Below are 114522 nucleotides of genomic sequence, written 5' to 3'. Positions count from 1 at the left end.
ATATTCTGATTTTAAAATGAATGCAAAATATCACAGAATAAGAAAAAAACTGGAAGGGGACAATAAATTTGCATATGAAAGACTTCTTAACCCCAAAAATCCTAACGGTGGGAAAAAGACTTTTTATAATCCGAACATTCAGAAAGAGTTTGATAAGCACTATACAAAAATAAGTTAAAAAAAATTGAAATGCCCTTGGTTTTAGCTGAACTTATAAAGTTCAACTTATGCCCATAAAAAAGCCGCCCATTGGGCGGCTTTTTATCAGAGATAACGGGCTGAAAGGACTTACCAGCCGGTCACTTCACGCAGGGCCTTGCCGATATCGGCCAGGGAGCGCACGGTTTTCACGCCGGCATCTTCCAGGGCTGCAAATTTCTCTGCCGCGGTGCCTTTGCCACCGGCGATGATGGCGCCCGCATGACCCATGCGCTTGCCAGCCGGGGCGGTGACACCCGCGATGTAGGAGACCACCGGCTTGGTGACATGAGCCTTGATGTAGGCCGCCGCGTCTTCCTCGGCGTTGCCGCCGATCTCGCCGATCATCACGATGGCTTCGGTCTGCGGATCATTCTGGAACATCTCCAGGATGTCGATGAAGTTGGAACCCGGGATGGGGTCGCCACCGATACCGACGCAGGTGGACTGGCCGAAGCCCTCGTCCGTGGTCTGCTTGACCGCTTCATAGGTCAGGGTGCCGGAGCGGGAGACGATGCCCACCTTGCCCGGCTTGTGGATGTGGCCGGGCATGATGCCGATCTTGCACTCACCCGGGGTTATAACGCCAGGGCAGTTCGGGCCAATCATCCGCACACCGGTTTCCTGCAGCTTCACCTTGACGTCCAGCATGTCCAGGGTCGGGATGCCTTCGGTGATGGTGACGATGAGCTTGATGCCGGCATCGATGGCTTCCAGGATGGCGTCCTTGCAGAACGGGGCCGGAACATAGATGACGGAGGCAGTGGCGCCGGTGGCTTCCACGGCGTCACGGACGGTGTTGAACACCGGCAGGCCCAGGTGGGTGGTGCCACCCTTGCCCGGCGACACGCCGCCGACCATCTGGGTACCGTAGGCAATCGCCTGTTCGGAGTGGAAAGTGCCCTGACCGCCGGTAAAGCCCTGGCAGATCACCTTGGTGTCTTTGTTGATCAGAACGCTCATTATTTGGCCTCCGCTGCTTTTACCACTTGCTGAGCTGCGTCAGTCAGACTCGTTGCGGCGATGATATTGAGGCCGCTGTCGGCCAGTTTACGGGCACCCAGTTCGGCGTTGTTGCCTTCCAGACGCACCACCACGGGCACTTTCACCCCTACTTCCTTGACGGCGCCGATGATGCCTTCCGCAATCATGTCGCAGCGCACGATGCCACCGAAGATGTTGACCAGCACGGCTTGTACCTTGCTGTCGGAGAGGATGATCTTGAACGCCTCGGTCACCCGCTCCTTGGTGGCGCCGCCGCCGACGTCCAGGAAGTTGGCCGGTGAGCCGCCGTGCAGGTTGACGATGTCCATGGTACCCATGGCCAGACCCGCGCCGTTGACCATGCAGCCGATGTTGCCATCGAGCGCCACATAGTTCAGTTCCCACTGGGCGGCGTGCGCTTCGCGGGGGTCATCTTGGGACGGATCGTGCATCTGGCGCAGCTTGGGCTGACGGTACAGGGCGTTGGCATCGATGTTGATCTTGCCGTCCAGGCAGTGCAGGTTGCCCTGAGCGGTGATCACCAGCGGGTTGATTTCCAACAAGGCGAAGTCGCAGTCCAGGAACATCTGGCCCAGACCCATGAAGATCTTGGTGAACTGCTTGATCTGCTCGCCGACCAGACCCAGTTTGAAGGCCAGCTCGCGCGCCTGATAAGGCTGCGGGCCTACCAGCGGATCGATGGCGGCTTTGTGAATCAGTTCCGGGGTTTCGTGGGCGACTTTCTCAATCTCCACGCCACCTTCGGTAGAGGCCATGAAGACCACGCGGCGCGAACCACGGTCAACCACGGCGCCCAGATAGAGCTCCTTGGCGATGTCGGTGCAAGATTCCACCAGGATCTTGGTGACTGGCTGACCGTTGGCGTCAGTCTGATAGGTCACCAGGTTCTTGCCGAGCCAGTTCTGGGCGAAGGCACGGATCTCGTCCTTGCTCTTGGCCAGCTTGACGCCGCCCGCTTTACCGCGGCCACCGGCGTGGACCTGGCACTTGACGACCCAGGTATTGCCGCCAATCTTGTCGGCCGCTTCGGCCGCTTCCTGCGGGGTGGCACAGGCATAACCTTCGGAGACCGGCAGGCCATACTCGGCAAACAGCTGTTTTGCCTGATATTCATGCAGATTCATAGATGCTCTATCCGTGTTGTAGGTATTTCCGTCCGGGGCTCGTGTTTCTCAATCCCCTGTGAAAGGGGCCAAGGCGGCCCCTCGTTATCTTTCTAATTTCACTTTCACTCAGACGTTCCGTCGGGGCCGGGTTGGCCCCCGCTTGCCGCCGAACGGGAAGTCCGGCGGCAAGCTTGTGGCGCGAGCCGTCAAGCCCGAGGGCTTGCCGGTCCGGCCGATTTGCTTAGACGTCCAGCAGCAGACGGGTCGGATCTTCCAGCAGCTCCTTGATGGAGACCAGGAAGCCCACCGACTCGCGGCCGTCGATGATGCGGTGATCGTAGGAGAGCGCCAGGTACATCATCGGCAGGATCTCGACCTTGCCGTCGACGGCCATCGGGCGGTCCTGGATCTTGTGCATGCCCAGAATGGCGCTCTGGGGCGGGTTGATGATCGGGGTGGACATCAGGGAGCCAAACACGCCACCGTTGGTGATGGTGAAGTTGCCGCCGGTCAGTTCGTCCACGGTCAGCTTGCCGTCACGGCCCTTGCCGGCCAGATCCTTGATGGCCTTCTCGATGTCGGCCAGGCTCATGTTGTCGCAGTCACGCAGCACCGGGGTCACCAGACCACGGGGGGTAGAGACGGCGATGCTGACGTCGAAGTAGTTGTGGTAGACGATGTCGTCACCGTCCAGCGCCGCGTTCACTTCCGGGTAGCGCTTGAGGGATTCCACCACCGCCTTCACGTAGAAGGACATGAAGCCGAGCTTGATACCGTGCTTCTTCTCGAAGATCTCGCCGTACTGCTTGCGCAGCTTCATGATGGGCGCCATGTTGATTTCGTTGAAGGTGGTCAGCATGGCGGTGGTGTTCTTGGCCTCCAGCAGACGCTCGGCGATGCGCTTGCGCAGACGGGTCATGGGCACGCGCTTTTCGGTGCGACCGGCCAGCGGAGCGACCGGCGCAGCCGGGGCTGCAGCGGCAACCGGGGCGGCGGCAGGCTTGTTGCCACCCTTGATGAAGGCTTCCACGTCTTCCTTGGTGACGCGACCGCCCTTGCCGGTACCGGTCAGCTTGGCGACGTCGATGTCATGCTCGGCCACCAGGCGGCGCACGGAGGGGCTCAGGCCATCGGCAGCGTCATCGGCCACCGCTTCGACCGGCTTCTCCTTGGTCTCTTCGCCAGCCACCGGGGCAGGCTTGAGCATGGCGATCAGCTGGCGGGAGAGCACGGTGGCCCCTTCGCTTTGCAGGATGTCGCCCAGCACGCCGGCTTCCGGCGCCGGCACTTCCAGCACGACCTTGTCGGTCTCGATGTCGACCAGCACTTCATCACGGGCAACCAGATCACCCGGTTTCTTGTGCCAGGTGGCGATGGTGGCATCCGCCACTGATTCCGGCAGGTCCGGTACTTTGATCTCGATAGTCATCTAATCAGTTCCTTGTTACTTCTTGGCCAGCAGGCTTGTTCCAGAGTCGGAGAGGGTCGGCGCAGCGGCGTGCCCTCTCCTTCGCAACGGGTTTATTCCAGGGTCAGCGCGTCTTCCACCAGGGCTTTTTGCTGCTTGGCGTGGACTGACATGTAACCGACGGCCGGTGAAGCCGACGCCGGGCGACCGGCATAACGCAGACGGGCATGGCTTGGCAGCACGCTGTCGTAGTGATGACGGGTGCAGTACCAGGCGCCCTGGTTCTGCGGCTCTTCCTGACACCAGACGAAGTCGGTGACATGGGCGTAGTCGGCCAGGATGGCGCGCACTTCCTCTTCCGGGAAGGGGTAGAGCTGCTCAATTCGCACCAGCGCCACATCTTGCTGCTCGGCCTTGCGACGGGCATCGAGCAGGTCGTAGTAGACCTTGCCGGAGCAGAACACCACGCGCTTGACACCCTTCGGATCCAGCGCATCGATCTCGCCGATGGCGTTCTGGAAGGTGCCTTCGGCCAGCTCTTCGAGCTTGCTCACCGCCAGCGGGTGGCGCAGCAGGGATTTGGGCGTCATCACGATGAGCGGACGGCGCATCGGGCGTACCACCTGGCGACGCAGCATGTGGAACACCTGGGCCGGGGTGGACGGTACGCACACCTGCATGTTGTGCTGGGCACACATCTGCAGATAGCGCTCCAGACGGGCGGAGGAGTGCTCCGGACCTTGCCCTTCGTAGCCGTGCGGCAGCAACATGGTCAGGCCGCACATCCGCCCCCACTTCTGCTCCCCGGAGGAGAGGAACTGGTCCACCACCACCTGGGCACAGTTGGCGAAGTCACCGAACTGGGCTTCCCAGATGGTGAGGCCGGCCGGCTCGGCGCTGGCGTAGCCATATTCAAACGCCAGTACCGCGTTCTCGGTCAGCACAGAATCGTACACCTCGAACGGCCCCTGCTCGTCGTGCAGGTTGCACAGCGGAGTGTAGGTGCTGGCATCGGTCTGGCTGTGCAGCACGGCGTGGCGGTGGAAGAAGGTGCCACGGCCGGAGTCTTCACCGGTGAAGCGGATGCGCGAGCCCTTGTCCACCAGGGTGGCGTAGGCCAGGGTCTCGGCAAAGCCCCAGTCCAGCAGCTTCTCGCCGGCGGCCATCAGGCGGCGGTCTTCGTAGATCTTCTCGACCTGGCGCTGCAGCACGTGGGTGGCCGGGTACTGGCTGATGCGCTCGCCGAGGGACTTCAGATGATCCATCGGCACTGTGCTGTCATAGGCCATGGCCCAGTCATGACCGAGATAAGGGGTCCAGTCGACGGAGTGCAGCTCCATCGGACGCCACTCCTTGCTCACCCGCTCACCGCGATCCAGGGTCTCGCGATATTCGTTGACCAGGGTAGTGGCCAGCTCCTGACTGATGCTGCCTTCCGCCACCAGCTGGTCGGCGTAGATCTTGCGCGGGGTCGGATGCTGTTTGATCTTCTGGTACATCAGCGGCTGGGTCGCACTCGGCTCGTCGGCCTCGTTGTGACCGTGACGACGGTAGCAGACCAGCTCGATCACCACGTCGCGCTTGAAGGTGTTGCGGTAATCCAGCGCAATCTGGGTCACCAGCACCACGGCTTCCGGATCATCCCCGTTGACGTGCAGCACGGGGGCCTGCACGGATTTGGCGATGTCGGTGCAATATTCGGTGGAGCGCAGGTCACGGATGTAAGAGGTGGTGAAGCCCACCTGGTTGTTGATGACGATGCGCACTGTCCCGCCCACGCCATAGGCACGGGTCTGGGACATGTTGAAGGTCTCGGCCACCACGCCCTGACCGGCCATGGCCGAGTCGCCGTGGATGGTGATGGGCAGCACAGTCGAGCCGTCCTTGTCACCGCGGCGGTCCATGCGGGCACGGACCGAGCCGATGACCACAGGATTGACGATCTCGAGGTGAGACGGGTTGAAGGCGAGCGCCAGATGGACGTTGCCGCCCGGGGTGGCGAAGTCGGACGAGAAGCCCATGTGGTACTTCACGTCACCCGTGCCCCAGGATTCGCCGTGCTTGCCGGCAAACTCGTCGAACAGGTCCTGGGCGCGCTTGCCCAGCACATTGATCAGCACGTTGAGACGGCCGCGGTGGGCCATGCCGATGACGGCCTCTTTGCAGCCCTGCTCACCGGCGCGACGAATAAGCTCTTTGAGCATGGGCACCATGGCATCGCCCCCTTCCAGGGAGAAACGCTTGGCCCCCGGGAACTTGGCGCCCAGGTATTTTTCCAGCCCTTCGGCGGCGGTCAGGCTCTCGAGGAAGCGGGTCTTCTCTTCCAGGGTGTAGCTGCCCGTCCCTTCGATGGATTCGAGACGCTGTTGCAGCCAGCGCTTCTCCTCGGTGGAGGTGAGGTGCATGTAGTCGGCGCCGATGCTGCCGCAGTAGGTTTTCTTCAACGAGGCATACAGATCGGAGAGCACCATGGTCTCGCGACCGATGGCGTAGGAGCCCACGTTGAAGGTGGCCTCCATGTCTGCGCCCTGCAGATTGTGAAACGCGGGATCCAGTTCGGCAACGGTTTCACGCGCCCAGAGGCCGAGCGGATCCAGATTGGCGTTTTGATGGCCACGGAAGCGGAAGGCGTTGATCAGCTGCAATACCCGCACCTGCTTGGCATCCACTTGCGGATCAGAGACGGGGGCACTGTAGCGGGAGGGATCCTTGGCCAGGCGACGGAAATAATCGCGGACTCGGGAGTGAGGTTGTTCTATCGCATGGCCATTGACCTGGGGCAGCGAGCTAAACAGGCTGCGCCACTCTTCGGCTACGGACTCGGGGTCTTCCAGGAAGGATTCGTACAAATCCTCAATATAGCTTGCATTCGCACCAGCCAGGTGAGATGACTCCAACCAGGCCTTCATCACGCCGTTATGCATTTCTATCCCTTGTACATCTTGTTCACTGCAGCGCAGCTTGTAGGGTTTAAATAGCCATCCAGCCATGGTGACGGATGGCTATCCAGAGGTCGGGCCTGGCGCGTGACGCCCTGGCCCTGATACTAAACAGCCCGATTGAGCAGCATCGACTTGATCTGACCGATGGCCTTGGTCGGGTTCAAGCCCTTGGGACAGACGTTCACGCAGTTCATGATGCCGTGGCAACGGAACACGCTGAAGGCGTCATCCAGATTACCCAGTCGATCGGTAGCCGCGGTATCGCGGCTGTCCGCCAGCCAGCGATAGGCGGCGAGCAGACCGGCCGGGCCGATGAACTTGTCCGGGTTCCACCAGAAGGAGGGGCAAGAGGTGGAGCAGCAGGCACAGAGAATACACTCGTACAGGCCATCCAGCTTGGCGCGCTCTTCGGGGGATTGCAGGTGCTCACGCACGGGCGGCAATTTTTCGTCGTTGATGAGGAAGGGTTTGACCTTCTCCCACTGGGTGTAGAACTGGGTCATGTCGATCACCAGATCACGGATCACCGGCAGGCCTGGCAAGGGGCGGATAACGACGTTATTGCCCTTCTTCAGCAGATCGGAGAGCGGGGTGATGCAGGCAAGACCGTTCTTGCCATTCATGTTGAGACCGTCAGATCCACAGACCCCTTCGCGGCAAGAGCGGCGGAAGGCGAGCGTGGGGTCCAGCTCTTTGAGCTGGATCAGTGCGTCGAGCACCATCATGTCGGAACCTTCAGGAATATCAAGACGATATTCCTTCATATGGGGGACGTTATCAACATCCGGATTGTATCTGTAGACAGAGAATGTGACGTTCATAGAGCTAGCTCCGCAATCAGTAAGTCCGGACCTTGGGCGGGAACGCCTCACGGGTCTTGGGTGACATGTTGACAGCGCGACGGGTCATGGACTCGGTGTCCGGATGATAGAGGCTGTGGCACAGCCAGCTCTCATCGTCACGCTCCGGGAAATCGAAGCGGCTGTGGGCGCCCCGGCTCTCGGTGCGGAAGTTGGCTGCCACCGCGGTGGCATAGGCCGTCTCCATCAGGTTGTCCAGCTCCAGGCACTCGATGCGCTGGGTGTTGAACTCCTTGGAGGTGTCGTCCAGACGGGCGTTCTTGAGGCGCTCGCGGATGAGTTTCAGCTCGGCCAGCCCTTCGGCCATGGCATCGCCTTCCCGGAATACGGAGAAGTTGTTCTGCATGCAGCGCTGCAGGTCCTTGCGGATCTGCACCGGATCTTCACCGTCACGGCAATTTTCCCAGCGATTGAAGCGGGACAGTGCGGCGTCGATATCGGCGTCGGAGGCGGCGCGGCCGTGCTCCATCTCGCTCAGGGTGTTGACCAGGTGCATGCCGGCGGCGCGGCCAAATACCACCAGGTCCAGCAGCGAGTTGCCGCCCAGACGGTTGGCACCGTGCACCGAGACGCAGGCGATTTCGCCCACCGCAAACAGACCGACCACCGGCACGTCGTTGCCGTCCTTGTCCTGAGTCAGGCACTGGCCGTTCACGTTGGTCGGCACGCCGCCCATCATGTAGTGGCAGGTCGGGATGATGGGGATGGGCTCCTTGACCGGATCCACGTGGGCGAAGGTGCGAGAGAGCTCGCAGATGCCCGGCAGACGGGATTCCAGCACCTCTTTGCCGAGGTGATCCAGCTTGAGCTTGATGTGCGGGCCCCAAGGACCGTCACAGCCGCGCCCTTCGCGGATCTCGATCATGATGGAACGGGCCACCACGTCGCGACCTGCCAGATCCTTGGCGTTCGGCGCATAACGCTCCATGAAGCGCTCGCCGTCTTTATTGAGCAGGTAACCGCCTTCACCGCGGCAACCTTCGGTCACCAGCACCCCTGCCCCGGCGATGCCGGTCGGGTGGAACTGCCAGAACTCCATGTCCTGCACGCCAACCCCGGCGCGCAGCGCCATGCCGACGCCATCACCGGTGTTGATGTGGGCGTTGGTGGTGGACTGGTAGATGCGACCGGCACCGCCGGTAGCGAGTACGGTGGCCTTGGCCTTGAAGTAGACAACTTCACCGCTCTCCATGTCGATGGCGGTACAGCCAACGATGTGGCCGTCCTGGTTCTTCACCAGATCCAGCGCATACCACTCGGAGAAGACGGTGGTCTTGTTCTTGACGTTCTGCTGATAGAGGGTGTGCAACAGGGCGTGACCGGTACGGTCGGCTGCCGCCGCGGTACGGGCCGCCTGCTCGCCACCGAAATTCTTGGACTGGCCACCAAACGGACGCTGATAGACGGTACCGTTGTCGAAGCGGGAGAAGGGCAGACCCATGTTCTCCAGTTCATAGACGGCCTCGGGGCCGGTCTTGCACATATATTCAATGGCTTCCTGATCACCGATGTAATCGGAGCCCTTGACGGTGTCGTACATGTGCCACTGCCAGTTGTCGTCATGGGCATTGCCCAGCGCAACCGTGATCCCGCCCTGGGCAGAAACCGTGTGAGAACGGGTCGGGAATACCTTGGATAACAGAGCGCAGCTCTTGCCGGATTGGGCAATCTGCAGTGCGGCGCGCATGCCGGCGCCACCGGCACCGATCACCACCGCATCAAATTCACGAGTTGGAATAGTCACCTTACACCCCCCACAGTACAACGAAGCCGGTCATCAGGTAGACGAACAGCACCACTACCAGGGCAAATTGCAGCGCACCGCGCAACCCCACCGGCTTGATATAGTCGGTCAGCACCTGCCACAGACCGATCCAGGCGTGGATCAGTACGCACAGCAGCGCCAACAGGGTGAACACCTTGGTGAAGGTTTTGGCGAAGAAGCCGGTCCACACCTCGTAGCTGATGTCGTTGAACGCGACAAAGCCCACCAGGTAGAGGACATAACAGGTCATGATGAGGGCGGTGGCGCGGATCAGGATGTAATCGTGAACGCCGCTGCGCCCGAAGGTTGCAGAATTGGTTACCATACCAGTACCCCCGCCAATACCGCCAAAACCGCGGTGATCACGAAGGCCACACGGGCACTCTGATTACCGGATTCCAGCTCTTCCCAATAGCCCATGTCCATGACCAGGTGACGCAGTCCGCCCACAATGTGGTACGCCAGCGCAGTCAGGATCCCCCACAGCACGAATTTGACCAGGAAGTTGTCCATGATGGACACCACGGTCTCAAATCCTTCGGGAGAGGCGAGTGAAGTACCAAGCATCCACAGCAAGATTGAGAGCGCCACAAAGGTGATGACCCCTGAGACACGATGCAAGATGGAAGCGATGGCGGTGACAGGAAAGCTGATCGTCTGTAGGTCGAGGTTTACAGGTCTCTGTTTATTTTTCACGGCTTTGCCCACTCAGCTCCATTGAGCACGTTAGTTATTGTTTTTACACGCTTATGAGGGCATGGAGTGGCATTTGTTAGGTTTTTGTTACCAAAACAACTCAGGAAAGCCAAAAATAACATTTTCAATATCACATCTAGCTTTGCGAAAGCGTTTCAAACACCGACAGCCATCACCCACGAGGCGCAGTATATCGGCGGGCTTAACCAATGACAATCAATTAGCTACAAAGAAAACCCAAAACCGTAAACCAGATCTCACAACTCATTTAACAAATCATTAATGATCATCCAGCAAAATTGACAACAGCCCTGAACTCTGTTTCAAATAAGGCGCTCCAGCCGCCCTGGTACGGGTCAGAACCTTTGCCAGCGTCATCAAACTCGTAATAAAGTAGAGCTGGAATCAAATTATAAAAGAGCAAAGGAGACGTGCTATGGCTGATAAGATAGCCACCCTACATCTACCCGGTAAAGACCCGGTAGAACTCCCGATCCTGTCAGGAACTGTCGGACCCGACGTGATCGATGTCAGAAAACTGGGCGCGCAAGGGTACTTCACCTTCGACCCCGGTTTTATGGCAACCGGTTCTTGCAAATCATCCATTACGTACATAGATGGCGATCAGGGTGTCTTGCTGCACCGTGGTTACCCCATCGCCCAGTTGGCCACCCAAGCCAGCTATCTGGAAGTCTGCTACATCCTGCTGTACGGCGAGGCGCCCACCAAGGCGCAGTACACGGAATTCGAACGTCTGGTCACCCGCCACACCATGGTGCACGAGCAGATTGCCTTCTTCTTCCGCGGCTTCCGTCGCGACGCTCACCCCATGGCCGTCATGTGCGGCGTGGTCAGTGCGCTCTCCGCCTTCTATCACGATGCCCTCGACATCAACAACGAAGAGCACCGCGAGATCTGCGCCTTCCGTCTGCTCTCCAAGATGCCGACCCTGGCCGCCATGTGCTACAAGTACTCCATCGGTCAGCCGTTCATGCAGCCGCGTAACGCCCTCTCCTATGCCGGCAACTTCCTGCACATGATGTTTGGCGTGCCGACCGAAGAGTACAAGGTCAACCCCATCGTCGAACGCGCCATGGACCGCATCTTCACCCTGCATGCGGACCACGAGCAGAACGCCTCTACCTCCACCGTGCGTCTGGCCGGCTCCTCCGGCGCCAACCCGTTTGCCTGTATCGCCGCGGGGATCGCCTCCCTGTGGGGACCGGCCCACGGCGGTGCCAACGAAGCCTGCCTCAAGATGCTCGAGGAGATCGGCTCCGTTGACCGCATCCCTGAGTACATCGCCAAGGCCAAGGACAAGAACGATCCGTTCCGTCTGATGGGCTTCGGCCACCGGGTCTACAAGAACCACGACCCCCGTGCCACCGTGATGCGCGAAACCTGTCACGAGGTACTGACCGAGCTGCAGATCAAGGATCCGCTGCTGGACGTGGCCATGGAGCTGGAGCGTATCGCGCTCTCCGACCCCTACTTCATCGAGAAGAAGCTCTACCCGAACGTGGACTTCTACTCCGGCATCATCATGAAGGCCATCGGCATCCCCATGTCCATGTTCACCGTGATCTTCGCCATCTCCCGTACCATCGGCTGGATTGCCCACTGGAACGAAATGCACTCGGATCCGGATCAGAAGATCGGCCGTCCGCGTCAGCTCTATACCGGTCAGCCGCAGCGCGAGTTCACCCCGCTCGACCAGCGTTGAGTCACGGGTTTCAGATTTTTTGTTACAAAGGCGGTCATTGACCGCCTTTTTATTTGCCGCTCTAATGCCCCCCTTTCCATCGAAGGAGTTCATCATGAGATCACTGTTCCTCAGCGCCGCTGCCGCCCTGCTGCTCAGCGCCTGTCAAAGCGCCCCCACGCCAACCGCAGGCGAGACCCTCTACGTCAACAGCCAGCTGGTACACTGTGTCGGCGTCGGCCCCATGCAGTGCATGCAGGTGCGCAGTGACGAGCAGCAGCCCTGGACCCTGTTCTATCAGCAGATTGAAGGCTTTCAGTTTGAACCCGGCTACCGCTATCAGCTGACCGTCAGCAAGCAGCAGCTCACCGATGTGCCGGCAGATGCCCCTTCCCTGCGCTACCAGCTCATCAAGGTCGTCAGCAAACAGGCGGCGCGCTGATCAAAAAAGGCATCATTTGGAGATGCTTGTTCAGTTCATGACCCGGTTCTGGTACGCTGGTTGACGAATCCATTGTTTAATCAGCGTTTTCGGGCAGCCATGCCCTACCACTATGATCAAGATCCGCACGACCCGGGCCAACGACTGGCCCGCCATCATGGCCATTCAGGACGAGTGTTATCACCAGCTGGATCCTGAGCCCATCGAAGTCATGAGCAACAAGGCCGAACTGGCCCCCGCCTGCTGCTGGGTGGCCGAACATCAGGGCCAGGTGCTGGGCTATTTGCTCTGCCACCCCTGGCGTGCCCACCAGCCACCGCCCCTCTCCGTCCCCATTCAGCGCCTGGCCGGCAACGACGAGTTCTATCTGCACGATCTCGCCGTCTCACGGCAGGCCCGCGGCAAGGGCATAGGGCAGCGGCTGCTCGCCACCGCCCTTGCGTTTGCCGCAGACGAAGGGTTCGAGCACGCCGGTCTGGTGGCGGTGCAGGATGCGCCTGCCTTCTGGCGCAAGCAGGGCTTCCAGCCGGCCAGTACCCGCAAGTCCCTCACCGAATATGGCGAGGGTGCGACCTACATGCGACTGCCACTCCCGCAACGGGGCTGACGATCACCCAATGAAAAAGGCGCCTTGCGGCGCCTTTTTTGCAACTCATGGTGGGCTCATCAAGCCTTGAACTTGCTGAACACCAGGGAGGCGTTGGTCCCGCCAAAGCCGAAGCTGTTGGACATGACGGTATTGAGATCCGCCTCTTCGTACGCGCGCACGATGGGCAGGCCTTCGGCCTTCTCGTCCAGGGTCTCGATGTTGATGCTGGGGGCGATGAAGCCGTGTTCCATCATCAGCAGGGAGTAGACGGCCTCGTGCACGCCGGCAGCGCCCAGGGCATGACCGGTCATGGCCTTGGTGGCGGAGAGCTTGGGTGCATTGCTGCCAAACAGCGTCTGGATGGCTTCCAGCTCCTTGGTGTCACCGACCGGGGTGGAGGTACCGTGGGTGTTGATGTAATCCACCTTGCCGACACCCTGCATCGCCATCTTCATGCAACGCACCGCGCCTTCACCGCTCGGCGCGACCATGTCGTAGCCATCGGAGGTGGCACCGTAACCGGTGATCTCGGCATAGATGTGGGCACCACGGGCCAGGGCATGTTCCAGCTCCTCGACCACCAGGATGCCACCGCCACCGGAGATGACGAAACCGTCGCGATCCGCATCATAGGTACGGGAGGCTTTTTCCGGGGTGTCGTTGTACTTGGTGGACAGGGCGCCCATGGCATCGAACTGGATGGTGGAAGACCAGTCCAGCTCCTCGCCGCCGCCGGCGAAGACGATGTCCTGCTTGCCGAGCTGGATCAGTTCCAGAGCGTGACCGATGCAGTGGGCAGAGGTGGCGCAGGCGGAGCTGATGGTGTAGTTGACACCCTTGATCTTGAACGGGGTGGCCAGGCAGGCGGAGGTGGTGGAGGACATGGTGCGCGGCACCATGTAGGGGCCCACACGCTTGACGCCCTTCTCACGAGCGATATCCGCAGACTCGGAGGTGTTCTTGCCGGAGGCGCCACCGGAGCCGGTCACGATACCGGAACGCTCGTTGGACACCATCTCTTCCGGCAAACCGGCGTCTTCGATGGCCTGTTGCATGGAGAGATAGGCATAAGCCGCTGCATCGCCCATGAAACGCATGACTTTACGGTCGATCAGTTCAGACGGGTCGAGTTTGATGTTACCCCAGACACGGCTGCGCAGGTTGTACTGTTCGAACTGCTCGGAATAGGTGATGCCAGATTTGCCTGCTTTCAGGGAGGCCAGCACTTCTTCCTTGTTGTTGCCGATACTGGAGATGACGCCGATACCGGTGATCACTGCTCTTCTCATTAATTCATCTCGTCTGAAAAAACTGGCGCCAAGTCTACCCGCTTTCGGCTGCCAAACTGGTCTGCTTTCACGTAGAATGCCCGCGATTTTGTGACGCGAGCAGAGGAAAACGTGAGTCAAACATCCTTACATCATGCCCGATTGGACTGGAATGAAGCGGGAACTCCAGTCTCCAGTGAGTTCGGGGATGTGTACTTTTCCAATGATAACGGTCTAAGTGAAACCCGCTACGTCTTTTTGCAGCAAAATCGGCTGCCAGCGCGATTTTCGCATCACGATAGTGACATTTTCGTGATAGGTGAGACAGGTTTCGGCACAGGTCTTAACTTTCTGGCGACAATGGCCGCCTTTCTGGAACAGGCGCCCCAATCCGGCAACGGTGCCCGCCTCCACTTCATCAGCTTCGAAAAATACCCACTAACCCGGGAGGATCTGCGCAAGGCGCTGGCTGCCTGGCCCGAGCTCGCCACCTTCAGCCAGCCCCTCATCGAGCAGTGGCCTCTGCCCGTCGCAGGCTGTCATCGGCTGCTCTTTGCCGGCGGCCGGATCCGGCTCGACCTCTGGTTTGGCGACATCAAGGAGATGCTGCCCCAGGTGCCCCACCCGGCAGACGGGCTGGTGGATGCCTGGTATCTGGATGGCTTCTCCCCCGCCAAGAACCCGGAGATGTGGACGCAAGAATTGTTCGACGGCCTGGCCCGCCTCGCGCGTCCCCACGCCACCATCGCCACCTTTACCTGTGCCGGCTTCGTGCGCCGCGGCCTGACTGCCGCCGGTTTTGCCATGCAGAAGGTGAAAGGACACGGCAGCAAGCGGGAGATGCTGGCCGGGGAGCGCGCAGAGAAACAGCCACAGCAGACCATCGCCCCCTGGTATGCCAGACCTGCCGGCCGCGCGGGTGAGGTGCTGATCATCGGTGGCGGCATCGCCTCGGCCATGACGGCGCTCTCCTTGGTAGAACGGGGCCGCAGGGTGACGCTCTTGTGCCAGGATGGCGAGCCGGCGACCGGCGCCTCCGGCAACCGGCAGGGAGCCCTCTACCCGCTGCTCAACGGCGAGCACGATGCCCTGTCGCGCTTCTATTCGCTGGCCTTCGGCTTCGCCAGAAGCCGACTGCTGGCCTTGGCCGAGCGCCACCCCGTCGCTTTCTCGCTGTGCGGCGTCACCCAACTCGGCTATGACGACAAGTCCACCGCCAAGCTGGCCAAGATGGCGCAAGGCCCCTTCCCGCCCGAGCTGATGCAGGTACTTTCCAAGCCGGAGGTTGAGCAAGTGGTCGGCCTGCCCTGCGGTCACGGCGGCGTCAGCTATCCGCAGGGGGGCTGGCTCTGCCCGGCGGATCTCACCCGAGCCGCCATCAAGGAGGCGCAAGCCAGCGGGTTGCTTGAGGTGGCGTTCAATACCGAGGTGGTCGCCATGGCCGAACAGGCCGATGGCTGGCAGGTCCAAAGTCGTGACGGGCGCCGCTGGCAAGCCCCCGATCTGGTGGTGGCCGCCGGCCATCAGTTGCCTGCGCTCATCCCCTTTGCCGAGCTGCCGCTCTACCCGGTGCGCGGCCAGGTGAGCCATGTGCCGACCTCGGCGAGCTTGGGCAAGCTCAATACCGTGCTCTGTTACGATGGCTACCTCACCCCGGCCCACCACGATCACCACTGCATCGGCGCCAGCTATGGCCGCAACCAGACCGACCTCGGGTTTCGCGCCGACGAGCAGGCCCAGAACCAGGCGCGGCTGCAAGCCTGCCTGCCGCAGCAGAGCTGGCCCGCCGAGGTGGATGTGAGTGGCAATCAGGCCCGGGTCGGCGTGCGCAGTGCCAGCCGGGATCACCTGCCGGTGGTGGGGCCAGTCGCCAGCTTGGCCAAGCTGGCGGATCACTACGCCGGACTGCAGGGCGATCAGCAAAACGCCGCGCCGTTGCCGCTGCATCCCGGCCTCTATGTGCTGGGGGCGCTCGGCTCGCGGGGACTGTGTTCGGCGCCCCTTTGCGGCGAGCTGCTGGCCAGCGAGATATGCGGCGATCCGCTGCCGCTGGCAGCCGATCTGCTGGAGGCGCTCCACCCGGCCCGCTACTGGGTGCGCAAACTGCTCAAGGGCAAGCCGCTCCAGTGAGCATTCAGATGCTCGGCAAGGCGCAACAACAAAAAGGGCTCCCCGACGGGAGCCCTTTTTGTTCGCTCAAATCCTGTCGGGCTCAGATGCCCTTTGGCCAGTTAAGCCCCAGCTTGCGACCGTGATCGGTCTGCTGCTGCAACTGGCTGAAACGTTGGCGCGAGCTGGCCAGCACCCCCTGCCCCCGTTGCCAGGCCTGATATTCCAGGGCGGCGCAGTCGCGCTCCACCGGCAGCTGTGCCAGCTGGATGCCGAGCTGGCTGACGCTCTCCAGCAGTATGTCTTTGTGGCGGCTCTCGTAATCGAACATGGCGGCCACCAGCTTGTCCCACTTCTGGCGCTCGGCGGCGGAGGCCCTGGCCTTGTCCATCCAGTTCGGCACCATCACCTTGATCCGGGTGGTAACCCTGACTTGTTCCAGCTCGCAGCGCTGCGCCTCGGGACGGGTCTGCAACTGCCAGGAGAGTTGGTAGCTGGCCATGCCGATGTGGCCGTTGGCCCGGGCTGTGCCCGCGCCGATCATCTGGCGCGCCAGGCTCGCCACGTCCGGTCCGGAAACCCGATAAAACTGAAAGTCTACCTTGATGTCAGGCACCGCCTTGATACCGGTGTAATGGGAACTCTCGGCCCCGGCCGTGGCGGCGAACAACATCAGTGCCACCATGAAAACTTTGCTGACCATTCCCATCTCTGCTGCCTTGACCTCGTTGCTGGCGGGGTTGTTATTTTAATTAATAATCAACGCATTAATACTCGAAGCAGGAGATTAACCGCGATCCCCGCGACTGTCACCTACTCCCGTCACAAAGCCTAAGTGTCAGGTTGACAAGTCGCAACCCCGCACCGCCATTGATTTGCAAGCAAGATCACAAGTGATGCGCAACATCATGGTTAGATACCCCTTATTGGATAATAATCGCCGAGTTTTATGTCGATACATTTCGGGATTGGCCAGATTAACCTCCAAGTTGACGCCAGGAATGCATCCACCTTCATTCGTACTCAGGAACTCACTCTATGATGGAACTCCTTATCGGCACCCTGGTCACCCTGGCTGTGGGTCGCTACATCTTCAAGGGCTACTCGGCCACCGGGGTGCTGCTCAGCGGCGGTCTGCTGCTGCTGGCGATCACCGCCCTGATGGGCAAGGCGGTGCTGCCCACCAGCGTCACCTCCACCGGCCACGTGGCCACCGACATCTTCGAATACGTGCGCTTCCTGCTGGTGGATCGGGGCGGTGGCCTCGGCATGCTGATCATGGTGCTGTGCGGCTTCGCCGGCTACATGAGCCACATCGGCGCCAACACCATTTTGGTGAAGCTGGCCAGCAAGCCGCTTGGCATCATCAAGTCCCCCTACATCCTGCTGGTTGCCGCCTATCTGGTGGCCTGCGCCATGTCGCTGGCGGTGAGCTCCGCCACCGGCCTCGGCGTGCTCTTGATGGCCACCCTGTTCCCGCTGATGGTCAACATGGGGATCTCCCGTGGCGCGGCGGCGGCGGTGTGCGCCTCGCCGGCCGCCATCATCCTGGCCCCCACTTCCGGGGACGTGGTGATGGCCGCCCAGGCCGCCAACATGGAGCTGCTCGATTTTGCTTTCAAGCTGACCCTGCCCATCTCGCTGGTGGCCATCGCCGCCATGGCGGTGACCCACTTCTTCTGGCAGCGCTATCTGGATCAGAAGGCCGGTGAGCACAACGAGGCGGTCGCCCCGAGCGATCTCATCACCGATGCCCCCGGCTTCTACGCCATCCTGCCCTTTACCCCCATCATCGGGGTGCTGCTGTTTGACGGCAAACTCGGGCCCAAGCTCGACATCGTCACCATCATCGTCATCTGCCTGGTGCTGGCCGCCCTGCTGGAGCTGGCCCGCAAACGCAATGGCAAAGAGCTGCTGGACGGGCTGCAGGTGTGCTGGCGCAGCATGGCCGACGCCTTCGCCGGCGTGGTGATGCTGCTGGTGGGTGCCGGGGTGTTTGCTCAGGGATTGATGGGGCTTGGCTTCATCGCCAACCTCCTGGATCTCGCCCAGAGCTTTGGTACCGGCGGCATCGTCATCATGCTGGTGCTGGTGGTCATCACCACTCTGGCCGCCTTTACCACGGGGTCCGGCAACGCTCCCTTCTATGCCTTCGTGGAGCTTATTCCCCATCTGGCCACCAGCCTCGGCGTCAACCCCGCCTACCTGGTGATCCCCATGCTGCAGGCCTCCAACCTGGGCCGCACCATCTCGCCGGTCTCCGGGGTGGTGGTCGCCTGTGCGGGGATGGGCAACCTCTCTCCGTTTGAAGTGGTCAAGCGCACCTCGGTGCCGGTCGCGGTCGGCTTGCTGGTGGTGATCCTCGCCACCCAGATCATGGTGCCCGCCTAAATTGGCCGGGGCTCCCTGAGCGGCTGCCCCGCCTCTCCCCCGCTCTACCAGCCCGGCCTGCCGCCGGGCTGGTATCTCCCCCCGCCATTGGAGTAGACTCGGTGCTCTTTTTTCTCTAAGGAGGACCGAGATGAGTATTACGGTTCAACTTGCCCACTTCAGTGACTGCCACTCCCATTTCGATGGCGCTCCCATGCGCTTCGCCCCTGAAGGCGAGTCCGAGTGGCGCACCCAGTGTGGTGGCTACGCCCGCATCCTGACCCGGCTCAACGCCTTGCGCCGACAAGCCGACGCGGCGGGCCAGACCTGCCTGTTCCTGCACGGCGGTGACACCTTCCAGGGCTCACTCTATTTCAACCGCTTCAAGGGGCGGGCCAATGCCGACTTGCTGAGCCTGCTGCGACCGGACGCCATGGTGATCGGCAATCACGAGTTCGATCTGGGCAACGGGCCGCTGGTGGAGTTTTTGCGCCAGCTCGACTTTCCGGTGCTGGCCGCCAACCTCGACAGCAGTCAAGAGCCCGCCGACGCCCCGCTGCGACTGCGCGGCCTGCCCCAGTTGTATGATGCCAGCCGTCCCTGGCACCAGCGCAGCATCGACGGCGTGCCTTTCGCCCTGCTCGGCATCACGCTGCCGCAGATGGCCGCCATCGCCAGCCCCGATCCCCATACCCGCTTTCACGGCATCGAGCAGACCCTGAAAGCCGCGCTGGCAGAGATCAAGGCCGCCGGCATCTGCCATATCATCCTGCTGAGCCACCTTGGGCTGGAGCAGGACAAACAGCTGGCCGAGCATTTCCCCGAGCTCAGCCTCATCATCGGCGGCCACACCCACAGCCAGCTGGGGGATCTGGCACCGCTCGGTCTGGCGAGCGAGGGCAGCTATCCGCTGATGCGAAACGGCGTCGCCATCCTGCATGCCGCCCACAGCGCCCTCTGCCTCGGGGTGTGCGAGCTGACGTTTGACCAGCACGGCCGGGTAGCGCGCAGCCGTGGCCAGCTGGAGTGGCTGCCCTGGCAGCCCTGGCCGTTTGCCTCGACACCGCCGGCCGGGCTGCACTTTTGCGAGCCGGCGCCCGCGCTCGAGCAACTGCTGGCCAAGCGCTACCGGCCCGAGCTCGAGACCATGACCCAGCGCATCGTGACCCGCCTTGGCGGGCCGCTGCACCATCAGCGACTGCCCGATGCCAGCCTGCCGGCCGGCAGCCAGGTGGCGCCCCTGGTGGCCAGCGCCATGCTGGCCGGGGCCCGCGAGCAGGTCGGTCAGGTGGACTTCGCCCTGCACAATGCCGGCGGGGTACGTTGTTCCCTCGAACCCGGACCGCTCAGCGAGGCGGACATCGCCGGCCGCCTGCTGCCCTTCGCCATCCCGCTCACCCTCTATCGGGTGCACGGTCATGAGCTGGCCGAGGCGCTGGAGGGGGCCATCGACAACGCCACCAACAACGGCGTGACGGGCAATGGCAGCGGCAGCTTCCCCTATACCGCCGGAGTGCGTTTCTGTTATCAGGCGGACCAGCCCAAGGGGCGCCGGATCACCCGGCTGGAGTGGGAGCGCGCCCCCGGCCAGTGGCAGCCGGTCGAAGCCGACGCCATCTATCGGGGGGTTTCCAGCGCCTACACCGCCTCCGGCAAGGAGGGCTATACCGCGCTGGCCCGCACCCTGACCCAGCACAACCAGGAGCTCGGCATCACCCTGGCGGATGCCTTCATCCGCTGGGCTCGCTACCTGCCCGAGCTCGCCGCTGCGCCGGCACTGGTGGAGTATCAGGGGCCGTCCACCCGGTAAGGATCTGCCGGGCCCCTTGGTGGTGGCCCGCCAGGTCGCTTTAGCCGGTGTTGTCAGAAAACGTGCCGCTTTCATGCCGTAAAGCGGCACTTTTACAAATTATTTCAAGCACATTCCCCTCGCCCATTGCATCGTGCTGTCAGGCTCGGCAAGATAGGCCCGCTTTCGAGACTTCCCAGCAGGAACAGGTCACCCATGAATCATGCCATCCGTTTTACCCCTCCTCGCGTCAATCCTGGCCTGCGGCCGCTGGTGATCCTGCTCACCGGCTTGCTGGCCTTGCTGTTCTGTCTGCGCAACCCGCTGTTCCACGGCATGGCGCCAGGCTTCGACGCCTCACTGTTTGCGGTGATGGGCAAGATGTGGAGCGAAGGGGGCGTGCTTTACCGGGACATGATCGACATCAAGGGCCCCATGATCTTCGCCCTCGACGCCCTCGGCTACGGCCTCGGCGGCTTCTTCGGGATCTGGCTGCTGGAGTGGGCACTCTGCTGGCTGGGGCTGCTGGCCAGCTGGCAGGCGTTCGGCCAGCTCGGCCTCTCGCTGCGGGCCCGGCTCGGCAGCATGCTGGCGGTGCTGGCGCTCTACGGCACCCGCTACTACTACGGCAACATGACCGAGGACTGGACGTTCCATCTGGCCCTCATCGCCCAGTGGGCCTTCATCACCATGCTGCTGGACAAGCGTTGCAGCTGGGGACCGGCGCTGGTGGCCGCACTCACCTTTGCCATCGTCGCCTGGATGCGCACCAACAACGGCGCCTTCTGGGGTGCCTGGTATCTGGTGCTGTTCTGCCACTGGTGCCTGCGCGAGCAGTGGCGCTGCGCCCTCTCCCTGCTCTGCTCCAGCCTGCTGGGGCTGGCACTCGTCGGCGGCCCGCTGCTGGCCTACTTCCAGCATCACAACCTGCTGGCCGAATTCAAATACTACGCCTTCGACATCTTCTTCGAGGGGAGCTACGGCAACGGCTTCTCGCCGGATGTGGGCAGCGTCGGCCTGCTGCGTACCGGCCTCATCATGCTGTTGCCCGCCTTCATCGTGCTGATGATGGGGCGCCGTCAGGAGTGGTATCTGCCGGCCCTGTGCGCCACCCTGTTTGGGGTCATATTCACCCTGATCGCCAACTCGGTTTCCGGCCACGTGTTCGATCACTACGATGTGCTCTATCTGCCGCTAGCCCTGCTGCCGCTCGCCTGCCTGCTGGATCGCAGCGAACAGCAGGCCGATGGCCTCGGCCTGCTCTGCATCTCGCTGGTGGTGCTGACCGCCAGCTGGCTGCTGGCCCAGCAGCTCGGTTACGGCTGGAGCACCAAGGAGTGGTCGCTGGAACGGGTGCGCGAAGTGCTCGGCAACAGCCTGTTGTGGGCGCTGCCGGTGCTCATCCTGGTGCCCTTGTGGCGCGCCTGGGATGTGCGCAGCGCCACCCCCTGGCTCGCGTCGCTGGCCATGCTGGCCCTGCTGCTCAACAACGCCTGGGAAGGCACCCTGAAGGGCACGCCGTTCAACCCGTCGGCGCAGGTACGGGTCGATCGGATCAAGGCCGAGACCAGCCCCACCGACAAGATCTGGGTAGACGGCATCCAGCCGCAATATTACCTCTGGACCGATCGCCAGCCGGCCTCCGCCTACCTGTTCTTTGCCAACGTCAACCCGCCCTACGACGTGCGTGAACGGGTGCTGGCCGACCTCAAGCGCCAGAGTCCCAAGTTCATCATCGCCAAGCCGGATCGGGTGGCCGATGAGCTCAAGAAGCCAAGTTCCCCCTCCAGCCTCGCCTTCTATCAATACCTGGTGAGCCAGTATGAAGAGGTGGATCCGGGCCTCTATCGCAGACGCTGAGTCCCCCTTCCCCAAAAAGGGCCGTCATCCCGCGATGACGGCCCTTTTCATTGCGCCAACGCAGGCAAGGCCCGAAACGGTAGGCAAGCGGCCACACGCTGACTACAATGGCGCTCTTTTGATATGACGAGTAATGCAGACATGGCGGAACTGACCTACCTTGGTGGCTACCCCGAGCCCCTCAAGGCCCAGGTGCAACAGCTGATCGCGGCGGGCAAGCTGGGGGACGTGCTGGCCAAGCGTTATCCAGAGACCCATCTCATCCAGAGTGACAAGGCGCTGCTCGCCTACACCATGGAGCTGAAGAACCGCTACCTGAAAAGCTCGGCGCCCCTTTCCAAGGTGATCTTCGATGGCAAGATCAACGTGATCAAGGATGCCCTCGGCCTGCACACCTATGTGAGCCGGGTGCAGGGCAACAAGCTCAAGGCCAAGAACGAGATCCGCATCGCCGCCCTGTTCAAGGAGGCCCACCCGGCCTTCCTGAAGATGATCGTGGTGCACGAGCTGGCCCACCTGAAGGAGAAGGATCACAACAAGGGCTTTTATCAGCTCTGTCAGCATATGGAGCCCGACTATCATCAACTGGAGTTTGATCTGCGGCTCTGGCTCACCTGGCGCGATCTCGAACGGGCCACGCGCTGATCCCGACTGTTTCAAGGAGGAGACATGACTTCATTGCGCCGTTACCTTGCCGTGTGCCATTCAGGCCGGCGCCGGCCGCTCGGCCGCTGGCTGGTGGCGCTTCTGTTGCTGAGCCCCTGGCTGCAGGCCGCCGAGCGTTGGCAGAGCGATGCCTATCTCACCGAGAGTTTCTTCGAGGTCGCCATGAAGCGGGAGTACGGCCACGAACAGAACGTGCACTTCTCCCGCTGGGAGCAGCCCATCCGGCTCAAGCTGGTCAACGAATTTGGCGACAAGGCGCTGCAAAGCGAGGTGGTCAAAGTACAGAGCCAGCATCTGGCCGGCATCATAGGTCGCCCCATCGTCCTGGTCAGCGAGCGGCCCAACATCACCCTGATCATGACCGAACGCGCCAAGATGGCGAGCTGGGCCAAGCGCACCATGGGGCAGGATGCCTCCGTCAAGACCGCGCTCAAGGAGGGGCTCTGCATGGCCAACTTCACCACCAATACCCGCCGCGAGATGGCCCGCGCCACCATCATCATTCCGGTGGATTACAGCCGCGCCAAGGGGCGCTTTCTCGACTGCGTGGTGGAGGAGCTCACCCAGGTGATGGGGTTGCCCAACGATTCGGACAAGGTGTTCCCCTCCATCTTCAACGACAACAGCATCGACAGCTTTCCGACCGGGCTAGATTACGTGCTGCTCAAGCTTGCCTATCACCCGGCCCTGCAGGCCGGCATGACGGTCAGCGAAGTGCGGGCCGCCCTGCCTGTCGCCCTCAAGGCACTGCGCGCCAGCGGCGACATCGCCCAGGCCGATCAGCGGGTGCAGATCAACAGCCTCAAACGCTGGGCCGGGCTTTGACGGTTGAGGATTAAAGGCTGAGTGCTGACGTACGATCAGCTCGGAAGCTCATCCCACCAGCAACAAAAAACGCAGCCTTGGGCTGCGTTTTTTCTGTCCATCCAGATTGCATGTATTCGACGCCCGACCCGCGGGATCAGGAGGCAACACTCTCCGGCATCCAGCTGTCGGCATTCTCCCACACCTCCTGCACCATGGCTTCAGCCAGCTCCTTGTCCTCCTTGCTGGCGCGGCTGACCGTCAGTGCCATGGCACTGCCGGGGGCGACCCGCACATGCAGGTCGGGGAACTTCTCGCCCAGTTGCTTGAGCAGCTCCTGACGCAGCGCCTCCATGGTCGAGGTGGGCACCTGATGTTTTTTGTCGATGATGATTTCCAGACGCATAGGATACTTCTCCATGATTTATAACTGTATTTTTATACAGTAAAAATCAAAAGTAAAGCCCGTCATCAACCTCTTGTTGCCAACCCGGCTGCGGCATCACCAAACCCGACCGCTTACCCTGCTTGCCGGAGAGGCAGAACTCCCTTGGGCAATATCATCCCATCATCACACAAGACAAAAAATTGTTGATATCTATTCTCAACAAAGGCATGATTCATTTGTTATGTTATAACAGTAAAATCATGAGGCCAGCATCATGCGTCCCGACATTCACCCCGAGTACCGTCAGGTTCTATTCCACGACCTGACCGCCAACACCTATTTTCTGGTGGGCTCCACCCTCAAGACCGATCGCACCAAGCAGTGGGAAGACGGCAATACCTATCCCTATGTGACGCTGGATGTCTCCAGTGCGTCACACCCCTTCTATACCGGCAAGCAGAAGCAGGTCAGCAAGGAAGGTCAGGTTGCCCGTTTCGGCCAGCGTTTCGGTCAGTTCTTCAACAAAGGAAAAGACAAGTCATGAAAGTGCTCTCCTCTCTGAAATCAGCCAAGTCGCGCCACCCCGATTGCCAGATTGTCCGCCGCCGCGGCAAGCTGTTCGTGATCTGCAAGAGCAACCCCAGGTTCAAGGCCCGTCAGCGCTGATCCGCAGCCTCATAAAAACAAGGCCCTCATGGGAGGGCCTTGTCCATTTATCACTCCGGCATCACGCCGAATCTGCCGCTGTTGAAGTCATCGATGGCCTGCACTATCTCCTCATGGCTGTTCATCACGAAGGGGCCGTGACCCACGATGGGCTCTTCGATGGGCTCGCCGCTCAGCAGCAGCACAGTAGCATCACTGTTTGCCTCAATCATGACCTGCCGCCCTGCCCGGTCCAGCACCACCATCTGCGCCTCCCGGGCGATGGCACTGCCGTTGACCTGCACGGTCCCTTTGAGCACGATGAGCGCACCGGTCCAGCCTTCGGGCAACTCGAGCGTGCTGACACTGCCCTGCACCAGACGCAGATCCCAGACATGCAGCGGGCTGAAGGTATGGGCCGGGCCACGGATCCCCTCAAAGTCGCCGGCGATGACCCGCACCGAACCCGCGTCGCTGGCCAGTGCCACCGTCGGAATGTCGCGCGCCAGGATGGGCTGGTAACCGGGCGGCGTCATCTTGTGCCGGCTCGGCAGATTCACCCACAGCTGCACCATCTCGAGCTCACCGCCCGACTCGCTGAAGGCCGGGGCGTGAAATTCCTCGTGCAGGATACCGGCACCGGCGGTCATCCACTGCACGTCGCCCGGGCCTATCACGCCGCCCTGACCGGTCGAATCCCGGTGCGCCACTTCGCCCTTGTAAACGATGGTCACCGTCTCGAAACCGCGATGGGGATGTTCACCCACCCCGCGCGGCCGGCTGGTCGGCGTAAAGTTGGCCGGACCGGCATAGTCGAGCAGCAGGAAGGGGCTCAGCTGCTTGCCGTGGCTGTTGTAGGAGAAGAGAGAGCGTACGGGAAAGCCGTCGCCTACCCAGTGAGGACGGGGGGCGCTGTAAACGCCGAGGATCTTTTTCATCTGTCGCTCCTGACATATCCGGTGGAATTGAACACTGGAGACAGCATAGTTTCGAGACGAACAGGTGGGTAGACTGCTAAATTGGGCATCAGCGTCCTATTTTTGGAACGATGAGAGTACCCTATGCAGGATCTGAACGATCTCTACTATTTCGTCCAGGTGGTGGATCACGGCGGCTTTGCCCCCGCTGGGCGCGCCATCGGCATGCCCAAATCCCGCCTCAGCCGCCGGATAGCGCAGCTCGAAGAGCGGCTCGGTGTGCGGCTGCTCCAGCGCTCGACCCGCCAGTTTGCGGTGACCGAGCTGGGCCGCACCTATTACGAACACTGCAAGGCGATGCTGGTGGAGGCCGAGACGGCGCAGGCCGCCATCGAGATGACCCGGGCCGAACCCTGCGGGCTGATCCGCATGAGCTGCCCCATCGCCCTGCTGCACACCCATGTCGGCCCCATGCTGGCAGATTTCATGGCCCGTCACCCGCAGATCAGGGTCGAACTGGAGGGGACCAATCGGCGGGTCGACCCCATCGCCGAAGGGGTCGATGTGGCCATCCGGGTCAGGCCGCCGCCGCTGCAGGACAGCGAGCTGGTGATCCGGATACTGGCGCAGCGTCGCCAGTGCCTGGTGGCCAGCCCGGCACTCGTCGCACAACAGGGCTTGCCCGCCGCGCCGGCGGATCTGCACGGCTGGCCCAGCATGGGGCTGGGGGCGCCGCGGCAGCACTATGTCTGGTCGCTGTTCGGGCCGCAGGGGGCGCATGCCGACCTCACCCACCAGCCCCGCTTCGTCACCACCGACATGGTGGCGTTGCGCAGTGCGGCGCTGGCCGGGGTCGGGGTGGTGCAGTTGCCGCTGCTGATGGTGCAGGAGCAGCTGAGCGCCGCCACCCTGGTCAAGGTGGTGCCTGCCTGGGAGCCGAAGCCCGAGCTCATCCACGCCGTGTTCCCCTCCCGGCGCGGCCTGCTCCCCTCGGTGCGGGCCCTCATCGACTATCTGGTGGAGCGCTTCGCCGCCATCGACGAGGAGTGATGAAGAAAGCAGCGGCCCCCTGCCCCAGGCAGCCACCCCATCATGGGGTCAACGCTGAAGGGACGCGGCCTCAGGCAAGTGGAGTCACAGCGGGGTGGCACATTTGCGGTATTCGGTGGGGCTCACCCCCACCCGCTTCCTGAACACCCGCGAGAAGTAGAGCTGATCGTCATAGCCCACCTGCTGGCCTATGGTGGCCACCGACAGCGGTGTGGTCTGCAGCAGCAACTTGGCCCGCATGATGCGCTGATCCTCGCGCCAGCGCACTATGCTCACCCCCACCTGCTCGCGAAACAGGTGAGCGAGGCGCGAGGGGGACAAGAACACCTGCTCCGCCAGCGCCTCCACCGAGATCTCGGCGCAGAGCGACTCGCTTAAGATCTGGCACGCCTGGTGAACCCGGTGGTCGATGGCGGGATAGGCATCCAGCGAGGAGGCTTCGTAGCAGCGAATCAGCAGCCGCTCCAGCAGGTTCATGGCCAGCTGCTCCGACATGGGTCGCAGCTGCTGGTGGGTCTCTTCGATGTCGAGGAACAGGGCATCGAACTCGGCGAGCAAGGTGGCGTCCGCCAGTTGCAATCGCCCCACCCGCTCCGTCACCTGCGGCCACTTGAGCCAGTCGGCCCAGTAGGCCCGCGGCCGGAAATAGACCCAGCGGTGGTACCACGCTTGCGCATCCGGCGCCCGGCCGTAATGGTGCACCGCCGCCGGTGGAAACAGCAGCAGATCGCCAGGCTCCACGGTAAAAGCCTGCTCCCCCTGAAAGATCTGCCCCTTGCCCCTGATGGTCAGATTGACGATGAAGCCCTTCATCCCCTGAGGCCGGTCGATGATGAAGTCGAGCGCACTCCCCTGCTCGATGGGGGTCATGCCCGAGACCAGGAAAACGTCGAAGGCATAGCCCGGCAGCAGGGGGTTGAGTTGTTTCGGCTTCTCTTTTTGCATCGAGGACATGGCGGAAAACAGCGCTTGGGTAAAAAAATCGGCTTGGGCCATTGTAAAGACTCACCTTGGGAACGCGCTATCCGGCGCGTGGCGCCGTGTGAAATTGGTGAACTGGCTCACAACGGGATGCATCGTGCGCCGGGGGTCAACCCTCGGCAGGCCCGCTGCGCGCGGGCCTGCATGGTTGGACAGGATCAGATGCGCGCCTTGCGTACCTGCTTGTAGCGGTCGAACAGCACGGCGGCGAGCAGGATGAGGCCACGCACCACGTACTGGGCAAACGGGGAGATGTTGAGCAGGTTCATGGCGTTCTCCATCAGCCCCAGGATCAGCACCCCGGCGATGATGTAGGAGATCTTGCCGATCCCCCCCTTCATGGAAACCCCTCCCAGCACGCAGGCGGAGATCACCACCAGCTCGAAGCCGATGGAGGTCATCGGCTGGCCCGAGGTCATGCGCGAAGCGAGTATGATGCCGGCGATGGAGGCAATCAGCCCGGTCATGGTGAAGATGATGATCTTGGTGCGCACCACGTTGACCCCGGCCAGGCGCGCCGCCTCCTCATTGCCCCCCATGGCCAGGGTATTGCGACCGAAGGTGGTCTTGTTGAGCAGCAGGCCGAACAGCACAAAGCAGACGGCGGTCAGCCAGACCGGGGTCGGGATGCCGAGCAGGGCGGAGTTGCCGAGCTCGAAGAAACGCTCCTCGACGATGCCCACCGCCTTGCCGTCGGAGATGATGTAGCCCACCCCGCGCGCCATCTGCATGGTGGCGAGGGTGGTGATGAGGGCGTTGATCCTGAATTTGGCCACGACGATGCCGTTGATGAGGCCAAACAGTACCCCCACCGACATGCCGGCCAGGATGCCCACTGTGATGCTCTCGGTGGCGTTGATGCCCACCGCGCAGGCGACGCCGGAGCAGGCCACCACTGAGCCGACCGACATGTCGAACTCGCCGGAGGCAAGGCAGAACAGCATGCCGCAGGCCACCATGCCCGACATGGAGACGGCAAGCCCGAGCCCGCGCATGTTGATCAGGCTGGCGAAGTTGGGTACCAGCACGCAGGCCAGCAGGAACAGGATGGCGAAGATCACCAGCATGCCGTATTGATCCCAGACGCGGGCCAGTTGCAGGCGGGAGCCGCTGGCCGTCGCGGCGCTGGCGGCCTGGCCGACTGAGGTAGTAGTTGTCATGGTATTTCTCCTGAAAATTCCGGGGGCTATCTCGTTGCGGTCAGCAGATCAACGGGCCGGCATGGCCAGATTGAGCGCCTTGACCTCGTTGGCCTCGTCGTGGGAAAGCTCGCCGGCGATCTCCCCCTCCCGCATGACCATGATCCGGTCCGCGATGCCCAGCACTTCCGGCAGCTCGCTGGATACCACCACCACGGCGATGCCCACCTTGGCCAGATCGTAAATCACGTTGTAAATCTCGTTCTTTGCCCCGACGTCGATGCCGCGGGTCGGCTCGTCGAGCAAGATGACCTTCATGTCCTCGGAGAGCCAGCGCCCCAGAATGGCCTTCTGCTGGTTGCCGCCGGAGAGGTTCATGATGGCCTGCTGGGGAGACGGGGTCTTGACCCGCATGTCGCGGATCCGCAGCCTCGCGTTCTCGTCCTCCCACTGCTGGTTGATCCAGAAGCCCCCCCACGCGTGGTGACGGCGGGCACTGATGTTGATGTTCTCCTGCACCGAGTGAATGGGGATGATGCCGAGCGCCTTCCTGTCTTCGGTGCAGAGCATGATGCCGCTGCGAATGGCGTCGATGGGGCTGCCGATGACCACCGGCTTGCCGAACACCGCTATCTCGCCGCTGTGCATCTTGTCGGCGCCGAAGATGAGCTTCATCAGCTCGCTGCGCCCAGCCCCCACCAGCCCGAAGATGCCGAGGATCTCCCCGCGTTTGACCTCGAACGATACCGGCGCCTTGAGCCCAGGCCCTATCAGGTTATCTACCTTGAGGCCTGCCTCGCCAAGCGGTCTTGGGCTGTAGCCATAGATGTCGGTCAGCTCGCGCCCCACCATGGTCTTGACCAGCAGATCCCGGTCCACCTCGGCCATGGAGGCGAAGGTGCGCACGAACTGGCCATCCTTGAATACCGTGATGGCATCGCACAGGGCGAAGATCTCGTCCATCCGGTGGGAGACGTAGAGAATGACCTTGCCCTCGTCACGCAGCTGACGGATGACCCGAAACAGCTGCTCGATCTCGCGCGACGACAGGCTGCTGGTCGGCTCGTCGAAGGCGATGACGCTGGCATCCCGGGTCAGCGCCTTGGCGATCTCCACCATCTGCCACTGCCCGAGCGACAGGTACTTGAGCGGCGTCTCGGGGGAGACATCCATGCCGAGGCGCGCCAGCTGCCTGGCCGCATCCTGATAGAGCTTCTCTCGATCGATGACCCCGCGCCGGGTCGGCAGCTGGCCGAGGTAGATGTTCTCGGCCACCGTCATCTCGGGCACCAGGTGCAACTCCTGATAGATGATGGCGATCCCGCTCTCCAGCGCATCGACCGTGCTCTGAAAGACCCGCTCCTGGCCGGCCAGCTTCACCACCCCGGTGGTGGGCGATTGAAAGCCGCTCAGGATCTTGAGCAGGGTGGACTTGCCCGCGCCGTTTTCCCCCATCAGCGCGTGCACCGTGCCCTGCTGGCAACAGAAGGAGACGTTCTTCAGCGCCTTGACGCCGGGAAACTCCTTGCTGATGCCGCAAAACTCCAGATAAGGAACTGACTGATTCATGTTTCACTCCAGCCGACCGGCATGGCGCACTCCGTCATGCCGGTCTCGGTGTCAGGGTTTAAATGGCGTCAATCACAGACCTTTCTTCTGCAGCTCGACCTTGAAGTTGTCGCGGGTGATGAGCACCACGTCGGTCACCTCGGTGAACTTGGCCGGCTCGGCGCCGTTGACCACCCAGTCATGGAGCATCTGGATGCTCTTGTAACCGTGCACGTCCGGGCTGGGCAGCAGGGAGCCGAGGAAGCCGGTGGCGCTGGACTTGGAGAGCTCGTTCACCGCATCCACCCCGTTGATGCCGATGCCGATGACGTTCTCGGCCTTGAAGCCCTGCCCTTCGGTGGCGCGCACGCCGCCGAGCACCGTGTTGTCATTCATGCCGACGATAAGCCAGTTCTTCACCTCGGGGTGCTGCACCAGCATGGAGTTGGCGGCATCCAGCGCCCCCGGAATGTCGTTGGCCTTGGTCGGTGAGCGGTAGATCTGCCCCTTGGGGAAACCGGCGGCCTTGAGCGCGCTCAGGGAGCCTTCGACCCGGCGACGGGCGGTGTCGAGCTCGTCGGCGGTGATGGCGAGCACCCCGGTCGCCTTCACGTCCCACTGGCGTTTTTGCATCTCCTTGTAGAGCTCCTGGCCCTGGCGTTCACCAATCTTAGTGGCGGCCATCATCACAAGCGGTACCTGCTCCATGGGCTGGCCCTTGGCGTTGACGAACTGGTCATCCACCGTGATGACCTTCAGATCCATACTGTTGGCCTTGGCCATGATGGCGGCCCCGAGCTTGGGGTCTGGGGTGCAGATGACGAAGCCCTTGGCGCCGTTGGCCGCCAGGCTGTCGATGGCATTGAGGGTCTTCTCGCCATCGGGGACGGCGATCTTGATCACCTCGAAACCGAGATCCTTGCCAGCCTTGTCGGCGAAGTTCCATTCGGTCTGGAACCAGGGCTCCTCCGGTTGCTTGACCAGGTAGCCCAGCTTCAGCGCCTCGGCCGAGAAAGCAGAATTTGCCATACCAAGGGCAAACCCCATTGCGATCATGCTGTTAACGATTTTGTTCATGCGAGTGTCTCCAGGTGTTCTATCAATCCATGTATCCACGCAGTGCTGCTCCTTGAGTCAATCAAGTCGCAGCCATATAAAAACATGCCTAAACAGGACGTTATTGTTGTTGCTAGTTGAGCGAACCAAGTTGTAATCGTTTTCACATGGAAAAATGGAGAGCAGGATCACGCCATGAAATTGCAGCCGTTTTGTCTATGTTTTCAGCAAAATAATCACATAGCGGATCTTCGATGGCTGTCACCCTCTTGCCGGCATAGCGTTTAAATCCATATTTCCAGCAGCCAATGGCTAACCGCCCGTCCGGTCCATCTCCTATGGTTCCTCACCAGTCACCCCTCATTGATGGTCAGGAGCACTTATGTCTGAGCACCCCAGGTCCGAGCAGATCACCATCGGACTCGATTTCGGCAGCGATTCGGTCAGAGCACTCGCCGTGTGCTGCCACGACGGCGCCGAGCTGGCAACCCAGGTCGTCTATTACCCGCGCTGGCAGGCCGGTCGTTACTGTCAGCCGGTCACCAACCAGTTTCGCCACCACCCCCTCGACTATCTGGAATCCATGGAGCAGGCGGTGGTGGCGGTGGTGAGCCAGCTCACCCCGAGTCAGCGCGCCGCCGTGCGCGGCATCGGGGTGGACAGCACCGGCTCTACTCCGGCCCCCATCGATGCGCAGGGGCGTGTGCTGGCACTGCGCCCGGAGTTTGCCGACAACCCCAACGCCATGTTCGTGCTGTGGAAGGATCACACCGCCATCGAGGAGGCCGAGGCCATCACGGCGCTGTGCCACGGCGGCCAGTTCCCCGACTACAGCCGCTACATCGGCGGGGTCTACTCCTCCGAGTGGTTCTGGGCCAAGATCCTGCACGTCTCCCGCAGTGACGCGGCGGTGCGCGCCGCCGCCTGCAACTGGGTCGAGCTGTGCGACTGGGTCCCCGCCATCCTGAGCGGCACCCAGGCCCCGGCCGACATCCGGCGCGGGCGCTGCTCCGCCGGCCACAAGTCTCTCTGGCACCCGAGCTGGGGCGGCCTGCCCCCCGCCGAGTTTCTCAACGCACTGGATCCGCTGTTGACCGAGGATCTCGACTACCCGCTCTTTACCGACAGCTGGACCGCCGATCTGCCGGTCGGCACCCTGACCCCCGAGTGGGCGGAGCGGCTGCATCTCTCCTGCGAAGTGGTGATCGCCGGCGGCGCCTTTGACTGCCACATGGGGGCGGTGGGGGCCGGGGCCGGCAACAATGCGCTGGTCAAGGTGATCGGTACCTCCACCTGCGACATCCTGATCGCCGACGAAGCCACCATAGGTGATAGGGCCATTGCCGGGATCTGCGGCCAGGTGGACGGCAGCGTGGTGCCGGGCATGGTGGGGCTGGAGGCGGGACAATCGGCATTCGGCGACATCTATGCCTGGTATCAGCGCCAGCTCGGCTGGCCGCTGGAGAGCCTCGCCGCCCAGTATCCGGAGCTGCGCACCGCCATCGAGGCCCACAAGCGGGAGCTGCTGCCAAGCCTCGCCGCCGCCTGGGAGCAGCAGCGCGATCTGGCCCACCTGCCGGTGGTGCTCGACTGGTTCAACGGTCGCCGCACCCCATACGCCAACCAGCGCCTGCAGGGCACCGTCACCGGGCTCAACCTCGGCACCGATGCCCCCGACTTGTTCGGTGCCCTGGTGGCCTCCACCGCCTTCGGGGCCCGCAGCATCATGGAGTGCATGACCAGCCAGCAGGTGCCGGTGGAGCAGGTGATCGCCCTTGGCGGCATCGCCCGCAAGTCGGCCACCGTGATGCAGACCTGCGCCGATGTGATGAACAGGCCCATCCAGGTGGTGGCCTCGGATCAGTGCTGCGCCCTGGGGGCGGCCATCTTCGCCGCCGTAGCGGCCGGCATCCATGGCGATGTGGCCAAGGCCCAGCGCCACATGGCGAGCGCCGTGGAGCGCACCCACCAGCCTGACCCCGAGCGGGTCGCCGAATACGAGCGCCTCTACCAGCGCTACCTCGCCTGGGGCGCCGCCGCCGAGCCGCTCTACAACCGGGGAGTACCGGCATGAACCTCAAGATGCTCAAGGAGCAGGTGCTCGTCGCCAACCTGGATCTGCCGCGCCACGCGCTGGTGACCTTCACCTGGGGCAACGTGAGCGGCATCGACCGAGAGCGCAATCTGGTGGTGATAAAGCCGAGCGGCGTCAGTTATGAGCGGATGCTGATCGAAGACATGGTGGTGTTGGATCTGGCGGGCAAGCAGGTGGAGGGCGCCTTGCGCCCCTCCTCCGACACCGCCACCCACCTGGTGCTCTATCGCGCCTATCCAGAGCTTGGCGGCGTGGTGCACACCCACTCCACCCACGCCACCGCCTGGGCCCAGGCGGGGCGCGCCATCCCCATTTTCGGCACCACCCAGGCCGACTATTTTCACGGCGAGATCCCCTGCTCGCGCCTGCTCACCCCGGGGGAAGTGGAGGAGGATTACGAGGGGCTGACCGGTCACCTCATCGTCGAGACCCTCAAGCAGACTCCCATCCTCGCCATGCCGGGGGTGCTGGTGGCCAACCACGGCCCCTTCAGCTGGGGCAAGAGCGCCGATGATGCTGTACACAACGCCGTGGTGCTGGAAGAGGTGGCGCGCATGGCCTGGCTCACCGGCCAGATCAACCCCGCAGCCCGCCCCCTGCCCGATTACCTGCTGGAGAAGCACTACCAGCGCAAACATGGCAAACACGCCTATTACGGCCAGACAAAAGCATAAACAGAGGACACCAAGATGGAATTGATGAAACAGCTGGAAGTGTGGTTCCTGGTCGGCAGCCAGCACCTGTATGGCGCCGCCACCCTGAAGCAGGTGGCCGATCACGCCCACACCATCACCAGCCAGCTCAACGAGCGCGCCGGCCTGCCAGTCAAGATAGTGCTCAAGCCCACCGGCACCACCCTCGACGAGATAAGCGCGGTGGCTCGGGATGCCAACCACGACGAGCGCTGCATAGGTCTCATGGTGTGGATGCACACCTTCTCCCCCGCCAAGATGTGGATCCCGGCCCTCAGCCAGTTGCAAAAACCCCTGTTGCAGTTCCACACCCAGTTCAACCGGGATCTGCCGTGGAGCGAGATCGACATGGACTTCATGAACCTGAACCAGACCGCCCACGGCGGCCGTGAGTTCGGCTTCATGGGGGCCCGGCTGCGGCTGCCGCGCACCGTGGTGGTCGGTCACTGGCAGGATGAAGAGGCCCACCGCAAGCTGGGCAACTGGATGCGGGTCGCCGCCGCCATTCACGACAGCCGCCACCTGAAGATCGCCCGCTTTGGCGACAACATGCGCAACGTGGCGGTTACCGAGGGCGACAAGATTGAAGCCCAGATCCAGTTCGGCTATCAGGTGAACTACCACCCGGTCGGCGATCTGGTGAAGGTGATCGACACCGTGCCCGCAAGCGACATCGAGGCGCTGCTGGCCGAATACGAAGAGAGCTACACCCTGACCGAGGCAGTGCAGGCAGGTGGGGAGCTTCGCGCCTCCCTTTATGAAGCGGCGCGCCAGGAGCTGGGGATGAAGAAATTCCTCACCGACGGCGGTTTTGGCGCCTTCACCACCACCTTTGAAGACCTTCACGGCCTCCACCAGCTGCCGGGGCTCGCCTGTCAGCGCCTGATGCAGCAAGGCTTCGGCTTTGGCGCGGAGGGAGACTGGAAGACCGCCGCCCTGCTGCGCACCCTCAAGGTGATGGGGGCCGGTCTTGCGGGCGGTACCTCCTTCATGGAGGACTACACCTACCACCTGGAGGCGGGCAACAACCTGGTGCTGGGGGCCCACATGCTGGAGGTCTGCCCCTCCATCGCCGCCGATAAACCCGTGCTGGATGCCCAGCACTTAGGCATAGGCAAGAAGGCTGACCCGGCCCGCCTGCTGTTTGCGGCCCCTGCCGGCAAGGCAGTCAACGCCAGCCTGATCGATCTGGGCAACCGCTTCCGGCTGGTGGTCAATCAGCTGGAGGTAGTGGACCTGCCAGAGGCCATGCCGAAACTGCCGGTGGCGAGCGCCCTGTGGCAGCCCATGCCGGACCTGCAGACCAGCGCCGAGGCCTGGATCCTGGCGGGCGCCGCCCACCACTCGGTGTTCACCCAGTCGGTGGATATCGAGCAACTGCGCACCTTCGCCGACCTCATGGGCATTGAGTGCGTGGTGATTGACGAGCACACCCGCATCCCCGAGCTCAAGCAGACCCTGCAGTGGAACGAGGTCTACTACAAGCTCTGTCACTGAGCCCGCCACCAGAAAACCTGGACAGCCCCGCCAGCGGGGCTGTCTCTTTTTACTCTGCTCCCCTCCTTTTCATCTTCCATTGATGCAGGCCTGCCCAATAAAGCGGCAGCCGGCTGGTCTGCCCTTCGTTCTGCCTGCGCTATGGTTTACCATGCAGGCAACCGAGGTGCATGGCACCCCCACCCTGGCGCCAGGCGCCACCGTCATCGGATATCCCTCTCGAGCAACATGAGCAAAACAGCACACGCCGGCAGCGAGCCGACCTTCTACTTCCACGACTACGAGACCTTCGGCATCAGTCCGGCCAAGGACAGACCGGCGCAGTTTGCCGGCATTCGTACCGATGCGGATTTCAACCTCATCGGCGAGCCGCTGGTCATCTATTGCAAGCCGCCCGCTGACTATCTGCCGGAGCCGGAGGCGTGCCTCATTACCGGCATCACGCCGCAAAAAGCGATGAAGGACGGGCTGTGCGAGGCGGATTTCATCCGTCAGATCCACGAGCAGTTCGCCACCCCGGGCACCTGCGTGCTGGGCTACAACAGCATCCGCTTCGATGACGAGGTGACCCGTTACACCCTCTATCGCAACTTCTATGACCCCTATGCCTATGCCTGGCAGAACGGCAACTCCCGCTGGGATATCCTCGACATGCTGCGGGCCTGCTACGCCCTGCGCCCGGAGGGGATCGAGTGGGCGTTTGACGAAGAGGGCAAGCCAAGCTTCAAGCTGGAGAAGCTCACCGTTGCCAACGGCGTGGCCCACGCCAATGCCCACGATGCGCTTTCCGACGTGCTGGCCACCATCGAGATGGCCAAGCTGGTGAAAAAGGCCCAGCCCAAGCTGTTCGGCTACCTGTTTGACCTTCGCAACAAGAACAAGGTGAAGGCCCTCATCGACGTGGTCACCATGAAGCCGCTGGTACACGTCTCCGGCATGTTCTCCCCCTGGCAGGGGTGTGCAAGCTGGGTATCGCCGCTCGCCTGGCACCCCAGCAACCAGAACGCGGTGATCATGGTGGATCTGACCCGCGACCCCACCCCGCTCATCGAGCTCACCAGCGAGGAGATCCGCGAGCGCCTCTACACCAAGAAAGAGGAGCTGGGGGATCTGGCCGGCATTCCGGTGAAGCTGGTGCACATCAACAAGTGCCCGGTGCTGGCGCCAGCCGCCACCCTGACGGCGGAGCGTGCCGACCAGCTTGGCATCGACCGGGAGCAGTGCCGCAAGAGCCTGGATCTGCTGCGCGCCCACCCCGAAGTGCGGGAAAAACTGGTGGAAGTGTTCAATCAGGAGTTTGCCGGCAGCAATGACGGCGACCCGGATACCCAGCTCTACGCCGGCTTCTTCGGTCACGGCGACAAGTCCACCATGGATCTGGTGCGCGCCACCCCGGCGGATCTGCTGGGCGAGCGGGAGTTTGCCTTCACCGACTCACGGCTGCCGGAGATGTTGTTCCGCTACCGTGCCCGCAACTGGCCGCACACCTTGAGCGAAACGGAGCAAAAGCGCTGGCGACTGCACTGCAGCGACTACTTCAGCCGCCGTCTGCCGGACTATGTGCCGTGCCTCGAGGCGCTGGCCGAGCAGAATCAGGGTAACGAACGGAACTTTGCCATCCTCAAGAGCCTCTATCACTACCTCGAAAATCTGTGAGATGTGACCCGCCTCACGGTTAAATGACTGTACGCTCCCCCGCCCCGCGACATAATGGGAAGGGGAGCAAAGACTCCTGATGTTTCAATTATTTGTGCGCTAACATTGCACTAATGGCCGGTTGGCCTATCGACCCTTGGGGATGCCGCATCCGATGCGTTCAGGATTATCCGGTTTTGGTTTGCTCATCTGCGCCCTGCTGCCATCGGCCAGCATGGCGGGTGTGCGTTTTGATGTCCCCGACTATCTGTTGCAACTGCCGCAGCAGACTTACCAGCTGATTGAAAGCAACTTCAGCCGCCTCTATCAGCAGACCGACTTTACCCCCCAGATCACCAACAGCTATTTCAACCGCTCCGATCTCTACAACTTCGTCGGCGTGCCGTTGGCCATCACCCCCCAGGCCGGTTTCCAGCTGGAAGTGTTCGGCCAGCTCTACAACCGCGCCTCCCAGAGCTATGTGCACATGAGCCAGGACATGTCGCTCTATCGGATGATCCGGGCCGACATGATGGGCAACACCAACGACGAGGTAGCCCTCGGCATGGGGCTCGGCATTCCGCTCACTACGCAGCTCACCTTCAAGGCCCTGCTCTCCAGCAACGAGATCCCGGGCTATGGCGCAGCCAATTACGCCATCGGCTTCGAGTGGCGTTACTGACTCAGGTATAGCCGCTCCTTTCGCAATAGATTCAGGCTCCCGTGGGAGCCTGAATCATGATTGCCAGCCTGCTCAGCGGTAGCGGATCACCCGCCCCTCGCCCCCCTGCAGAATGAGCGCGGTACCGACGGCCCCCTCATCCCAGAAATCCTCGCCCCCTGCCGGCAACAGGAACTCCTGGGGCTGCGCCTCCCAGTTGAAGAGGCAGAGCAGGGTGCCGCCCTCGGGCAAACTCACCTCGCCACAGGCAAAGTCCATCGACTCGAAACAGGCGCCAGGAGCTCGCGCCGCGCAAAGCTCGAGCAGCTTGCGCAGTTGCGCCGCTTGAACCTCGTCGAGATCCTGCAGCCTGTCCCCGGCCAGCATCATGCCGCCGCTTGCCACCAGCGCCGCCAGATGGAAACGGTACTCGGCAGAGCTCGCCTGCTGGCTTGGCAGATCCCGCAGGCAGATGCAGTCAGGATCGAGGGCCCACAGCCGGTCGTTCTGCCAAGCGCGGCAGAACGCCTCACGAGCGATCTGGCGATAGCGATGGCCATTGCGCTCCACGTCATCGCTCACCCGCATGCCATGCACCAGGCCGAGGCTTGGCCAGATGGGGGCGTTGCAGCCGAGCAAAAAAGCCCCCTCGCCCGCTCCGCGCAGGATGGCGGCCATGCCGCGTCGGTAGGCTTCGACCCGGGTGGCGGCCGGGTCATGGAAGCGACCGCCGTGGATGGCCCCCCAGAAGTTGGCGTCGAGCTTGAAGTAGTGGATGCCCCACTGTTCGCGCAGGGTACAAAACACCCGCTCGAGGTGAGCCTGCACCTCGGGGTGGGTGCCATCCAGCACATACCAGGGGGTGCAACGCCAGCCGCCGTAGGTAACCTGCTCGGAGGGCAGCGGCAGCCCGTCATCCCCCTTCACGAACCAGTCGGGGTGATCCTGAAACACCTGCGAACCGGGCTCGGCGATAAAGGGGGCCACCCAGAGCGCGGGCTCGCAGCCGGCGCCTTTGATCTCGGCAGCCAGGGACGCCACCCCCTGCTCGAACTTGGCCGACGGGGTGAGCCAGTCGCCCATCTTGGCTTGATAGCCGTCGTCAATCTGCACGTAGCGCAGGGCCGGGAAGCGCTCGGCACGCACCTGCAGGTTCTCGCGAATGTCGGCGGCGCTCACGTCCGCGTAGTAGTGATACCAGGAGCACCAGCCGCTGGGGCGCTCGCCAACCTGGCCGATCAGCGAGCCATGCTCGGCCTCGATCCGCTGCGCCAATTCGGCCAGCAGTGCCTCCCGATCTTTCCCCTCGAGGCAGAGCAGCGCCTCGCTCTGCCAGAACTGGCCGGCAGGGAGCGCACGCCCCTCACCATTCATCAGGATCTGCAGCCGGCCATCGGGGTAGAGCCGAAACTCCCCGCCAAAGCGCTGACAACTGGCAAAGGCGAGCAGCAGCCAGCCCTTGTCATGCTCCACCAGCAGCAGGTTGTGCACCGTGTGATAACCCTGATCATCGGTGATGCGATAGACACCGGCATCGGGGCAACGGCCGACCGGCTGCGGCGCTTGCCAGCTGCCCATGGTCTGGGCCAGCATCTGGAAACCTTCGCCGTAGATGGCGCACGCGGGCGAGAGGCCGAGCTTGCCGTCAAACAGCGTCCAGTGCCCGACCCGGGCCTCGCTGCTGCCGGTGTTGTCGAGCCGCACCCGGCACAGGGGCCCCTCCCACTGGCGGGTTTGCAGCAACGAAGGGGGCAGATGGTGGTCGTCCGCCAGCTGGCGCAGGCGGGACAAGAGAGATGTCATGGCGACTCCTTGTGGTTCGAAAGGGTTCTATCTGAAAATCTTCAATTAAATCAGCCTCAAACGAACTGATTTCAGCTGTTATTGTTTTAATGCCGCGACCCGGCCTCTCTGGTAGACTGGCGTATTCCTTAGTTCACCGTTACCAAGATGGGGCTCCTGTGATCGCGCAACGTGCCTTGCTGTACCTTCGTGACTTTCTGGTCATCGTCGCCTGCCTGCTGGCGGGCAAAACCCTGGCAGCCATCCTGCCGTTCGCCTTCCCCGGCAGCATCATCGGCATGCTGCTGCTGTTCGTGCTGCTCTCCCTGCAACTGGTGAAACTGCACTGGGTCGAGCAGGGCGCCGGCCTGCTGCTGCGCCACATGGGGGTCTTGTTCGTACCGGTGGCAGTCGGGCTGGTGGCCTGGCTGGAGCCGCTGCGCCAATCCTTCGGCCTCATCATGCTCTGCATCGTGCTCGGGATCGTGCTGATCCTCGGCACCGTCGGCCGCCTCTACCAGAGGATGAACAAATGATCTTCTGGCTGGCCATTCCCTTGACCCTGGCGCTCTATTTCGCCACCCGGGCCCTCTATCGCAAGCTGCCCTGGCCCATCATCAACCCGGTGCTGGTGCCCACCGCCGTCATCATCGGCCTGCTGCTCTGGTTCGATCTGCCGCTGGAGCAGTACGAGAGCGGCACCCGCCCCATCACGGCACTGCTGGAGCCGGCGGTGGTGGCGCTGGCGCTGCCCCTTTATCAGCAGGCCCGCCAGATCCAGGCCAGGCTCAAGCCCATCCTAATCTGTACCCTGAGCTCGGTCTTGATCTCGGTCTGCACTACCTTGCTGATCGGTCATTTTATGGGCGCCGATCCGGCGTTGCTGGCCTCGCTCGCCACCAAATCCATCACCACGCCGCTCGCCATGAGCGTCAGCCAGTCCCTGGGCGGCATTCCAGCCATCGCTGCCGCCGTGGTGGTCGTCGTCGGGATCGTCGGCGCCCTGATCGGCTTCCCCCTGCTCAAACTGATGCGGGTCACCGACCCCGAAGCCCAGGGGCTGGCCATGGGGGCCTGCGCCCACGCCATCGGCACCGCCACCTCCGCCGAGCAGGGCATCACCCAGGGTGCCTTTGCCTCGCTGGCCATGGTGGTGTGCGGCATCCTCACCGCCGCCGTGGCCCCCCTGCTGTTTGCCATTTACCACTGGTTGAGCTGAAGAGCCCCCTTTTCCGCGATGGCGGGCCTGCGGGCCCGCCGATGTGCGACCTGCCGCACAATTTGCACAAGACAAACGTTTCCATTACCATCCCCCTCCGTTTGCCCGTCAGGGCGTGAGCATGCTCACACATTTAGCCGAGCTTGCTCCCTACAATGGCCCCCCAATTGGCCTTTGAGGACACACTATGCATCCCCGTTTTGCCAAGCCACTCGATACCCTGTCCGCCCCGCTCAAGGCGGCGCTGCTGCCCATGCTGGGCGATGATTTCCAGGCTCGCTTCACCCCGGATCAGGTCGCCACGCTGAAGGCCGCCACCGGTCTTGACGATCGCGCTCTGCGCCTGGCCCTGCTGCCGCTGGCCGCCGCCTGCTCGGTGGCCCCCATCTCCAAGTTCTTCGTCGGTGCCATCGCCTGCGGCCTGAGCGGCAACTGGTATTTCGGCGCCAACATGGAGTTTGCAGGTCAGGGTCTGTTCCACTCGGTCCATGCCGAGCAGTCTGCCATCTCCAACGCCTGGCTGGGTGGCGAGACCGGCATCTCTGAAATCACCGTCAACTACACCCCTTGCGGTCACTGCCGCCAGTTCATGAACGAGCTGAGCACCGCCAAGATCCTCAAGGTCTCCCTGCCGGATGATTTGAGCGCGCTGCAATCCTTCCTGCCCCACTCGTTCGGCCCGGCGGACCTGGACATCACGGACGCTCTGATGAGCCCGCAGGCCCACGACGAGCTCACGCTTGCGAGCGACGATCCGCTGTGGCAGGCCGCACTGGCCGCTGCCCGCCAGAGCTACGCCCCCTACAGCCAGGGCTATGCCGCGGTGGCGCTGCAGTTCGCCGACGGTCGCATCTTCTGCGGTCGCTACGCCGAAAACGCCGCCTTCAACCCCAGCCTGCCACCGATGCAGATGGCCTGTGCCCACGCGGTGCTGGGCGGCGAAGATCTCGCCACCATCCGCCGCGCCGTGCTGCTGGAGAGCAAGGATGGCCAGATCAGCCAGCAGGACTCCGCCCGCGCCACCCTCAAGGCGCTCGGCTCGGTCGAGCTGGAGTATCAGGCGGTCTGACCTGCCATTGCCCGAAACAACAAGGGGAGCCAGTGGCTCCCCTTGTTGTTTCATGGTGATCAGCAGCAAGCCTGCCGAGCCCCGTCAGGACTCCCAGATGATGCTCTGGGAAGAGGACCAGGCGTCGCCGAGGTCGGCATACTTCTGCTCCAGCAGGTGGCGGCGGATCTTCATGGTCGGGGTGAGCACCCCGTTCTCGATGTTCCAGGGGCTCTTCACCACCAGGATGCCACGAATTTTGGCGTGGGACTCCAGCTGCTCGTTGACCCGGTTGCGGGCCGCCTCCAGCTGGGCGTTGACCTGATTGCGATCCCCCTTCATGGCGCTCTCCGCCAGCTGCACCAGCGCCACCGGCTGCGGCATGCCGTAGCCAATCACGCACAGCTGCTCGATGATGGGCTCCTGGCCGAGCAGCCCCTCGATGGGCACCGGCGCCACATACTTGCCCTTGGCGGTCTTGAACACATCCTTCATGCGGCCGGTGATGGTGAGATAACCCTCCCGATCCAGCTTGCCCATGTCGCCGGTGTGCAGCCAGCCCTCCTCGTCGATGGCTTCACGGCTGTGCTCGGGATCCTTGTAGTAACCCAGCATCATCCCCTCGCAGCGACAGAGGATCTCCCCTTCGTCGGAGATCTTGATAGTGACCCCCGGCCCCGCCTTGCCGACCGTGCCTATCTTGTCGGCCCTAAACGGGTAGTTGAGGGTGGAGAAGGCGTGGTTCTCGGTCATGCCCCAGGCCTCGGTGATCTCGATGCCGATGCTGTGGTACCACTCGAGCAGGGCCGGTGCCACCGGCGCCGAGCCACAGCCCAGCACTCGCGCCTGATCCAGCCCCAGCCCCTTTTGCAGCTTGCGCTTGATGAGGCTCGACACGAACGGGATCTTGAGCAGCAGCTCGAGTTTTTTCTGGGGCAGCTTCTCGTGGATCTTGATGCGGAACATGGCCCACAGCCGCGGCACCGAAATGAACACGGTGGGACGGCAGCGCTTGACGTCCTCGATGAAAGTATCGAGGGATTCGGGGAAGGCGATCTCGGCGCGGCCATAGAGGCTGCCGCCATAGACATAGACCCGCTCGGTGATGTGGGCCAGCGGCAAGTAGGAGAAGCCGCGATCCTGCTCGCACAGCCCGACTGCCTCCACCAGCTTCTCGCACGACCAGGCGTAGCGCTCGACGCTCAGCATGGCCCCTTTCGGCTTGCCGGTGCTGCCGGAGGTGTAGACCAGGCTCAGCAGGGAGTCCGGAGCCTGCACCGGGCTGTCCGGGATGGGTTCGTGCTGCTCCAGCAGATCGTCCCACTGGTGGGCCGCCGGCATGGTGTCATAGGGAAAGGCGATGCGCAGCAATTCGGCGGGTACCCCCGCCTCCTGGCTCTTCCAGTCATCGAGCTTGCCGACGAAAATCGCCTTGGCCTCGCTGTGACGCAGCACATATTCGATGGTGTCGACGTTGGCGGTGGGATAGATGGGCACGCTCACGTACTGCCCCATCTGCATGGCGAGATCGGCGATGAACCACTGGGCGCAGTTCTTGGAGAGCAGCGCCACCTTGTCGCCGGCCACCAGCCCCAGCTGACGCAGCGCCGTCACCATGCGGCGGGCCTCGTCAGCCACCTCACCCCAGGTGAAGTCCAGGTATTCGCGGTTGATGGTTTGACGCAGATAGACTCGGTCAGGACACTGCCGCTCCCATTGGTAGAGCATTTCGAGCGGCAGTTTATTGGCAATACGCGAGGAGGAAGCCATAGTTTAATCCCTGAAACAAAAGGCGAAACTTATTATTAACCTTTCACTAACCTCAGGGAAGAATAAACTCAAACTTCTGTTTGAACTGTGTAACCGATCAAGCTTCTGCTTGTTGTTGCAAACGAATCCACATTGCCTGCACCAGCTTCTCATCCTGCTCGGAGAGTTCACCCTGCAGGATGGCCTCGTTCAGGCTGCGCAGTACATAACTCTTTACATCCCGCACCAGGGTCTTGCCTTCCAGCTCGGCCCGCGCCACCGCCAGCGAGATGTGGCCGCGCAGATAACCCCCGGCAAACAGCTCATCGTCGGTCGCCGTGGCCACCATGCCGTCTATCAGTCCCAACAACTTGTGCTCAAAATCATGAATCGTCATTTAACGCAGCCTCATTTTCCGGGGTTGCCGGCAAAATAATTCGGGGGAGTGGAACCGCGATCCGGTTGATCACGGCTCTCTGGCGCCAGGCCAGCCGCATCCTTGATGTCCTATTCCGGGTTGGCCACCGGGTAGATGACCTGATCCTTGTATCCCGTGGTGATCCGCAGATAACCACTTAACGACCGGTTCAGCGCCGGGTCATCGGTATCCACCAGCAAGGGCCTGCCCGCAAGGGCCGCCAGCTTGGCTTTGGTGGCCAGGACCTGGATCTGGTCCCGCCCGACGGCCCGCAACACCTCTGGACTCAGTTGCTGATTTCCGCGCCCGAACAGATGTCCCTGACCGCCGATCAGGGTAATGATCAGCCGGCAGCGACGGCCCCGGATCCGGGTCAGGATCTCGGCGGCGGACAGATCCTGCCCGATAAGCCGGCCATTTTCCACCAGATCCACACCGAGCAGGGTATTTTCGAGGCCAAGCTCCGCCATGCAGGCCGCCACCGTGCTGCCGGAGCCCATCAGATAGAGGGTATCGGGCTCCATCTGCTCGACCACGCCGGCGGCGATGTCTGCCAGCACCAGCTCTTCAGACTCGCGCCCCCCCTGCTTGACCGCCTGCACATAGCGCAGATCGCCGGGCACCTGCAGCTGGCCGTAATGGCGGGCGCGCACCTTGCCGGCGCGAAACGCCTCCTCGTCGATGTCCATCACCTCGGCATCCACCAGACTCAGCAGCTCGCCGGCGATCATCCTGGCCGCCACCCGGCCGCTGGCGGCGGGCGTCACCCCATAGACCCCGGAGTGGATCTTGCAGCCGGCCGGAATGCCGAGCACGTGGCACGCCTCCCCCACCGCCGCGCAGATGTCCCGCGCGGTGCCGTCACCGCCGGCAAACAGCAGCAGATCGACGCCCGCCTCGCGCATCCGTTCGGCGGCGATACGGGTATCGGCCGCCGTGGTGGCTGCTGCCGCGGGCTGGTGGACGATGCGGCAGGGCAAGCCGAGCTCGCCGGCAAGCTCGGCCCCCATCTCGCCCGCCACCGTCAGCAGCTCGAAGCGGTCCGCCAGTTCACACAGCGGCAGCAGCGCCTGACGGGTCCGCTCGCGGGCCTTGGGGACGGCGCCACGGGCCAGCGCCTCGGCCACCATGCCATCACTGCCCTTGAGACCGACCGCGCCGCCGATACCGGCGACCGGATTGATGATGAGTCCTAAACGAAACATGTGTCCCTCCCGTTGGATGGCCGCCATTTTTATCTTTTCCTGCCACTGGGACAAGCCATAACCCCCTGTTAGAATGCGCGGCTTCAACCCTCAATCAAAGTTCAACCAAGGTTCAATCATGCTGGAATGGATTGCAGACCCCTCCGCCTGGGTCGCGCTCGCCACCCTGACCCTGCTCGAGATCGTACTGGGCATCGACAACATCATCTTTATCTCCATCCTGGTCGGTCGCCTGCCGGAGGCACAGCGCCAGAAGGCGCGGATCCTGGGGCTGGGTCTCGCCATGGGCACCCGCATCCTGCTGCTGCTCTCCCTGGCCTGGGTGATGCGTCTCACCGAGCCCCTGTTCACCGTGCTGGGCGAGGCCATCTCGGGCCGCGATCTCATCCTGCTGCTGGGGGGCCTGTTCCTCATCGGCAAGAGTGCCCATGAAATCCACGCCACCCTGGAGGGCGCCGCCGAGCCTGAGAGCGTGAGCGCCGCCGCGTCCGGCTTCATCAGCACCCTGATCCAGATCGCCATTCTCGACATCGTCTTCAGCCTGGATTCCGTCATCACCGCCGTGGGCATGGCGGATCACGTGCCGGTCATGGTGCTGGCCATCATGATCGCCGTCTTCATCATGATGTTCGCCGCCAAGGCCATCGGCGATTTCGTCGACAACCACCCCACCATCAAGATGCTGGCCCTCTCCTTCCTCACCCTGGTCGGTTTCGCGCTGATGGCCGAGGGGATGGATCTGCACATTCCGAAGGGCTACATCTACTTTGCCATGGCCTTCTCGCTGACGGTGGAGATGATCAACATCCGCCTGCGCAGTCACCACGACCGCGAAAAGCTCAAGCAGGAATAACTGCGATCCACAAAAAAGAGCGCCATCAGGCGCTCTTTTTTTATCTACACAACCACGTCATTCATTGCTGATGACAATCGCCACGCGGCGGTTCTCGGCCCGACCGGCAGCCGTCTTGTTGTCGGCGATCGGATCGCGTTCACCACGGCCCCGGATGTCCAGGTTGGCCTGCGGCATACCGACCGAAACCAGCACGTCGGCCACCGACTGCGCCCGCTTGTACGAGAGCTGATCGTTATAGTCCGCCGCCCCGTTGGAGTCGGTATGACCATCGATCCGCGCCCGGTTCAAGCCAACCTCCTGCAGGGTCTTGCCCAGTTTTTCCACCACCACACGGGTCTTGGGGGTCAGGACACCGGCGTTGTTGGCAAACAGCACACGGTTGGAGAAGTCCAGAGTCCAACCCTCGTCGGTCAGGCGAAAGCCTTGCTCCTTGAGTACGGCGATCTGCTCTGCGGTCAGGCCGTGGGGGGCGCTCTGGCACCCCGCCAGCACGCTCAACAGCAGGCCGATCAAGCCGGTTTTCATCAGGACATGGATCTTCATTGTTATTTTTCCTCAGCAGAGACATCGAATTCCAGCTGGTCATGGAGCGCCCGCTCCCGACGCAGCCGTTTGGCTTGGTACATGGCATGGTCCGCCTGCTGCAGCAGATCGGCGGCAGTCAGCCCCTGATCCGGATACAGCGCGATCCCGATGCTGACGGCAGCCACCAGCTGGCTGCCGTCCCCCAGTACCACGGGGTCTGCCATGGCCTGCTGGATGCGGGTTACCACATCTTCCGCCTCGCCCACCTGGGACAAGGGGGTCAGCAGGATGGCAAACTCGTCGCCCCCCAGACGGCATACCAGATCCATCGGCCGCAGCTGATGTTGTACCCGTCTGGCCAGGGCGATCAGCACGTCATCCCCGGCGGCATGGCCCAGGGTGTCGTTAATCTGCTTGAAGCGATCACAATCGAGGTAGAGCAGTGCAAAGCGCTCATCATGCAGCCGGCCGGTGGTCACCGCCTGATCCAGACGAGCCTCAAACAGAGCGCGATTGGGCAAGCCGGTCAAGGCGTCATGGGTGGCCTGGTGCAGCAGGCTGGCATTCTCCCGCCGCTGGTGGGCCTGCCAGGCTTCCAGTTCGTCGAGCAGGGAGTTGAAATCCTGGCCGAGCGCATGCAGCTCGGCGATGTTGGCCTCGGGCACCCGCATGGCGAGGATCCGCTGGCGACTGACGCTGTGGGCCACCTGGGCCAGATCCTTGAGCGGCACCGTGAGGGAGTTTTGCATCCGGCGCGCCACGTAGAGCGCCCCCAGGGTGCTGAGCACCAGGCAGAGCAGCATGGCCAGCAGGGTCTGCAACAGGAACAGCAGCAGGTATTGGCCGTGCCCCACCAGATGAATGCGGGCGATCTCCACCCCGCCCCGCAGCATGGGCTGATCCACCGGTCCCGGCAGAATGAGCCGCGCCAGGTACTGCTCAAGACCGGACCAGGGGGTGCTCATGGCCCGGCTCCAGCTGGCCAGCAGCTGACCGCTCGGCAGATAGATGCTGGCTCGCGCCACATCTTCGTGGGTGGTGATGGCCTGCAGTGCCTCGCGGGCCGCCTCTTCGTCGTGGAACACCACGGCCGCTTCGCTGGTGTAGCTGATGGCCCGCGCCACCAGCTCCAGGTTGTGATCCGCATAGAGCCGCAGCGCCAGCAGGGCGATGCCGGTCAGCAACACACCGGCCATGCAGACCGCCGTCAGGGACGTCACCAGGTGGGTGCGTCCCAGACTCTGTCGCAAGGTGAGGCGCTGGTTGGGAGGGCGGAACAAGCCGATCATGAGCCCCCCTCATCGGCCTTGGCCAGCTTGAGCACGGCGGGATGCACCCGCACCCCGCTCCTGGCCAGGGCATCCAGATTGACCCGAAAACGGATCCGCTCCTTGCCGATCTGCAGACAGAAGACGGAGTCCGCCACGCACTCGGTGCTGTGTTCGCTGATGCTAAGAATGGGATAACCGCGCAGCCGCTCGAACAGCGGCAGCCGTCGCTCGGGGGACAACACCCCCAGATAGAGCACGTCACACTGGGGGCCGATCGCCTTGTCATCGACGTCGTAGCGATGGACTGTGACCGGCCGGCCGTTGGCCTGCTGCTTGATGGAGAAGAGTGCGGTGGCGTACTCCGTCGGCGCCGCCACGCACAGGCGCAGCTCGCTCGGTTCGGTCGGCCAGCGGGTGTAGCTGAGAATGTCGAGCACGGTCTGGCGCACCTGCTCGGCTCGCAGCTCGGCCGAGGTCAGGGGGGGCGGCTCGGTGGAGAGGGCCAGCGTGCAAACCAGCGGCGCCAACCACGCCAGGATCCGGATCAGTGAAAAAGAGTGCATCGTGCCTGCGCTTAAGCCCACATCAGCACCCATGAAGGGCGGTTGCCCGCGAGGGGTGAGCCGGATGGAAATAGTATTGAACTTGTCAGCAGCATGACAAGGCGCAGCCGACAGAGCAAGGGGCTGACCGGGCCGGCATCACAATAATGACGAGGGCCCACCCGTGCGTGAGCCCTGCAATAAAGTGCATTCATGGGGTTACTTCTTGTTGATCCCGTATTCCCGCAACTTGTTGGCGATGGCGGTGTGCGACACGCCCAGCCGTTTGGCCAGCTGGCGGGTGGAGGGAAACGCCGGGTAGAGCCGCTCCAGCAGCCGGCTCTCGAAGCGTTTCACCGCTTCATCCAGCCCCCCTTCGAACCACTCGTCGATGAGCGGCATGGCGTCGGCCGCCACCGGCAGATCCACGTGCTCAGGGCCGATCTCGTCCCCTTCCAGCAATGTCATGGCGCGGTAGAGGCAGTTGCGCAGCTGGCGCACGTTGCCCGGCCAGCGGTAGGCGGTCAGGTATTCGGCCATGTTGCGGGTAAAGCGCGGGCGCGGGCGCTGCAGTTCACTGGCAAAGCGGGAGACGAACTGCTGGGCCAGCGCCATGATGTCCGCCTTGCGCTCGCGCAGCGGCGGCAGCGCCAGGCTCAGCACGTTGAGGCGATAGTAGAGGTCTTCCCGGAACTTGCCCTCGTGCACCAGATCCAGCAGCTGTTTCTGGGTGGTGCAGATGAAGCGCACGTTGACCTTCACCTCCTGTTCGTCACCGACCCGGCGGAACACACCATCCTGCAGCACCCGCAGGAACTTGGTCTGCAGATGGGGGGACATGTCGCCGATTTCGTCCAGCATCAGGGTGCCGCCGCTCGCCAGCTCCAGCACCCCGCGCTTGCCCTCGGTGTTGTTGCCAAAGGCGCCGGGGGCATAACCGAACAGCTCGCTCTCTGCCACGTTGTCCGGCATGGCCGCACAGTTCAGCGCCATGAAGGGGTGGCTGGAGCGCAGGCTGGCACCGTGACAGGCACGGGCCAGCAGCTCCTTGCCGGTGCCGGTCTCGCCGACGATGAGCAGCGGCGCATCCTGCATCGCCAGCTTGCTCGCCTGGGCCAGCACCTGTTTCATCTTCTGGCTCTCGGCCTGCAGGTGTTCAAAGCCCCCCACTTCCACCGCGTGCAGCGCGCTGAAGTGCATGCCGACCCGGCGGGCGGATTTGAGCACCACCACGGCGCCGGCCAGGGCCTGTCTGCCCTTCTCTTCGGCCACGAACAGCGGCATCAGATCCGCCAGATACTCTTCGCCATTGATGCTGAGCTTGCAGGTCTGCGGCCGGATCTCGCTCGCTTCCAGCCAGCGGCTGAAGGAGAAGCCCTTGACCAGGGAGCCGAGCGCCGCGCCGCGCACCTCCTCCACCGGCAGGGCCAGGGTGGTGAGGGCGGACTGGTTGGCCTGGGTCACCTTGCCCTTGGCATCGAGGGAGAAGACCAGATCCGGCAGCGCCTTGAGCAGGGCCTCGATCTCGTGGTGTTCGCGCTCGGAGGGCATGTAGGGGATGGTCTTGACGTCATAGACCCCGGGAATGCGGCGGATCTCCGGCATCAGGTGCTGGAAATCACGAAACTCCAGCTCGGGAAAGTTGAGATAGATGATGCCTGAGGTATCGATTTCGATGCCGCGCAGATCGATGTTGTGCTCCACCAGACGGTCGAGCAGTTCCCGGGTCAGGCCCAGGCGGTCTTCACAGCTGACTTCAAGACGCATTCGGGACACACTTCCTAGCTAACTCTATGAATGACCGGATAATACAGACTCGATCCCGCCAGTGCGAGCGCCAGCCCATAAAAATGCGGGCCCGCCCCGTTTTCACCGGGCAGGTCCGCGCCATCCACAGACGTTTATTTGAGCAGCTGGTCGGTGCGCGCCGCCATGATGAAGTCGTTGCGGTGTAATCCACCGATCTTGTGGGTCCACCAGCTGACGGTCACTATCTCGCCCACTCGGTGAGTGAGGGCGTCTTCACTTCAACAGCTCATCCGTGCGCGCCGCCATGATGAAGTCATTGCGGTGTAAACCGCCAATTTTGTGGGTCCACCAGCTGACGGTTACTTTGCCCCATTCGGTCAGGATTGCCGGATGATGAAACTCCGCCTCCGCCAGTTCACCCAGCCGGTTGGTGAAGGCGAGCGCCTCCTTGAAGTTGCGAAAGGTGAATTCGCGCCGCAACTGCAGCTCACCTTTCACCACCAGCGGCTGCCAGTCGGGGATGAGGCGCATCAGTTCGTTCAGCTCCTGCTCGCTCACCTTGGGGGCATCGGCGCGGCACGCTTCACACTGCTGGCTGGCCAGTTCGGACATGGGACTCTCCTTGTGTATCGATGAAAAGGGGGTAATCAAACACCGGCGGACGGCTCAGCTCGCCTGCTTGCCGCCGGCCGGTGCAAAACGGGGGGGACGCAGCCCCAGACGGCGCGCCTCGGCCACCATGGCCATGATGTCCTGCTCCGCCAGACGATAGAGCTCGCCAAGCTCGGGCAGCACGAAATAGGTGGGTTGCATGATATCGATGCGATACGGGGTGCGCAGCACCTCGATGGGATCAAAGGGCTGCAGCACGGGTTGGCCGCCAAGGGCATAAGCGGTCTCGCCGATGGAGGAGAGAATGCCGCCGCCATAGATGCGCAGCCCGTCCGCCGTGGCCAAGAGGCCAAACTCCACCGTGAACCAGTAGAGCCGTGCCAGAAAGACCCGCTCCTCCTTGCCGGCCCGCAGGCCAAGCTGGCCGTAGACATGGGTGAAGTGGGCGAAGGCGGGGTTGGTCAGCATGGCGCAGTGGCCGAAGATCTCGTGAAAGATGTCGGGCTCCTGCAGGTAGTCGAGCTCGTCCCGGCGGCGAATGAAGGTGGCCACCGGAAACTGGCGGTTGGCCAGCAGGGCAAAGAAGCGGTCAAAGGAGATGAGCGCCGGCACCGCCGCCACCGACCAGCCGGTGGCCGGTTGCAGCACGGCGTTGATCTGGGCCAGCTGGGGGATCCGATCCCGGGGCAGGTCGAGTCGCGCCAGCCCGGCCTGGTACTCGTCACAGGCCTTGCCCTCGAGCGCCGCCAGCTGGCGTGCGATCAGGATCTGCCAGGTGCCGTGCTCCTCGTCCGAGTAGTGGATCGTGCCCGCTTCATCCGGCTGGTGGGCGGTGTAGAGACTTGCCATGGGTGACTCCATCCTCTGGGTTGCGACCCGCCATCCAGGCGGTCAGGCGCCATTGCGCGATGGGATCACTGTAACGGTTTGCCCCCCAAAAAAGCAGCCGACCCAAGGGTCGGCTGCGACGGACAATTGTAAATAATTTGTGACAACCACAATCGAGCCCTGCCCGGCCGCTCACCCCTTGTTGAGATACCCCGCCAGCTGACCGATCAGCCGCTTGCGCAGCTCGCCGAGCCTGGGTTTCTCGTCCGCGCACCAGGGCAGCGGGCGGCACGCCTCTATGGTGCGCAGGCCGAGGCGAGCGGTGAGCAGCCCGGCCCCTACCCCTTGCGCCGCGCGGGCGGAGAGCTTGGCGGTCAGCTCGGCGCCCAGCAAGTCCATCCCCACCTCGGTCACCAGCTCGGCGGCACCGGCGTAGAGCATGTTGCGAAATACCTGACGAATGAGGCGAATGCGGCTCCAGTAGCCAAGCTCGATGGCATAGACATCGGCGATATCCTCAATCATCCGCAGGTTGCGCCACAGCATCAGCATCATGTCGACGGTGGCGAGCGGGCTTAGCGCCACCAGCACGGCGGCCTCCCCCGACCATTTGGCCACCCGCGCCTGCGCCAGCTTGTCGCGCTCGCCGAGCACCAGCTGACTGTAGAGGGTCAGCACTTCCCGATCGCTGTGGCTCTCGTCGAGCTGGGCCAGCCAGGTCTGATACCCTTCGCGCCCCTTGTCACCGCTACGCTCGGCCAGCCCTTCGCAGAACGCCTGCCCCTGGCCGACCCCCTGATGGGCCAGCAGATCTTCGACCCGCGAGCGCACATCCTGGCGCCGCTTGAGGGTGCGCAGCCGCAGCCACTCGCGCCCCACCACGCCGGCGGTGCCCGCCGCCACCAGCGCCGAAGCCGCCAGCCAGGCGCCGCCCCAGAGCGGGGTGGTGAGAAATTGAGCGTAAAGGAAGGCGCCATATTGGCCCAAGGAGAGCAAACCGACCGCCCCCAGCCCCCAGGCCAGCAGCCGATGACGGCGACGCGGCTTGATGACGAGGGCACTCTCCACCTCGGTGAGCTCTTCCAGCTCATCGAGGCACTCGAAGCTCGCCTCCTCCAGCCGCTGGGCCGGCGCCGGCGCCCGCTCCTTCTCGGCTGCCGTCAACGCGGGCTCCAGGATCACCTTGCCCTGCAGCGGTGGCCGCTCTTTTATCTGATCGTTCATCGCCTTGTTCTCCTGAAAACAGTCTCCCCGGTACGGCGCAGGCAACAAACCCGTGCCGCACACCGGTTATTCGAGGTGATCCCCGAGCAGAAACTCCAGCGCCGCATCGAGCCGGATATGGGGCAGCGCCTGATGGGCGCTCATGGGCAGCGGGCGAAATGCCTGAAAATCAAAGCCCTGATTGCTCCACCACTGGGCGGGCGGAATATGGGACGGCACCTCGCCCGGAAACAGCAGCAGCGGCTCACCGCTCAGGCTGGTGCCACGGATGGCGGGAAACTCGCGGCCATCGGCCACCCCCTTGCCCACCTCGGTCGCCTTGATGGCGGCCAGCGCCAGACACTCGGTGGCAATCCCCTCAAAACGGGCCTGGCCGCGGCCGCTGCGCACCAGATGTTGCAGCAGGGAGACCATGGGGCCGTGCTGCTCCGGGGTGACGTGATCGGCCTTGCTCGCCACGAACAGCAGCTTGTCGATGCGCGGCGAAAAGAGCCGGCGCCACCAGTTGCTCTTGCCGTAGGCAAAGCTCTCCATGATGCGGGCAATGGCCTGCTGCATATCGCCAAAGCTGGCCGCCCCGGCATTGAGGGGCTGCAGGCAATCCACCAGCACGATCTGGCGATCGAAACCGGCAAAGTGCTGCTCATAAAAACCCTGTACCAGGTGCTGCTTGTACTGCTCGAAGCGCTGCTTGAGGGTGGCGTAGAGGGTGCCTTCGGCGGGCTCGCTGGCAGGCATCGCCCACACCCAGGGCACGAACTGCAGCATGGGGGCGCCGGCATACTCCCCCGGCAGCACGAAACGACCGGGCTGGATCAGGTGCAATCCCAACTCTTGTTTGCAGGCATGCAGGTAGTCGGTGTAGCGCTCGGCAAGCTGTGCCACCGGCCGCTCTTCGAAGCCCTGCTCCGCCTGCCACTCTGGCGCCAGCCAGCCGGCGGCAAGGGCCTGCAGCTCGGGGCGGCGCAGCTGCTCGCGCACCTGCTCGCTCCACTGCTCGTAGCTCATCTCCAGCAGCGGCAGGTCGAGCAGCCACTCCCCGGGGTAGTCCACCAGATCCACGTAGAGGGTGGAGATCTCCCCCAGATGTTTGCGCAGGGGATGGCGGGTGCGATAGCGAATTTCGAGGCGCACCTCGGCCACCCCGCGGGTTGGCTCGGGCCAGGCAGGCGGATCGGCAAACAGGGCATCGAGGCCGCGCTCGTAGGCAAAGGTGGGAATGTGGGCATTTTGCTGGGGCACCCGGCGGGCACCGAGGATGCGCCCCTGGCGCAGGGCATCCCACAAGGGCAGGCGGCCGTCGATGGCCGCGTGTTCCAGCTGGTTGACCAGCGCCGTGATGAAGGCCGTCTTGCCGCTGCGAGAGAGACCGGTGACCGCCAGCCGGATGTGGCGGTCCCGTACCCGGTTGACCACGTCGTTCGCCTTGTGCTGCAGGCGATTGAACTGCTGTTCCAGTTTATTGAGTATCAAGGCTTGTCCTGTTCTCCCGTCCATCCAGAGCGAAGGGGGGATGGCCGCTGCCACCCCCACGCCATGGCCCCCTCGTGCAGTGCCCGCCATCAAAGGCCGACCCGCGCCGGCGGGGCCATCGCGCCGCTCAGGGTTACAAGTTGCGAAACTCCCGCTGCAGGCTGAACTCCTTGGAGGTCACCAGCTTTTCGATGCGCTGCAATCTGGGCTCCAGCCCATCCAGCTCCTGGCCGATGCGGGCAAGGGCCTGATGAGGCGTGACGCCCGCCTGCCAGCTGCGCGCCTTCATCCGCACCTCGGCAAAGTCGGCATCCTCCTGGGCGTAGAGGGTGACGGGCTTCTTGTCGAGCAGAAACCAGGCGGCCACGTAGGCGGTGAAGGTGATGAAGCCGGCGAAGATGAGGCCGCTGATGGCAAGCAGCCGCACGATCCAGGTCTCCACCCCGAAGTACTCTGCCAGACCGGCACAGACCCCGGCTATCTTGCCGCGCTGGGGGTCACGATAGAGGTTGCGCCCCTCTTTGCTCCACTGTGTCATACCTTGTTCCTCCAACCCGGGACTTCCGCATCCAGAATCGACTCCAATACGGTGCCGACCAGCTCCGGCTTTCCACAACGGTCATGACATCTCTCATTGAAAACCGTCATACCTTGTTTCTCCAACCAGGAACCTCGGCATCCAGAATCGATTCAAGCGCGCCGACCCGCTCCTGCATCTTCTCGGCACGCACCAGCAGCCCCTGCAGCTGTTCACGCTCGCCATCGGCAAGGCCGGCGCCAATGCGTCCCTTGGCGCGGTAGTGCAGCACCAGCCAGATGGGGGCCACCACCACCATGAAGACCACCATGGGAACCATCAATACACCCAGCAGATCTTCCATCTGTTACTCCCCCTGTTTCGGCGTGGTATCGCCTTGGCCCAGCTTCTGGCGCATGGCCTCGAGCTCTTTGCTGATCTGATCGTCGGCTTCCAGTTCGGCAAACTGCTGGGCCAGCGCCTTGTCGGACTGTCCCAGATCGGCGCGGGCCTCCATCTCGTCGATGCGACGCTCCATGCGCTCGAACTTGCTCACCACCGCCTGGCTGTCGCCACGGGCGACCTGGCTCTGCACGTTGAGACGGCTGCTGGCCGCTTCGCTGCGAATGGCCATCGCCTTCTGGCGAGCACGGGCGTCTTCCAGCTTGGCTTCCAGCTGACGGATCTCCTCCCCCAGCTTGGCGATGCCGCTGTCCACCGCCTGCTGCTCGCGCTCGAGGCCGTCGGCCAGCTCGGCCTGCTTCTTCTTCTCGATGAGGGCGGCGCGGGCCAAGTCTTCCCGCCCCTTGCTCAGGGCCAGCTCGGCCTTGCCCTGCCACTCGGCGACCCGCTCCTGATGGCGGCTGACCTGGCGGCCAATCTCTTTCTGGTTGGCGAGGAAGCGGGCCAGATTGGAGCGCTCCTTCACCAGCTCGTCTTCCATCTCCTGGATGATCAGGCGCACCATCTTCTGGGGATCTTCTGCCTTGTCGAGCAGGGCCGTCAGGTTGGAATTGATGATGTCGGCCAGGCGGGAAAAAATACTCATGATTGTACTCCTGTGGTTGGCATACGTTGTTTCTCCATTGACAATGGCAACTTGTGTGCCAATCTGGAACAGAATTTAACTTGTTGATTTATATGGGGCAGATAAGTCGAGTTTCAAGATGCACCACACAAGTAATGATTAGAATCACCAACTTTTGGTAAGATTGACCAGCTTTCAACGATTCACGGGGATGACTATGACCACGGCCACGGAAAGCCTGTTGGGAGAATCCAACGCATTTCTCGAGATCATTGAGCAGGCCTCCCGCCTGGCGCCGCTGCGCAAGCCCGTGCTGATCATCGGCGAACGGGGGACCGGCAAGGAGCTCATCGCCCACCGCCTACATTATCTCTCGGCGCGCTGGGATCAAAGCTTTGTCACCGTCAACTGCGCCACCTTGAGCGAGAGTCTGCTGGAGACCGAACTGTTCGGCCACGAGGCGGGCTCCTTCACCGGCGCCGCCAAACGCCACCAGGGCCGCTTCGAGCGGGCCGATGGCGGCACCCTCTTCCTTGACGAGCTGGCCACCACCAGCGCGCGGGTGCAGGAAAAACTGCTGCGGGTCATCGAGTACGGCGAGTTCGAGCGGGTGGGCGGCGCCAAGGCCCTCAAGGTGGATGTGCGGCTGGTGTGCGCCACCAACGAGGATCTGCCGGCGCTGGCCGACAAGGGGCAGTTTCGCCACGACCTGCTCGACCGGCTCGCCTTCGACGTCATCACCCTGCCCCCCCTGCGGGAGCGGCGCGAAGATATTCTGATGCTGGCGGAGCACTTCGCCCACGGCATGACCCGGGAGCTCGGTTATCCGCTGTTTGCCGGTTTCTCGCGCAAGGCGACCCAGCTGCTGCTGGATTATCCCTGGCCCGGCAACGTGCGGGAGCTGAAAAACGTGGTGGAGCGCAGCATCTACCGCCAGGGCAACCCCCAGTTGCCGCTGGCCGAGCTGGTGCTCAACCCGTTCGATTCCCCCTGGCGCCCCCGGGCCCAGGCAGCGGTCACGCCCTCCCTCCCGCTGGAGCAGGCGCCGGCGGTGACTCCGGACTCCCCCGCCCTGCCGCTGGATCTCAAACAGGCGGTGGCGGGCTACGAGATTAATTTACTCAAGCAAGCGCTGCAGCAATCCCAGTATAATCAGCGCAAAGCCGCCCAACTGCTGGCCCTGAGCTATCACCAGTTCCGCGGCATGCTGCGCAAATACCAGCTGCTGGACAGTGACAACGATGCGGATTAATCACCCGGGCAGCCTGCCCCAGAGCGGCACCCACCCCTTGCCGGCCCCGTCGCCGGCAACTTTGTATAAAAACATGGTTCGACAATGAGAATGCTCAAACCCTTGCTGCTTGGAATGCTGGTGCTGCTCACCGGTTGTCAGAAACAAGACGACGCGTCCAGGACGGGACTCATCTATTGTGCCGAAGGCTCGCCCCAGACCTTCAACCCCCAGGTCTCCAATTCCGGGGTGACCCTGGATGCCAGCTCGCGCCCGCTCTACGACCGTCTGCTGGAGGTGAACCCCAACACCCTGGCGCTGGAGGGAGGGCTCGCCACCCGCTGGAGCACCAGCGAAGACGGCCTCTTCTATACCCTGACCCTGCGCAAGGGGGTCACCTTTCACCACACGCCCTGGTTCAACCCCTCGCGCCCCCTCAACGCCGACGACGTGGTGTTCACCTGGCAGCGGCTGCTCGACAAGCAGCACCCCTATCACGACGTCTCCGGCGGCGAATACCCCTACTTCTACAGCCTGGGGCTGGATCAGCTGATCAAGCGGGTCTACAAGAAGGGCACCGATCAGGTGGTATTCGAGCTGAACCGGCCGGATGCCTCCTTCCTCGCCACCCTGGCCAGCGACTACGCCATCGTGCTCTCCGCCGAATATGCCGGGCAGCTGCAAAAGGCCGGCACCCCGGGGCTCATCGACAGCCGCCCGGTGGGCACCGGGCCGTTCAGCTTCAAGGAGTATCGCCACAACGAATACGTGCGCTACCTGCGCCACCCCGGTTACTGGGGCGGCGAGGCCAAGATCGAGCAACTCATCTACGACATCACCCCCAAATCGTCCAAGCGGCTGGCCAAGCTGCTGACCGGCGAGTGCGACGTGATGAGCACCCCCTCCGCCAGCCAGCTGTCGGTGATCGACCAGGATCCCGACCTCAGCCTGGCGGTGCAGTCCGGCATGAACGTCGCCTTCCTCGCCCTCAATACCCGCAAGGCACCGTTCAACAAGGTGCAGGTGCGTCAGGCCATCGCCAGCGCCATCAACATCGACAACCTGCTGCAGGCGGTCTATTTCGAGACGGGTCAGCCCGCCAACAGCCTGCTGCCGCCGCTCTCCTGGGGTTACAACCCCTCTCTGCCGATGCGCCAGCCGGATCTCAAGCGGGCGCGCCAGCTGCTCAAGGAGGCGGGACTGGAGCAAGGGTTCGAGATGCAGGTGCTGGTGCAGCCGGGCTCGCGCGCCTACAACCCGGATGCCCTCAAAACCGCCCAGCTGATGCGAAGCGATCTGGCCAAGGTCGGCATCAAGCTCAAAATCGTGCAGCAGGAGTGGCCGGTCATCGAGGCCCGCCTCGCCCAGGGCCAGTACGACAGCCTGCTCAGCGGCTGGATTGCCGACAACGCCGACCCGGACAACTTCTTTCGCCAGCTGCTGAGCTGCGCCGCCGTCGAGCGCGGCAACAACTACAGCCGCTGGTGCAGTCCGGCGTTTGATCAGCTGCTGGACGATGCGGTGACCACGCCCCAGCTGGCATTCAGGCTGCGCAACTACTATTACGCCCAGACCCTGCTCAACGAGCAGATGCCGCTCATTCCGCTGGCCCATGCCCTGCGCACCCAGGTCAGCCGCAGCGACATCGAGGGACTCTCCCTGATGCCCTTTGGCGGCACCGTCTTCAACCAGGCCTATCGGGAGTAAGCATGTTTCTCTATATCCTGCGTCGCATCAATCTGCTGCTCATCACCCTGCTGGCGCTGACCTTCGTCGCCTACCTGCTGGACGTGCGCCTCATCGGCCAGCAGGCCAGCTTCTGGAGCGGCTACCCCGACTTCCTGCGCCGCATTCTGGACGGGGATCTGGGGCTCTCCAGCGTCTCCGGCCTGCCGGTGCTGGACGAGATCCGTCACTACTTCCCCGCCACCCTGATCCTCTGCGTGGCGGCCTTCGCCATCTCGCTGCTGGTGGGCATTCCGCTCGGCACCCTGGCGGCCCTCTCCCAGGGTAAACCGCTCGATCTCACCATCATGACCGCCGGTCTCATCGGCTACGCGGTGCCGGTGTTCTGGCTGGCACTGCTGGTGGTGATGTTCTTCTCGCTGGATCTGGGCTGGCTGCCCGCCTCCGGCCAGATCAGCCTGCTCTATGACGTGCCCTCCATCACCGGCATCGCCCTCATCGACGTGCTGATGAGCCACGAGCCCTGGCGCCAGGCCGCCCTGCACGACGCCCTGCGCCACCTGATCCTGCCCTCGCTGGTGCTGGCGGTGGTACCCACCACCGAGGTGATCCGCCACGTGCGCAGCTCCCTCATCGACGTGATGAAGCAGAACTACATCAAGGCGGCGGCCAGCCGCGGCCTCTCCCGTCGCCAGATCGTCTGGCGTCACGGCCTCAAGAACGCCCTGCCGCCGGTGCTGCCGCTGCTGGGCCTGCAGCTGGGCAGCGTGCTCACCTCCGCCATGATCACCGAGGTGGTGTTCGAGTGGCACGGCATCGGCCGCTGGCTCATCAACAGCATCGCCCTGCAGGACTACGCCGCCATCCGCGGGGCCACCCTGGTGGTGGCCAGCTTCGTCATCTTCATCAGCGTCAGCACCGAGCTGCTCACCACCATCATCTACCCGGCGCGGCGCAAAGAACTCTATGCAAAACAAGACTGAACGTGCTCATGGCATGACCCGGAGCCAGGAATCCTATGCAAGACAAGACTAGCCTCTACCCCGAGCTCAAGATCCTCTCGCCACTGGAGCAGACCTGGGCCTCCTATCGCCGCAATCCGCTGGCGATGGCAGGGCTCTGGTGCTTCGTGATCCTGCTGCTCATCACCCTGTTCGGCCCGCTGGTGGTGCCCTACGGCATCGACGAGCAGCACAGCGCCCGCTTGCTGCTGGCCCCCTCCTGGGCCAACAGCGGCAACATCGATTATTTCCTCGGTACCGACGATCTGGGCCGCGACATCCTCTCCCGGCTGGTGGTGGGCGCCCGGTTCACCTTTGGCAACGCCCTGCTGGTGGTGGTGATCGCCATGGTGGCGGGCACCGCCATCGGCATCCTCGGCGGCATGAGCAAGGGGCTCAAGTCGAGCGTGCTGCACCACCTGCTCGATACCCTGCTCTCCATCCCCTCCCTGCTGCTGGCCATCATCATGGTGGCCATCCTGGGGCCGGGTCTGTTCAACACCCTGATCGCCATCACCCTGGCGCTGATCCCTCCCTTCATCCGGGCCACCTACAACGCGGTCCACACCGAGATGCAGAAGGAGTACATCATCGCCAGCCGGCTCGACGGCTCGCCTCCCTTGCGCATCATGCGGCTGGCCATTTTGCCGAACATCGTCGAGACCCTGGTGGCCCAGACCACCCGCACCCTGTCGGCAGCCATCCTCGACATCTCGGCGGTGGGCTTTCTCGGCCTCGGCGCCCAGTCACCGCAACCGGAATGGGGCGCCATGCTGGCCGACTCGAGCGATCTCATCTATCTCGCCCCCTGGACCGTGACCCTGCCGGGCATGGCCATCCTGTTCAGCGTGCTGGTGACCAACCTGGTTGGCGAAGGCATTCGCGAAGCACTCAAAGAGGGGAATGACTGATGCAATGCTCTGTGTCCAAGATAGACATGCTCACCCTTGTCCCCTGCCCATTCCTGTACGGCGTGCAGGCCAACCCATCGCTGGTGGGCGAAGGCATTCGCGAAGCGCTCAAAGAGGGGAATGACTGATGCCTCTGCTCGACATACGCAACCTCACCATCGAGATCGACACCCCGCAGGGCAAGGTCAAGGCGGTGGACAAGGTGAGCCTGACCCTGGCCGAGGGGGAGATCCGCGGCCTGGTGGGCGAATCCGGCTCCGGCAAGAGCCTGGTGGCCAAGGTGATCGTCGGTATCCAGAAGGACAACTGGACGGTGCGCGCCGACCGGATGCGCTTCAACGACATGGACTTGCTGACCATGGCGCCCCGCGAGCGGCGCCGCATCATGGGCCGCGAGATCGCCATGATCTTCCAGGACCCCATCAGCTGTCTCGACCCCTCCGAGGAGATCGGTACCCAGCTGGAAGAGGCGATCCCGACCGACTCCTTCGAGGGGCAGTTCTGGCAGCGCTTCCAGTGGCGCAAGAAGAAGGCCATCGCCTTGCTGCACCGGGTCGGGGTCAAGGATCACCGCAAGGTGATGCGGGCCTACCCTCACGAGCTGTCGGACGGCATGTGCCAGAAGGTGATGATCGCCATGGCCATCGCCAACCAGCCGCGCCTGCTGGTGGCGGACGAGCCCACCAGCGCCATGGAGTCCACCACCCATTCGCAGATCCTGCGGCTGCTGGACAAGATGAACAAGCTGGGCAACACCACCATCCTCATCATCAGCAACGACATCGCCGCCATCGCCAACCTGACCGACACCATCAACGTGATGTATTGCGGGCAGATGGTGGAGGTGGGTACCCGGGAGCAGATCCTGGAGACACCGCACCACCCCTATACCGATGCGCTGCTCAAGTCGATCCCCGACTTTGACAAGCTGGTGCGCCACAAGTCGCGCCTGGAAACCCTGCCCGGCGTCATTCCGCCGCTGCAGCACCTGCCCATCGGTTGCCGGCTCGGCCCCCGCTGCCCCTATGCCCAGAAGCAGTGCGTGCAGACCCCGCTGATGAGCAAGATCAAGGGGCACCAGTTCAGCTGCCACTTCCCGTTGAACATGGAAGAACCCAAAAAGTGAATTCAATCCCGTATCAGAGCGTGGCTGCATGCCCTCTCACCAAGGAGCAAGGACAGTGATCGAACCCTCCCTGTTGCAGGTCAGGGGCCTGTGCAAGACCTATCAGAACCGCACCGGCCTGTTTCGACGCCGGGCGGTGGAAGCCATCAAGCCGCTCTCCTTTGATCTCGAGGTGGGCCAGACCCTGGCCATCGTCGGCGAGGCCGGCTCCGGCAAGAGCACTCTGGCCCGCATTCTGGCGGGCATGATAGAGCCGAGCGGTGGCGAGATCGCCATCGAGGGGCAGCCGATGATCCACGGTGACTATCAGACCCGCTGCAAGCTGCTGCGGATGATCTTCCAGGACCCCAACTCCTCCCTCAACCGCAAGATCCGGGTCGGCCAGATCCTGGAGACGCCGCTGCGCCTCAACACCGAGATGACCGAGGAGGAACGCCGCGACAAGGTGGTGCAGACCCTGCGCATGGTGGGCATGCTGGCGGACCACGCCCTCTTCTATCCGCAGATGCTCTCCGCCGGTCAGCAGCAGCGGGTGGCGCTGGCACGGGCGCTGATCCTCAACCCCAAGATCGTGGTGGCCGACGAGGCGCTCTCTACCCTGGATATCTCGGTGCGCTCGCAGATCATCAACCTGCTGCTGGAGATGCAGGAGACCATGGGGCTGAGCTATGTGCTGGTGGCCAACGATCTGGGGGTGGTGAGCCACATCAGCGACGAGGTGCTGGTGATGCACGAAGGGCGGGTGGTGGAGCGCGGCAAGACCCTCAAGGTGTTCGCCGATCCCCAGCACGAGGTGACCCGGCGCCTCATCCAGAACTACAACAACGAATACCGCCGCTGAGCCGCGCCCGGTGGCTCGCCGCCGGCCCTTGCCCGCCGTTGTCGCGCCTGAAAAAGAGACAAAAAAATCCCGGCTCAGGGGCCGGGAATTGCGCTCAAAAATGAATGCGTCGCTCGTAGTAGGAACGCTGCAATGGTAGGCAGCGCCCTGCCCGTCAACAACTGTCAGATCTGACAGGAAGACCGCTATGGAACCGGAACTGCGGATCCGGCGAGCGGATCAGCTCCGCCTCCACCTGGCCGAAGAAGGCCACCCGTTCACTGATGTCCTCCCCCGCATATTGCTCGGCCAGCGCCAGATAGTCCTGGTAGTGGCGCGCCTCGGAGCGCAGCAAGGAGACGTAGAAACGACTCAGCTCCTCGTCCAGATGGGGTGCCAGCTTGGCAAACCGCTCGCAGGAGCGCGCCTCGATATAGGCGCCGATGATCAGCTTGTCGACGATGGTGGCGGGTTCGTGGGTGCGCACATGCTGCATCAGGTTGCGGGCATAGCGGGAGGCGGTCACCGGGCCATAGGGAATGTCGCGGGCCTGCATGATCTCCAGCACCTGCTCGAAGTGATGCAGCTCCTCCTGGATGAGCCGCACCATGGGAAACAGCAGCGGATTGCGCTCCAGCTCGGCAAAGACCGAGCGTTCAGACTCCCCCATGCTGCGCTTGCCCAGGATCTCGGCCTTCTCCGGAATCGCATCCAGCTCCCGATAGAACTCCAGCTTGGGCAGCAGATGACGCTTGCCCTTGGGCAGGCAGTAGCGGCGCACCAGACTGTGGGCGGTGAGTGCGGCCTTGTTCTCGCAGTTGGCGTGATCGATGAGCAGGGTCGGCAACCAGGCGGGATCCCGCGCCATCTCGATCCACGCATCCGGGGTCTCGCAGTGCAAAAACTGGCGCACGGGGGCTAGCAGGTCATCCATCTGAATTCTCGTCTGTTCGGGTTGATACGGCGGCGGTCCATGCTAGCGGATCCCGCCGCCACTGCCCATAGCTGCGGGTACAAACGCTGCTTTTTCAAGCAGATGCGGGCCCTTTTCGGCGAGCGGAAACAACAATGGGGGCCAAGGCCCCCATCTCGTTGCAACACCCCAGCGTGGAAAACGTTTAACTGCCTTCGTTAAAAATTTCCAGGTTGCTGGTGCCTTCCTGCCACTCGCGCACCGCCTTGTTGTCATCGCTGCGCATGGCGTTGAGGTGGTCGAGGTAGGATTGATCCACGTCGGAGGTGACGTAATGGCCGTTGAACACCGAGGTCTCGAAGTGGCGCAGCTCGGGGTTGATCTCCCGCACCGCTGCTTCCAGATCTTCCAGATCCTGGAAGATGAGGCCGTCGGCGCCAATCAGCTTGCACACCTCTTCCACTTCCCGGCCGTGGGCGATCAGCTCGTTGGCGGTGGGCATGTCGATGCCGTAGACGTTGGGGAAGCGAATTTCCGGCGCAGCCGAGGCGAAGTAGACCTTGGCTGCCCCCGCTTCACGGGCCATCTGGATGATCTGCTCGGAAGTGGTCCCGCGCACTATGCTGTCGTCCACCAGCAACACCTTCTTGCCCTTGAACTCGGAGCTGATGGCATTGAGCTTGCGGCGCACCGACTTCTTGCGCTGGGTCTGGCCCGGCATGATGAAGGTACGGCCGATGTAGCGGTTCTTCACGAAGCCCTGACGGTACGGCAAGTCCAGGGTATGGGCGATTTCCAGCGCCACGTCGCAGGAGGTCTCGGGGATGGGGATGACCACGTCCACGTCGAGATCTTCCCACTCGCGGGCAATCTTCTGGCCCAGCTTGCGACCCATGTTGAGGCGGGCGGCATAGACCGACACCTTGTCGATGCACGAATCAGGACGAGCGAAGTAGACGTATTCGAAGATGCAGGAGCTCATCTGCGGGTTCTCCGCACACTGCTCGGAGAAGAGCTGGCCCTGCTCGGTGATGTAGATGGCCTCCCCCGGCGCGACGTCGCGCACCGTCTCGAAACCGATGGCGTCAAGCGCCACGCTCTCGGAGGCGAGCATGTACTCCACCTGCCCCTGCTCGTCGACCCGGCGGCCCAGGATCAGCGGGCGAATGCCGTTGGAATCGCGAAAACCGATAAGGCCGTGGCCGATCACCAGGGAAACCACGGCATAGGCACCGCGGATCTGCTGGTGCACCTTGCGCACCGCCGAGAAGATGTCTTCCGGGCGCAGCGCCATCTTGTCGCAGAGATCCAGCTCGTGCGCCAGCACGTTCAGCAGCACCTCGGAGTCCGAGGTGGTGTTGATGTGGCGACGGGCCACCTTGAACTGCTGCTCCTTGAGCTCCTTGGCGTTGGTGAGGTTGCCGTTGTGGGCCAGCACCATGCCGTAGGGGGAGTTCACGTAAAAAGGTTGGGCTTCAGCGGCACTGGAGCTGCCTGCGGTGGGATATCTGACATGTCCTATGCCGATATGCCCTTTCAAGCGCTGCATGTGACGCACTTCAAACACGTCCTTCACCAGGCCGTTGGCCTTGCGTTGCCGGAAGTTTCCACTGTCAATGGTCACGATCCCGGCGGCATCCTGTCCCCTGTGCTGCAACACCGTCAAGGCGTCGTAGAGGGCCTGATTGACGGGGGTGGTGCCAACTATACCGACAATACCACACATGTCTTTGCTACCTCGAAGTCACTATACCTGTTTAAGAAAACTCGATGAGTTCAGCATGAACCCGAAAAACCACTGGATGACCGGCTTGAACTCGGGCACCAGCTTGGACGCCGTCCACCAGTCGCTCTGGGAGAGGTTGGTGAAGGTATCCATGAAAAAAAGCAGGGCACTGACGATCAGTACCCCGCGAATAGCGCCAAAACAGATGCCAAGCACCCGATCGGTGCCGGACAGCCCCGTCTTGTCCACCAGCAGCCCCACCACGTAGTTCACCACGCTGCCGAGGATCAGGGTCGCCACGAACAGGGCGGCGATGGCCAGGCCGTTGCGCACCAGCGGGTCGCTGAACGAGGTGAAGTAGATGGCGAGATCCGAATAGAAATGGCTGGCGATGAAGAAGGCGACGAACCAGGTGACAAGGGACATGGCCTCCTTGACGAAGCCACGCACCAGGCTGATGAGAGCAGAGAAACCGACGATGCCGATGATGGCGTAATCAATCCAGACCATAGAAAAAGATGTCCTGCGAAATTGCGGCGCAGTCTAACAAAAACGATTGCGCAATGCTTGATAAAAATGTGTTAACGGTTCAAACAGGCGGCGAACCAGCGCATTCACTGCCCATTGAAACGGTTGACCAACGCCAGAATGCACAACGCCATGGCATGCCATGGCGTTGTCGTCTGCAATGAGCGCTTACCCGATGTGGGTCAGGCCGCCCATGTAGGATTGCAGCGCCGCCGGAATGGCGATGCGGCCGTCTTCCTGCTGGTAGTTCTCGATCACCGCCACCAGGGTGCGACCCACTGCCAGGCCGGAGCCATTCAGGGTGTGCAGCAGCTGCGGCTTGCCATCGATGCGCACACGAGCCTGCATGCGGCGCGCCTGGAAGTCGGTGCAGTTGGAGACGGAGGAGATCTCGCGGTAGGTGTTCTGGGCCGGCAGCCACACTTCCAGATCGTAGGTCTTGGCAGCGCAGAAGCCCATGTCACCAGTGGAGAGCGCCATCACGCGATACGGCAGCTCCAGCAGCTGCAGCACCTTCTCGGCGTGACCCGCCATCTCTTCCAGCGCTTCCCAGGATTTCTCCGGGTGCACCAGCTGGACCATCTCGACCTTGTCGAACTGGTGCATGCGGATGAGGCCACGGGTATCACGACCGTAGGAGCCGGCTTCGGAACGGAAGCAGGGGCTGTGGGCGGTCATCTTGATCGGCAGTTCCTGCTCGTCGAAGATCTCGTCGCGGGCCATGTTGGTGAGCGGCACTTCGGAGGTCGGGATCAGGGAGAACTTGCGTACCTTGCCCTCTTCTTCCCCTTCGCCGTCGATGCCGGTATTGAACAGGTCCTGGGAGAACTTCGGCAGCTGGCCGGTACCGTACAGGCTGTCCGGGTTGACCAGATAGGGCACGTAGCACTCGGTGTAACCGTGCTGCAGGGTGTGCAGGTCCAGCATGAACTGGGCCAGGGCGCGGTGCAGACGGGCAATCTGGCCCTTCATCACCACGAAGCGGGAGCCGGAGAGCTTGACGCCGTTCTTGAAGTCAACGCCCTTGGCCGCTTCACCCAGATCGATGTGATCGCGTACCGGGAAGCTGAACTCGCGCGGGGTGCCCCAGCGGCGCACTTCCACGTTGTCGTTTTCGTCACGACCAACCGGGGTGGTGTCGCTCGGCAGGTTGGGGATGGCGTCCGCGATGACCTTCAGCTCGGCCAGCAGGGCATCCAGCTCGACCTTGCTGGTCTCGAGCTCTTCGTTGATCTTGGTGACCTCGGCCTTGAGCGGGGCAACATCTTCGCCGCGACGGGCAGCCTCACCGATGGATTTGGAGCGGGCGTTGCGCTCGGCCTGCAGCTCCTGGGTACGGGACTGCAGATCCTTGCGTTTCTCTTCCAGAGCATTGACAGCCGCTACGTCCAGAACGTAGCCACGTGTCGCCAGACGAGCGGCAGCTTCGGCGATATCGCTGCGCAGATATTTGGGATCCAGCATGGTTTACCTACTTTTTTAAAATGGGATCTGGGCCTGAGTCATCATGACGGGCTGGAAAACAGATCCGGAAGTTAACATCGGTTGGCGCACCCCTGTCGTCTTTCAGAATCGGGCCTATGGTAAGCAGGCCTTCGAAATCAAGAAGATGGCACCAGGCCAAGACAAGCGGGGTCAGAGGGCCAGTGTATCAGACCGCCCCCCCGCCCGAACAGGGACTATTGCGCCCGTTTTGCCCTGTTTTCCGGGGGATGACGACCTGGATCAAATCGGCTGACCAATTAACGCGCAACCCGGCAAGACAGACCCGGGAGAGGCTCGCTACCAGCCGCCATTGCATCACTATTTGTCCCGTTGCCGCGGGCTCTGCCGATCCAGCTCATGCAGATAGTCGAGCTTCTGGGCTATCTGCTTCTCCAGCCCACGCTCGGTGGGCTGATAGTACTGCTTGCCGGCCAGCTCGGGCGGGAAGTACTGCTCGCCGGCGGCATAGGCACCGGGCTCGTCGTGGGCGTAACGGTACTCGGCGCCATAGCCCAGCTCGCTCATCAGCTTGGTCGGTGCATTGCGCAGGTGCGGCGGCACCTCGAAGTCCGGCAGGTTCTTGGCATCGTGAAGCGCCGCCTTCCAGGCGGTGTAAACCGCATTGCTCTTGGGCGCGCAGGCGAGGTAGACGATGGCCTGGGCAATGGCCCGCTCCCCTTCCGCCGGTCCGATGCGGTGGAAGCAGTCCCAGGCCGAGAGCGCCACCTGCATGGCTCGCGGGTCGGCATTGCCCACGTCCTCGGAGGCAATCGCCAGCAACCGGCGCGCAATATAGAGCGGATCGCAACCGGCGCTCACCATGCGGGCATACCAGTAGAGCGCCGCATCCGGCGCCGAGCCGCGAATGGACTTGTGCACCGCCGAGATGAGGTCGTAGAAGTGATCGCCCCCCTTGTCGAAGCGCGCCACGTGCTCCCCCACCACGGCGGCCAGCAGGGTGCTGTCGATAAGCTTGTGGCCGCTGCCGTCAGGCTCGGCCATGTCGGCCAGCAGCTCCAGGTAGTTGAGGGACTTGCGCCCGTCCCCATCCACCGCTTTGGCCAGCGCCTCCTTCACCCCGGGGGCGAAGGTCAGCGCCGGATCATTGAGCCCGCGAGCGTCCTGCATCGCCTGATCGATCAGGGTGAGGATGTCCTCCTCCTCCAGCCGTTTGAGCAGATAGACCCGGGCCCGGGAGAGCAGCGCGTTGTTCAGTTCGAACGAGGGGTTTTCGGTGGTGGCACCGATGAAGGTGATGGTGCCATCTTCGATGTGAGGCAGGAACACGTCCTGCTGGCTCTTGTTGAAACGGTGCACCTCGTCCACGAACAGGATGGTGCGCACCCCGCGCCAGCTGTTCTCCTTGGCCTTGTCGATGGCGGCGCGGATCTCCTTGATACCGGAGGTGACCGCCGAGAGCCGCTCGACCTCGGCCTGGCAGTAGTGGGCCATCAGCTCGGCCAGCGTGGTCTTGCCGGTGCCGGGAGGCCCCCACAGGATCATGGAGTGGCAGTGGCCGGCCAGGATCGCTTTGCGCAGGGGCTTGTCAGGCCCCAGGATATGTTGTTGACCGATGTACTGCTCGAGGGTTTGCGGCCGCATCCGGGCCGCCAACGGACGAAAGTCCGACGAGAAATCCAGCGACAAGTTGCTCATCTGTATTGACCCACGCATACCGCCATGGAAAAACGGCCCGACGAGACATCCAACAAGAGGTTACTCATCGGTATTGACCCCCAGCGTCACGCCCATCGCCATTGGCAGACGGGCCGACGTGAAATCCAGCGACCGTCTGCTCATCAGCGCTGATCGTCCAGCGCGACCCCCTTGGGGATCTTGAAGACAAATTCGTTGCCCTTGAGCACCGGCTTGCGGTTGAAGTTGCTCAGGGTGAACTCGCTCCACTGGCCCTGGGCCTCTTTCACGTCGAAGCGGCTGATGTTGTTCTGCCTGTCGAAGGTGATGCGGAAGGAGGCGATCAGCTCGTCCTGGTTGCGACTGGTGACGGTGTAGACGTCCCCTTCCTGGGTCACGTCATAGTTCTTCCAGAGACTGTTGTCGTTGCCGGCGATCAGCACGAAGGGGGTGTTGAGCACCGCATCCTTCATCTTGAGGGCGGTCACCTGCTCGACGAAGGGATCATAGACCCAGACATCCTTGCCATCGGCCACGATCAGGCTCTCGTCCGGCGAGGTGGTGTGCCAGTTGAAGCGATTGGGACGCTGCACCAGCAGATCGCCGCCGGCGCGCTGCAGCTCCTTGCCCTTGCTGTCATAAACGGTCTGGGCAAACTTGGCGGAGAAGAGGCTCACCCCCGCCAGCTTCTGCTTGAGATCGCTGGCCGCGTCGGCCCACACCTGGCTGCTGGCAACCAGCAGCACAGTGCCCATCAACAGTTGTTTTTTCATCATGCTTTTCATAACGGCTATCTCGATAAAAGGCCACGCCCGCAAGGGGCATGGCCAGGATGATAGAGGGGTGAGGCTTAGTCCCGTACCGGTGGCGGGGCCAGCACATCGCGCTGACCATTGCCGCCCGGGGCGCTGACGATGCCCTGGTTTTCCATCTGCTCGATGAGACGGGCCGCCCGGTTGTAACCGATCTTGAACTTGCGCTGCACGCTGGAGGTCGAGCCGCGGCGCGACTCCACCACGAAGGCCACCGCCTCGTCGAACAGGGGGTCGAGCTCTTCGTCGTCACCACCGCCATATTCGCCGCTGCCGCCCTCGCCGCCGGATTCACCGGAGAGGATCTCCTCGATGTAGTTCGGCTCGCCGCGCAGTTTCCAGTCCGCCACCACCTTGTGCACCTCGTGGTCATCGACAAAGGCGCCGTGCACCCGGGTCGGGTTGGAGGTACCGGCCGGCATGTAGAGCATGTCGCCCATGCCGAGCAGGGATTCGGCACCGCCCTGATCGATGATGGTACGGGAGTCGATCTTGCTCGACACCTGGAACGAGATACGGGTCGGGATGTTGGCCTTGATGAGACCGGTAATGACATCCACCGACGGCCGCTGGGTCGCCAGGATCAAGTGAATACCGGCCGCCCGCGCCTTCTGGGCGATACGGGCGATCAGCTCCTCCACCTTCTTGCCGACGATCATCATCATGTCGGCAAACTCGTCCACCACCACCACGATGTGGGGCAGTTTTTCCAGCTCAGGCGGCATCTGATCCATGGAGTCGCCCGGACGCCACAGCGGATCCAGCAGGGGTTCGCCCTCCTCGATGGCCGCCAGCACCTTGTCGTTGTAGCCCTTGAGGTTGCGCACCCCGACCGCCGACATCAGCTTGTAGCGACGCTCCATCTCGCCCACGCACCAGCGCAGGGCGTTGGCGGCGTCCTTCATGTCGGTCACCACCTCGGTCAGCAGATGGGGGATCCCCTCGTAGACCGACAGCTCCAGCATCTTGGGGTCGATCATGATGAAGCGCAGATCGTCCGGCGTCGACTTGTAGAGCATGGAGATGATCATGGTGTTCACCCCCACCGACTTACCGGAGCCGGTGGTACCGGCCACCAGCAGGTGGGGCATCTTGGCGAGGTTCACCACCACGGGTTCGCCGGCGATGTCCTGACCCAACCCCATGGTGAGCGGGTTGCGGCTGTCGCGGAAGGCGTCACAGTCGAGGGTCTCGCGCAGGTAGACGGTCTGACGCACCCGGTTGGGCAGCTCGATCCCGACGAAAGTCTTGCCCGGGATCACTTCCACCACCCGCACGCTGCTGGCCGACAGAGAGCGGGCCAGATCGCGGGAGAGGTTGGTGATCTTGCTCGCCTTCATGCCAGGCGCCAGATCCAGCTCGAAACGGGTGATGACGGGGCCCGGATAGACGCCCACAACTTTGGCCTGCACGTTGTAGTCGGCCAGTTTCGCCTCCACCAGCCGGCCCATGCGCTCCAGCTCGTCCTTGCTCATCATCTGGGTCTTGGCGGGCGGACGGTCCAGCAGCTCGATACTGGGCAAGGGGGGCAGCCCAGGTTGCAGGCGGCGCTTGGGCTTGCCGGGCGTGGGAGCCGCCGGCGCAGGCGCCTCCTCATCCCCTTCTGCCCAGGGTAGGTCGAGATCATCGTCCTCGTCATCGGCCGTGACCAGGGCAGGCTGACGACGAGCGCCGTTGGTGGCGGCTCGCTTGGCCTTGGCCACCGGGGCCGGCTCGTCATCTTCATCGTCAAACTGCGGGTCGAACTGGAAGGTATCCTCATCAAGCTCGGGCAGCCACTCATCGGACTTGGTCTTCTGGCTCTTGGTTGCGGCTTTTTCCTTGGGACGACGGGTCCAGCTGGAGTGCGGTTCATCTTCTTCGTCATCGAGCTCGATGGTACCCACGCCCCCTTCCAGCAAGGGATCCGGTCCCTCAACGCGAGGCTGGCGCCAGCCACCGGTCAACCAGCGGCCGAGGGTGGTGGGAAAATGGTAAACGGCGCTGACCGAACCGGTGCAGGCGGCGCCGATCCGCTCGACGATGGTCAGCCAGGACCAGCCGGTGAACAGGGTGATGCCGGTGGCCACGAAGCAGAGCAGCATCAGGTTGGCACCGACCCCGCCAAACAGCGGCACCACGGCGGAGGAGATCACGTCCCCCACCAGGCCGCCGGCGGAAAAATTCTGCAGATCATTGAAGTTCATGCTGGCGATGGCGGACATGCCGAGCACGGTCAGCACGAAGCCGACGATGCGCACCGACAGGGTGAGGTAATCCACATCGAGCAGGCGGCTTGGACGCCAGAACAGGCTCCAGCCCAGCAGCACGACCAGGGGAGGAACCAGATAGGAAAACGCCCCGAAGGTAAACATGGTGATGTCGGCGAGCCAGGCCCCCGCGCTACCGGCGAGGTTTTTCACCTCCCCTTGCCAGGAGGTCTGGGACCAACCGGGATCGGCGGGGTGGTAGGACAACAGGGCAAGCAAGAGATAGGCAGCCATCAGAGTGATGGCGATCAAGACGGCTTCGAAGATCCGTTGTGTACCTGATAAAGGAGTAAACAGCTTTTTATCGGCCAAACTCCGGCTCCTTTCTGAAAACATGTAATGCAGGGGGATAAGGGGGCCTAGTATCCCTGAAAAGCCCACCGGTTGTCAGCCAGTGCCTGGCGTGGCGGCCATATTCACAACCGACTCGATAAGAAGAAACGAGCGGACCGGCCGCTCGTTTCTGAATGTCGTGACTTGTCGCAAGGCTGGCAAGCCACAGCATAACCCGACTCAACGGGTGCTGATCACCAGACGACTGCTCTGTTTGACCTCTTCCATCACCACATAGGTGCGAGTGTCGTTGACACCGGGCAGACGCAGCAGGGTTTCCCCCAGCAGACGGCGATAGGCCGACATGTCGCTGACTCGGGTCTTGAGCAGATAGTCGAAATCGCCGGAGACCAGATGGCACTCCTGGATCTCCTCGAGCACCTGAACAGCCTTGTTGAACTGCTCAAACACATCGGGGGCACCGCGATTGAGGGTAATTTCCACGAATACCAGCAGAGACGCGTCCAGATAATGAGGGTTCAGAATGGCGGCATACCCTTCGATATACCCTTGTCGCTCGAGGCGACGAACCCGTTCCAGACACGGTGTAGGACTCAGGCCAACTCGTTTGGACAACTCAACGTTCGAAATTCTGCCATCCTTTTGCAGCTCATTCAGAATGTTGCGGTCAATCCTGTCCAAATCCTTTAGCCGACTCTTAGCTTCCATCATTTATTCCATCCTTTGGCTATTTTTTGGTAAGAATCACCAGTCATTTTATAATTATGGTCACAAATCCTGTCAATACCTGAATATGCAAGGCGCAAATGTTGCCAAACTAGCTTGCAACATAAACCACCAATCGATAGTCGAGGGATAGCATGATTATCGGTGTACCTAAAGAAATAAAAAACCATGAATACCGCGTAGGCATGGCTGTGGCCAGTGTACGTGAACTGACAGCACGAAACCATACTGTTTTCGCCCAAAGCGGCGCAGGAAGCGGCATTGATTCAGGTGGTGCAGATTATCGCGCTGCCACTGTCGCTATTTTGTCCTGCATTGCAGCAATTTTCACCGCGGCCAGCGTATCCATCAGACTCAAAACATAACGCCCCCCCTCCCTGCGTCTTCGTCGCAACTGCCCGGCAATGATTTGGCATTCGCCCTGCAGGATAACGAGAGGCCGCCATCATGAATGTGCCCATCGGGGAGCGGCCAACACGCGCTTCCACCTCGTGTCAGTGCGCAGCCTGATTAGGTGCCCCCATACTCATGAGGCCGCCATGGCCTGAGGCGCTGTGCGACAAAGCACCGGCAGCGAGGGCCACTGCGCCAAAACTTGTCAATCGCGCCTAGATCGCCGCCACACCAGCGGGCAGGATCAGCCTGGCGAGCAGCGCTCGCTGGCAACCACGGCTGCAAACACCCTTCCCCACCTCATCAATAGGAAGGCGTGCCACGTTCGGGAAGCGCCAGCGGATACCAGCTGCGACCTCACACATCACCATGGCGAGAGAGTCGTTGCGCTCCTTATCAATGAGCCCTGGGCTCGGCAGAGGAGCCTTCCGCTACAGAGCGTGTTTTCAGACCTTTCTTACTCCCCTGCCACCCCGCCAGCCGATTGATGCAATCGACTCACTGGCCTTTGACCCCTTATCACGAATTACCTACAATCGCGCAAACTCATCACGTCTCGGAAATCACATCATGAGCCAAGTCACTCATAGCAAACTGCTGATCCTGGGGTCAGGCCCGGCGGGTTACACTGCCGCCGTCTATGCCGCCCGTGCCAACCTCAATCCGCTGCTCATCACTGGCATGCAGCAAGGCGGTCAGCTGACTACCACCACCGAAGTGGAGAACTGGCCCGGTGACCCCGAGGGTCTGACCGGTCCGGCCCTGATGGAGCGCATGAAAGAGCATGCGGAGAAGTTCGACACCCGCATCCTGTTCGATCACATCAATGAAGTGCAGCTGACCCAGCGTCCGTTCCGCCTCAAGGGCGACAACGGCGAATACACCTGTGATGCGCTGATCATCGCCACCGGCGCCTCCGCCAAGTATCTGGGCCTGCCTTCCGAAGAGGCCTTCAAGGGCCGCGGCGTCTCCGCCTGTGCCACCTGTGACGGCTTCTTCTATCGCAATCAGGAAGTGGCCGTGGTCGGCGGCGGCAACACCGCCGTGGAAGAAGCGCTCTATCTGGCCAACATCGCCAAGAAGGTGCACCTCATTCACCGTCGCGACGAGTTCCGCGCCGAGAAGATCCTGATCAAGCGTCTGCACGACAAGGTGGCCAGCGGCAATATCGTGCTGCACACCCACCAAACTCTGGACGAAGTGCTGGGCGACGACATGGGGGTGACCGGCGTGCGTCTGCGCAATACCCAGAACGACACCACCACCGACCTGCCACTGATGGGCGTCTTCATCGCCATCGGTCACCAGCCCAACACCCAGATCTTTGCCGACCAGCTGGATATGCAGAACGGCTATCTGAAGGTGCGTGGCGGCCTCGACGGCTTCGCCACCCAGACCAGCATCGAAGGGGTATTTGCCGCCGGTGACGTGGCTGACCACACCTACCGCCAGGCCATTACCTCGGCCGGTACCGGCTGTATGGCCGCCCTCGATGCCGAGCGCTATCTGGACGCGCAATAAGCACAAGGGATATAAAAGGCATGCCGCGAGGCATGCCTTTTTACTTTAAGGAGCCGGATGAAACAGAAAATATTGATAGTCGAGGACAGTCTGACGATTCGACGGATGCTGATCCAGGCCATTGCCCAGCAAACCGGGCTGGAGATCGATGCATTCGATACCCTGGAGGGTGCCCGTCACTGTCGGGGAGAAGAGTACGTGGTGGCGCTGGTGGATCTGACCCTGCCGGATGCCCCCAGCGGGGAAGCGGTCAAGGTGTTGCTGGAGCGGGGCTTGCCGGTGGTGATCCTCACTGCCGATATCAGCGAGGAGAAGCGTGCAGCCTGGCTGGAGGCTGGGGTGCTGGACTATGTGATGAAGGATTCACGCCACTCCCTGCAATACGCCGTCAGCCTGGTTCATCGCCTCTACCTCAACCAACGCATCGAAGTACTGGTGGTCGATGATTCACGCACCTCCCGCCACCGCACCATGGCCCAGTTGCGCAAGCAGCTGCTGCAGGTGCATGAGGCGAGCCACGCCCGCGAGGCCCTGGCCCAGCTCGAACAAAACCCGGCCATTCGGCTGGTGCTGGTCGACTACTACATGCCAGAAATTGACGGGATCAGCCTGGTGCGCATGCTGCGCGAGCGTTACAGCAAGCAGCAACTCGCCATCATCGGCATCTCGGTGTCGGACAAGCGCGGCCTCTCTGCCCGCTACCTGAAGCAGGGTGCCAACGACTTCCTCAACCAACCGTTCGAACCGGAAGAGCTGCAATGCCGGGTCAGCCACAACTTGGAAGCGCTGGAGCAGTTCAACAGCATCCAGGAGTCGGCCAATCGCGACTACCTGACCGGGCTCTACAACCGGCGCTACTGGTTCAATGAAGGACAGAAATGGTTCGAGGAACACCAGCGTCAGGAGACACCGCTTGCGCTGTGCGTGCTCGATGTGGATCACTTCAAGCAAGTGAACGATCACTGGGGCCATGCCATCGGCGATCAGCTGCTCTGCCACCTCACCCGACTGCTCACCCAGTTCTTCCCCGACGCCATGATCGCCCGTTTTGGTGGTGAGGAGTTTGCCCTGATGGTGCCCCACTGCACCGTGCCGGTGCTGCTCAAACGGTTGGAGGGGCTGCGCCAGCAGATGCGCCAGCAACCGCTGTCCAGGGAGACGCCGCTGTTTGTTCGCGCCAGTTTCGGGGTGATCAAGGTCGGGCGCGGTTCCATGGACGAGGCACTGAGCGAGGCGGATCGCCTGCTCTATCAGGCAAAGAACACCGGCCGTGACAAGATAGTGTCGCAGGACTCATCGGCCTGACGTTACCTCGCCAGATGTTCTCCGTGTAGTACCCGCCCGACAGCTTGCCCAGCCGGCAGCGTGTCGGGTCACTTCTCCCCCCTTGATGACCGCTTGAGCCAGCGCCAGCTTCAATAGGTCTTGTCGACCCGCACACCATCGTCGAAATAGAGGATGCGCACCTTGTCGCCGTTCATGAACACCATGGCCGGATCGTAATCCTGAATGACGTTGACCAGCCCGTTTTGCTCGTTGCGGATAAGCAGCTCCACCAGCTTGTTCTCCACCACGGTGCCGCCCGATTGATACTGCTGCGCCGCGGCCGCCCCCGCCAATGCACCGACCGCAGTAGCGATTTCACGGCCATGACCGCCACCAAACTGGTTGCCAAGCAGACCGCCCAGGACGGCGCCACCCAAGGTTTTCCAGCCGGAGTGTTCTGACTCCAGAATTTCGCGCTGGGTGATGTTGCGCACCGTCTCGACCTGGCCAAACACCACCTGATTCACGGGCCTTGCCGTATTGCGCTCGTAGACCTGCGCCCAGGCGGGCGCAGTGACAAAGCAAAACAAGCTGGATACTATCAGGATAATGGCCTTCATCTATGAACCTCGTTACCTTATGTCTCGCTATCTTACCCAATTGGATGATGAGCTGTGCTGGTTTCCCGACCCCGAGCATGCCCTGGAGGAACCCAACGGCCTGCTGGCGATCGGAGGGGATCTCTCCCCTGCCCGCTTGCTGGCAGCTTACCACAAGGGGATCTTCCCGTGGAATGAACCCCACCAGCCGCTGCTGTGGTGGTCACCGGATCCCAGAGGCGTCATCCGGCCGGAACAGCTGCACATCGGTCGCACCCTGCGCAAATTTATCCGTGGTACCTCATTCGATATTTCCATCGATCGCGCCTTTAATGAGGTTATAGCGGCCTGCGCCGCGCCCCGTCGCAGTGCCAGTGGAACCTGGATTAGCACACCCATGATCGACGCCTATCGACAATTGCACCGCCTTGGCCATGCCCACTCCATCGAGATCTGGCAGGAGGGCCAGTTGCAAGCCGGCCTCTATGGCCTCTCCCTCGGCCGGGTGTTCTGCGGCGAGTCCATGTTCAGCCGTATCGACAACGGCGCCAAACTGGCCATGGTGGCCCTCTGCCGGCACTTCGCCCGCCATGATGGCGCCTTGATCGATTGCCAGATGCAGAACGATTTTTTGGCCACCCTGGGAATAGAAGAGTGGCCGAGACGCCAATTTTTGACGACGTTGTCACAACTGAGCCGACAACCGCTGGCGGCCAATTGCTGGCAAACGGGGAGCATTTTGCTATGACCGAAGAAGTGATCCTCAAGGTAGGACTGACCCCGAAGCACCAATGCAGCTATCTGGGTCATGAGCAGGAGCAACTGCTGGTGTTGATGGATCACAGCCTGCTCAATGCCAGCGGCTACGAACGCCTGCTGACGGCCGGCTTTCGGCGCAGCGGCAACGACATCTATCGTCCCCACTGCCCTGCCTGCAATGCCTGCCAGTCCCTGCGCATCCACAGCGAGCGCTTCGTGCCGAGCCGCAGCCAGAAGCGGATCCGCCAGCTCAATCAGGATATCGAGCTGGTGCTCAGCTACGACGACAAGCCCGAGTACTACCAGCTCTATGAGCGCTACATTCGCGAACGCCATCATGACGGCAGCATGTATCCCCCCAGCCGCACCCAGTACAAGGGCTTCCTGCACTGCGACTGGATGCCGCCCCTCTATCTAGAAATGCGCAAGGATAACCGGTTGATCGGGGTCGCTACCACGGATCTGCTGCCCCATTCCCTCAGCGCCATGTACACCTTTTTCGACCCGGCCCATGCCGATCGTTCCCTCGGTACTTTCGCCATTCTGAGTCAACTGGAACTGGCCAGAAGAACCGGCCGCAGCTGGCTATATCTGGGCTATCTGGTGGAGGAGTGCCGCAAGATGAATTACAAGCGCCAGTATCTGCCCCATGAACGGTTGATACAGGGGGAATGGAAAAATATCGACAGCAAGCCCGAGTAAACTTTACACATAGCCTTAAATCCGGCATGATCCAGCGGATTTTTTGTTGTGGCTTATCAAGAGGATTCAATGGCTAAAGAAGACAGTATTGAGATGCAGGGCACTATTCTCGAAACCCTGCCCAATACCATGTTCCGTGTGGAACTGGAGAATGGTCACGTGGTTATCGCTCATATTTCCGGCAAGATGCGCAAAAACTACATCCGTATCCTGACTGGGGACAAAGTAACGGTAGCTCTGACTCCGTACGATCTCTCCAAGGGACGTATTGTTTTCCGCTCTCGCTAAGCCAGGAATTCAGCAAAAAACCCCAACCTTCCGGTTGGGGTTTTTTGTGGTCTTCAAGCAGCGTTAAGCTTAGTGGGAAACAGCTTCAACATTGACCTGATAGTCAAAGCTGAGGCTGTCATTTATCAACTCAACCTTCACTACCCCCCATCGACCAAGGATCCGAACAGGATCTCATTGGCAAGGGGTTTCTTGAGGTGTTCCTGGATGACCCGCCCCATGGGTCTCGCTCCCATGGCCCTGTCATATCCCTTCTCGGCCAACCAGTGGCGGACACCCTCGGACACTTCAAGAGACACGCCCTTGGCATCCAGTTGTACCTGCAACTCGACGATGAACTTGTCGACCACCTGATGTATCACCTGCATATCCAGATGGTTGAACCAGATGGTGTGATCGAGCCGGTTGCGAAACTCCGGGCTGAACGTCTTGTTGATCACCGCCATGGCATCGTGGCTCATATCCTGTTGCTGGAAGCCGATGGATTTGCGCTGGGTCTCCTGCACGCCGGCGTTGGTGGTCATCACCAGGATCACGTTGCGAAAATCCGCCTTTCGCCCGTTGTTGTCGGTCAGGGTACCGTTGTCCATCACCTGCAGCAGCAGGTTGAACACGTCCGGGTGCGCTTTTTCGATCTCGTCCAGCAACACCACTGAGTGCGGATGCTTGAGCACCGAGTCGGTCAGGAGTCCACCCTGCTCAAAGCCCACATAGCCGGGAGGTGCCCCGATCAGGCGGGAGACGGTGTGGCGTTCCATGTACTCCGACATATCAAAGCGCAGCACCTCGACGCCAAGCGCCTTGCCCAACTGCTGAGTGACCTCGGTCTTGCCCACCCCGGTCGGGCCGGCAAACAAGAAGCAACCCACGGGGCGCCGCTCATTACCCAAGCCCGAACGTGACAAGCGAATGGAGTCGGTCAGCACCTCGATGGCCTTGTCCTGACCAAATACCACCATCTTGAGATTGCGCTCCAGATTCTTCAGCACTTCCTTGTCGGAAGAGGAGACTGATTTCTCAGGGATGCGGGCAATCTTGGCCACAATGGCTTCGATCTCCTGCACATTGATCACTTTCTTGCGCTTGCTCGCCGGCAGCAGCCGTTGCCCGGCACCGGCTTCGTCGATCACGTCGATCGCCTTGTCAGGCAGATGGCGATCATTGATGTACTTGGCAGAGAGCTCCACCGCTGCGCGAATGGCCTTGACGGTGTAGCGCACCCCATGGTGAGCCTCATAGCGGCTCTTGAGGCCCATGAGGATGCGGGTGGTGTCATCCACACTGGGCTCGACGATATCGATCTTCTGGAAGCGACGCGCCAGAGCACGGTCCTTTTCAAAGATCTGGGAATATTCCTGATAAGTGGTGGAGCCGACACAACGCAGCAAGCCATTGGAGAGCAGCGGCTTGATGAGGTTGGCCGCATCCAGCTGACCACCGGAGGCCGCCCCTGCCCCTATGATGGTGTGGATCTCGTCGATAAACAGTATCGCCCCTTCCTGGCGCTCGATCTGCTTGAGCAGCACCTTGAGGCGCTTCTCGAAATCACCGCGATATTTGGTTCCCGCCAACAGCGAGCCCATGTCCAGGGAATAGATGGTGCTGCCCGCAATCACCTCGGGCACATCACCCTTGACGATACGATAGGCCAGCCCTTCAGCGATGGCCGTCTTGCCCACCCCGGCTTCACCGACCAGCAAGGGGTTGTTCTTGCGACGGCGGCAGAGCACCTGGATGGTACGGTTGAGCTCCTGATCCCGCCCGATGAGCGGATCAATACGCCCTTCCAGCACCAGCTGATTGAGATTGGTGGCAAAGCTTTCTATCTGGGCGGCAGACACATCGTCGTCGGACTCGGCATTGTTGCTGCTGTTGTCCGGCTTGCTGTCTTTGCGCACGCCATGGGAGAGGAAGTTGACCACGTCCAGCCGGCTTATCTCGGCCTTTTTCAGGAAGTAAGCGGCCTGGGACTCCTGCTCGCTGAAAATGGCAACCAGCACGTTGGCACCACTGACTTCCGTGTTGCCCGATGATTGAACATGGAACACGGCGCGTTGCAGCACCCGCTGGAAGCCCAGTGTGGGCTGGGTTTCACGATCTTCATCGTCACGGGGAATAAGCGGGGTTGTTTGACTGATGAATGCGCTGATCTCTTTGCGCATCAGCTCCACGTCAGCACCACAAGAACTCAGCGCCTCATGGGCTGAGCTGTTATCCAGCAGGGCTAACAACAGGTGCTCGACAGTCATGAATTCGTGGCGCTCGTCACGGGCCAGTTTGAAAGCCTCGTTCAGCGTCTTTTCTAGATCTTTATTCAACATAGGCACCTCCCCTAGTACAGCAACAATGTGGTGTCGTCATCGCCATCAAGTCATCAGATTCAAGCCTTTTCCATGGTACACAGCAGTGGATGTTCGTTGTTACGTGCATAGGTGTTGACCTGGACCACTTTGGTTTCGGCAATCTCGGCGGTGAACGTGCCACAGACTCCCTTACCACTATAATGCACGCTCAGCATCACCTGAGTGGCCTTGTCCAAATCCATACCAAAGAACTTTTGCAGCACCTCCACCACGAACTCCATCGGTGTGTAGTCGTCGTTGTTCAGGACGACCTTGTACATGGGTGGCGGTTGCAGCTTGGTTTTCTCTGCTTCTGCAATCTCTTCATTAGCAAAGAGTTCTTTCTGCTTGCTCATAATCGCGCTTTGGTACCTCTAGATTACTACCGCCTAACACAAGATTGTCAATAGACTTGTTAACCAGATCACATCAGTTGTTAACAACTCCTTGACTCGCTCAAAAGTTAGACTAGATTGGTTACTTGCTAATCGGCGCCCGTCTGCTATGGGCTATGTTACTAGTTATAAAGGGCTGGCGCAGGTTACTCAACGACTTCAAGGTAATCAATAAAAGGATGTAGATGTATGGCAACCGGAACAGTCAAGTGGTTTAACAACGCAAAAGGATTTGGGTTTATCTGTCCGGAAGGAGGTGGTGAAGATATCTTCGCCCACTACTCCACGATACAAATGGAAGGCTACAAGACATTGAAAGCAGGTCAAGCAGTCAACTTTGAACTGCAGCAGGGGCCGAAAGGCAATCACGCCTCTGTCATTGTGCCAAACGAAGCACAGAACATGTAAGAGTCGAACTGGATAAATAAAAAAACCGGCAAGCCGCAAGGTTGCCGGTTTTTTTATTGCTACGATTCACAGGAAAGGTTCGTTCCCACGAGCAGACTACAAGGAAATCATTGCGCGTTGTCGTGATAGTCCTGACAGGCGCTCAGGGTATTTTCCATCAGGCTGGCAACCGTCATGGGGCCAACCCCACCCGGTACAGGCGTGATGAAGGAGGCATGATTGCGCGCGGTCTCAAACTCCACGTCACCGACCAAAGAGCCGTCTGCCAATCGATTGATGCCCACGTCGATCACCAGCGCCCCCGGTTTGACCCACTCACCCGGAATGAAATTGGGTTTGCCAACCGCCACCACCAGCAGGTCAGCACGGCGAACCTGATCTTCCAGATCCTGAGTGAAACGGTGACAGGTGGTGGTAGTGCAACCGGCCAGCAGCAGCTCCAGCGTCATCGGCCGACCGACGATGTTGGATGCCCCGACTACCACCGCATGCAGACCATGCGTTTTTACACCAGTCGCTTCAATCAGCGTCATGATGCCTTTGGGCGTACAGGGGCGCAGTGCCGGGATACGCTGTGCCAGCCGACCCACATTGTAGGGGTGGAAACCATCCACATCCTTGTCGGGGCGAATACGCTCTAGCACCTGAGTCGTATCACAGTGAGCCGGCAAGGGGAGCTGCACCAGAATACCGTCAACGTCTGCATCTTCATTCAACTTATCGATCAGTGCCAGCAACTCTTCCTGGCTCGCCGTCGCGTCCAGATCGTAAGAGCGGGAGATAAAGCCTACCTCTTCGCAGGCGCGCCGCTTGCTGCCGACATAGACCTGCGAGGCAGGATCTACCCCGACCAGGATCACCGCCAAGCCCGGCGCCCGTTTTCCTTGTGCCAACCGCTGTTGGACTTGCGCTGCGACCTGATTGCGAATCGTTTGCGCAACCTGTTTTCCATCAATGATTTTGGCAGACATCGTTCTTCACTCACCATGTGTTCAACTGCCGCGCATTGTCGCATTTTTTTGCCACGGGTGTTAGCGGCTCTCGCATGGAGGGCAATAAGTAGGCATTTGAATTCATTGGTGGAAAAATTCGTTGACGCTGGCTTTCCCGCTTGGGTATGATGCCGGCCCGTTGCCCAGTACAGCCGCTGTCGCTATGCTGGAGACGAGATTTTCGGTGATTAGCGCAGCCCGGTAGCGCATCTGGTTTGGGACCAGAGGGTCAAAGGTTCGAATCCTTTATCACCGACCAAGTTTTTCGGCATGCCGCCAGGCTTGTCGAGGCAATGCGCCCTTAGCTCAGTCGGATAGAGCAACGGCCTTCTAAGCCGTGGGTCGCAGGTTCGAATCCTGCAGGGCGCGCCATTGATGACATGCATCTCTCCGATGCAGGGCATTGATGGATATTTTCAGTGGTGGCTGTAGCTCAGTTGGTAGAGTCCCGGATTGTGATTCCGGTTGTCGTGGGTTCGAGTCCCATCAGCCACCCCACAATCTCCTTTCAGAAACATCCAATCTTATCTATTTCAATCCAGTAGACATAAACAGCCTCCCAATGTCATGGCCGTTGCTGAAAAACTCCCGCAACTGGTCGCAACGGCGACACTCTAAAAGGCATCAGCATTGATGATGGCGGTTGCCAGTAACCCGTATCAGACCTTGTGGACATCAAAGGGAGAACAACTTGGCATGACTCGGTGGGGCTGATGTAGTCAGACCTAGACAGCTATTTGGAACACCACTCAACCAGCAGCCACATCAGAGCAGAATAATTGAAATGCAGCCCCCCCCCTACCGCATGTTCAAGAAGGTTCTGACTTTGATACCGAAAGAAGAGCACACTAAAGCAGCATAAAAGGACACCGGTTTGAAACCGGTGTCAGGTGATAACTAGATCTGCACAATCAGTAGAGCCGCATATGAGTACCAATCAAAGGCTTTTACATTGGATTGATAGATATCTCAATTTCATTGACTACTTCAGAACCAAAAAATTTCATCATGTAGTTATCACTTATATATGTTAAAGCACCGTCTTTTTTAGACACAGGTACACCATATACTTTTATGACATCAAGCATCTTGCTTCCCACATAGATCCCTCTACTACTAAATCCCACATCTTTCTTAAGAATGACTTTAGTTATTCTATAATCATCAAAGTCTCTTTTTAATTTATTATAGTTAAGGTTTGATGACTCTATATATATAAAGCCAAAGTCATGAAGGTAAAACTTATAATCTACGCCGTTAATGTTTTTAAATACATCGACGGAATCATTTCCACTATCCATTTCAGTGAGTCCATTAAAAGCGCCGACAACCTCACTATAATCATCACCAACTTTTATGTCATAACCATTGAAGTGTATGGCAAAGTCACTTCTTTGTACATTTAAATGTTCAAGTGGTCTTTCTTTTTTGGTGATACGAGCTGAATCAACCCACCCTGTATGAACCTCACCTTTTCGGTCTAGATAATTAACATATTGAAATCCATTGTATGATGCATATGAAGTTGCCATATCCCCATTAATAATGAATTTTTTCGACTTACATTCATCAAGAGGAAGGTCATTAAAAAAAGTACGTCCTTTCGATGTGACGACAAAATTTGACACATCATACGCAACTTTATTACCCTTCTGAACTTCATTAAACATTGTGTTTTCACATGCAGTTATATCACCAAATGGATAAAGAAAAAAAACGGCACAGAGAATACCCTTCATTAATTATTCCTAAAATAAAGAAGATATCTATGGTTGGATTTATAAAACTTATGTAAATTAAAGAGATATTCAATTGCATTAGTATTTCTTTCGCTTTGAAATTTTCAGAAAAATAACCATACACTGATAAAATACAGAATGCAAATGAATAGTCTTTATTAATAAGGCACCTTTTAAATATCACATTGCTAAACCAGCATTTTAGCCACCATATAACTGATGGTTCTCTTTCCTCCACTTTTACAAGAATATCTTTGAATTTATATTCTGGGAAATGCTTGTAGATGCTGAGGAAAAATGAAAAAATACCAGCCTGAGGCCGGCGCCAGGTGATAACCAGATCTGTACAATATACTAAAGGAAAAAATCTCTTTAGGAAAAACCATGTCACACATATATTTTACGCTACTTATAAAAGCCACCATGATAAAGGCCATATTAATTATCAATTTTCCTTTGTAAAGGATCATGTAGATCGAAACATCTCCGTAACTTACTCTTTATTGAATCATCATATTTCAGCTTTATCTTATCCTCAAGGTAAGCAGATGTATTCCATAATGAGGCATCAGAATAAATATATGAAGCCCATCCAATACCCCCACTGCCATTAGTATCATAACTTAACTGCATACTGACTTCTTTACCATTATCTGAGTCTATAACAACATTTACATCTTTAGCCGCAACATATATAAAGTCATAATTACTACTACGTACTGCTTCTGCCAAATAATCATAACATTGCGAGTTATTACTAGCGATTGTGGCATTAGAAAAAATAATAATTAAATATAATGCTCTCATTTTTCATCCTTTAGTTAGTCACTTATTTTTTGATTTATCTTTGATATATGAACTTTATATGCCTTATGAATATTAACATCAGATACATTGTGCAAACTAGCCCAATTTCCATTATGTTATTTAATAGAAAAAGCCTTTTATTCCATGGTGGCAACAACATAAGGAAACTTAATAAATGTTTTTTCTGTCTGTCACTTTAATGAACCACTCTTGCCTTTATTTTCAAACGAGCCCCAAGATCCAATAGGCATATACGACGATTTTTAAAAAAAGTCTTATCCCAACCATAGCATGGTGGGTTTCCAAATGCTTCCACCCCACCTACACCACAATTTTTATATTGAAGTGATTTAAAATATCCTTTTGCATCACGATACATTCGTTTAATAGCTACAGCCATATCATGGCTATATTTATTAAATATAATCAGAAATGCATCCTCTGCATCAGCATAGGTAAATAAATTACCACTTTCTTGACTCAAAACTGAGATTTCAAATAAATAAAAAGGATGCAAACGCCATACTTTAGGACCTTCTACCCTATGATTCATTAATCTATGCATCCACCTAGTACCTTCAACACGATCAACTTCATGGCTAATAAGTGCCGGTAGTTCAGTAACCTCACTAAATATGCTTTTAAATCGCTCCATCATAACTGTTGAAGTTGGTGCCAACTATGCTTCACCACCATCCCTTTAACTCGATCATAGCTCTCTATGCTATCGACAGCATTCTCCAACTTTTTAACTGTAAGATCATTATCTTTCAACTCTTTATCATCTGAAGCATGACGATACAGATTCAGGAAAAATGGGGGAATCTTAGCCTGATCCAAGGCACTATCACTATCAGAGCCATCAATCAGCGTGAAGCCTTTATCCTTCCATTCTTTGCTACTGACCAACTCCTCTGATCGTGGATCGTAACTAAATAGCTCTATGGGTAGTGGTTTAATCATCCCGGACAGTATAAAGTCGCCACCCATACCTGAGGTATTAAATGACAAGACTACGTCGCTCTTTTACTGCTGAATTTAAACTCGAAGCCGCATCTTTGGTACTCGATTAAGCTGTGCTCTTAAAGTGATGAAAATATAATCTCACATCTTCTCAACAGCTTAAGACCTATGTAGTGTCCCGTCGCTATCAGTTAACCGATGCACAATGGGGGCTTATCGAGCCCCTGTTTCCACATCACCGCATAAGCGGACGCCCTACTCGTGAGCCACGCCAAGTGCTTGATGGCATTCTCTGGATACTTCACACCGGTGCACCTTGGCGAGATCAGCCAGAACGTTTAGGCCTATGGAACTCGGTCTACAACTCCTTTCGACGTTGGCAAAGCACAGGCCGTATCGATGCCATCCTTGCGGTACTGCAACTGTATCTCAATGAAGAAGGGCTTATCGACTTCGACCTGTGGCGCATTGACGGCTCCAATGTCAGAGCATCCAAAGATGCTGCCAGAGCGCGTAAAAAACATTCCGGTGAATCAAGCTCTTGGTCGTTCTCGTGGTGGTTTTGGCAGCAAAATTCACTTGGTCACTGATGGTAATGGTTTACCGCTGGGGTTCTGCCTTTCGCCGGGGCAGTCAGCGGAAATCAGATATGCGACAAGTGCGTTGGCCATGGCAAGGATCCCGACTTCATCAGGCCGTTATCGCACGCGGCCAACGCATCTTGCCGCAGATAAGGCCTATAGCAGCAGGGCTCTGCGGGCAGAACTCCGGCGCAGAAAGATAAAAGCGGTTATCCCGCAACGCAGCGACCAGCAACGGCACCATAAGGGACGTTCACTGGTGTTAGACAAAGCTCGTTATCGTAGGAGAAATGTGGTCGAACGGTGCTTCGGATGGCTGAAGAAGTTTCGCCGATTCTCAACGAGGTATGAAAAGCTGGCGGGAAGTTTTGCAGCCTTTATCAAGCTGGCTTTCTGCCTTCGTTACTTACGGGAGCTATTGGCGGACAAAAAACCAGCATTTTGAGAACGCAGCCTAGGGGTGTTCTATCTGTGAAGCCAGCCGTTCTCTGGATGTCGGCGAAACCATGCTTCGTCGATGGGTTCAGCAACTTCAATCCGAACGAACTGACACAACTCCTATCAGTAAAACACAGACCCCGGAACAGCAGAAAATCTAGGAACTGGAAGCCCGCATCAACCGACTTGAACGTGAAAAGGCCATTTTAAAAAAGGCTACTGCTCTCTTGATGGTGGACGAGCTCGAACGTGCGCGCTGATAGACCCATTAAGGGATCCCCCCAACCACGCTGGTCTGTTGCACGTTCGGTATTCCAACTTCCTGTTTCTACGACTACCTGGCTCGTACCCGCACCATTGACCGTGAATAGGTGCAGCAAAAAAGCGTGCTGCGGCGCTTGTTCAACGAGAGTCGGGGTTCAGCTGTCAGCCAGGCCTTGATGTTGATGATGCGGGAGCCGAGGCATCAGGTGGGCCGGTTCAACGTTTGTCGCCTAATGAAGGTCGCGGGGCGGACGTCCAGGCAACCCGGCGATCATGCCTACAAAGTCGCCCGGGCTGAGCGACCGGATATCCCGAATCTGCTGGCTCGTGAATTTGTCGTTCCGCAGCTCAATCAGGTGTGGTGTGGTGTGGTGTGGTGTGGTGTGGTGTGGTGTGGTGTGGTGTGGTGTGGTGTGGTGTGGTGTGGTGTGGTGTGGTGTGGCGATATTACTTACGTGTGGGCCGTTGGCATTATTTGGCGGCGGTGCTGGACCTTCATATCCGGCGGGTCGTGGGCTGGTCAATGTCTGATAGACCTGATGCTGACTTGGCAGTGAACGGGTATTTCGGCTATGGCTCTATCGTATGACCCAGAGTATGACTCGGCGTGGTAACTGCTGGGATAATGCGCCAATGGAACGGCTGTTCAGGAGCCTCAAACCGGAATGGCTTCCGACCACGGGGTACATGAGCCTGCGGGAAGCGAAGCGGGATATCAGCCACTACCTGATGGATTACTTCAACTGGCGGCGACCACGCGGGATACCGCCAGCAGAGGCCGAGAATCGGCTTCGCTATGTGTCCGGATTTAGTTGACCACTACAGTCCATGTACTCAACGAAACGGTGCAACCATTCTTTAAAACCCACGAGGTACGGGTCTATACCATCCTGTCGGACAACGAGCGTGAGTTCTACGGACGCCATGACCATCATCCCTACGAGCTGTTCCTATAACTGGAGGGAATTGAGCATCGAACCACCAAAGTGCGCAAACCGCAGAGCAACGGCTTTATCGAGCGGCTACATCGCACCTTGCTGGATGAACACTTCCGTATCAAGGGGAGGCTCATCTGGTATAAGTAAGTGGGGCAGATGCAGATAGGTCTGGACCGCTACCTAGAACACGACAACAACCACAGGCCACACTTAGTGTAGTGGCAGAATGATGGAAAGACAGCCTCCCTTACAGCATATTCAAGAAGATTCTGAAATTGATACCGAAAGAAACTAGCACTGAAGTTGTGTAAACAAGGCTCCGATTTGACTTCTTCATCAGGTAATAACTAGAACAGTACAAGTGTTGCAATCCTTCCCCCCATGGCTGGTTTCATTTTGTTTCATTTTTTGAGCTCCAACTTCAATCCATCCTCACTACAAGCCATCATCTTCATACAGAAATTCCCAGACCACTCTACCGATTTAATTATTGATGACCATAAAATAACACCGGCGTTAGGCCGGTGTTATTTTATAGCTACTCGCTCTATTGTTACACCCAGTTGAAAACGCTATCAACACTACTGCTATAAACTTAAAGTTACTTTTCAGTCATCAGATACCATTCATTTTTATCTTTTAATAACTGACTATTTAAATAAAACTTATTGTTTTTAATTTTGATTTTAAACTGTGGAGATGGGGAGTCACACAAATAGTCTTTCCCATTGACTGATACATTCCATGAAAGCGATATAGTGCCATTTTCATTTATAGCAACATAGTTCCCATCACAGGAATACATAGAATGCCATGACTTTATCTTTAGAAAGGCTTTATCACCGTCGAAATTAAATATATATGTTTGGCTAGCCACACCACCATCAATTAACTCCTCTTGTTTTTGATTTAGGATTAATTTTTTATTAAATACACTAGAATAAGCATTGACCGAAAAAAGACAAAATAAAATAATAGCCAAACTTATTACTTTTTTTGGAAAAAAATTATTCATACATAAACCTATCACGTTCAGGCTTTATATTACAGTATGCTAAGGAACTACATAGCTCATGGAAACCAAGTGTAACATGGCGCCAAGCGATGGTTAGATATGTAAAATTATGAAACCCCAGCGCTCAATCAAAAACACACTTATTCATAATAGTAGTTTTATTACTCTTTGTGCCAGTAATAAAATCAGGCTGTGTACTCCACACATATTCTTTCTTTTTCATATCAAAAAAACCATACCATTTAATAACAAGAACTCCACCATTTATAGTCAATTTAGCAATTGGCTTATCTAAAGAAATAGATGACCAATTTATCTTATGATTTAGTGACTCCAACATGTCGACAAAAATCAGATCAGAAGAGTTTGTCGTTAACGCCCTCAGCTTCGCAGAAATCAATAAATTATTGTCATTAACATTTACTCTCACCTCCCCCCTATCAGATACAACTATATTGCCACCAAACCCACCACAATTGACAGACCAATAACCAACATACGAACTAAATTTAGCATTGGCCACACAAGAAAAAACAGCCAAAAATATAAATAAAAATCTACTTATCATTATTTAATAGCTCTAAAAAACCATGGTTTATAAATGGTATTGTTTGGCATAAAAACTCTTCAAATTTTGTACGCACTCAAGAATTCATATATTCCCCTATCAATTCTCTATGCCGACTAAGAGGGATACTTGTCAATTCATAACTACAATCATATTCAACAGATTATTTTATTATTCATTAAAGATGGACATATCATCTCTTTACAATATAGAGATGTCAAGCTCCCGACCGCATTTCTGAAAATATCCAAAGATTTTACTGGAGGTAGTGCGTACTAAAGTAGCGTAAAAAAGACACCGGTTTGAGGCCGGAGTCGGGTGATAACTAGCTCTGTACAAAGGGTAGAGAATAGGTGCTGGTTTTTAAACTGTCACTCTGCTTGTTCATCCATAACAATCTTTTCGACCACATCATTATTAATATCGAATGACAGCGTGCTGTTTTTAAATTTATATATCACTTGTACTTTGTCTAAATTTAATGGCTTACCATAGGACGCGAATATATTATCCGTAGTATCTCCTATTGTAATCCCTCTGCTGGTCATGTATTTCTTACTGTTAATTGTTATAGTTGTTATTCTATAATAGTTGTAATCCATCCCTGTCAGTTGAAAGTTTATGTTTGATGATCTGATTGTAAAACCTGTCCAAAAGTTATCGAAGTATTTATATGTTTCATCCCCCTTAGTAATAAAATTACCTGAAATACCAATATCAGGCTGCTTATTTATCTCACATTCACCCCACGCTTTATAAAACAGCTCATATGAACTTCCTAGCTCGATGTTTTTATAGGGTGACATAATAACGAAATCAGATTTCGATACTTCTGGTGGAGAATAATGCGATTTGGATGATGATCCAACTAATGACTCAGCTTTTTGCCAACCACTTACAACAGAGCCATTTTTCCTGATGTAATTACCAAAAATGTAATCGTTGCTTTTAAGATAAGAGTAAAAGTTATCACCTTTAATCAAAAATAGGTCTGACGACTTATATTTTTCGAATGGCGAGAATATAAGTAAGATTTATTCTGAACGGTGTTTTTACTAACAGTTTGTATATGTGGTGCATATTCCCAGCTTTCGTTACAATTAGCAAGCACAGGACCTGAAAATAAGATAATAAAAATTAAAGATGTGAATCTCACAATGAGGCGTCCTTGTATACTGGTATATCAAAGGTAGTGTTCGTATCAGGGAACAAATAAAAAATTCTTTTCATATCATTTTTTTTGGGCTAATGCCCAGTTGATGTCGGTTGCATATTGACTAGTCACTGGGGCTGCAGGATTCCATCTCATTTTATATAGAGTGTTTTTTGGACTCCATCGTTTGTTAATGAAACTTTCAGATATCCATGTGGCTAGCTCATGTTCGCCCCAGTGACCGATGATCTCTCCGGCCTGCACCGGTATCGGATTTGCGCTGCGGTTAACAACCGGCGCATCTTCTTTGAATTCGACCGGGATACTTGGTTCGGCGGCCAGCCCTGCCTCCATTTTGCTTTTCGCCAGCCAGCCTACATCCCCTTTTCTGGCATTGCTCATCACCCGATTGGCGCTATCTTTGGCGGTACCGCAGCCCGCCTGAATACCTGCACTTTACGAAACTCGGTCAGGCCGCCACCGAGAGTCACCATCTGTGACTCACTAGATACAACCACCTCACTGCCAGCAGGCAGCCCCATGCTACCCACTATGGTGTCAGCAGTTTTATTACGTAACCATGTATTACTCGGGACCTTATGGCGGGCCGGTTTACCTTCCGATGGTGTCACCCACTTCGGCTTTTGTGGAAATTCCTGCTGTAATTGGCTTGCAGCAATATGGAACAGGCTGCCCGGGTCATCAACGTAGTGCACCAGAAAGTAATTGTGGGCCTCATCTCTGTGGTTAAGCAGGTTGCTAGAGGTTTGCTGGAGCAGCTTCGCCTAGCCCCTGTTTTGGCACACACAGGGTTACTGTCCGACAGTCGGTGTCAGCTTGAGGGGCTCCCCCTTAGCCACAAATTCATAGGTGGAGACACCCGAGCCCTTGACAGTCACTCGCGCCGCCTCTGGGCTGCTATAGGTATTCTCACACGTAATATGCATGTAGAGGCTGTAAAAGGTCAGGCGATTCTTGTTCTGTTCACCCGTCTCGTAGTGATGACGAACCAGACAAAACGACGGAGAGGTATACAACTCCAGGTCTTGCCCTGGCTTGCCCTCCTCGGGGCTTCGGGTCGCCTTGGCAGGTTTGGTCGCCAGCCGGTAGGCCACGATTCCCCTGTACGCAATGGCGCGTACAACTCCACTCGGGTGCCAGCCCCCTTTCTCACTGAGGTGGATACCACCGTGCCAGATACGGTGGCGACCAATCAAGAAGGTGCCGCTCTTAAGACTGTATATCTTCTCGATAAAGGCATAGAGGGAGGTAATCTCGCTGGGGGAGTTGCCTCCCCAGCTGTCATCCCTGATCTTTAAAAAGCGACTGCGGTGATAACAGGCCAAACAACACCTTGCTCAGAAAGGTGGGAACCCCAGAACATCCTGACTTATTATTCATCATATTTACGTAGTGATATATTCTTCCATCTATCTCATATGTATTTATAAAGAATAGTACTTTTTAAGATTCTGTCTAGGTATCGACTCTCCCTCTCCACCATAACTTCCATTTGGCGCCTGTATAGTTTCTTCTCATCCGAGAGCATATTTAACGCCGTGTTGAAATGCAAAATATTTTATTGGGATAGGATCTATCCACCCTACACAGCCTACTTTACATGTAAAAATAACAATATCGCCTTCATTGGGAGACTATGACCCACACCTCAATAGAAATATCAAGCTCGATATCACGATCGCGATTTAAAACATAATCATTAAGAATCCAGTATTGCTTTCCATTAGTGGTTTGCTTTACAAATAAATGCTCACCCGAGTTTCCTTTAAGCTTATCTTTCACTATAACCAAAGAGTGAGCACCTGAACTATTAGACCAGCTTTTGTCAACTCTTGCTTCTGATGCAAACACTGACGCCTATATAAGAATAATAATGCAGATAGAAAGCTTATTGAACATCTAGGTTCTTCTTTAATAAATTTGTAATCATCCTAGTGTTTGTTCAATAAAGTTCGTTCCAAAGCTCACCTGCCCCTTTCTTTAATAAATGAGTTACAATTAATTCTATCAATTCAAAGAACGCTATCAACTCTCAATGGGATTTTAGACAACCCCATGCACAATGCATTATTAAGCTTACCATTAAGCTCATCGTCATTTAAATCCACCTTTAACAATCGATCATTCTTTTCTTCAAGAGCATAGAATGATATGTTCATTTCGGAACCATCGACATTAGTGAAAATCAACACGTCAATTCCATCAATATACTTATAACTATAGCTATTCATCGCCACCCTAATTCTTTTTCTTATGGATAAATCCTTCATTGATTTAAGTAGCTCAGCCGCATTTATACCTGAAACAGGGCGATTTTCTGCCCCCCACTCAATATCCGGATGACTATCCTTGCATACAAGTTCAGTCTCTCCAGTTAAAACAGGAATAAATAAATTATTATATTTGCCAGCTATATCATCAAGTGAAAAAAATGTTACATTCACCCCTCCCGGCGTTCCTGCAAAAACCCCTGAGCTCAACAAAATAACCGACACATACTTCCACATATCTAGTCACCCCACAGATTCTGACTTTTTAACTGTCACATTACTGACATCATCAAACCATGACATATTAACATGTCTACTATCTATTACAGATAGCTCATCATGCCCCTTATAGGTGACTATTCAACAAAAATATAAAATGCATAATGTTTTATCTGTACAAATTATTTTATATATTCAGAACTAAAATGGTGGGCGTCCCAGATTTTGGGATTCTCAGCCAGGGCCCACACATGTCATTTTAAGATATCCATTTTTTTCCTTAAGGATAAACATATCATTGCCTATAATATAAATATCCCCCTCTACACCAGCATCATCCTGAATATCTTGTCGAACCACACTAACTTTATTCTCTTTCAGAGAACGTATGTAATCATTAATTTTTGTTTTTAAAAAAAATTCAGCTAAAAAATATTCAACCCCATCTAAAGAACTATCAATAGGCCAGCGATATTCAGCCTTAACCACTGGAAACCCAAAAAGTGTTACGCCATTAAACAAATGAATAAGAATATTTTCATTTTCTTTTATATCTTTGATTCTACGCTCAACAACGTGAGAATAATATTTATGTGATATATAGCCCTCCTTTTTTCCATCTGGGCTATTACCTATATCAACAACTTCAAATCCACTATAGCAAATAGGGGTGTTGACACCAAAAACATCCTCAAGCCTTAATGCATTCTCTTTTGAGAGAACCACATTTGACAACAGAATTAAAACAAATAAACATTTCTTCATCACAGTATCGCACTCCCTTTTTTCTTCTTAAGGTGGATTCCAAACTCGGCATTTAAATAATCAGCTGTTTGTGTGTCTAACTTATTACCCTCAGCAATTACTCTCAGTGCATATTCCTTATATGCACTTGGCACATAATATCCGACTAAACGAAGATTTTTACTTGATTTAGTATCATTAAAGCAAATCATGTCAGATTGATTACCACCGATATGAGTGTTTTCATTATACACAAACGCTACGTGCCCCTTTCCGTTTGGCTTAACAAAAACAACGATAGCACCATAAATCTTTTCTTTTATTTTATAAAAACTTTTATCCCATCTAAAACTTTGTGATGATGCTGGTGCTTTACTCATTGAAAATGCTGGCGTTGATTTCTTTAAACAATAATTAACAAATGACGCACACCATGGCTGATTATCACCAGCTAAGTTAGGAAATTGCGTTCCTGTTTCCTTATGATAATTAGTATCAATCTCGTCTTCTAAATTTTTTGCCCATTTTTTTGCTTCAGACAAAGCAACCGTCATCCAAGGTGCCTCTTCCTCCATCAATGGTATCGTAGCCAAGGGCTTGCCTTTGCTATCCCTCGTAGTTTCAACAGCCACAGTTGCTACTGCTTTGTTAGGCTTTTTTCCAGCACCAGTACTTGTAGATACAGTTGGTTGAGATTGTATTTTTTTTGGTGTTGTAGACGGAGCAGTAATTAGTTCAGTGCTATTATTAGCTTTTGGCAATATCCATATCTTGGTCCCTGGGTAGACTCTAGCAGGGTCCTTTATATTGTTAGCTTTAACTATGGCATCAACATTTGTTTTGTATTTCTTGGCAAGATGCCATAGGGTATCCCCTGACTTTATTGTGTACTGAAATTTTTTACGTTCAGGTAATGGTTGCCCTACTGGTGGATCTAAAGGCATAGTTTTTGCTTTTGCAATAATACCATCAAAAACAGCTAAAACATTTTTTGCCGGACCACTAGGGTCAATAACGGCAATTTCTTTCATAGAGCCATCAATAGGATTAGGAACACATACGTTTATTGTACACGTAAATACAATATGAGGTATAGGAGGTACCAAACCACGTTCATCTGTAATCAATTCTTTCTGAACATCACCACTTTTCAAGACTACAACTTGACCTGAAATAGGTCTGGATCCATCACTCACAACAACATTACTAAGTTTTGTAGTTACTTCCTTACGAGTATCCTTTTCATTATGATAACCCTCAATAACCTCTATAGCATGGGCAACATCATCGAGCTCGGAAGTGCTTAATCTATTTATGACTTTTGAACGAGAAACACCTGATATTTTTTCTAGATCAGAGATATACTTCGACGTATTGTTCTCATGATATGGAGCATACGCTCTGATTCCATTTTCTACAGTTTTATCACCATGCATACGAAGCAAATTTTTCTTTAACTCTGCAAACCCTACTTCATAACTAGGAAAAATAAGAAAAAAACCATTACTCTCTGTCTTTGCAAATCCAATATGGCTCTTAACTTTTTTAGGTTGTGGCTTTCCATTAACCATTCTGGGCCTGAGATTACCAGGATTATTCGTTCGCCAAGGCAAAGTCCCCCCCTTCCTTAGCAGGCACGCACCTTTAGGCCCCTGATATTGAGCCGTTTTTGTTTTTCCATCATACAGGCAAGCAATCCATTGATTCATCGCTCAAACCTCTTTAAAAATTTCATCATGACCCCAAGCAGTCAGTAAACTACCACTATCCTCATCCAGCATTGCCAGATAATGTTCATCAAGTTCACTCCACTCATCATCATCTGTTTCATTCTCTTCGATAACGTCCTCCCATGGCAACTCTTGGCTTGTCCATGTTAATTCTCCAAGATAGAGAGTCATTTCTTGCGGGGAGCCGTCATGTATATATGAGGGGAGTTTGCCATCCTCACTGATACGACCAGATGAAACTATATTTTCTTGGGCATCCTTAATGACATATTGCGCCCCCATAAACTGTTCGCTCATAAAAAAATTCGCATGCTCTGCTGCAAAACGTAAGGCACTTTTTTGAAATACAGTCTCTCTAGGGACTGATACCGACTGTAGCATTTTAGGATCAATCGGTTTTTTTCCTGCCCAGCCAGAGCCTGAACCTGCGCTGCCGCCAGCATTGAGTTTGATGGCGGGGCCCACCAGCTTGATGCCGCTAGGATCCACTTTGACAAAGCTGCCGCCTCCCTTGAGGGTTATTTCAGAACCCGCCTCCAGCACCAGCTTGTCGCCCACCTTGATATGTACTTCCTGACCGGCTTCCACCAGCAGGGACTGCCCCAACTTCTGATGCAGGCTGGCATCCACCGTCAGCGAGTAGTCGGCTTTTATCTGGTCGCGCTTCTCACCCTCCACCGTCAGGTGGTCATTGGCCTTGATGCGGGTCACCCGTTCATTGTCGATATCGGTATGCTGGTCGTGCTTGATGTGCCAGGCGGCATCATTTTCGATAAGCACGTTCAGGTCTTTCTGGCCGTGGATATAAATCTCTTCCTGCCCCGCCTGGTCCTCAAAGCGCAGCTCGTTGAAGCCCTCCCCCTGATGGGTTTCGGTGCGCAGCACGGTGCGGGTCTTGTTGGCCGGCAGCTCGTATGGCGGCCGGTTGGTGGCGTGATAGGTGCGACCGGTGACGATGGGCTGGTCGGGGTCCCCTTCCAGAAAGCTCACGATGACCTCGTGGCCGATGCGCGGGATGGCCATCATGCCGTATTGGCCGCCGGCCCACCCTTGGGAGACTCTCACCCAGCAGGAGCTCTGGTCGTTGGAGCTGCCATATCTGTCCCACGGGAATTGCAGCTTCACCCGGCCATGTTCGTCGCAGTAAATCTCCTCACCGTCGGGGCCCACCACCATGGCGATTTGCGGGCCATCCACCATGGGCTTGTGAGGAGCTTCTGGGCTGCCAATGCGCACTCGCCAGATGGTGCTGGCTTTCACCACCCCGAATTCGTTGTGATAGACGGTGGGGCCGCTGCCCCCCTCCTCTTCCAACGCCTGTGGCTGCAAGCCGGTGTGCTGGATATGCACAATTTGCCAGTCGGTGTTGAGGCTGCCGTTGGGATGTTCAGTCAGCGAGAAGCTCTGCCCTGGCAGCAAGGCGGCGCAGTTGGACTTAGCTTGGCCCGCCACTGCGTCATTGCGCAGCGCATCCAGCCGATGTTGGGCAAACGCCTTGCCGCTCGGGTCCTGCTTGTAGCGGCCCGGATAGTCGAAGTGCTGGTAGGTATCGCGCTGGTGCTCTAGCTCTGCACCCTGCTTTTTGTGGGAGAGGCCATAAGCCGGGGTCTTGAAGCTGTAGTCTTTGAGCTCCACATCGCTTGGGCGCACCACCTCCCGGTAGTGGAACTGCCGGACATAGGGACCTTGTTCCAGCGAGCGGTTGCCGAGATTGAAGAAGAGCTGGGGGCCGGCGGTCAGGGCGGCTGCGTCGTCAGCAAACACGATGCGGTGTTTGCCCGCTTCAAACTCGTGGAAATAGAACATCCCCTCTTCGGCGGCGAGGCGGTTCACGAAATCGAGGTCGGTTTCCCGGTACTGAACGCAGTACTCCCGCTTGGCGTGCTCGTTTTTCAGGGCAAACGCATAGTCGGTGATACCGTGCTCTTGCAACAGGATGGAGAGGATTTCATCGGGCTTTTGCGCCTGGAAGATGCGGGAATTCTGGCGCAAAGAGAGCCGCCACAGCGCCGGCTGCACCATGAGCTGATAGCGGGTGCGGCGAAAGCCGCTGTCCCCTTGAGCGAAGTCACTAACCACCCCGCACACCCGGCGCTGCAGCTCGCCGTTGTACCACACCAGCAGCTCGCACGGCTGGTCCAGCACGGCGCCAAAGTCGATGTCGGGCTGAGCACTCGCCAGCTCCAGGCGCAAGTTGAACGGCCGGTTGAGCGCTTCCTCCAGCGCAAACTCGGCCACCACGAAGGTGTTCTCGGGCAGGGCCCCCACCTTGACGGTAAATTGTAATCCTGTGCTGTCTGCCATGAAGCGCTCCTTAACCTGCCTGTCCGCTGCCTGAGCCAATCACCACGCCGCCGCAGCCGACGGCAGTGCCGGTCACGGCGATGGGCTTGCCGTTCACCAGCACAGAGCCGACGCCGCCCGAGATGCTGCGCGGATGGGGTGGGTTGTTGGGTTTGTCATGAGGGGCCAGCGGATCGCCCTGGCGGGCCACCGGTTTGCCATCGAGGAACACATCCGGGCTGGCGGCAATCACGGGGGATGGGTGGAAACCATCGTGGTCGGTGCCGATGTCACCGAGCAATGCAATAGAAGGACACATCTGGATTCTCCGTGGGGCAACCATGGTGCAAGCGCAACCTGGTGCAGAGACAGTTGGAACGGCGACCCAGCAGCCTCCATGCCATGGCAAAGTCGCCCACAATCACATTAAAAATCAGCTAATTACGATTCAATCTCGTTGAGCCTGACAAATCTGCTGCAATCCATTGCGCAAGACAGGGCAAGTTTCCCAGCAAACCTTGCCTTGCCAGTCAAACTCACCACAGCTTGCGCAACTTCTTGCTCAAGGCAGTACTTTCAGCTACCAGAAGCGCCCTGCTGCAGCTGATAGAGGCGGATATTGAGCGCTTTCAGATCATTTTCCAGGCTTTTGAGCTCGGCAGCCGTGATGGGCTCCTGGGAGGCTTTTCTCGCCTCCAGTTCACCGAGGCGCAGACTGAAAGGGATGTTCTGCATCAGGTTCTTCTGCACTTCGTAGAGCTGGGATTTGAGGTAGGAGATGGTCACCGTCTTGCGCTGGCGCTCCAGCTCCAGCAGCTGATCGAGCAGGGCATCCACCCCGGCGCGGGCATCCAGGTAGGTGGGCACGCTGATGACATCCCCCTGCTGGCCGCCAAGCTGCGTCTGCCACTGCTTGTCCAGCGCCTTGACCGCCAACGAGTCGGGATAGAGCATCAAGAGCGAGTTGCGCAGCCCCTCGCCGTAGCGATACCAGTAGAGCGGCGACGTCTGCTCAAGCCGGGTCAACTGGTTCTGGTAGCGAGCCACCAGATCGCTCTCCATGTTCTGTAGGGTCTGCTCCCCCAGCACGATGCGGGCTTGGCGAATGTCGTCATAGCTGAGAGCTCGGGGCAGCTCGGCGGCCGGCTGCACCAGACGCTGGGCCGCCACGGTTTTCTCCTGCTGATGTTGCTGCCAGCCGAGCCAGCCCATCACCGGCAGAGCGCAGCTGAGCAGGCCGCAACCAAACCAGAACCAGGCCGGACGCTGCCGGCGGTGCTGCTCTATCTTGAGTACTGTAGGCTTGACCTGCCCCTTCTCGCGCCCCACCAGAATGCTGCCCTGGGGCAGGTGCGGGGTCGATGCCGAGACCGTGCCGCCGTGATCACTTTCCAGGTCTGACTTGAAGAACACCATGGGCGGGATCTGCAGATCCTCCTTGAGGCCCGGCTCGTCAGAAACGATGACGATCTCAGTCTCGTCAAAGAGGTGGGTATACCCCTCGATGAAGTGCACCAGATTCTCGACCCGGGGAATGCGGCTCAGACCCGCATTGTGCAGCTTCTCGCTGATGAGCTGCAGCGCCCGCTCGCAGCGATAGATCAGCCGCTTGTCCTCGTGGCTGATCTGGTACTGGCGAATGACGTCGCTGATGCGGGCGATGAACCAGTCGAGCATCTCGATGCGGGCTCGCTCCTGATGGACCGGCGGCCAGAAGCTCTCCCACTGGGTGACGATGAGGTTGGCGAGAAACTCGCACCCTTCGGTAAAACCGCTCAGCCCCTGCAGGCGCGAGCGGGCCAGGGTGAAGTAGATGGCGGTCTGCAGATCCACCCCGTGTTTTTCGAAGATAAGGCTGGCGAGCTGATGGATCCGCTGCCAGTCCACTTCGGGGCGCGAAGCGTGGCTGAGCTTGTTGATCTCGGCCCGCAGCGCCTCGTACTCAGGCAACATTCTGGGGTCGCGCCCCACTTTCAGGGCCTGCTGACCTTGTTGATTCTGTGACATATGAACTTCCAACGCAGGAAGGGGGCACAACGTGCCCCCGACGCGATCAATAGAGGGATTCGGGCAGTCTGAACTGGCTGAACAGGCCGCCGGTGAAGGGGTTTTGCGCGCTGTCGGTGTAGACGCGATAGGTCATGGCCCCCTGATCAACCGGGAAGCGCACATCGAAGGTGGCGTCATTGACCTGGGTCAGCTCCCCCTTGTCCATCAGACGGAACATGGCCCAGGGGCCGACGAAGCCTTCGCTGCGTGGTGAGCGCTCGCGGGCAGCCGGCACCAGGGTTATCTTGCTCTCGGCCCCGTCGCGCATGGTGTTGGGCCACACCAGCGGGATCTTGGTACGACGGCCGTGGGCGTATTCCAGCAGCTGGCCATCCAGGTTCAGCACACTGCGCCGCTTGTTGGCGGTGAGCTCGATTGGCTCGAGGGCGAACTGCACCTCCAGGTTGCCCTGCTGACTGAAGAAGATCTGACGGATGCGGGCCGCACGGTCCAGCTGCTTGACCAGCTCGGCCTGGATGGGCGAGCTGAACTCCCCTTCCATCAGGCCGCTCTCCACCATGGGTTTGAGGTTGACCTGATAGAAGCTGTCCAGCGTCCCGTTGGGTGCGAAGAAGCGCTCCATCTCCGAGAGGGGCACGTCCTTGTTCGAGCTCGGATCAAACGGATAACGACCGGCCAGCTGGCTGTTGAAGGGGGCCAGTACCTTGTCCTGCCACTCCTGGTTGAGGGAGGACATGGCAAGGTCGATCACCAGCCGCGAGCTCTGCTCGGAGAGCTGACCCACCCAGCGATCGAGCGGGGCCGGCAGGCTGCGGGCATATTGCTGCAGGGCGAACACCGGATCGGCGTACTTGTTGGTCATGCGCAGCTGCACCGCTTTCAAGGCGGACTGGCCCGGCTCGGTGGCGTTGACGATGAGCTCCAGGTAGTGCTGCAGCTCCACCAGCTTCTGGTTGACCTCGGAGATGAGCGGTCCCTGCTCGCCACGTCCAGCCAATACTCCATTAGTGGCCATAAAGGGGCGACCGATGCGGGCGCTGATGGCCTGGGCCGGGTCCCCTTCCACGTCGGAGATCTTGCGAATGCGGGTGTTGTCATCCAGCGAGGCCAGTACCCGCTGGAACGGCTGATCGTTGCCGGTGATGGCGGCGAGCACGTCGAGCGCCTGCTCCGGGCTCTCCAGGGTCTGCACGTCCAGATTGGCCAGCAGTTTTTGCCACTGGTTGACGTAATCGGTGACGTAGCGGTCGTTGACCTGACGGGTGATCTCCTTGCGATCCGCCTCGCTCAGCTGACTCAGCTTGCGCTGGCCCAGCACCCAGGCATCCATCGCGGTGAGATCGATGAGCGCCTTGTCTTGCTTGAGGAAGAAGTCGTTGAAACCGGGCCAGGTGAGCAGCCGCGGCACCTGGCCGGCGTTGTCGCTGCGCAGGGCAAACACGGTGTCGAAGGTGGGGCCCACCTCGTCACGCACGTTGAGATCCGGCGGCAATACATCGCCCGCCTTCACCACCAGATTCTGGTAGACCCGCTGATACATGGGCAGCTTGCCGAGCTCGCGCTGGGCACCGTAGACCGGCTCCTTGAACGGCACGAAGGCGGTGATGGCGGCCTGATCCCGCTCGGCCCTGGCGCCATACCAGTTGGTGTGATCGAGGGCATAGTCCAGATGCCCCATCAGCTGCTCCTGTACCGCGCCCTGCCCCGGGAAGGCCTTCTGCCAGCGGCTCGCCATGTACTGCGCCACCAGCTCCTTGTTGCGACCGGACGCATCATCCAGCATCCGCATCACCCGCAGGATGGCGAGCTTCTCCTCGCTGCCGGCAGGCGCCTGGTTGAGATCCGCCAGCAATCCCTGCATCTGGGCCGGCAGGAAGCGCAGGCTCAGCAGTTGCAGGTAGGAGCCTTCCACATAAGGACCGATCTCGTCCCCCTGGTAGAGGCCGAGGTCGGCCACCAACGGCATCCGCTCGCGGTAGTTGCCAAAGGAGAGGGTCGCCTCGCGAATGAGGTTCAGACGCGGCAGCTGACTCACGCCGAAGGCGTGGGCGTCGGCCACCTCGTTGGTCTCCATGAAGGCCTGAGCCTTGGTCAATACGTTGCGGCCCGCCTCCTCGTTGACCCGGTAGAAGTAGTGCCAGCCACCGATGAGGGCGGCCGAGAAGAGCGACAGACAGCTGAGGCCGATGGCCATGCGGCGCCGGCGATAGAGGGTATGCAGCCGGTTTTCGCCGGCCAGATGGGCCTCCGGGAAGATGATGGAGGAGAACAGCTGGCGCACGAAGTAGGTGTTGGACTCCCCACGCAGGGCCGAGTGGATGGGCTCTGGCAAGTTGTAGCGACGGGAGGCCGCCTGGGCAAACGCATCGAACGGCACCCCTTGCTGATAGACGGAGCTGACATAAACCCCGCGCACCAAGAGCGGCTTGCTCTCCTCGATAGCCAGGGTCTCGACCAACAGGCTAGTCACGTAATCCTTGAGGCCCGCCAGCTGGCGCACGAACGAGAACAGCGCGTTGCGCTGGGCGGCATCGAGCCGGCTCAGCATCAGCTCGGGCAGATTCTGGTTGAGGTTGTCCACCCACTGATCCCAGAACAGGGCCAGATCCTGCTGCCAATCGGCGCTAGGCTTGAAGGTCACCCCCAGCACGGCCTCGCGGGCCTCCTTGTCGAGCTGCTGGTAGATCACGTCAAAGCCGCGCAGCAGATCGAGCTTGGTGAAGACGACATAGAGCGGCAACCGGGTATTCATGGTGGCCGACACCTCCTGCAGGCGCGAGCGCATCAGCTGGGCATAGGCCTTGCGTTCGGCCACGCTGGCGTGGGACAGCCAGGCCAGATCCACGGTCAGCACCAGGCCGTTGAGGGGCTGGCGACGGCGGTGTTCATTGAGCCAGCCGAGCAGGTGCAGCCAGAGCCGCTCATGCTTGCGGGCCTGCGGATCCAGTTCGGCTTCGCTCTGGGAGAGCAGCACCCCGGCGGGATCCAGCATCACCGCCTGTTCTCCCAGCCAGCAATCCACCAGCTGATCCTGCGCCACGTCGCGCAGCTCGGTATCGAGTCTCGGGTTGAGCTTGTTGGCCGGGTTGGCGCGGTGAATGAGGCTGCTCTTGCCGCTGCCGGGCAGGCCCAGTACCAGATACCAGGGCATGGCGTAGAGCGCCCCCTTGCCCAGATGGGTATTCAACGCCTGCAGCCAGCGATCGAGGAACAGCGCCTGCCTGTCGATGAGCCCCTTGACCGGGTCCTGCTCCAGCACCACCTCATGCTGACGCTCGGCCTTGAGCTGCTGCATCTTGCGCCACACCCGCCAGGAGACCACTCCCAGCAGCAACCAGAGCCAGAGCAGGGTGAACACCACCCGCCCCCACAGCGGCTCGAACGGCTTGGCGCCGCGCACCTCGAGACGAGGGCCCAGCCACCACACCAGAATGAGAGCCAGCCCCCAGAGCACAGCACCGAGCAGGGGCCAGGAGGGTTTCAATTTCGGCAGCTGTTGCCGCAGAAAAGTAAAAATGGTTTTGAACATAAAATGTGATCCAACTCCGACTCAATGACTCATTTCGGCATTCATTTCGACAACGGCGCCGCCAGGCTCTCCAGGCGGTTGACCAGCCCGGGCTCCCAGTGCGACAACCCGAGGCGACTGGCCTCTTGCCACAAGTTTTGATAGTGCTGGCGCGCAAGCGCCTCCATGCCTTCCTGCGCCAACAGCTCCGCCTGCACCAGCAAGGCGTGGAAGCGATCTCTTGGCTCTTTCAACTGCGCAATCCGCTCATCGAGCAGGGCGAGCGCCGCCGCGACCCCCTGCTCGCCGTGGCGCTGGGCGACCTCCTCGGCCAGCCCAGCTTCGCCACTGCCCGCACCGCCACCCTTGGCCGGTTGCAGCCAGCGGCTGCACTCGGGGGAGAGAAACGGCGAGCCGTCGCTAAAAGCGAGCTCCCGCAGGGCCGGCAGGCGCTGCAGAAAAGTCCCGAGCTCCTCGGCGATCGCCTGGGCCACCGCCCCAAAGCCGAGCTTCTGGGCCACCTCGGCCGAGAGCCTGTGTCCCTCGAACCAGTAAGGCGCCAGGGTCAGGCTCTGCTCGATGCGCTGCCAGAGCCCCTGATCGGGGGCGTTCATGGCGGCGCGGTACTCGTCCACCATGTCCGCCGACATGGGCGCCAGCGGGGTTTTATTGCCCGCCCCGCTCATGGGGACCGCCGTGATCCCGGCCCAGACAGCGTGACGGCGCAGCCGATAGCCCACCGCGGCATCGGGCTGACGCTCGATCAGGAGCTCAGCCACCTTGAGCTGGGTCTGGCGCCAGGCGCGATCGTTGGAACTGTCGACGTCGACGGCGGCACTGCCGCCACCGCCGCTGAGCACCATGGCGCCGGCACCGCTGGCGGTCGACGCCACCGAGGCCGGGGAGCCCGCTGCCGCCGCGCCGCTGCTTTGCGGCTGCCCAGCAGCATCAGCCTGCGCCTGTGCCACCTGCTGGCGCTGGGCCCGTTTCAGCCCCATCACCAACGGGTCGATCAGCTCCCCCTTGTCGGGACACTGCGCCAGCCAGACCCGCTCCAGCTGCTCAGCCTGGGCCAGCAACTGGGCCAGCTCGGCTGCCGAGGCGCTCTCGCAAATACGCGGCAGGGCCCCTTCGAAGCGCTTGACGATCTGCACCATCAGTCGCTGCTTCTGGCTGGCATTGCCGGGCCAGGCCAGCAGCCAGTAAGCCTGGATCCAGGCCTCCAGCAGACTGATCGCCGCCCCCAGCGGGGTCGCCTTGGCCGGGTGCTGCAGACAGCGCAGCAGCTGGGCCAGCACCCGCATGTCCTTGGTGCGGCTCTCCAGCAAGCCGAGGCAGGCCTCGGCCACCGCATTGAGATCGACCTGGCTGTGAGCGAGGGATCCCAGCTTGACCAGCTCGGTTTCCACATAGTCCCAGCGCGGCTCGTCGGCCAGCACGGCACCTCTGATCTGTTCATCCGGCAGGCTGGTGAGCAGGCGTGCACACCAGGGGTGTTGATAGCTCATCGCCCCTCCTACCAGCGGCACTGCTGACGCAGCGGTGCCAGCGCCTCTTTCAGGCCGCTCAAGTCGACCCGCAAGAGGGCGCCGTTGTCGGCCCGCACCTGCAGCTCGCGATGGCCCTGCCAGCGCTTGAGCTCCTCGATGGCGGGCAGACCGCGGCCATATTCCAGCAACAGCCCCTGATCCCGGATAAACCAGCTCTGGGAGCCGGCACTCGGTTGACCATCCAGCTCGACCTGCACTTTCTCGCCGCTCCAGGGGCTGTCCAGCCGCAACCGGATATGGGTGATGCTGTCGACACAGCCGATGGCCAGGGTCGCCCCGCGCAGTGCCGGGCGGGTCAGGGTTTCACTGCCACTGCCAGCGTCGCTCTGCAGTAAGAAAGGCGCGCTCTCTGGCGTGCGGGCCTGCTCCTGGGCCCAGATGGCCTGCCAGGCCGCCGACTTGGGGGCGGCCCCCTCGGCGGCACTGGCCGCGCCACTGCCGATGGCGTCGTAGCAGGCGAGCCGCACCAGCGGCGAGGGTTCCTGCCGGCAGGCCTGCCAGCGCGCCATGTCCAGCGGGACCTCGGCCGCACTGGTGGCCAGCAGCAGCGGCAACAAGCCGAGGATGCTCATCAGTTCACCTCCAGTTTCTGGCACTTGTGATCCAGGGTGCGCTTGGGAATGTTGAGGCTCTCGGCCACCAGCATCCGATTGCCCTGGAAGTGGCGCAGCCGCGCCTCGATGACGGAAGCCTCATACTGCTGCATGGCCCGGCGCAGATCGCGGATGTGGTTGTAGTCGTCCATGGTGCCGGGCAACTCGACGCAGACCCGCTCGCGCAGCTCCGGCGGCAGCGCCTCCAGCCCCACCTCCTCCCCGTGACGGGTATGGGCGCAGGCCACCTCCAGCAGGTTGCGCAGCTCGCGCACGTTGCCGGGGAAGTCATAGGTCTGCAGCTGTTTCAAGAACTTGCGCTGCAGCCCCACCAGGGTCTTGCCATCCTGGGCGGCAAACTGGGCCATGAAGTGCTGGCACAGCAGCGGCACATCATCCATGTGCTCGCGCAAGGGGGCGATCAGCAGCAGGCACTGGCAGAGGCGGTGGTAGAGGTCGGCCCGAAACTGCCCCTCCTCCACATGGCGGGTGAGCGGCTGATGGGTAGCGGCGATGAGGCGAAAATCGGAGTGAGACTCCTGCTCGGCCCCGAGCGGCCGGTAACTGCGGGTTTCCAGCACCCGCAGCAGCTTGGCCTGCATGGCAGCCGGCATGTCCCCCACCTCGTCCAGAAACAGGGTGCCACCGTTGGCCTGGGCCACCAGCCCGGTCTTGTTGGCAAGGGCGCCGGAGAAGGCCCCCTTCTGGTAACCGAACAGCTCGCTCTCGATGAGGTTCTCCGGGATGGCGGCGCAGTTGATGGCGACAAACGGCTTGTTGGCGCGATCGGAGCACTGGTGTACCAGCCGTGCCACCACCTCCTTGCCGCTGCCGGTCTCCCCCTGAATGAGCACGGTCAGCTTGTGCTGGCCGGCCTGGTTGATCTGCTCGCGCAGCCCGCGGATCACCGCAGACTGACCGACCAGCTGATCGCCGAGCAGTTTCTCGTGCTGGCGCAATCGCTCCCCCTCCCCCTTCATCTGACGCAGGGAGTCACGCAGTACCCCCTGATCCCGCCGACTGCGACCGAGATCGCGAATGAGGGTGAGCTGGTTGCAAAAGACCTGGGAGAGCTGGGCCAGCTCGGGGCCGTCGGCCCAGGCCCGCAGCACCTCCCCTTCATCCATCAGGGCCAGCACGGCAAACGGCTTGCCGTTGCCGTCCAGCAGCGGATACGCGTGCAGCCCGCACTGCTGACCAAGGTTGGCCAGCAGTGCGCGAAAACCGGCGTGCTCGATGCGGGCACCGCCATAGAGGGAATCCCAGGTACGGGACTGGGCCTTGTGCAGCACATAGGCAAGCGGGTGGGAAAAATCGTCCACCGCCAGCCCCAGCGCCACTTCCTTCCCCCTGACCCAGCCTTGGCACTCCAGCTGACGGCCGCTCACATCCAGCATGCCGAGCAGCAGCCCCCTGGGCTGGAAGCTGGCATGGACGGTCGAGCTCCACCAGTGGCACAGGTGCGGCTCATCGCGCTGGGCGGTGAGGGCCAGGGCAAATGCGAGGGCTTGCTCCATACTCAAGCCCCCACCTCGGCCACAAACTGGTGATCGGCCACGGAAAAGTGGACGCGCTTGATGGGTTCACCGGCCGAGAGGCGTTGCAGCAGTTGCAGGGAGACCGGCGGCAGTAAGGCACCGTCGATGACGGATTCGAGCATGCGGGCACCGTTCTCGCTGCGATTGGCCCGCAGCAGGATCTCCTCGGCCACCTCGTCGTCCAGCACCACCTCGGCGCCGAAGCGCTCCTTGAGCAGCTTGACCAGCCGGTTGAGCTTGCCGCCCACAATCTGCACCAGGGTATCGTGACCGAGCGGCAGATAGGGGATCACCTCCATGCGCGCCAGCAGCGCCGGCTTGAAGAAGGCGGCGAGCTCCGGATAGAGGGCATCCAGCAGCACATCGGGCTGCTCGGCATGATCGACGATGGTCTGGAAACCGAGGTTGGAGGTGAGGAAGAAAACCACGTTCTTGCAGTCGATGATGCGCCCTTCCCCGTCCGCCAGCTCGCCCTTGTCGAACGCCTGATAGAAGAGGTTGAGCACGTCCGGATGGGCCTTCTCCACCTCGTCCAGCAGCACCACGGAGTAAGGCTTCTGCCGAATGGCCTCGGTCAGCACGCCCCCCTCACCGAAGCCGACGTAGCCGGGCGGCGAGCCGATCAGGCGGGAGACGGTGTGCTTCTCCTGATACTCGGACATGTTGATGGTGGTCAGATACTGGCGACCACCGAACATCAGCTCGGCAATCTGCAACACGGTTTCGGTCTTGCCGACCCCGCTCGGCCCCACCAGCAGGAAGGCGCCGAGCGGGCGGCCGGGACGACGCAGGTCGGCGCGTGCGGTGAGCAGATGCTTGTGCAGGTGGGCCACCGCCACATCCTGCCCCTTGATAAGCTCGCCGAGGTACTCCGGCAGACGGGTCACCACGTCCAGCTCCCCCTGGGAGATGCGATTGAGGGGCACCCCGGTCCACTCGGCAATGACGGCGGCAATCTGGGTCTTGTCGACGTGGGCGGAGACCAGCACTTCTCCTTGCTGCAGCTCGGCCAGCTCGCGCTCGAGGGTGGCCAGCTGCTCGGCAGCGGCTTGCGGATCGAGCGGCGCATCGGCGAGATCCAACGCCTCTCTGGCCAGCAGCTCATCCTGCTGATCGGCCAGCAGGGCGGCGCGCAACTCGACAATCTGGTGCACCAGCCCCTGCTGTTGCTGCCACCGTGCCTCCTGCTCGGTCAGTTCTTCACAGCAAGCCTGCTGGGCCCCCTGCAACTCGGCCAGGCGTTCTGCGTTGTCACCAAGACCAATCAGGCTCTGGCGCTCCAGCTGGCGGATCTCCAGCTCGCGCTGGCGCAGCGCGTTTTGCAGGTGGCTGACCGCGCGCGGCGGCGTGGTGAGGTTGATGGCCACCCGAGCACAGGCGGTATCAAGCACGTCGATAGCCTTGTCCGGCAGCTGGCGGCCGGAGATGTAACGGGCGGAGAGCTGGGCAGCGGCTTGCAACGCCTCCTCGTCGATCAGCACCCCGTGGGCCTTCTCGTAGATGCTGCGCAGGCCGCGCAGGATCACGGTGGCCTCGTCGGCATCGGGTTCACCGACTTTCACCAGCTGGAAGCGGCGCGACAGGGCCGCGTCTTTTTCCACGTATTTCTTGTACTCACCCCAGGTGGTGGCGGCGATGGTACGCAGCTCACCCCGGGCCAGCGCCGGCTTGATGAGGTTGGAAACATCCAGCCCGCCGGCCTGGTTGCCGGCCCCTATCAGGGTGTGCGCCTCGTCGATGAACAGGATGACCGGCTGCACGGCGTCCTTGACCTCCTGCATCACCCCCTTGAAGCGCTTCTCGAACTCCCCCTTGACCGAGGCGCCGGCCTGCATGGCACCCAGATCCAGCGTCATCAGTTCGACCCCGCGCAGCTTCTCGGGCACCTGACCCGCCACCATGCGCAGGGCCAGCCCCTCGATGAGGGCGCTCTTGCCGACCCCGGCCTCACCCACCACGATGGGGTTGTTCTTGCGACGACGGGAGAGGATGTCGATCATCAGGTCGATCTCGTGATCCCGGCAGAGCACGGGATCCAGGCTGCCCTGGCGGGCCTGTTCGGTCACGTTGACGGTAAAGCGGGCCAGCAAGCTGGCATCGGCCGGCAGGGCTGCCTGGGCCGTCTTGCCACCGGAGGTTGTGGTGACCTGCGTCTCGGCGGACTCCTTGACCCACTCGTCAAACTGCTGACGCAGCAGCTCGCGATTGACCTTGGCAAGCAGGCGAGTCACCGAGCCCGGCAGGTAGCGCTGGGGGGTCATCAGCAGCACCAGCAGCATGACGCCGCTGCGCAGCTGGGCATGTTGCAGCTCGGCGGAGGCGAGCAGCCAGCTGTCTTGCAGCCACTCCACCAGCATGGGCGAGAAGGAGGGGTAACCCTGGCCATAGCTGCTGTCGGCAGCGGACGGTTGCAGCAGGGTCTTGAGCTCTTCCACCTCCACTTCGGCCACCTTCAGGATCTGGCGCACGTCGCTCAGCGGGGTTTCCAGCATCTTGAGCAGCAAATGCTCGATGCGGATCTCGGCTCCCTGGTGATTGACGCAGAGGGCCGCAGCCTCTTCCAGCATGTGACGGCAGATGGGGTTGAGTCTTTCCACCAGTACCGGTAGCTCTATACGAATCAAGGCGTGCTCTCCTTAGTATTTATTTTAATAATTCGCCCAGTTGACGCAGCACGTCCTGGGTCTGGTTATTGAGTTGGTGGTGATAGAGGCCAAAGATCAGAGCCAGGATCAGCGCGCCACCCATGAACAGGCTGCGCAGGGAGACCTGCTTGCGCAGCTGATAGCGGGAGGCCTGCTGCCCCAGATCGAGGTGAAACACGCTGGGCGCCTCGCCGCCGGCCTCGGGGGCCAACTGCTTGTGCAGCTGGCGCACGATGCGCTCGAACTCGCCTTGTCCCTTGCTCATCACCTTGTAACGCCCCTCGAAACCGAGGCACAGACAGAGGTAGATGAACTCCAGAATGTCGCGATAACGCACCGGGTCTTCCTGCAGGCGGGCCAGCAGCACGAACACCTTCTCGCCGCCCCAGGTCTCGTTGTGAAAGCGGGTCAGCAGGGAGTGCTCGGACCATTCGCTCTGACTGCCCCAGTCACGGCCCATCACGGCCTCGTCGATGAAGGTGCAGAGGATGTAGCGAAACGACAGCACCACCCCGTTCTCGTAGCCCTGGGCCATCAGCTCCTGTTCGATGGCCTGGATCTCGGTCACCACCCGCTGGTAGAGCTCGGGCACCCGGTCGTAGCGCGACAGCAGGCGTACCCGCTGCACCAGCCCCAGCAAGGGGGTCACCGCATCTATCATCGGGTTGATGCTCTGGCCGCGCAGGCGGAACCAGTAATCCGAATCCATGTCCAGCTGCTCGGCATGATCGAACAGCAGGTCGCTGAGTTGCTCGTTCTTGATAATGTCCGTGGTCATCTCTGCTTATTCCTTGGTGCGATCACTGGCTGCGAATGGCCCAGAGCTGCATGTCGAGCTCGGGGAAGTCGCCGGCGATGTGGAAGGCAAGGGTGTTGCCCACCGCCAGCATCTGCCAGGCCGGGCTCTGCCGGTCGAGCTGGAAGTAGCTGTAACCGGCGTGATAGGGCAGCTGGCGCGGCGCCACCGGCAGCGGCAGCAGCGGAATGCCGGGCAGTTGCAGGCTGATGAGCTCGCGGATCTTGTCGCTGGAGGCCACCTTGGTCTGCTGCAGCAGCTGTTTGCGCAGCTGCTCCTGCGGCATGCGGGCACGCACCGCCAGCACGAAGTCGGCGCTGGTCATCAGCTCGCTCTCGTTGACCATGGCCACCATGATGCCGTACTGGTGCTTGCGCAGCTGGATGGAGACGGCGCGCGGCGACAGCACGGTGCTGAGCGCCTGGCGCAGGGCCAGCATCACCGGCTCGAAGCTCACCTGCTGATCGTCGTGGCGATAGGCGGGGAACTCGGGTGGCAGGCGGGACTCGTCGGTAAAGGTCATCAGCTCGCCGCACAGCTGCACCAGCGCCTCGTGCAGCCGCTCGGGGTGCAGGGTGCCAAGGCGCGCCAGATGGGAGAGCTGGGGCTGGGCCCGGTTGAGCAGTTGCAGCATCATGAACTCGGCCACATCGGCCACCCCCTGCTGACCCGGCGCGGCGATGCGCTGGGAGAGGCTGCGAGCCCGCTCGGCGACCAACCCGGCCGACTCGCCGAGGAAACGCTTGAGGGTCGGGATGGCGGAGACGCTGATGCTGCAGGGCATGAAGTTGGGATCCAGCACCAGACCACCGTCCGGACGCTTGTCCAGAATGCGGGCGATGGCCAAAGAGGCGTAGGCGCTGCGATCTTCCCGCTCCAGCATCAGCCGCAGGCTGACCCTCCCCACTTCGAGGGAGACCACGTCCCCCCCTTCGCTGTGCAGATCGCGCACGTCGTGGCGATGGGCCTGCAACCGGGTGGCCACCTGGCCGCCCTGATTGACCTCGTTGACACCGCTCACCGAGAGCGGCAGCGCCAGATAGACCTTCTGGTTGGCCACCGAGGCGTCGGTGACTTCCAGCGGGGTCGGCAGTACATCGTCATTGGGGATGTTGAACACGGTACCGTCCGGCAGGATGCCGGTGGCCCCCACCAGGGCGATGCGGCCAAAGCCCAGGTAATCCTCGTTGATGGCGAGCGACTGCAAGCCATAGAAATAATCGGACAGCGCGCTCAGGCGAGCGTGCAGCGCGTAATCCGAATGTCTTTGTTGTTGCTGGAAGTGCTGGGGCTTGATGAACAACCCCTCACGCCAGATAACCCGATTTCGACTCGACATGGTTATTCTTCTTCTTTTTGCAGTTCCACTTCATCCAGGCGCAGGTGCACCAGAATTTGATAAGCCGTTCCCTTGCTCTTGATCTTGATGACCTTGCGCCACTCGGCGCTGTCGGGGTCGGCGTAGCGTGCGATCACCCCGATGTAGCGGGTCTTCTCGTCGAGCTTGATGGGGGGCAGGTATTTGAACTGGCCCGGCAGCAGGGTGTAGTCCTGATGATCCAGGTAGTTCTTGCCAAGGGCCTTCTCCACGTCCTCGGTCACCTGGTCGTAGTCGGTGGCGAGCAGCTTGGAATCCTCCGCCAGCAGCACCACCTGAAACTCGATGGGCGCCGCCTCCCCGCTCTCGTTGGGGTTGACGTCAGGCTCCGCCAGCAGGCTCAGCCCCAGGGTCGTCGGTTGACTGTCATTGCTGCCCACCTGGATATCCGGGTTCATGGCCACGTCGGCCATCTTGCCCATGGTGGTACAACCTGCCAGGGCCAGCAGCGCGGCGCCCAGCATCAGCGCACGTATCATCAAATCAGTCCCTGTTGCTGACGCACGGCCTGGTCATAGGCCTGGGCATACACCTGGTGGAACAGCTTGTCGAACCCCTGCTGACGGGCGGAGGTGAGCTCCCGGTAGTAGTGCTGATACATGTCCCAGGCCCAGCCTTCGTCGGCCGTGCCCGGTGCACCGCTGCGACGGTATTGCTCGAAGCGCCCCAGCAGGGCCTGCGGCGAAAACGCCTGCAAGATGCTGTCGAGCGCCGCACCGATGGCCTGCTGGTTCGCCACGTGGTGGATCCGCACATTGTGCAGGCTCTCGGCCACCGCCGCCGGTGCGCTCAGGTGGACCGGGCTCTTCTGCTCGGCAAACAGCACCGCCAGGGTCTCGTCATAATCAAGGCCCAGACGCAGCGGGTTGTCCTCGATGGGACGCAGGTGCTTGTCCGCCAGCGCCGCCTGCTCGTTTTGCAGCTGCAGCAGCCCCTCCACCATGGCCCGCACCGTCTTGCCCATCTCTTCGAGCATGTCGTGGGCCTGCTGGGTGTCCTGCAGTTGCAAAGGTTGACCCAGGCCGCGCATCAGCGGGGTCAGGGCCACGTGATCGACGCCGTCCAGCGACAGCTGATAATCGGGATGGTTCTCGATGGCGGGCATATCCAGAAATTCTTGGTTCATGGTGTTCTCGACAGCAGAAAAAGGGGCAAGAGGGGGGACGTCCACATCCGGTTGTGAACGCAGTGAAGCCTGCAGGCGACCGTCCGCCAGCGGGCCATCCATCAACGGATTGGGCGCCCTGCGCTCCTGCTGCAATGCCAGCAAGGGATCGGCCGCCAGGGTGCACGGATCGTCTGCGGGCACGACCGGTTCATCGCTGGTCAGCCACTCGTCGAGCTGCTCGGTGGGGCGGTTCCCCAGCACCTGTTGCAGGCTCTGCTCGGGGGTGATGGCCCCCAGATAGGCGCGCAGCCGGAACGGGCCGACCACGAGCTCGTCCCCCTGCTCCAGATGCACCTTTCGGGCCCGCCCGATGGGCGAAGTGGCCCCGTTGATATAGGTCTGGCCGCTCAGATCGCACAGGCAGAAGCGACCGTCGTTGAGCTCGATGCGGGCGTGGGCGGGCATGACCGCCCCCAGCCTGTCGCGCAGTTGCCAGTCATCCTGTTCGGAGGCCCCCAAGGTCCCCCCCATCTCGTCGAAGCGGTACTGCACCTGCTGGCTGCCGTCGAGCTGTTCGCTGTTGAGCACCACCAGGGAAAGTTGCTGGTTAAAATCGTCCACAGTTACTCCTGCACTGATTCCTGTAGTTAAATTTTCTGCGCTGCTGATGTCTGCACTTATTCCTGCACGCAGATGGTCACGAACGGATCACTCGGCGGCTGGCCGAGAAAGGTACTCCACCCCAGACGGGCACTTTGCTCTTCCCCCAGCCTCAGTCCCCTCGCCTGCTCCTGGCCGAACCCCAGGCGCAGATCCCAGGCCAGCTGATCACGCAGGATGAAGGAGACAAAGGTCACCAGGGCGTGAAAGTGCTCCCCGTTCGGCAGAAAGCCGAGAAACTGACCAAAGCTCAGGTTGTTGATCTTC

104 protein-coding genes, 3 tRNA genes and 5 pseudogenes (2 of these 112 cut by a window edge) are annotated in these 114522 nt (G+C 59.8%); 43 read left to right on the top strand and 69 right to left on the bottom strand.

The genetic code is table 11. The features are described 5' to 3' along the window. On the top strand, positions 1-178 hold the 3' end of the coding sequence (locus tag E5E96_RS17165) for a DUF3644 domain-containing protein (RefSeq protein ID WP_367396510.1). Its footprint begins 590 nt before the window's first position; 178 of the gene's 768 nt are visible here — the last part of the coding sequence; the start codon falls outside the window, past its left edge; its stop codon occupies positions 176-178. Positions 179-288: 110 nt separating this feature from the next. Here the strand turns inward: E5E96_RS17165 and sucD are convergent, their stop codons facing one another. The 8 genes from sucD to sdhC all read right to left on the bottom strand — a co-directional run bounded on the left by sucD (position 289) and on the right by sdhC (position 9992). After that, a complete protein-coding gene (sucD, locus tag E5E96_RS17160) occupies positions 289-1161 on the bottom strand; it encodes a succinate--CoA ligase subunit alpha (protein WP_005300222.1) in 873 nt (290 codons plus the stop codon). Next, positions 1161-2327, bottom strand: a complete 1167-nt coding sequence (sucC, locus tag E5E96_RS17155; RefSeq protein WP_016350506.1) for an ADP-forming succinate--CoA ligase subunit beta — start codon at positions 2325-2327, stop codon at positions 1161-1163. Before sucC ends, sucD begins: the two co-directional genes overlap by 1 nt. Positions 2328-2550: 223 nt before the next feature. Next, positions 2551-3738 (bottom strand): 2-oxoglutarate dehydrogenase complex dihydrolipoyllysine-residue succinyltransferase, encoded by a 1188-nt coding sequence (odhB, locus tag E5E96_RS17150; RefSeq protein WP_011705800.1) that lies wholly within the window; start codon positions 3736-3738, stop codon positions 2551-2553. Positions 3739-3830: 92 nt separating this feature from the next. Continuing rightward, positions 3831-6641 (bottom strand): 2-oxoglutarate dehydrogenase E1 component, encoded by a 2811-nt coding sequence (gene sucA, locus E5E96_RS17145; protein ID WP_171282675.1) that lies wholly within the window; start codon positions 6639-6641, stop codon positions 3831-3833. Positions 6642-6763: 122 nt separating this feature from the next. After that, positions 6764-7480 (bottom strand): succinate dehydrogenase iron-sulfur subunit, encoded by a 717-nt coding sequence (locus E5E96_RS17140; RefSeq protein ID WP_011705798.1) that lies wholly within the window; start codon positions 7478-7480, stop codon positions 6764-6766. 16 nt (positions 7481-7496) lie between these two features. Beyond that, positions 7497-9263, bottom strand: coding sequence for a succinate dehydrogenase flavoprotein subunit (gene sdhA / locus E5E96_RS17135; protein ID WP_011705797.1), 1767 nt, complete (start codon positions 9261-9263; stop codon positions 7497-7499). Between the two features lies 1 nt (position 9264). Beyond that, a complete protein-coding gene (gene sdhD / locus E5E96_RS17130) occupies positions 9265-9609 on the bottom strand; it encodes a succinate dehydrogenase, hydrophobic membrane anchor protein (RefSeq protein ID WP_011705796.1) in 345 nt (114 codons plus the stop codon). Next, positions 9603-9992: a succinate dehydrogenase cytochrome b556 subunit gene (gene sdhC, locus E5E96_RS17125; RefSeq protein ID WP_011705795.1), complete on the bottom strand. Its 390-nt coding sequence runs from the start codon at positions 9990-9992 to the stop codon at positions 9603-9605. The genes sdhD and sdhC overlap by 7 nt, the downstream gene beginning before the upstream one ends. Positions 9993-10416: 424 nt before the next feature. On the opposite strand from sdhC, the gene E5E96_RS17120 reads away from it, so the two are divergent. The 3 genes from E5E96_RS17120 to E5E96_RS17110 all read left to right on the top strand — a co-directional run bounded on the left by E5E96_RS17120 (position 10417) and on the right by E5E96_RS17110 (position 12731). Then, positions 10417-11703, top strand: coding sequence for a citrate synthase (locus tag E5E96_RS17120; protein ID WP_005300205.1), 1287 nt, complete (start codon positions 10417-10419; stop codon positions 11701-11703). 94 nt (positions 11704-11797) lie between these two features. Then, a complete protein-coding gene (locus tag E5E96_RS17115) occupies positions 11798-12124 on the top strand; it encodes a DUF4377 domain-containing protein (protein WP_171282674.1) in 327 nt (108 codons plus the stop codon). 112 nt (positions 12125-12236) lie between these two features. Beyond that, positions 12237-12731 carry a GNAT family N-acetyltransferase gene (locus E5E96_RS17110; protein ID WP_029301085.1) on the top strand — a complete coding sequence of 165 codons (495 nt, stop codon included), beginning with the start codon at positions 12237-12239 and terminating at the stop codon, positions 12729-12731. Between the two features lie 59 nt (positions 12732-12790). Here the strand turns inward: E5E96_RS17110 and fabB are convergent, their stop codons facing one another. After that, positions 12791-14002: a beta-ketoacyl-ACP synthase I gene (gene fabB / locus E5E96_RS17105; RefSeq protein ID WP_016350500.1), complete on the bottom strand. Its 1212-nt coding sequence runs from the start codon at positions 14000-14002 to the stop codon at positions 12791-12793. A 90-nt stretch (positions 14003-14092) separates the two neighbouring features. Here fabB and mnmC point away from each other — a divergent pair, with 90 nt between their 5' ends. Beyond that, positions 14093-16111, top strand: a complete 2019-nt coding sequence (mnmC, locus tag E5E96_RS17100; RefSeq protein WP_171282673.1) for a bifunctional tRNA (5-methylaminomethyl-2-thiouridine)(34)-methyltransferase MnmD/FAD-dependent 5-carboxymethylaminomethyl-2-thiouridine(34) oxidoreductase MnmC — start codon at positions 14093-14095, stop codon at positions 16109-16111. Positions 16112-16193: 82 nt separating this feature from the next. Here the strand turns inward: mnmC and E5E96_RS17095 are convergent, their stop codons facing one another. After that, positions 16194-16793, bottom strand: a complete 600-nt coding sequence (locus E5E96_RS17095; RefSeq protein ID WP_161772492.1) for a DUF922 domain-containing Zn-dependent protease — start codon at positions 16791-16793, stop codon at positions 16194-16196. A gap of 335 nt (positions 16794-17128) precedes the next feature. Between E5E96_RS17095 and dcuC the strand changes: the two genes are divergently transcribed. The 5 genes from dcuC (at position 17129) to E5E96_RS17070 (ending at position 23600) form a co-directional block, all read left to right on the top strand. Then, positions 17129-18481 carry an anaerobic C4-dicarboxylate transporter DcuC gene (dcuC, locus tag E5E96_RS17090; RefSeq protein WP_016350497.1) on the top strand — a complete coding sequence of 451 codons (1353 nt, stop codon included), beginning with the start codon at positions 17129-17131 and terminating at the stop codon, positions 18479-18481. A 130-nt stretch (positions 18482-18611) separates the two neighbouring features. Continuing rightward, positions 18612-20270, top strand: a complete 1659-nt coding sequence (locus tag E5E96_RS17085; RefSeq protein ID WP_171282672.1) for a bifunctional UDP-sugar hydrolase/5'-nucleotidase — start codon at positions 18612-18614, stop codon at positions 20268-20270. A gap of 195 nt (positions 20271-20465) precedes the next feature. Next, a complete protein-coding gene (locus E5E96_RS17080; RefSeq protein WP_171282671.1) occupies positions 20466-22109 on the top strand; it encodes a hypothetical protein in 1644 nt (547 codons plus the stop codon). A gap of 141 nt (positions 22110-22250) precedes the next feature. Then, positions 22251-22754 carry a M48 family metallopeptidase gene (locus E5E96_RS17075; RefSeq protein WP_044799844.1) on the top strand — a complete coding sequence of 168 codons (504 nt, stop codon included), beginning with the start codon at positions 22251-22253 and terminating at the stop codon, positions 22752-22754. Positions 22755-22778: 24 nt separating this feature from the next. After that, positions 22779-23600 (top strand): DUF2927 domain-containing protein, encoded by an 822-nt coding sequence (locus tag E5E96_RS17070; protein WP_171282670.1) that lies wholly within the window; start codon positions 22779-22781, stop codon positions 23598-23600. A gap of 136 nt (positions 23601-23736) precedes the next feature. Here the strand turns inward: E5E96_RS17070 and E5E96_RS17065 are convergent, their stop codons facing one another. Beyond that, positions 23737-23985, bottom strand: coding sequence for a DinI family protein (locus E5E96_RS17065; protein WP_011705785.1), 249 nt, complete (start codon positions 23983-23985; stop codon positions 23737-23739). Positions 23986-24241: 256 nt separating this feature from the next. On the opposite strand from E5E96_RS17065, the gene E5E96_RS17060 reads away from it, so the two are divergent. Continuing rightward, positions 24242-24511: a type B 50S ribosomal protein L31 gene (locus E5E96_RS17060; RefSeq protein WP_171282669.1), complete on the top strand. Its 270-nt coding sequence runs from the start codon at positions 24242-24244 to the stop codon at positions 24509-24511. Next, entirely contained in the window at positions 24508-24633 is a 126-nt protein-coding gene (gene ykgO / locus E5E96_RS17055; RefSeq protein ID WP_005300174.1) for a type B 50S ribosomal protein L36, read from the top strand. Before E5E96_RS17060 ends, ykgO begins: the two co-directional genes overlap by 4 nt. Positions 24634-24683: 50 nt before the next feature. Here the strand turns inward: ykgO and E5E96_RS17050 are convergent, their stop codons facing one another. Next, positions 24684-25550, bottom strand: coding sequence for a pirin family protein (locus tag E5E96_RS17050; protein ID WP_171282668.1), 867 nt, complete (start codon positions 25548-25550; stop codon positions 24684-24686). A gap of 123 nt (positions 25551-25673) precedes the next feature. Between E5E96_RS17050 and E5E96_RS17045 the strand changes: the two genes are divergently transcribed. Beyond that, entirely contained in the window at positions 25674-26579 is a 906-nt protein-coding gene (locus E5E96_RS17045) for a LysR family transcriptional regulator (RefSeq protein WP_171282667.1), read from the top strand. 84 nt (positions 26580-26663) lie between these two features. Here E5E96_RS17045 and araC read toward each other — a convergent pair whose 3' ends face one another. The 4 genes from araC to E5E96_RS17025 form a co-directional block, all read right to left on the bottom strand. Continuing rightward, positions 26664-27575, bottom strand: a complete 912-nt coding sequence (gene araC, locus E5E96_RS17040) for an arabinose operon transcriptional regulator AraC (protein WP_017409634.1) — start codon at positions 27573-27575, stop codon at positions 26664-26666. 143 nt (positions 27576-27718) lie between these two features. Then, positions 27719-28720 carry an L-arabinose ABC transporter permease AraH gene (gene araH / locus E5E96_RS17035; RefSeq protein WP_171282666.1) on the bottom strand — a complete coding sequence of 334 codons (1002 nt, stop codon included), beginning with the start codon at positions 28718-28720 and terminating at the stop codon, positions 27719-27721. Positions 28721-28768: 48 nt separating this feature from the next. Beyond that, the gene (araG, locus tag E5E96_RS17030) at positions 28769-30268 is read right to left on the bottom strand and encodes an L-arabinose ABC transporter ATP-binding protein AraG (protein WP_171282665.1); all 1500 of its coding nucleotides are present in this window, start codon (positions 30266-30268) and stop codon (positions 28769-28771) included. Positions 30269-30340: 72 nt separating this feature from the next. Beyond that, positions 30341-31324, bottom strand: a complete 984-nt coding sequence (locus E5E96_RS17025; protein ID WP_171282664.1) for an arabinose ABC transporter substrate-binding protein — start codon at positions 31322-31324, stop codon at positions 30341-30343. Positions 31325-31685: 361 nt separating this feature from the next. On the opposite strand from E5E96_RS17025, the gene E5E96_RS17020 reads away from it, so the two are divergent. The 5 genes from E5E96_RS17020 (at position 31686) to E5E96_RS17000 (ending at position 37904) form a co-directional block, all read left to right on the top strand. Further along, positions 31686-33377 (top strand): ribulokinase, encoded by a 1692-nt coding sequence (locus E5E96_RS17020; RefSeq protein ID WP_171282663.1) that lies wholly within the window; start codon positions 31686-31688, stop codon positions 33375-33377. Next, a complete protein-coding gene (locus E5E96_RS17015; RefSeq protein WP_171282662.1) occupies positions 33374-34072 on the top strand; it encodes an L-ribulose-5-phosphate 4-epimerase in 699 nt (232 codons plus the stop codon). The genes E5E96_RS17020 and E5E96_RS17015 overlap by 4 nt, the downstream gene beginning before the upstream one ends. Before the next feature lie 15 nt (positions 34073-34087). Continuing rightward, on the top strand, positions 34088-35587 hold the full coding sequence (araA, locus tag E5E96_RS17010; RefSeq protein ID WP_171282661.1) for an L-arabinose isomerase: 1500 nt from the start codon (positions 34088-34090) through the stop codon (positions 35585-35587). A 228-nt stretch (positions 35588-35815) separates the two neighbouring features. Next, positions 35816-37243 (top strand): exodeoxyribonuclease I, encoded by a 1428-nt coding sequence (gene sbcB, locus E5E96_RS17005; RefSeq protein ID WP_171282660.1) that lies wholly within the window; start codon positions 35816-35818, stop codon positions 37241-37243. A 154-nt stretch (positions 37244-37397) separates the two neighbouring features. After that, the gene (locus E5E96_RS17000; protein WP_167825122.1) at positions 37398-37904 is read left to right on the top strand and encodes a hypothetical protein; all 507 of its coding nucleotides are present in this window, start codon (positions 37398-37400) and stop codon (positions 37902-37904) included. A 72-nt stretch (positions 37905-37976) separates the two neighbouring features. Here the strand turns inward: E5E96_RS17000 and E5E96_RS16995 are convergent, their stop codons facing one another. Next, positions 37977-39686 carry a glycoside hydrolase family 36 protein gene (locus E5E96_RS16995; RefSeq protein ID WP_171282659.1) on the bottom strand — a complete coding sequence of 570 codons (1710 nt, stop codon included), beginning with the start codon at positions 39684-39686 and terminating at the stop codon, positions 37977-37979. Positions 39687-39844: 158 nt separating this feature from the next. Here E5E96_RS16995 and E5E96_RS16990 point away from each other — a divergent pair, with 158 nt between their 5' ends. The 3 genes from E5E96_RS16990 to cdd all read left to right on the top strand — a co-directional run bounded on the left by E5E96_RS16990 (position 39845) and on the right by cdd (position 41953). Then, positions 39845-40201: a CidA/LrgA family protein gene (locus E5E96_RS16990; protein WP_011705771.1), complete on the top strand. Its 357-nt coding sequence runs from the start codon at positions 39845-39847 to the stop codon at positions 40199-40201. Continuing rightward, on the top strand, positions 40198-40884 hold the full coding sequence (locus tag E5E96_RS16985) for an LrgB family protein (protein WP_011705770.1): 687 nt from the start codon (positions 40198-40200) through the stop codon (positions 40882-40884). The genes E5E96_RS16990 and E5E96_RS16985 overlap by 4 nt, the downstream gene beginning before the upstream one ends. 187 nt (positions 40885-41071) lie before the next feature. After that, positions 41072-41953: a cytidine deaminase gene (gene cdd, locus E5E96_RS16980; RefSeq protein ID WP_017409644.1), complete on the top strand. Its 882-nt coding sequence runs from the start codon at positions 41072-41074 to the stop codon at positions 41951-41953. Positions 41954-42037: 84 nt separating this feature from the next. Here cdd and E5E96_RS16975 read toward each other — a convergent pair whose 3' ends face one another. The 3 genes from E5E96_RS16975 to E5E96_RS16965 form a co-directional block, all read right to left on the bottom strand. Further along, positions 42038-43702 (bottom strand): AMP-binding protein, encoded by a 1665-nt coding sequence (locus E5E96_RS16975; RefSeq protein ID WP_029303238.1) that lies wholly within the window; start codon positions 43700-43702, stop codon positions 42038-42040. Positions 43703-43799: 97 nt separating this feature from the next. Continuing rightward, complete coding sequence (locus E5E96_RS16970) at positions 43800-44078, bottom strand: YfcL family protein (RefSeq protein ID WP_011705767.1); 279 nt, start codon at positions 44076-44078, stop codon at positions 43800-43802. A gap of 110 nt (positions 44079-44188) precedes the next feature. Then, positions 44189-45304 (bottom strand): ATP-NAD kinase family protein, encoded by a 1116-nt coding sequence (locus tag E5E96_RS16965; RefSeq protein WP_166464454.1) that lies wholly within the window; start codon positions 45302-45304, stop codon positions 44189-44191. Between the two features lie 118 nt (positions 45305-45422). On the opposite strand from E5E96_RS16965, the gene E5E96_RS16960 reads away from it, so the two are divergent. Continuing rightward, a complete protein-coding gene (locus E5E96_RS16960; RefSeq protein WP_016350476.1) occupies positions 45423-46157 on the top strand; it encodes a TerC family protein in 735 nt (244 codons plus the stop codon). A 57-nt stretch (positions 46158-46214) separates the two neighbouring features. On the opposite strand, the gene E5E96_RS16955 is transcribed toward E5E96_RS16960, so the two are convergent. The 12 genes and pseudogenes from E5E96_RS16955 to pspA all read right to left on the bottom strand — a co-directional run bounded on the left by E5E96_RS16955 (position 46215) and on the right by pspA (position 55949). Further along, positions 46215-46703 (bottom strand): OmpA family protein, encoded by a 489-nt coding sequence (locus E5E96_RS16955; RefSeq protein ID WP_029301157.1) that lies wholly within the window; start codon positions 46701-46703, stop codon positions 46215-46217. A gap of 2 nt (positions 46704-46705) precedes the next feature. Beyond that, on the bottom strand, positions 46706-47974 hold the full coding sequence (locus E5E96_RS16950; protein WP_130632547.1) for a diguanylate cyclase: 1269 nt from the start codon (positions 47972-47974) through the stop codon (positions 46706-46708). Then, positions 47971-48552 carry a YfiR family protein gene (locus tag E5E96_RS16945; RefSeq protein ID WP_060389642.1) on the bottom strand — a complete coding sequence of 194 codons (582 nt, stop codon included), beginning with the start codon at positions 48550-48552 and terminating at the stop codon, positions 47971-47973. Before E5E96_RS16945 ends, E5E96_RS16950 begins: the two co-directional genes overlap by 4 nt. A gap of 165 nt (positions 48553-48717) precedes the next feature. Beyond that, on the bottom strand, positions 48718-50265 hold the full coding sequence (gene tyrR / locus E5E96_RS16940) for a transcriptional regulator TyrR (protein WP_016350472.1): 1548 nt from the start codon (positions 50263-50265) through the stop codon (positions 48718-48720). 134 nt (positions 50266-50399) lie between these two features. Continuing rightward, positions 50400-50489 (bottom strand): annotated as a pseudogene (locus E5E96_RS16935) (4a-hydroxytetrahydrobiopterin dehydratase); the annotation flags it as partial. A gap of 31 nt (positions 50490-50520) precedes the next feature. Next, a complete protein-coding gene (locus E5E96_RS16930; RefSeq protein ID WP_011705759.1) occupies positions 50521-50859 on the bottom strand; it encodes a 4a-hydroxytetrahydrobiopterin dehydratase in 339 nt (112 codons plus the stop codon). A gap of 54 nt (positions 50860-50913) precedes the next feature. After that, entirely contained in the window at positions 50914-51708 is a 795-nt protein-coding gene (phhA, locus tag E5E96_RS16925) for a phenylalanine 4-monooxygenase (RefSeq protein ID WP_011705758.1), read from the bottom strand. Between the two features lie 171 nt (positions 51709-51879). Continuing rightward, positions 51880-52911 (bottom strand): YcjF family protein, encoded by a 1032-nt coding sequence (locus E5E96_RS16920; RefSeq protein ID WP_171282658.1) that lies wholly within the window; start codon positions 52909-52911, stop codon positions 51880-51882. Between the two features lie 66 nt (positions 52912-52977). Further along, positions 52978-54384 (bottom strand): YcjX family protein, encoded by a 1407-nt coding sequence (locus E5E96_RS16915; protein ID WP_171282657.1) that lies wholly within the window; start codon positions 54382-54384, stop codon positions 52978-52980. A gap of 133 nt (positions 54385-54517) precedes the next feature. Then, a complete protein-coding gene (gene pspC / locus E5E96_RS16910; RefSeq protein ID WP_171282656.1) occupies positions 54518-54922 on the bottom strand; it encodes an envelope stress response membrane protein PspC in 405 nt (134 codons plus the stop codon). A 106-nt stretch (positions 54923-55028) separates the two neighbouring features. Then, the gene (gene pspB / locus E5E96_RS16905; protein WP_005300084.1) at positions 55029-55265 is read right to left on the bottom strand and encodes an envelope stress response membrane protein PspB; all 237 of its coding nucleotides are present in this window, start codon (positions 55263-55265) and stop codon (positions 55029-55031) included. Between the two features lie 3 nt (positions 55266-55268). Then, positions 55269-55949 carry a phage shock protein PspA gene (pspA, locus tag E5E96_RS16900; protein WP_011705754.1) on the bottom strand — a complete coding sequence of 227 codons (681 nt, stop codon included), beginning with the start codon at positions 55947-55949 and terminating at the stop codon, positions 55269-55271. Positions 55950-56145: 196 nt separating this feature from the next. On the opposite strand from pspA, the gene pspF reads away from it, so the two are divergent. The 7 genes from pspF to E5E96_RS16870 all read left to right on the top strand — a co-directional run bounded on the left by pspF (position 56146) and on the right by E5E96_RS16870 (position 62724). Then, complete coding sequence (gene pspF, locus E5E96_RS16895) at positions 56146-57180, top strand: phage shock protein operon transcriptional activator (protein ID WP_044799825.1); 1035 nt, start codon at positions 56146-56148, stop codon at positions 57178-57180. 90 nt (positions 57181-57270) lie between these two features. Then, positions 57271-58866 carry an ABC transporter substrate-binding protein SapA gene (sapA, locus tag E5E96_RS16890; protein ID WP_045524999.1) on the top strand — a complete coding sequence of 532 codons (1596 nt, stop codon included), beginning with the start codon at positions 57271-57273 and terminating at the stop codon, positions 58864-58866. Between the two features lie 2 nt (positions 58867-58868). Continuing rightward, positions 58869-59828 (top strand): ABC transporter permease subunit, encoded by a 960-nt coding sequence (locus E5E96_RS16885; protein ID WP_011705751.1) that lies wholly within the window; start codon positions 58869-58871, stop codon positions 59826-59828. Positions 59829-59863: 35 nt separating this feature from the next. After that, positions 59864-60757 (top strand): ABC transporter permease subunit, encoded by an 894-nt coding sequence (locus tag E5E96_RS16880; RefSeq protein WP_011705750.1) that lies wholly within the window; start codon positions 59864-59866, stop codon positions 60755-60757. Further along, positions 60757-60885 (top strand): hypothetical protein, encoded by a 129-nt coding sequence (locus E5E96_RS22770; protein ID WP_257621995.1) that lies wholly within the window; start codon positions 60757-60759, stop codon positions 60883-60885. The genes E5E96_RS16880 and E5E96_RS22770 overlap by 1 nt, the downstream gene beginning before the upstream one ends. Next, positions 60885-61883 (top strand): oligopeptide/dipeptide ABC transporter ATP-binding protein, encoded by a 999-nt coding sequence (locus E5E96_RS16875; RefSeq protein ID WP_005300065.1) that lies wholly within the window; start codon positions 60885-60887, stop codon positions 61881-61883. The genes E5E96_RS22770 and E5E96_RS16875 overlap by 1 nt, the downstream gene beginning before the upstream one ends. 55 nt (positions 61884-61938) lie before the next feature. Then, on the top strand, positions 61939-62724 hold the full coding sequence (locus E5E96_RS16870) for an ATP-binding cassette domain-containing protein (RefSeq protein ID WP_011705748.1): 786 nt from the start codon (positions 61939-61941) through the stop codon (positions 62722-62724). 154 nt (positions 62725-62878) lie between these two features. On the opposite strand, the gene E5E96_RS16865 is transcribed toward E5E96_RS16870, so the two are convergent. From E5E96_RS16865 to lrp, 8 genes are all read right to left on the bottom strand, one after another. Further along, positions 62879-63637, bottom strand: a complete 759-nt coding sequence (locus E5E96_RS16865; protein ID WP_171282655.1) for a tRNA-(ms[2]io[6]A)-hydroxylase — start codon at positions 63635-63637, stop codon at positions 62879-62881. A 184-nt stretch (positions 63638-63821) separates the two neighbouring features. Next, the gene (gene purF / locus E5E96_RS16860; protein WP_171282654.1) at positions 63822-65342 is read right to left on the bottom strand and encodes an amidophosphoribosyltransferase; all 1521 of its coding nucleotides are present in this window, start codon (positions 65340-65342) and stop codon (positions 63822-63824) included. 21 nt (positions 65343-65363) lie between these two features. Then, positions 65364-65852 carry a CvpA family protein gene (locus E5E96_RS16855; RefSeq protein WP_011705745.1) on the bottom strand — a complete coding sequence of 163 codons (489 nt, stop codon included), beginning with the start codon at positions 65850-65852 and terminating at the stop codon, positions 65364-65366. A 186-nt stretch (positions 65853-66038) separates the two neighbouring features. After that, complete coding sequence (serS, locus tag E5E96_RS16850) at positions 66039-67334, bottom strand: serine--tRNA ligase (RefSeq protein WP_011705744.1); 1296 nt, start codon at positions 67332-67334, stop codon at positions 66039-66041. A 339-nt stretch (positions 67335-67673) separates the two neighbouring features. Then, positions 67674-69011: a replication-associated recombination protein A gene (locus E5E96_RS16845; protein WP_026080312.1), complete on the bottom strand. Its 1338-nt coding sequence runs from the start codon at positions 69009-69011 to the stop codon at positions 67674-67676. Positions 69012-69154: 143 nt separating this feature from the next. After that, positions 69155-69763 carry an outer membrane lipoprotein chaperone LolA gene (gene lolA / locus E5E96_RS16840; RefSeq protein WP_011705742.1) on the bottom strand — a complete coding sequence of 203 codons (609 nt, stop codon included), beginning with the start codon at positions 69761-69763 and terminating at the stop codon, positions 69155-69157. A gap of 77 nt (positions 69764-69840) precedes the next feature. Continuing rightward, a complete protein-coding gene (locus tag E5E96_RS16835; protein ID WP_171282653.1) occupies positions 69841-72363 on the bottom strand; it encodes a DNA translocase FtsK in 2523 nt (840 codons plus the stop codon). 201 nt (positions 72364-72564) lie between these two features. Continuing rightward, positions 72565-73056 carry a leucine-responsive transcriptional regulator Lrp gene (gene lrp, locus E5E96_RS16830; protein WP_005300047.1) on the bottom strand — a complete coding sequence of 164 codons (492 nt, stop codon included), beginning with the start codon at positions 73054-73056 and terminating at the stop codon, positions 72565-72567. 149 nt (positions 73057-73205) lie between these two features. Between lrp and E5E96_RS16825 the strand changes: the two genes are divergently transcribed. The 3 genes from E5E96_RS16825 to E5E96_RS16815 all read left to right on the top strand — a co-directional run bounded on the left by E5E96_RS16825 (position 73206) and on the right by E5E96_RS16815 (position 76290). Beyond that, positions 73206-73436: an alanine dehydrogenase gene (locus E5E96_RS16825; protein ID WP_075384527.1), complete on the top strand. Its 231-nt coding sequence runs from the start codon at positions 73206-73208 to the stop codon at positions 73434-73436. A gap of 598 nt (positions 73437-74034) precedes the next feature. Beyond that, on the top strand, positions 74035-74985 hold the full coding sequence (gene trxB, locus E5E96_RS16820; protein ID WP_017409663.1) for a thioredoxin-disulfide reductase: 951 nt from the start codon (positions 74035-74037) through the stop codon (positions 74983-74985). Positions 74986-75042: 57 nt separating this feature from the next. Continuing rightward, the gene (locus tag E5E96_RS16815) at positions 75043-76290 is read left to right on the top strand and encodes a response regulator (protein WP_011705738.1); all 1248 of its coding nucleotides are present in this window, start codon (positions 75043-75045) and stop codon (positions 76288-76290) included. A gap of 110 nt (positions 76291-76400) precedes the next feature. Here E5E96_RS16815 and E5E96_RS16810 read toward each other — a convergent pair whose 3' ends face one another. Then, positions 76401-76871, bottom strand: a complete 471-nt coding sequence (locus tag E5E96_RS16810) for a glycine zipper 2TM domain-containing protein (protein WP_171282652.1) — start codon at positions 76869-76871, stop codon at positions 76401-76403. Between the two features lie 19 nt (positions 76872-76890). On the opposite strand from E5E96_RS16810, the gene aat reads away from it, so the two are divergent. From aat to infA, 3 genes are all read left to right on the top strand, one after another. Continuing rightward, a complete protein-coding gene (gene aat, locus E5E96_RS16805) occupies positions 76891-77598 on the top strand; it encodes a leucyl/phenylalanyl-tRNA--protein transferase (protein WP_171282651.1) in 708 nt (235 codons plus the stop codon). After that, complete coding sequence (locus tag E5E96_RS16800) at positions 77595-78311, top strand: arginyltransferase (RefSeq protein WP_011705735.1); 717 nt, start codon at positions 77595-77597, stop codon at positions 78309-78311. Before aat ends, E5E96_RS16800 begins: the two co-directional genes overlap by 4 nt. 69 nt (positions 78312-78380) lie before the next feature. Beyond that, on the top strand, positions 78381-78599 hold the full coding sequence (gene infA / locus E5E96_RS16795) for a translation initiation factor IF-1 (protein ID WP_005300033.1): 219 nt from the start codon (positions 78381-78383) through the stop codon (positions 78597-78599). A gap of 69 nt (positions 78600-78668) precedes the next feature. Here the strand turns inward: infA and clpA are convergent. Beyond that, a pseudogene (gene clpA, locus E5E96_RS16790) lies at positions 78669-80920 on the bottom strand (ATP-dependent Clp protease ATP-binding subunit ClpA). 59 nt (positions 80921-80979) lie between these two features. Then, positions 80980-81297: an ATP-dependent Clp protease adapter ClpS gene (gene clpS / locus E5E96_RS16785; RefSeq protein ID WP_005300028.1), complete on the bottom strand. Its 318-nt coding sequence runs from the start codon at positions 81295-81297 to the stop codon at positions 80980-80982. Positions 81298-81525: 228 nt separating this feature from the next. Between clpS and cspD the strand changes: the two genes are divergently transcribed. Then, positions 81526-81744: a cold shock-like protein CspD gene (cspD, locus tag E5E96_RS16780; protein ID WP_005300025.1), complete on the top strand. Its 219-nt coding sequence runs from the start codon at positions 81526-81528 to the stop codon at positions 81742-81744. Between the two features lie 107 nt (positions 81745-81851). Here the strand turns inward: cspD and folD are convergent, their stop codons facing one another. Beyond that, entirely contained in the window at positions 81852-82715 is an 864-nt protein-coding gene (folD, locus tag E5E96_RS16775) for a bifunctional methylenetetrahydrofolate dehydrogenase/methenyltetrahydrofolate cyclohydrolase FolD (protein WP_017411050.1), read from the bottom strand. A gap of 203 nt (positions 82716-82918) precedes the next feature. Between folD and E5E96_RS16770 the strand changes: the two genes are divergently transcribed. The 4 genes and pseudogenes from E5E96_RS16770 to E5E96_RS22610 all read left to right on the top strand — a co-directional run. Beyond that, positions 82919-82995 (top strand) — tRNA-Pro (locus E5E96_RS16770). A 36-nt stretch (positions 82996-83031) separates the two neighbouring features. Then, positions 83032-83108: transfer RNA gene (locus E5E96_RS16765), tRNA-Arg, on the top strand. Between the two features lie 50 nt (positions 83109-83158). Further along, positions 83159-83234: transfer RNA gene (locus tag E5E96_RS16760), tRNA-His, on the top strand. A 176-nt stretch (positions 83235-83410) separates the two neighbouring features. Beyond that, a pseudogene (locus tag E5E96_RS22610) lies at positions 83411-83598 on the top strand (IS481 family transposase); the annotation flags it as partial. A gap of 85 nt (positions 83599-83683) precedes the next feature. Here the strand turns inward: E5E96_RS22610 and E5E96_RS16755 are convergent. The 4 genes from E5E96_RS16755 to E5E96_RS16740 all read right to left on the bottom strand — a co-directional run bounded on the left by E5E96_RS16755 (position 83684) and on the right by E5E96_RS16740 (position 86293). Then, on the bottom strand, positions 83684-84475 hold the full coding sequence (locus E5E96_RS16755) for a hypothetical protein (RefSeq protein WP_171282650.1): 792 nt from the start codon (positions 84473-84475) through the stop codon (positions 83684-83686). A 438-nt stretch (positions 84476-84913) separates the two neighbouring features. Next, positions 84914-85282 (bottom strand): hypothetical protein, encoded by a 369-nt coding sequence (locus E5E96_RS16750; protein ID WP_171282649.1) that lies wholly within the window; start codon positions 85280-85282, stop codon positions 84914-84916. Positions 85283-85478: 196 nt separating this feature from the next. Further along, complete coding sequence (locus E5E96_RS16745) at positions 85479-85961, bottom strand: hypothetical protein (RefSeq protein WP_216368091.1); 483 nt, start codon at positions 85959-85961, stop codon at positions 85479-85481. After that, positions 85937-86293: a hypothetical protein gene (locus tag E5E96_RS16740; protein ID WP_171282647.1), complete on the bottom strand. Its 357-nt coding sequence runs from the start codon at positions 86291-86293 to the stop codon at positions 85937-85939. Before E5E96_RS16740 ends, E5E96_RS16745 begins: the two co-directional genes overlap by 25 nt. Positions 86294-86418: 125 nt before the next feature. On the opposite strand from E5E96_RS16740, the gene E5E96_RS16735 reads away from it, so the two are divergent. The 3 genes and pseudogenes from E5E96_RS16735 to E5E96_RS16725 all read left to right on the top strand — a co-directional run. After that, positions 86419-87271 (top strand): IS5 family transposase gene (locus E5E96_RS16735; RefSeq protein WP_171282646.1). Its coding sequence is split into 2 segments (ribosomal slippage): positions 86419-86774 and positions 86773-87271, totalling 855 coding nucleotides; the frame shifts between segments, so codons are not numbered across the junction. A 13-nt stretch (positions 87272-87284) separates the two neighbouring features. Further along, positions 87285-88344: pseudogene (locus tag E5E96_RS16730) on the top strand (integrase core domain-containing protein); the annotation flags it as partial. A gap of 2 nt (positions 88345-88346) precedes the next feature. Beyond that, a pseudogene (locus E5E96_RS16725) lies at positions 88347-88676 on the top strand (integrase core domain-containing protein); the annotation flags it as partial. 391 nt (positions 88677-89067) lie between these two features. Here the strand turns inward: E5E96_RS16725 and E5E96_RS16720 are convergent. The 21 genes from E5E96_RS16720 to tssG form a co-directional block, all read right to left on the bottom strand. Continuing rightward, positions 89068-89481, bottom strand: coding sequence for a hypothetical protein (locus tag E5E96_RS16720; protein WP_171282645.1), 414 nt, complete (start codon positions 89479-89481; stop codon positions 89068-89070). Between the two features lie 124 nt (positions 89482-89605). Then, positions 89606-90049 carry a hypothetical protein gene (locus E5E96_RS16715; protein WP_164672918.1) on the bottom strand — a complete coding sequence of 148 codons (444 nt, stop codon included), beginning with the start codon at positions 90047-90049 and terminating at the stop codon, positions 89606-89608. 371 nt (positions 90050-90420) lie between these two features. Beyond that, the gene (locus E5E96_RS16710; protein ID WP_171282644.1) at positions 90421-91032 is read right to left on the bottom strand and encodes a hypothetical protein; all 612 of its coding nucleotides are present in this window, start codon (positions 91030-91032) and stop codon (positions 90421-90423) included. Between the two features lie 248 nt (positions 91033-91280). After that, positions 91281-91604: a hypothetical protein gene (locus E5E96_RS22605; RefSeq protein WP_253264653.1), complete on the bottom strand. Its 324-nt coding sequence runs from the start codon at positions 91602-91604 to the stop codon at positions 91281-91283. Positions 91605-92014: 410 nt separating this feature from the next. Further along, positions 92015-92548 carry a hypothetical protein gene (locus E5E96_RS22600; RefSeq protein WP_253264652.1) on the bottom strand — a complete coding sequence of 178 codons (534 nt, stop codon included), beginning with the start codon at positions 92546-92548 and terminating at the stop codon, positions 92015-92017. Between the two features lie 687 nt (positions 92549-93235). Continuing rightward, positions 93236-93730 carry a hypothetical protein gene (locus E5E96_RS16700; RefSeq protein ID WP_171282643.1) on the bottom strand — a complete coding sequence of 165 codons (495 nt, stop codon included), beginning with the start codon at positions 93728-93730 and terminating at the stop codon, positions 93236-93238. Between the two features lie 216 nt (positions 93731-93946). Further along, positions 93947-94480: a hypothetical protein gene (locus E5E96_RS16695; RefSeq protein WP_171282642.1), complete on the bottom strand. Its 534-nt coding sequence runs from the start codon at positions 94478-94480 to the stop codon at positions 93947-93949. After that, positions 94477-96165, bottom strand: a complete 1689-nt coding sequence (locus tag E5E96_RS16690; RefSeq protein ID WP_171282641.1) for a LysM peptidoglycan-binding domain-containing protein — start codon at positions 96163-96165, stop codon at positions 94477-94479. Before E5E96_RS16690 ends, E5E96_RS16695 begins: the two co-directional genes overlap by 4 nt. A 3-nt stretch (positions 96166-96168) precedes the next feature. Beyond that, positions 96169-98490 (bottom strand): type VI secretion system tip protein TssI/VgrG, encoded by a 2322-nt coding sequence (gene tssI, locus E5E96_RS16685; protein WP_171282640.1) that lies wholly within the window; start codon positions 98488-98490, stop codon positions 96169-96171. Between the two features lie 10 nt (positions 98491-98500). Then, positions 98501-98788, bottom strand: coding sequence for a type VI secretion system PAAR protein (locus tag E5E96_RS16680; RefSeq protein WP_017411057.1), 288 nt, complete (start codon positions 98786-98788; stop codon positions 98501-98503). A gap of 257 nt (positions 98789-99045) precedes the next feature. Continuing rightward, positions 99046-100476: a VasL domain-containing protein gene (locus E5E96_RS16675; RefSeq protein ID WP_171282639.1), complete on the bottom strand. Its 1431-nt coding sequence runs from the start codon at positions 100474-100476 to the stop codon at positions 99046-99048. A gap of 46 nt (positions 100477-100522) precedes the next feature. Next, positions 100523-104008, bottom strand: coding sequence for a type VI secretion system membrane subunit TssM (tssM, locus tag E5E96_RS16670; protein ID WP_171282638.1), 3486 nt, complete (start codon positions 104006-104008; stop codon positions 100523-100525). A gap of 41 nt (positions 104009-104049) precedes the next feature. Further along, positions 104050-105495: a type VI secretion system protein TssA gene (tssA, locus tag E5E96_RS16665; RefSeq protein WP_171282637.1), complete on the bottom strand. Its 1446-nt coding sequence runs from the start codon at positions 105493-105495 to the stop codon at positions 104050-104052. Positions 105496-105503: 8 nt separating this feature from the next. Then, on the bottom strand, positions 105504-106109 hold the full coding sequence (gene vasI, locus E5E96_RS16660) for a type VI secretion system-associated protein VasI (RefSeq protein ID WP_171282636.1): 606 nt from the start codon (positions 106107-106109) through the stop codon (positions 105504-105506). After that, positions 106109-107647 (bottom strand): sigma-54-dependent transcriptional regulator VasH, encoded by a 1539-nt coding sequence (gene vasH, locus E5E96_RS16655; RefSeq protein ID WP_171282635.1) that lies wholly within the window; start codon positions 107645-107647, stop codon positions 106109-106111. The genes vasI and vasH overlap by 1 nt, the downstream gene beginning before the upstream one ends. 2 nt (positions 107648-107649) lie before the next feature. Beyond that, positions 107650-110292, bottom strand: a complete 2643-nt coding sequence (gene tssH, locus E5E96_RS16650) for a type VI secretion system ATPase TssH (RefSeq protein WP_171282634.1) — start codon at positions 110290-110292, stop codon at positions 107650-107652. Between the two features lie 19 nt (positions 110293-110311). Further along, positions 110312-111091, bottom strand: coding sequence for a type IVB secretion system protein IcmH/DotU (gene icmH / locus E5E96_RS16645; protein WP_010634228.1), 780 nt, complete (start codon positions 111089-111091; stop codon positions 110312-110314). Between the two features lie 22 nt (positions 111092-111113). Next, a complete protein-coding gene (tssK, locus tag E5E96_RS16640; protein ID WP_029301183.1) occupies positions 111114-112448 on the bottom strand; it encodes a type VI secretion system baseplate subunit TssK in 1335 nt (444 codons plus the stop codon). A gap of 2 nt (positions 112449-112450) precedes the next feature. After that, complete coding sequence (gene tssJ, locus E5E96_RS16635) at positions 112451-112966, bottom strand: type VI secretion system lipoprotein TssJ (RefSeq protein WP_171282633.1); 516 nt, start codon at positions 112964-112966, stop codon at positions 112451-112453. Next, complete coding sequence (gene tagH, locus E5E96_RS16630) at positions 112966-114216, bottom strand: type VI secretion system-associated FHA domain protein TagH (protein WP_171282632.1); 1251 nt, start codon at positions 114214-114216, stop codon at positions 112966-112968. Before tagH ends, tssJ begins: the two co-directional genes overlap by 1 nt. A gap of 56 nt (positions 114217-114272) precedes the next feature. Then, on the bottom strand, positions 114273-114522 hold the final stretch of the coding sequence (gene tssG / locus E5E96_RS16625) for a type VI secretion system baseplate subunit TssG (protein ID WP_171282631.1). It continues 749 nt past the right edge of the window; 250 of the gene's 999 nt are visible here — the last part of the coding sequence; its start codon lies off the right edge, out of view — the gene reads right to left on this strand; the stop codon is at positions 114273-114275.

Source organism: Aeromonas sp. 1805 (assembly GCF_013085525.1).
In the GTDB taxonomy this organism is placed as follows: Bacteria; Pseudomonadota; Gammaproteobacteria; order Enterobacterales; family Aeromonadaceae; genus Aeromonas; species Aeromonas hydrophila.
This window is presented reverse-complemented; position numbering and strand designations above follow the sequence as displayed.

What these genes read in the sequence shown, in the direction of transcription:
- serS (WP_011705744.1), bottom strand. Translation starts at nt 67,334, where the DNA reads ATGCTGGATCCCAAATATCTGCGCAGCGATATCGCCGAAGCTGCCGCT.
- E5E96_RS16825 (WP_075384527.1), top strand. Translation starts at nt 73,206, where the DNA reads ATGATTATCGGTGTACCTAAAGAAATAAAAAACCATGAATACCGCGTA.
- E5E96_RS16875 (WP_005300065.1), top strand. Translation starts at nt 60,885, where the DNA reads ATGCCTCTGCTCGACATACGCAACCTCACCATCGAGATCGACACCCCG.
- E5E96_RS16880 (WP_011705750.1), top strand. Translation starts at nt 59,864, where the DNA reads ATGCAAGACAAGACTAGCCTCTACCCCGAGCTCAAGATCCTCTCGCCA.
- araH (WP_171282666.1), bottom strand. Translation starts at nt 28,720, where the DNA reads ATGACAACTACTACCTCAGTCGGCCAGGCCGCCAGCGCCGCGACGGCC.
- tssM (WP_171282638.1), bottom strand. Translation starts at nt 104,008, where the DNA reads ATGTTCAAAACCATTTTTACTTTTCTGCGGCAACAGCTGCCGAAATTG.
- E5E96_RS16920 (WP_171282658.1), bottom strand. Translation starts at nt 52,911, where the DNA reads ATGAACGATCAGATAAAAGAGCGGCCACCGCTGCAGGGCAAGGTGATC.
- folD (WP_017411050.1), bottom strand. Translation starts at nt 82,715, where the DNA reads ATGTCTGCCAAAATCATTGATGGAAAACAGGTTGCGCAAACGATTCGC.
- E5E96_RS16810 (WP_171282652.1), bottom strand. Translation starts at nt 76,871, where the DNA reads ATGAAGGCCATTATCCTGATAGTATCCAGCTTGTTTTGCTTTGTCACT.
- E5E96_RS16750 (WP_171282649.1), bottom strand. Translation starts at nt 85,282, where the DNA reads ATGAGAGCATTATATTTAATTATTATTTTTTCTAATGCCACAATCGCT.
- E5E96_RS16690 (WP_171282641.1), bottom strand. Translation starts at nt 96,165, where the DNA reads ATGAATCAATGGATTGCTTGCCTGTATGATGGAAAAACAAAAACGGCT.
- clpS (WP_005300028.1), bottom strand. Translation starts at nt 81,297, where the DNA reads ATGAGCAAGCAGAAAGAACTCTTTGCTAATGAAGAGATTGCAGAAGCA.
- E5E96_RS16755 (WP_171282650.1), bottom strand. Translation starts at nt 84,475, where the DNA reads ATGAAGGGTATTCTCTGTGCCGTTTTTTTTCTTTATCCATTTGGTGAT.
- purF (WP_171282654.1), bottom strand. Translation starts at nt 65,342, where the DNA reads ATGTGTGGTATTGTCGGTATAGTTGGCACCACCCCCGTCAATCAGGCC.
- E5E96_RS16955 (WP_029301157.1), bottom strand. Translation starts at nt 46,703, where the DNA reads ATGAAGATCCATGTCCTGATGAAAACCGGCTTGATCGGCCTGCTGTTG.
- E5E96_RS16855 (WP_011705745.1), bottom strand. Translation starts at nt 65,852, where the DNA reads ATGGTCTGGATTGATTACGCCATCATCGGCATCGTCGGTTTCTCTGCT.
- E5E96_RS22770 (WP_257621995.1), top strand. Translation starts at nt 60,757, where the DNA reads ATGCAATGCTCTGTGTCCAAGATAGACATGCTCACCCTTGTCCCCTGC.
- E5E96_RS17065 (WP_011705785.1), bottom strand. Translation starts at nt 23,985, where the DNA reads ATGCGTCTGGAAATCATCATCGACAAAAAACATCAGGTGCCCACCTCG.
- E5E96_RS16845 (WP_026080312.1), bottom strand. Translation starts at nt 69,011, where the DNA reads ATGAGCAACTTGTCGCTGGATTTCTCGTCGGACTTTCGTCCGTTGGCG.
- E5E96_RS16960 (WP_016350476.1), top strand. Translation starts at nt 45,423, where the DNA reads ATGCTGGAATGGATTGCAGACCCCTCCGCCTGGGTCGCGCTCGCCACC.
- E5E96_RS22605 (WP_253264653.1), bottom strand. Translation starts at nt 91,604, where the DNA reads ATGAGCAATGCCAGAAAAGGGGATGTAGGCTGGCTGGCGAAAAGCAAA.
- E5E96_RS16995 (WP_171282659.1), bottom strand. Translation starts at nt 39,686, where the DNA reads ATGACATCTCTCTTGTCCCGCCTGCGCCAGCTGGCGGACGACCACCAT.
- E5E96_RS17000 (WP_167825122.1), top strand. Translation starts at nt 37,398, where the DNA reads ATGCGTTCAGGATTATCCGGTTTTGGTTTGCTCATCTGCGCCCTGCTG.
- sbcB (WP_171282660.1), top strand. Translation starts at nt 35,816, where the DNA reads ATGAGCAAAACAGCACACGCCGGCAGCGAGCCGACCTTCTACTTCCAC.
- E5E96_RS16715 (WP_164672918.1), bottom strand. Translation starts at nt 90,049, where the DNA reads ATGATAAGTAGATTTTTATTTATATTTTTGGCTGTTTTTTCTTGTGTG.
- ykgO (WP_005300174.1), top strand. Translation starts at nt 24,508, where the DNA reads ATGAAAGTGCTCTCCTCTCTGAAATCAGCCAAGTCGCGCCACCCCGAT.
- sucD (WP_005300222.1), bottom strand. Translation starts at nt 1,161, where the DNA reads ATGAGCGTTCTGATCAACAAAGACACCAAGGTGATCTGCCAGGGCTTT.
- lrp (WP_005300047.1), bottom strand. Translation starts at nt 73,056, where the DNA reads ATGATGGAAGCTAAGAGTCGGCTAAAGGATTTGGACAGGATTGACCGC.
- E5E96_RS16950 (WP_130632547.1), bottom strand. Translation starts at nt 47,974, where the DNA reads ATGATCGGCTTGTTCCGCCCTCCCAACCAGCGCCTCACCTTGCGACAG.
- E5E96_RS16680 (WP_017411057.1), bottom strand. Translation starts at nt 98,788, where the DNA reads ATGTGTCCTTCTATTGCATTGCTCGGTGACATCGGCACCGACCACGAT.
- E5E96_RS17020 (WP_171282663.1), top strand. Translation starts at nt 31,686, where the DNA reads ATGTCTGAGCACCCCAGGTCCGAGCAGATCACCATCGGACTCGATTTC.
- cdd (WP_017409644.1), top strand. Translation starts at nt 41,072, where the DNA reads ATGCATCCCCGTTTTGCCAAGCCACTCGATACCCTGTCCGCCCCGCTC.
- tssJ (WP_171282633.1), bottom strand. Translation starts at nt 112,966, where the DNA reads ATGATACGTGCGCTGATGCTGGGCGCCGCGCTGCTGGCCCTGGCAGGT.
- E5E96_RS16945 (WP_060389642.1), bottom strand. Translation starts at nt 48,552, where the DNA reads ATGGGTGCTGATGTGGGCTTAAGCGCAGGCACGATGCACTCTTTTTCA.
- pspB (WP_005300084.1), bottom strand. Translation starts at nt 55,265, where the DNA reads ATGGAAGATCTGCTGGGTGTATTGATGGTTCCCATGGTGGTCTTCATG.
- E5E96_RS17025 (WP_171282664.1), bottom strand. Translation starts at nt 31,324, where the DNA reads ATGAACAAAATCGTTAACAGCATGATCGCAATGGGGTTTGCCCTTGGT.
- E5E96_RS17070 (WP_171282670.1), top strand. Translation starts at nt 22,779, where the DNA reads ATGACTTCATTGCGCCGTTACCTTGCCGTGTGCCATTCAGGCCGGCGC.
- cspD (WP_005300025.1), top strand. Translation starts at nt 81,526, where the DNA reads ATGGCAACCGGAACAGTCAAGTGGTTTAACAACGCAAAAGGATTTGGG.
- E5E96_RS17085 (WP_171282672.1), top strand. Translation starts at nt 18,612, where the DNA reads ATGAGTATTACGGTTCAACTTGCCCACTTCAGTGACTGCCACTCCCAT.
- E5E96_RS16720 (WP_171282645.1), bottom strand. Translation starts at nt 89,481, where the DNA reads ATGAATAATTTTTTTCCAAAAAAAGTAATAAGTTTGGCTATTATTTTA.
- E5E96_RS16815 (WP_011705738.1), top strand. Translation starts at nt 75,043, where the DNA reads ATGAAACAGAAAATATTGATAGTCGAGGACAGTCTGACGATTCGACGG.
- E5E96_RS17075 (WP_044799844.1), top strand. Translation starts at nt 22,251, where the DNA reads ATGGCGGAACTGACCTACCTTGGTGGCTACCCCGAGCCCCTCAAGGCC.
- lolA (WP_011705742.1), bottom strand. Translation starts at nt 69,763, where the DNA reads ATGAAAAAACAACTGTTGATGGGCACTGTGCTGCTGGTTGCCAGCAGC.
- aat (WP_171282651.1), top strand. Translation starts at nt 76,891, where the DNA reads ATGTCTCGCTATCTTACCCAATTGGATGATGAGCTGTGCTGGTTTCCC.
- fabB (WP_016350500.1), bottom strand. Translation starts at nt 14,002, where the DNA reads ATGAGAAGAGCAGTGATCACCGGTATCGGCGTCATCTCCAGTATCGGC.
- E5E96_RS16675 (WP_171282639.1), bottom strand. Translation starts at nt 100,476, where the DNA reads ATGTCACAGAATCAACAAGGTCAGCAGGCCCTGAAAGTGGGGCGCGAC.
- sucA (WP_171282675.1), bottom strand. Translation starts at nt 6,641, where the DNA reads ATGCATAACGGCGTGATGAAGGCCTGGTTGGAGTCATCTCACCTGGCT.
- tssK (WP_029301183.1), bottom strand. Translation starts at nt 112,448, where the DNA reads ATGTCGAGTCGAAATCGGGTTATCTGGCGTGAGGGGTTGTTCATCAAG.
- sucC (WP_016350506.1), bottom strand. Translation starts at nt 2,327, where the DNA reads ATGAATCTGCATGAATATCAGGCAAAACAGCTGTTTGCCGAGTATGGC.
- dcuC (WP_016350497.1), top strand. Translation starts at nt 17,129, where the DNA reads ATGATGGAACTCCTTATCGGCACCCTGGTCACCCTGGCTGTGGGTCGC.
- E5E96_RS16930 (WP_011705759.1), bottom strand. Translation starts at nt 50,859, where the DNA reads ATGTCCGAACTGGCCAGCCAGCAGTGTGAAGCGTGCCGCGCCGATGCC.
- phhA (WP_011705758.1), bottom strand. Translation starts at nt 51,708, where the DNA reads ATGGCAAGTCTCTACACCGCCCACCAGCCGGATGAAGCGGGCACGATC.
- E5E96_RS17015 (WP_171282662.1), top strand. Translation starts at nt 33,374, where the DNA reads ATGAACCTCAAGATGCTCAAGGAGCAGGTGCTCGTCGCCAACCTGGAT.
- E5E96_RS17120 (WP_005300205.1), top strand. Translation starts at nt 10,417, where the DNA reads ATGGCTGATAAGATAGCCACCCTACATCTACCCGGTAAAGACCCGGTA.
- E5E96_RS17060 (WP_171282669.1), top strand. Translation starts at nt 24,242, where the DNA reads ATGCGTCCCGACATTCACCCCGAGTACCGTCAGGTTCTATTCCACGAC.
- vasH (WP_171282635.1), bottom strand. Translation starts at nt 107,647, where the DNA reads ATGGAGCAAGCCCTCGCATTTGCCCTGGCCCTCACCGCCCAGCGCGAT.
- E5E96_RS16985 (WP_011705770.1), top strand. Translation starts at nt 40,198, where the DNA reads ATGATCTTCTGGCTGGCCATTCCCTTGACCCTGGCGCTCTATTTCGCC.
- tssA (WP_171282637.1), bottom strand. Translation starts at nt 105,495, where the DNA reads ATGAGCTATCAACACCCCTGGTGTGCACGCCTGCTCACCAGCCTGCCG.
- araG (WP_171282665.1), bottom strand. Translation starts at nt 30,268, where the DNA reads ATGAATCAGTCAGTTCCTTATCTGGAGTTTTGCGGCATCAGCAAGGAG.
- tssI (WP_171282640.1), bottom strand. Translation starts at nt 98,490, where the DNA reads ATGGCAGACAGCACAGGATTACAATTTACCGTCAAGGTGGGGGCCCTG.
- E5E96_RS17080 (WP_171282671.1), top strand. Translation starts at nt 20,466, where the DNA reads ATGAATCATGCCATCCGTTTTACCCCTCCTCGCGTCAATCCTGGCCTG.
- trxB (WP_017409663.1), top strand. Translation starts at nt 74,035, where the DNA reads ATGAGCCAAGTCACTCATAGCAAACTGCTGATCCTGGGGTCAGGCCCG.
- E5E96_RS17110 (WP_029301085.1), top strand. Translation starts at nt 12,237, where the DNA reads ATGATCAAGATCCGCACGACCCGGGCCAACGACTGGCCCGCCATCATG.
- pspF (WP_044799825.1), top strand. Translation starts at nt 56,146, where the DNA reads ATGACCACGGCCACGGAAAGCCTGTTGGGAGAATCCAACGCATTTCTC.
- E5E96_RS17115 (WP_171282674.1), top strand. Translation starts at nt 11,798, where the DNA reads ATGAGATCACTGTTCCTCAGCGCCGCTGCCGCCCTGCTGCTCAGCGCC.
- icmH (WP_010634228.1), bottom strand. Translation starts at nt 111,091, where the DNA reads ATGACCACGGACATTATCAAGAACGAGCAACTCAGCGACCTGCTGTTC.
- E5E96_RS16865 (WP_171282655.1), bottom strand. Translation starts at nt 63,637, where the DNA reads ATGGATGACCTGCTAGCCCCCGTGCGCCAGTTTTTGCACTGCGAGACC.
- E5E96_RS17140 (WP_011705798.1), bottom strand. Translation starts at nt 7,480, where the DNA reads ATGAACGTCACATTCTCTGTCTACAGATACAATCCGGATGTTGATAAC.
- E5E96_RS16700 (WP_171282643.1), bottom strand. Translation starts at nt 93,730, where the DNA reads ATGTGGAAGTATGTGTCGGTTATTTTGTTGAGCTCAGGGGTTTTTGCA.
- E5E96_RS16965 (WP_166464454.1), bottom strand. Translation starts at nt 45,304, where the DNA reads ATGTTTCGTTTAGGACTCATCATCAATCCGGTCGCCGGTATCGGCGGC.
- E5E96_RS17045 (WP_171282667.1), top strand. Translation starts at nt 25,674, where the DNA reads ATGCAGGATCTGAACGATCTCTACTATTTCGTCCAGGTGGTGGATCAC.
- pspA (WP_011705754.1), bottom strand. Translation starts at nt 55,949, where the DNA reads ATGAGTATTTTTTCCCGCCTGGCCGACATCATCAATTCCAACCTGACG.
- sapA (WP_045524999.1), top strand. Translation starts at nt 57,271, where the DNA reads ATGCTCAAACCCTTGCTGCTTGGAATGCTGGTGCTGCTCACCGGTTGT.
- sdhD (WP_011705796.1), bottom strand. Translation starts at nt 9,609, where the DNA reads ATGGTAACCAATTCTGCAACCTTCGGGCGCAGCGGCGTTCACGATTAC.
- tyrR (WP_016350472.1), bottom strand. Translation starts at nt 50,265, where the DNA reads ATGCGTCTTGAAGTCAGCTGTGAAGACCGCCTGGGCCTGACCCGGGAA.
- araA (WP_171282661.1), top strand. Translation starts at nt 34,088, where the DNA reads ATGGAATTGATGAAACAGCTGGAAGTGTGGTTCCTGGTCGGCAGCCAG.
- E5E96_RS17050 (WP_171282668.1), bottom strand. Translation starts at nt 25,550, where the DNA reads ATGAAAAAGATCCTCGGCGTTTACAGCGCCCCCCGTCCTCACTGGGTA.
- E5E96_RS16885 (WP_011705751.1), top strand. Translation starts at nt 58,869, where the DNA reads ATGTTTCTCTATATCCTGCGTCGCATCAATCTGCTGCTCATCACCCTG.
- vasI (WP_171282636.1), bottom strand. Translation starts at nt 106,109, where the DNA reads ATGAGCATCCTCGGCTTGTTGCCGCTGCTGCTGGCCACCAGTGCGGCC.
- odhB (WP_011705800.1), bottom strand. Translation starts at nt 3,738, where the DNA reads ATGACTATCGAGATCAAAGTACCGGACCTGCCGGAATCAGTGGCGGAT.
- araC (WP_017409634.1), bottom strand. Translation starts at nt 27,575, where the DNA reads ATGGCCCAAGCCGATTTTTTTACCCAAGCGCTGTTTTCCGCCATGTCC.
- E5E96_RS16975 (WP_029303238.1), bottom strand. Translation starts at nt 43,702, where the DNA reads ATGGCTTCCTCCTCGCGTATTGCCAATAAACTGCCGCTCGAAATGCTC.
- E5E96_RS16970 (WP_011705767.1), bottom strand. Translation starts at nt 44,078, where the DNA reads ATGACGATTCATGATTTTGAGCACAAGTTGTTGGGACTGATAGACGGC.
- infA (WP_005300033.1), top strand. Translation starts at nt 78,381, where the DNA reads ATGGCTAAAGAAGACAGTATTGAGATGCAGGGCACTATTCTCGAAACC.
- E5E96_RS16800 (WP_011705735.1), top strand. Translation starts at nt 77,595, where the DNA reads ATGACCGAAGAAGTGATCCTCAAGGTAGGACTGACCCCGAAGCACCAA.
- E5E96_RS17095 (WP_161772492.1), bottom strand. Translation starts at nt 16,793, where the DNA reads ATGGTCAGCAAAGTTTTCATGGTGGCACTGATGTTGTTCGCCGCCACG.
- pspC (WP_171282656.1), bottom strand. Translation starts at nt 54,922, where the DNA reads ATGACACAGTGGAGCAAAGAGGGGCGCAACCTCTATCGTGACCCCCAG.